At 38.7% G+C, this 115,343-nt stretch carries 100 protein-coding genes and 1 tRNA gene (1 of these 101 running past the window's edge); 49 read left to right on the forward strand and 52 right to left on the reverse strand.

Going from position 1 to position 115,343, the window contains the following annotated elements; translation table 11 throughout:
- On the forward strand, positions 1 to 1,424 hold a 1,424-nt coding region (locus ACSQ6I_RS12750), incomplete at its 5' end, for a 3'-5' exonuclease (protein WP_438890692.1).
- A 44-nt stretch (positions 1,425 to 1,468) separates the two neighbouring features.
- Complete coding sequence (locus ACSQ6I_RS12755) at positions 1,469 to 2,293, forward strand: Rpn family recombination-promoting nuclease/putative transposase (protein WP_438890693.1); 825 nt, start codon at positions 1,469 to 1,471, stop codon at positions 2,291 to 2,293.
- Between the two features lie 88 nt (positions 2,294 to 2,381).
- Here the strand turns inward: ACSQ6I_RS12755 and ACSQ6I_RS12760 are convergent, their stop codons facing one another.
- A complete protein-coding gene (locus tag ACSQ6I_RS12760) occupies positions 2,382 to 3,011 on the reverse strand; it encodes a class I SAM-dependent methyltransferase (protein ID WP_438890694.1) in 630 nt (209 codons plus the stop codon).
- 93 nt (positions 3,012 to 3,104) lie between these two features.
- On the opposite strand from ACSQ6I_RS12760, the gene hemH reads away from it, so the two are divergent.
- Positions 3,105 to 4,268, forward strand: coding sequence for a ferrochelatase (gene hemH / locus ACSQ6I_RS12765; RefSeq protein ID WP_015216662.1), 1,164 nt, complete (start codon positions 3,105 to 3,107; stop codon positions 4,266 to 4,268).
- A gap of 278 nt (positions 4,269 to 4,546) precedes the next feature.
- Here the strand turns inward: hemH and ACSQ6I_RS12770 are convergent, their stop codons facing one another.
- Positions 4,547 to 5,092 (reverse strand): DUF4126 domain-containing protein, encoded by a 546-nt coding sequence (locus ACSQ6I_RS12770; protein ID WP_015216663.1) that lies wholly within the window; start codon positions 5,090 to 5,092, stop codon positions 4,547 to 4,549.
- Positions 5,093 to 5,491: 399 nt separating this feature from the next.
- The gene (gene purB / locus ACSQ6I_RS12775; protein WP_438890695.1) at positions 5,492 to 6,787 is read right to left on the reverse strand and encodes an adenylosuccinate lyase; all 1,296 of its coding nucleotides are present in this window, start codon (positions 6,785 to 6,787) and stop codon (positions 5,492 to 5,494) included.
- Positions 6,788 to 7,514: 727 nt separating this feature from the next.
- Between purB and ACSQ6I_RS12780 the strand changes: the two genes are divergently transcribed.
- Together ACSQ6I_RS12780 and ACSQ6I_RS12785 are read left to right on the forward strand one after the other, a co-directional pair.
- On the forward strand, positions 7,515 to 8,903 hold the full coding sequence (locus ACSQ6I_RS12780; RefSeq protein ID WP_438890696.1) for an ATP-binding protein: 1,389 nt from the start codon (positions 7,515 to 7,517) through the stop codon (positions 8,901 to 8,903).
- Positions 8,904 to 9,323: 420 nt separating this feature from the next.
- Entirely contained in the window at positions 9,324 to 9,665 is a 342-nt protein-coding gene (locus ACSQ6I_RS12785; protein WP_438890697.1) for a DMT family transporter, read from the forward strand.
- Positions 9,666 to 9,720: 55 nt separating this feature from the next.
- Here ACSQ6I_RS12785 and ACSQ6I_RS12790 read toward each other — a convergent pair whose 3' ends face one another.
- Entirely contained in the window at positions 9,721 to 11,658 is a 1,938-nt protein-coding gene (locus ACSQ6I_RS12790) for an FAD-dependent oxidoreductase (protein ID WP_438890698.1), read from the reverse strand.
- A 465-nt stretch (positions 11,659 to 12,123) separates the two neighbouring features.
- On the opposite strand from ACSQ6I_RS12790, the gene ACSQ6I_RS12795 reads away from it, so the two are divergent.
- Positions 12,124 to 12,897 carry an ABC transporter permease gene (locus tag ACSQ6I_RS12795; protein ID WP_438890699.1) on the forward strand — a complete coding sequence of 258 codons (774 nt, stop codon included), beginning with the start codon at positions 12,124 to 12,126 and terminating at the stop codon, positions 12,895 to 12,897.
- Positions 12,898 to 12,954: 57 nt separating this feature from the next.
- Here ACSQ6I_RS12795 and ACSQ6I_RS12800 read toward each other — a convergent pair whose 3' ends face one another.
- Positions 12,955 to 14,007 carry a glycosyltransferase family 1 protein gene (locus tag ACSQ6I_RS12800; protein WP_438890700.1) on the reverse strand — a complete coding sequence of 351 codons (1,053 nt, stop codon included), beginning with the start codon at positions 14,005 to 14,007 and terminating at the stop codon, positions 12,955 to 12,957.
- A 678-nt stretch (positions 14,008 to 14,685) separates the two neighbouring features.
- Between ACSQ6I_RS12800 and ACSQ6I_RS12805 the strand changes: the two genes are divergently transcribed.
- Complete coding sequence (locus ACSQ6I_RS12805; RefSeq protein ID WP_438890701.1) at positions 14,686 to 15,636, forward strand: polysaccharide pyruvyl transferase family protein; 951 nt, start codon at positions 14,686 to 14,688, stop codon at positions 15,634 to 15,636.
- A complete protein-coding gene (locus ACSQ6I_RS12810) occupies positions 15,636 to 15,821 on the forward strand; it encodes a polysaccharide pyruvyl transferase family protein (protein WP_438890702.1) in 186 nt (61 codons plus the stop codon). The genes ACSQ6I_RS12805 and ACSQ6I_RS12810 overlap by 1 nt, the downstream gene beginning before the upstream one ends.
- A 162-nt stretch (positions 15,822 to 15,983) precedes the next feature.
- Here ACSQ6I_RS12810 and hpsE read toward each other — a convergent pair whose 3' ends face one another.
- Both hpsE and ACSQ6I_RS12820 read right to left on the reverse strand, forming a co-directional pair.
- Positions 15,984 to 16,937, reverse strand: coding sequence for a hormogonium polysaccharide biosynthesis glycosyltransferase HpsE (gene hpsE, locus ACSQ6I_RS12815; RefSeq protein WP_438890703.1), 954 nt, complete (start codon positions 16,935 to 16,937; stop codon positions 15,984 to 15,986).
- A gap of 456 nt (positions 16,938 to 17,393) precedes the next feature.
- On the reverse strand, positions 17,394 to 18,344 hold the full coding sequence (locus tag ACSQ6I_RS12820; protein WP_438890704.1) for a glycosyltransferase: 951 nt from the start codon (positions 18,342 to 18,344) through the stop codon (positions 17,394 to 17,396).
- Positions 18,345 to 18,933: 589 nt separating this feature from the next.
- On the opposite strand from ACSQ6I_RS12820, the gene ACSQ6I_RS12825 reads away from it, so the two are divergent.
- The 4 genes from ACSQ6I_RS12825 (at position 18,934) to ACSQ6I_RS12840 (ending at position 24,642) form a co-directional block, all read left to right on the forward strand.
- Positions 18,934 to 19,827, forward strand: coding sequence for an ABC transporter ATP-binding protein (locus ACSQ6I_RS12825; protein ID WP_438890705.1), 894 nt, complete (start codon positions 18,934 to 18,936; stop codon positions 19,825 to 19,827).
- A gap of 72 nt (positions 19,828 to 19,899) precedes the next feature.
- On the forward strand, positions 19,900 to 20,289 hold the full coding sequence (locus tag ACSQ6I_RS12830; RefSeq protein ID WP_438890706.1) for a DUF2358 domain-containing protein: 390 nt from the start codon (positions 19,900 to 19,902) through the stop codon (positions 20,287 to 20,289).
- Between the two features lie 108 nt (positions 20,290 to 20,397).
- Complete coding sequence (locus ACSQ6I_RS12835; protein ID WP_438890707.1) at positions 20,398 to 21,585, forward strand: TRC40/GET3/ArsA family transport-energizing ATPase; 1,188 nt, start codon at positions 20,398 to 20,400, stop codon at positions 21,583 to 21,585.
- A 333-nt stretch (positions 21,586 to 21,918) separates the two neighbouring features.
- Entirely contained in the window at positions 21,919 to 24,642 is a 2,724-nt protein-coding gene (locus ACSQ6I_RS12840) for a GAF domain-containing protein (protein ID WP_438890708.1), read from the forward strand.
- Positions 24,643 to 24,805: 163 nt separating this feature from the next.
- Here ACSQ6I_RS12840 and dnaN read toward each other — a convergent pair whose 3' ends face one another.
- Both dnaN and dnaA read right to left on the reverse strand, forming a co-directional pair.
- Positions 24,806 to 25,954, reverse strand: a complete 1,149-nt coding sequence (gene dnaN / locus ACSQ6I_RS12845; protein WP_438890709.1) for a DNA polymerase III subunit beta — start codon at positions 25,952 to 25,954, stop codon at positions 24,806 to 24,808.
- A gap of 478 nt (positions 25,955 to 26,432) precedes the next feature.
- The gene (dnaA, locus tag ACSQ6I_RS12850) at positions 26,433 to 27,809 is read right to left on the reverse strand and encodes a chromosomal replication initiator protein DnaA (RefSeq protein ID WP_438890852.1); all 1,377 of its coding nucleotides are present in this window, start codon (positions 27,807 to 27,809) and stop codon (positions 26,433 to 26,435) included.
- Between the two features lie 140 nt (positions 27,810 to 27,949).
- On the opposite strand from dnaA, the gene ACSQ6I_RS12855 reads away from it, so the two are divergent.
- The 7 genes from ACSQ6I_RS12855 to dhaL all read left to right on the forward strand — a co-directional run bounded on the left by ACSQ6I_RS12855 (position 27,950) and on the right by dhaL (position 34,106).
- Positions 27,950 to 29,161 (forward strand): HhoA/HhoB/HtrA family serine endopeptidase, encoded by a 1,212-nt coding sequence (locus tag ACSQ6I_RS12855; RefSeq protein WP_438890710.1) that lies wholly within the window; start codon positions 27,950 to 27,952, stop codon positions 29,159 to 29,161.
- Between the two features lie 53 nt (positions 29,162 to 29,214).
- Positions 29,215 to 29,736, forward strand: a complete 522-nt coding sequence (gene def / locus ACSQ6I_RS12860) for a peptide deformylase (protein WP_438890711.1) — start codon at positions 29,215 to 29,217, stop codon at positions 29,734 to 29,736.
- Positions 29,737 to 30,215: 479 nt separating this feature from the next.
- Complete coding sequence (locus ACSQ6I_RS12865; protein ID WP_438890712.1) at positions 30,216 to 30,845, forward strand: HMA2 domain-containing protein; 630 nt, start codon at positions 30,216 to 30,218, stop codon at positions 30,843 to 30,845.
- Positions 30,846 to 31,010: 165 nt separating this feature from the next.
- Positions 31,011 to 31,304, forward strand: coding sequence for a DUF5132 domain-containing protein (locus ACSQ6I_RS12870; RefSeq protein WP_438890713.1), 294 nt, complete (start codon positions 31,011 to 31,013; stop codon positions 31,302 to 31,304).
- 374 nt (positions 31,305 to 31,678) lie between these two features.
- Positions 31,679 to 32,230 carry an HMA2 domain-containing protein gene (locus tag ACSQ6I_RS12875; protein WP_438890714.1) on the forward strand — a complete coding sequence of 184 codons (552 nt, stop codon included), beginning with the start codon at positions 31,679 to 31,681 and terminating at the stop codon, positions 32,228 to 32,230.
- A gap of 150 nt (positions 32,231 to 32,380) precedes the next feature.
- Complete coding sequence (dhaK, locus tag ACSQ6I_RS12880) at positions 32,381 to 33,454, forward strand: dihydroxyacetone kinase subunit DhaK (RefSeq protein ID WP_438890715.1); 1,074 nt, start codon at positions 32,381 to 32,383, stop codon at positions 33,452 to 33,454.
- Between the two features lies 1 nt (position 33,455).
- Positions 33,456 to 34,106 carry a dihydroxyacetone kinase subunit DhaL gene (gene dhaL, locus ACSQ6I_RS12885; protein WP_438890716.1) on the forward strand — a complete coding sequence of 217 codons (651 nt, stop codon included), beginning with the start codon at positions 33,456 to 33,458 and terminating at the stop codon, positions 34,104 to 34,106.
- An 8-nt stretch (positions 34,107 to 34,114) separates the two neighbouring features.
- On the opposite strand, the gene ACSQ6I_RS12890 is transcribed toward dhaL, so the two are convergent.
- The 6 genes from ACSQ6I_RS12890 to ACSQ6I_RS12915 form a co-directional block, all read right to left on the reverse strand.
- Complete coding sequence (locus tag ACSQ6I_RS12890) at positions 34,115 to 35,101, reverse strand: 2-dehydropantoate 2-reductase (RefSeq protein ID WP_438890717.1); 987 nt, start codon at positions 35,099 to 35,101, stop codon at positions 34,115 to 34,117.
- Positions 35,102 to 35,476: 375 nt separating this feature from the next.
- A complete protein-coding gene (locus tag ACSQ6I_RS12895; RefSeq protein WP_438890718.1) occupies positions 35,477 to 36,970 on the reverse strand; it encodes an acyl--CoA ligase in 1,494 nt (497 codons plus the stop codon).
- Between the two features lie 52 nt (positions 36,971 to 37,022).
- The gene (locus ACSQ6I_RS12900; RefSeq protein ID WP_438890719.1) at positions 37,023 to 38,069 is read right to left on the reverse strand and encodes an ABC transporter permease; all 1,047 of its coding nucleotides are present in this window, start codon (positions 38,067 to 38,069) and stop codon (positions 37,023 to 37,025) included.
- Between the two features lie 71 nt (positions 38,070 to 38,140).
- On the reverse strand, positions 38,141 to 39,223 hold the full coding sequence (locus tag ACSQ6I_RS12905) for a hypothetical protein (RefSeq protein WP_438890720.1): 1,083 nt from the start codon (positions 39,221 to 39,223) through the stop codon (positions 38,141 to 38,143).
- A 128-nt stretch (positions 39,224 to 39,351) separates the two neighbouring features.
- Positions 39,352 to 40,839 (reverse strand): ABC transporter ATP-binding protein, encoded by a 1,488-nt coding sequence (locus ACSQ6I_RS12910; RefSeq protein ID WP_438890721.1) that lies wholly within the window; start codon positions 40,837 to 40,839, stop codon positions 39,352 to 39,354.
- A 169-nt stretch (positions 40,840 to 41,008) separates the two neighbouring features.
- Positions 41,009 to 42,058: a BMP family protein gene (locus ACSQ6I_RS12915; protein WP_438890722.1), complete on the reverse strand. Its 1,050-nt coding sequence runs from the start codon at positions 42,056 to 42,058 to the stop codon at positions 41,009 to 41,011.
- 133 nt (positions 42,059 to 42,191) lie between these two features.
- Here ACSQ6I_RS12915 and ACSQ6I_RS12920 point away from each other — a divergent pair, with 133 nt between their 5' ends.
- Complete coding sequence (locus ACSQ6I_RS12920; protein WP_438890723.1) at positions 42,192 to 42,689, forward strand: ureidoglycolate lyase; 498 nt, start codon at positions 42,192 to 42,194, stop codon at positions 42,687 to 42,689.
- 104 nt (positions 42,690 to 42,793) lie between these two features.
- Here the strand turns inward: ACSQ6I_RS12920 and aroA are convergent, their stop codons facing one another.
- The gene (aroA, locus tag ACSQ6I_RS12925) at positions 42,794 to 44,143 is read right to left on the reverse strand and encodes a 3-phosphoshikimate 1-carboxyvinyltransferase (RefSeq protein ID WP_438890724.1); all 1,350 of its coding nucleotides are present in this window, start codon (positions 44,141 to 44,143) and stop codon (positions 42,794 to 42,796) included.
- Between the two features lie 369 nt (positions 44,144 to 44,512).
- Between aroA and ACSQ6I_RS12930 the strand changes: the two genes are divergently transcribed.
- Entirely contained in the window at positions 44,513 to 45,025 is a 513-nt protein-coding gene (locus ACSQ6I_RS12930) for a hypothetical protein (RefSeq protein ID WP_438890853.1), read from the forward strand.
- A 342-nt stretch (positions 45,026 to 45,367) separates the two neighbouring features.
- Here ACSQ6I_RS12930 and ACSQ6I_RS12935 read toward each other — a convergent pair whose 3' ends face one another.
- Positions 45,368 to 46,411, reverse strand: coding sequence for a hypothetical protein (locus ACSQ6I_RS12935; RefSeq protein ID WP_438890725.1), 1,044 nt, complete (start codon positions 46,409 to 46,411; stop codon positions 45,368 to 45,370).
- A 545-nt stretch (positions 46,412 to 46,956) separates the two neighbouring features.
- Here ACSQ6I_RS12935 and ACSQ6I_RS12940 point away from each other — a divergent pair.
- The gene (locus tag ACSQ6I_RS12940) at positions 46,957 to 48,258 is read left to right on the forward strand and encodes an EndoU domain-containing protein (protein WP_438890726.1); all 1,302 of its coding nucleotides are present in this window, start codon (positions 46,957 to 46,959) and stop codon (positions 48,256 to 48,258) included.
- A 94-nt stretch (positions 48,259 to 48,352) separates the two neighbouring features.
- Here ACSQ6I_RS12940 and ACSQ6I_RS12945 read toward each other — a convergent pair whose 3' ends face one another.
- From ACSQ6I_RS12945 to ACSQ6I_RS12965, 5 genes are all read right to left on the reverse strand, one after another.
- Positions 48,353 to 49,606 carry an alkaline phosphatase PhoX gene (locus tag ACSQ6I_RS12945; RefSeq protein WP_438890727.1) on the reverse strand — a complete coding sequence of 418 codons (1,254 nt, stop codon included), beginning with the start codon at positions 49,604 to 49,606 and terminating at the stop codon, positions 48,353 to 48,355.
- A gap of 150 nt (positions 49,607 to 49,756) precedes the next feature.
- Positions 49,757 to 50,275 carry a hypothetical protein gene (locus ACSQ6I_RS12950; protein WP_438890728.1) on the reverse strand — a complete coding sequence of 173 codons (519 nt, stop codon included), beginning with the start codon at positions 50,273 to 50,275 and terminating at the stop codon, positions 49,757 to 49,759.
- Between the two features lie 238 nt (positions 50,276 to 50,513).
- Complete coding sequence (locus ACSQ6I_RS12955) at positions 50,514 to 51,107, reverse strand: thioredoxin family protein (protein ID WP_438890729.1); 594 nt, start codon at positions 51,105 to 51,107, stop codon at positions 50,514 to 50,516.
- A gap of 136 nt (positions 51,108 to 51,243) precedes the next feature.
- On the reverse strand, positions 51,244 to 51,459 hold the full coding sequence (locus ACSQ6I_RS12960; protein WP_438890730.1) for a chlorophyll a/b-binding protein: 216 nt from the start codon (positions 51,457 to 51,459) through the stop codon (positions 51,244 to 51,246).
- 86 nt (positions 51,460 to 51,545) lie between these two features.
- Positions 51,546 to 53,426 carry an MASE1 domain-containing protein gene (locus ACSQ6I_RS12965; RefSeq protein WP_438890731.1) on the reverse strand — a complete coding sequence of 627 codons (1,881 nt, stop codon included), beginning with the start codon at positions 53,424 to 53,426 and terminating at the stop codon, positions 51,546 to 51,548.
- 244 nt (positions 53,427 to 53,670) lie between these two features.
- Between ACSQ6I_RS12965 and ACSQ6I_RS12970 the strand changes: the two genes are divergently transcribed.
- From ACSQ6I_RS12970 to ACSQ6I_RS12985, 4 genes are all read left to right on the forward strand, one after another.
- Positions 53,671 to 55,164 (forward strand): thymidylate synthase, encoded by a 1,494-nt coding sequence (locus ACSQ6I_RS12970; protein WP_438890732.1) that lies wholly within the window; start codon positions 53,671 to 53,673, stop codon positions 55,162 to 55,164.
- Positions 55,165 to 55,236: 72 nt separating this feature from the next.
- Complete coding sequence (locus tag ACSQ6I_RS12975; protein ID WP_438890733.1) at positions 55,237 to 56,082, forward strand: hypothetical protein; 846 nt, start codon at positions 55,237 to 55,239, stop codon at positions 56,080 to 56,082.
- A gap of 100 nt (positions 56,083 to 56,182) precedes the next feature.
- Entirely contained in the window at positions 56,183 to 56,608 is a 426-nt protein-coding gene (locus ACSQ6I_RS12980) for an XRE family transcriptional regulator (protein ID WP_438890734.1), read from the forward strand.
- Between the two features lie 57 nt (positions 56,609 to 56,665).
- Positions 56,666 to 57,235: a deoxycytidylate deaminase gene (locus ACSQ6I_RS12985; protein ID WP_438890735.1), complete on the forward strand. Its 570-nt coding sequence runs from the start codon at positions 56,666 to 56,668 to the stop codon at positions 57,233 to 57,235.
- Positions 57,236 to 57,306: 71 nt separating this feature from the next.
- Here ACSQ6I_RS12985 and ACSQ6I_RS12990 read toward each other — a convergent pair.
- Positions 57,307 to 57,379 (reverse strand) — tRNA-Arg (locus tag ACSQ6I_RS12990).
- Positions 57,380 to 57,733: 354 nt separating this feature from the next.
- Here ACSQ6I_RS12990 and ACSQ6I_RS12995 point away from each other — a divergent pair.
- The 3 genes from ACSQ6I_RS12995 to ACSQ6I_RS13005 all read left to right on the forward strand — a co-directional run bounded on the left by ACSQ6I_RS12995 (position 57,734) and on the right by ACSQ6I_RS13005 (position 60,464).
- Positions 57,734 to 58,393: an Npun_F0813 family protein gene (locus ACSQ6I_RS12995; RefSeq protein ID WP_438890736.1), complete on the forward strand. Its 660-nt coding sequence runs from the start codon at positions 57,734 to 57,736 to the stop codon at positions 58,391 to 58,393.
- A 142-nt stretch (positions 58,394 to 58,535) separates the two neighbouring features.
- Complete coding sequence (locus ACSQ6I_RS13000) at positions 58,536 to 59,414, forward strand: hypothetical protein (RefSeq protein ID WP_438890737.1); 879 nt, start codon at positions 58,536 to 58,538, stop codon at positions 59,412 to 59,414.
- Between the two features lie 18 nt (positions 59,415 to 59,432).
- On the forward strand, positions 59,433 to 60,464 hold the full coding sequence (locus ACSQ6I_RS13005) for a transposase (RefSeq protein ID WP_438890738.1): 1,032 nt from the start codon (positions 59,433 to 59,435) through the stop codon (positions 60,462 to 60,464).
- Between the two features lie 198 nt (positions 60,465 to 60,662).
- On the opposite strand, the gene ACSQ6I_RS13010 is transcribed toward ACSQ6I_RS13005, so the two are convergent.
- Entirely contained in the window at positions 60,663 to 61,619 is a 957-nt protein-coding gene (locus ACSQ6I_RS13010; protein WP_438890739.1) for an ADP-ribosylglycohydrolase family protein, read from the reverse strand.
- Between the two features lie 239 nt (positions 61,620 to 61,858).
- Between ACSQ6I_RS13010 and ACSQ6I_RS13015 the strand changes: the two genes are divergently transcribed.
- The 3 genes from ACSQ6I_RS13015 (at position 61,859) to ACSQ6I_RS13025 (ending at position 65,679) form a co-directional block, all read left to right on the forward strand.
- Positions 61,859 to 62,395, forward strand: a complete 537-nt coding sequence (locus ACSQ6I_RS13015) for an outer membrane beta-barrel protein (protein ID WP_015217526.1) — start codon at positions 61,859 to 61,861, stop codon at positions 62,393 to 62,395.
- A gap of 469 nt (positions 62,396 to 62,864) precedes the next feature.
- On the forward strand, positions 62,865 to 64,778 hold the full coding sequence (gene sir, locus ACSQ6I_RS13020) for a sulfite reductase, ferredoxin dependent (RefSeq protein WP_438890740.1): 1,914 nt from the start codon (positions 62,865 to 62,867) through the stop codon (positions 64,776 to 64,778).
- 439 nt (positions 64,779 to 65,217) lie between these two features.
- Complete coding sequence (locus ACSQ6I_RS13025; RefSeq protein WP_438890741.1) at positions 65,218 to 65,679, forward strand: DUF29 domain-containing protein; 462 nt, start codon at positions 65,218 to 65,220, stop codon at positions 65,677 to 65,679.
- Between the two features lie 91 nt (positions 65,680 to 65,770).
- Here ACSQ6I_RS13025 and ACSQ6I_RS13030 read toward each other — a convergent pair whose 3' ends face one another.
- Positions 65,771 to 66,550: a carbonic anhydrase gene (locus ACSQ6I_RS13030; protein ID WP_438890742.1), complete on the reverse strand. Its 780-nt coding sequence runs from the start codon at positions 66,548 to 66,550 to the stop codon at positions 65,771 to 65,773.
- A gap of 179 nt (positions 66,551 to 66,729) precedes the next feature.
- Between ACSQ6I_RS13030 and ACSQ6I_RS13035 the strand changes: the two genes are divergently transcribed.
- Both ACSQ6I_RS13035 and ACSQ6I_RS13040 read left to right on the forward strand, forming a co-directional pair.
- Positions 66,730 to 67,440 (forward strand): 16S rRNA (uracil(1498)-N(3))-methyltransferase, encoded by a 711-nt coding sequence (locus ACSQ6I_RS13035; RefSeq protein ID WP_438890743.1) that lies wholly within the window; start codon positions 66,730 to 66,732, stop codon positions 67,438 to 67,440.
- Positions 67,441 to 67,518: 78 nt separating this feature from the next.
- Positions 67,519 to 68,598, forward strand: a complete 1,080-nt coding sequence (locus ACSQ6I_RS13040; protein WP_438890744.1) for a tetratricopeptide repeat protein — start codon at positions 67,519 to 67,521, stop codon at positions 68,596 to 68,598.
- Between the two features lie 159 nt (positions 68,599 to 68,757).
- On the opposite strand, the gene ACSQ6I_RS13045 is transcribed toward ACSQ6I_RS13040, so the two are convergent.
- The gene (locus ACSQ6I_RS13045; RefSeq protein ID WP_438890745.1) at positions 68,758 to 69,129 is read right to left on the reverse strand and encodes a hypothetical protein; all 372 of its coding nucleotides are present in this window, start codon (positions 69,127 to 69,129) and stop codon (positions 68,758 to 68,760) included.
- 353 nt (positions 69,130 to 69,482) lie between these two features.
- Here ACSQ6I_RS13045 and ACSQ6I_RS13050 point away from each other — a divergent pair, with 353 nt between their 5' ends.
- A complete protein-coding gene (locus tag ACSQ6I_RS13050) occupies positions 69,483 to 70,100 on the forward strand; it encodes an esterase/lipase family protein (protein ID WP_438890746.1) in 618 nt (205 codons plus the stop codon).
- 14 nt (positions 70,101 to 70,114) lie between these two features.
- Here the strand turns inward: ACSQ6I_RS13050 and ACSQ6I_RS13055 are convergent, their stop codons facing one another.
- A complete protein-coding gene (locus ACSQ6I_RS13055) occupies positions 70,115 to 70,543 on the reverse strand; it encodes a VOC family protein (protein ID WP_438890747.1) in 429 nt (142 codons plus the stop codon).
- 106 nt (positions 70,544 to 70,649) lie between these two features.
- On the opposite strand from ACSQ6I_RS13055, the gene ACSQ6I_RS13060 reads away from it, so the two are divergent.
- Positions 70,650 to 70,799, forward strand: a complete 150-nt coding sequence (locus ACSQ6I_RS13060; protein WP_438890748.1) for a hypothetical protein — start codon at positions 70,650 to 70,652, stop codon at positions 70,797 to 70,799.
- A gap of 718 nt (positions 70,800 to 71,517) precedes the next feature.
- Here the strand turns inward: ACSQ6I_RS13060 and ACSQ6I_RS13065 are convergent.
- From ACSQ6I_RS13065 to ACSQ6I_RS13080, 4 genes are all read right to left on the reverse strand, one after another.
- A complete protein-coding gene (locus ACSQ6I_RS13065; RefSeq protein ID WP_438890749.1) occupies positions 71,518 to 77,412 on the reverse strand; it encodes a choice-of-anchor I family protein in 5,895 nt (1,964 codons plus the stop codon).
- Between the two features lie 604 nt (positions 77,413 to 78,016).
- Positions 78,017 to 78,142: a DNA methyltransferase gene (locus ACSQ6I_RS13070; RefSeq protein ID WP_438890854.1), complete on the reverse strand. Its 126-nt coding sequence runs from the start codon at positions 78,140 to 78,142 to the stop codon at positions 78,017 to 78,019.
- Entirely contained in the window at positions 78,126 to 78,356 is a 231-nt protein-coding gene (locus ACSQ6I_RS13075; RefSeq protein ID WP_438890750.1) for a hypothetical protein, read from the reverse strand. The genes ACSQ6I_RS13070 and ACSQ6I_RS13075 overlap by 17 nt, the downstream gene beginning before the upstream one ends.
- Before the next feature lie 215 nt (positions 78,357 to 78,571).
- Complete coding sequence (locus tag ACSQ6I_RS13080) at positions 78,572 to 78,694, reverse strand: DNA methyltransferase (RefSeq protein ID WP_438890855.1); 123 nt, start codon at positions 78,692 to 78,694, stop codon at positions 78,572 to 78,574.
- A 158-nt stretch (positions 78,695 to 78,852) separates the two neighbouring features.
- Here ACSQ6I_RS13080 and ACSQ6I_RS13085 point away from each other — a divergent pair, with 158 nt between their 5' ends.
- Positions 78,853 to 79,608 (forward strand): TspO/MBR family protein, encoded by a 756-nt coding sequence (locus ACSQ6I_RS13085; RefSeq protein ID WP_438890751.1) that lies wholly within the window; start codon positions 78,853 to 78,855, stop codon positions 79,606 to 79,608.
- 126 nt (positions 79,609 to 79,734) lie between these two features.
- Here the strand turns inward: ACSQ6I_RS13085 and ACSQ6I_RS13090 are convergent, their stop codons facing one another.
- The 13 genes from ACSQ6I_RS13090 to ACSQ6I_RS13150 all read right to left on the reverse strand — a co-directional run bounded on the left by ACSQ6I_RS13090 (position 79,735) and on the right by ACSQ6I_RS13150 (position 90,827).
- Positions 79,735 to 80,100, reverse strand: a complete 366-nt coding sequence (locus ACSQ6I_RS13090; protein ID WP_438890752.1) for a clan AA aspartic protease — start codon at positions 80,098 to 80,100, stop codon at positions 79,735 to 79,737.
- On the reverse strand, positions 80,097 to 80,369 hold the full coding sequence (locus tag ACSQ6I_RS13095) for a hypothetical protein (protein WP_438890753.1): 273 nt from the start codon (positions 80,367 to 80,369) through the stop codon (positions 80,097 to 80,099). The genes ACSQ6I_RS13090 and ACSQ6I_RS13095 overlap by 4 nt, the downstream gene beginning before the upstream one ends.
- 55 nt (positions 80,370 to 80,424) lie before the next feature.
- Entirely contained in the window at positions 80,425 to 80,718 is a 294-nt protein-coding gene (locus ACSQ6I_RS13100; RefSeq protein WP_438890754.1) for a DUF3349 domain-containing protein, read from the reverse strand.
- A gap of 2 nt (positions 80,719 to 80,720) precedes the next feature.
- Positions 80,721 to 80,816: a hypothetical protein gene (locus tag ACSQ6I_RS13105; protein WP_438890856.1), complete on the reverse strand. Its 96-nt coding sequence runs from the start codon at positions 80,814 to 80,816 to the stop codon at positions 80,721 to 80,723.
- A 111-nt stretch (positions 80,817 to 80,927) separates the two neighbouring features.
- Positions 80,928 to 81,218: a hypothetical protein gene (locus ACSQ6I_RS13110; protein WP_438890755.1), complete on the reverse strand. Its 291-nt coding sequence runs from the start codon at positions 81,216 to 81,218 to the stop codon at positions 80,928 to 80,930.
- Between the two features lie 503 nt (positions 81,219 to 81,721).
- On the reverse strand, positions 81,722 to 82,294 hold the full coding sequence (locus tag ACSQ6I_RS13115) for a hypothetical protein (protein WP_438890756.1): 573 nt from the start codon (positions 82,292 to 82,294) through the stop codon (positions 81,722 to 81,724).
- Positions 82,295 to 82,372: 78 nt separating this feature from the next.
- The gene (locus tag ACSQ6I_RS13120) at positions 82,373 to 82,555 is read right to left on the reverse strand and encodes a hypothetical protein (RefSeq protein ID WP_438890857.1); all 183 of its coding nucleotides are present in this window, start codon (positions 82,553 to 82,555) and stop codon (positions 82,373 to 82,375) included.
- A 104-nt stretch (positions 82,556 to 82,659) separates the two neighbouring features.
- A complete protein-coding gene (locus ACSQ6I_RS13125; RefSeq protein ID WP_438890757.1) occupies positions 82,660 to 82,812 on the reverse strand; it encodes a DUF6887 family protein in 153 nt (50 codons plus the stop codon).
- Positions 82,785 to 82,988, reverse strand: coding sequence for a DUF6888 family protein (locus ACSQ6I_RS13130; RefSeq protein WP_438890858.1), 204 nt, complete (start codon positions 82,986 to 82,988; stop codon positions 82,785 to 82,787). Before ACSQ6I_RS13130 ends, ACSQ6I_RS13125 begins: the two co-directional genes overlap by 28 nt.
- Before the next feature lie 148 nt (positions 82,989 to 83,136).
- Entirely contained in the window at positions 83,137 to 85,611 is a 2,475-nt protein-coding gene (locus ACSQ6I_RS13135; RefSeq protein ID WP_438890758.1) for an ATP-dependent Clp protease ATP-binding subunit, read from the reverse strand.
- Positions 85,612 to 86,061: 450 nt separating this feature from the next.
- The gene (gene rimI / locus ACSQ6I_RS13140) at positions 86,062 to 86,598 is read right to left on the reverse strand and encodes a ribosomal protein S18-alanine N-acetyltransferase (RefSeq protein ID WP_438890759.1); all 537 of its coding nucleotides are present in this window, start codon (positions 86,596 to 86,598) and stop codon (positions 86,062 to 86,064) included.
- Between the two features lie 72 nt (positions 86,599 to 86,670).
- Positions 86,671 to 88,038 (reverse strand): serine/threonine protein kinase, encoded by a 1,368-nt coding sequence (locus ACSQ6I_RS13145; protein WP_438890760.1) that lies wholly within the window; start codon positions 88,036 to 88,038, stop codon positions 86,671 to 86,673.
- A 200-nt stretch (positions 88,039 to 88,238) separates the two neighbouring features.
- Positions 88,239 to 90,827, reverse strand: coding sequence for an ankyrin repeat domain-containing protein (locus ACSQ6I_RS13150; protein ID WP_438890761.1), 2,589 nt, complete (start codon positions 90,825 to 90,827; stop codon positions 88,239 to 88,241).
- Positions 90,828 to 91,091: 264 nt separating this feature from the next.
- Between ACSQ6I_RS13150 and lysA the strand changes: the two genes are divergently transcribed.
- From lysA to ACSQ6I_RS13165, 3 genes are all read left to right on the forward strand, one after another.
- The gene (gene lysA / locus ACSQ6I_RS13155; RefSeq protein WP_438890762.1) at positions 91,092 to 92,498 is read left to right on the forward strand and encodes a diaminopimelate decarboxylase; all 1,407 of its coding nucleotides are present in this window, start codon (positions 91,092 to 91,094) and stop codon (positions 92,496 to 92,498) included.
- Between the two features lie 89 nt (positions 92,499 to 92,587).
- Positions 92,588 to 93,586, forward strand: coding sequence for a diadenylate cyclase CdaA (gene cdaA / locus ACSQ6I_RS13160; protein WP_015216287.1), 999 nt, complete (start codon positions 92,588 to 92,590; stop codon positions 93,584 to 93,586).
- Positions 93,583 to 94,332, forward strand: coding sequence for an isoprenyl transferase (locus ACSQ6I_RS13165; protein WP_438890763.1), 750 nt, complete (start codon positions 93,583 to 93,585; stop codon positions 94,330 to 94,332). The genes cdaA and ACSQ6I_RS13165 overlap by 4 nt, the downstream gene beginning before the upstream one ends.
- Before the next feature lie 309 nt (positions 94,333 to 94,641).
- Here the strand turns inward: ACSQ6I_RS13165 and ACSQ6I_RS13170 are convergent, their stop codons facing one another.
- Positions 94,642 to 94,914 carry a DUF3143 domain-containing protein gene (locus ACSQ6I_RS13170; protein ID WP_438890764.1) on the reverse strand — a complete coding sequence of 91 codons (273 nt, stop codon included), beginning with the start codon at positions 94,912 to 94,914 and terminating at the stop codon, positions 94,642 to 94,644.
- A 19-nt stretch (positions 94,915 to 94,933) separates the two neighbouring features.
- Positions 94,934 to 95,485, reverse strand: coding sequence for a J domain-containing protein (locus ACSQ6I_RS13175; RefSeq protein WP_438890765.1), 552 nt, complete (start codon positions 95,483 to 95,485; stop codon positions 94,934 to 94,936).
- 294 nt (positions 95,486 to 95,779) lie between these two features.
- Here ACSQ6I_RS13175 and ACSQ6I_RS13180 point away from each other — a divergent pair, with 294 nt between their 5' ends.
- Positions 95,780 to 96,739 (forward strand): YegS/Rv2252/BmrU family lipid kinase, encoded by a 960-nt coding sequence (locus ACSQ6I_RS13180; RefSeq protein ID WP_438890766.1) that lies wholly within the window; start codon positions 95,780 to 95,782, stop codon positions 96,737 to 96,739.
- Between the two features lie 28 nt (positions 96,740 to 96,767).
- On the opposite strand, the gene ACSQ6I_RS13185 is transcribed toward ACSQ6I_RS13180, so the two are convergent.
- From ACSQ6I_RS13185 to ACSQ6I_RS13200, 4 genes are all read right to left on the reverse strand, one after another.
- Positions 96,768 to 97,175, reverse strand: a complete 408-nt coding sequence (locus tag ACSQ6I_RS13185; RefSeq protein WP_438890767.1) for a hypothetical protein — start codon at positions 97,173 to 97,175, stop codon at positions 96,768 to 96,770.
- 360 nt (positions 97,176 to 97,535) lie between these two features.
- Positions 97,536 to 97,955 (reverse strand): CAAD domain-containing protein, encoded by a 420-nt coding sequence (locus ACSQ6I_RS13190; protein ID WP_438890768.1) that lies wholly within the window; start codon positions 97,953 to 97,955, stop codon positions 97,536 to 97,538.
- Between the two features lie 162 nt (positions 97,956 to 98,117).
- Complete coding sequence (locus ACSQ6I_RS13195; RefSeq protein ID WP_438890769.1) at positions 98,118 to 98,573, reverse strand: BON domain-containing protein; 456 nt, start codon at positions 98,571 to 98,573, stop codon at positions 98,118 to 98,120.
- Between the two features lie 107 nt (positions 98,574 to 98,680).
- Complete coding sequence (locus tag ACSQ6I_RS13200; RefSeq protein ID WP_438890770.1) at positions 98,681 to 100,273, reverse strand: histidine kinase; 1,593 nt, start codon at positions 100,271 to 100,273, stop codon at positions 98,681 to 98,683.
- 927 nt (positions 100,274 to 101,200) lie between these two features.
- Between ACSQ6I_RS13200 and ACSQ6I_RS13205 the strand changes: the two genes are divergently transcribed.
- Together ACSQ6I_RS13205 and ACSQ6I_RS13210 are read left to right on the forward strand one after the other, a co-directional pair.
- Positions 101,201 to 101,371, forward strand: coding sequence for a hypothetical protein (locus ACSQ6I_RS13205; RefSeq protein WP_438890771.1), 171 nt, complete (start codon positions 101,201 to 101,203; stop codon positions 101,369 to 101,371).
- Positions 101,372 to 101,483: 112 nt separating this feature from the next.
- On the forward strand, positions 101,484 to 102,254 hold the full coding sequence (locus ACSQ6I_RS13210) for a pentapeptide repeat-containing protein (protein ID WP_438890772.1): 771 nt from the start codon (positions 101,484 to 101,486) through the stop codon (positions 102,252 to 102,254).
- Between the two features lie 117 nt (positions 102,255 to 102,371).
- On the opposite strand, the gene ACSQ6I_RS13215 is transcribed toward ACSQ6I_RS13210, so the two are convergent.
- Positions 102,372 to 103,253, reverse strand: a complete 882-nt coding sequence (locus ACSQ6I_RS13215; RefSeq protein WP_438890773.1) for a LysR family transcriptional regulator — start codon at positions 103,251 to 103,253, stop codon at positions 102,372 to 102,374.
- A gap of 119 nt (positions 103,254 to 103,372) precedes the next feature.
- On the opposite strand from ACSQ6I_RS13215, the gene ilvD reads away from it, so the two are divergent.
- The 6 genes from ilvD (at position 103,373) to ACSQ6I_RS13245 (ending at position 113,561) form a co-directional block, all read left to right on the forward strand.
- Complete coding sequence (gene ilvD, locus ACSQ6I_RS13220; RefSeq protein ID WP_438890859.1) at positions 103,373 to 105,064, forward strand: dihydroxy-acid dehydratase; 1,692 nt, start codon at positions 103,373 to 103,375, stop codon at positions 105,062 to 105,064.
- 715 nt (positions 105,065 to 105,779) lie between these two features.
- Positions 105,780 to 106,991 (forward strand): RNA-guided endonuclease InsQ/TnpB family protein, encoded by a 1,212-nt coding sequence (locus ACSQ6I_RS13225; RefSeq protein ID WP_438890774.1) that lies wholly within the window; start codon positions 105,780 to 105,782, stop codon positions 106,989 to 106,991.
- Positions 106,992 to 107,042: 51 nt separating this feature from the next.
- Positions 107,043 to 110,294, forward strand: coding sequence for a PAS domain-containing sensor histidine kinase (locus ACSQ6I_RS13230; RefSeq protein ID WP_438890775.1), 3,252 nt, complete (start codon positions 107,043 to 107,045; stop codon positions 110,292 to 110,294).
- A gap of 202 nt (positions 110,295 to 110,496) precedes the next feature.
- Positions 110,497 to 110,931 (forward strand): response regulator, encoded by a 435-nt coding sequence (locus ACSQ6I_RS13235; protein WP_438890776.1) that lies wholly within the window; start codon positions 110,497 to 110,499, stop codon positions 110,929 to 110,931.
- Positions 110,932 to 110,940: 9 nt separating this feature from the next.
- Positions 110,941 to 112,677, forward strand: coding sequence for a putative bifunctional diguanylate cyclase/phosphodiesterase (locus tag ACSQ6I_RS13240; protein WP_438890777.1), 1,737 nt, complete (start codon positions 110,941 to 110,943; stop codon positions 112,675 to 112,677).
- A gap of 176 nt (positions 112,678 to 112,853) precedes the next feature.
- The gene (locus tag ACSQ6I_RS13245) at positions 112,854 to 113,561 is read left to right on the forward strand and encodes a hypothetical protein (protein WP_438890778.1); all 708 of its coding nucleotides are present in this window, start codon (positions 112,854 to 112,856) and stop codon (positions 113,559 to 113,561) included.
- 107 nt (positions 113,562 to 113,668) lie between these two features.
- Here the strand turns inward: ACSQ6I_RS13245 and dnaG are convergent, their stop codons facing one another.
- Positions 113,669 to 115,343, reverse strand: the 3' portion of a protein-coding gene (gene dnaG / locus ACSQ6I_RS13250; protein WP_438890779.1) for a DNA primase. It continues 233 nt past the right edge of the window; the window shows 1,675 of its 1,908 coding nt (coding positions 234-1,908); the start codon falls outside the window, past its right edge; it ends in the stop codon at positions 113,669 to 113,671.

The raw sequence follows: 115,343 nt of genomic DNA on the forward strand, positions 1-115,343 counted from the left end.
GTTATAAACACGAATGTGTGAGTAAGATTGAAGAACAATTTTTGGATTTAGCATATAGATTTTATAAATCCTATTTAAGATGTCTTGAGGATAAAGGTGAAGAAGATTTTGATGGACTAATGCAGAAATCTGTAGAAGTAGTTACATCAGGAAAAACCATATTTCGCCGTAAATCAAAAACTGGTGATTTAAAGAGTCTCAGATACATCATGATTGATGAATATCAAGACTTTTCGGAACTATTCTATAATCTAATAGAAGCCATCAGAAAGCACAATCCTCAAGCACTATTTTTCTGTGTTGGTGATGACTGGCAAGCAATAAATGGGTTTGCTGGTTCTGACCTCCGATTTTATCAGAATTTTCACCAACTTTTTCAACCATCACAGCAATTACATATAGCTACAAATTACCGTTCAGCTTATTCTATTGTTGGTATTGGTGACAAGTTAATGCAAGGGTTGGGTACTCCTGCTCGCGCTGATAAAAAGATTTCAGGAATAGTTAATATTGCTGATATGTCTATCTTTGAACCAACTTCCACAGAGCAAGAAAATTATCCTGGAGACAATATAACACCTGCTATTTTACGTCTAATTAACAAGACTATTAAAGAAGGTAAAAAAGTAGTATTACTCAGTCGAAAAAATAGTTTACCTTGGTATGTGAATTATAAAAATCAAAAGAGTAAATATAAAAATGGTACACTTGATAGTTTTTTAGAACTAGTGCGCTCATACCTTCCTGAAGAATCAAGAGAAGTCGTAACTATATTAACTGCTCACAAATCTAAAGGTCTTCAAAAAGATGTAGTTATAATACTTGATGCTGTTTCTCGTTGTTATCCATTGATACATCCTGATTTAATGTTTACCCGTGTGTTTGGTGATAGCATTGAGCGTGTAGTAGATGAAGAACGCCGTTTATTTTATGTTGCTTTAACTCGTGCAGTTGAAACTTTATTTATTGTCACAGAAAGTAAAAATTCATCACCTTTCCTTGAAGAATTAAACAGCAGAACAGAAATTTCTGTATTAAATTGGTCAGATTACCAACCTTTGGTTGGTGTAGGAAATCCACGGTATATTAATGTTAAAGTTTGTAATCAACTTGGGCAAGGTAGCAACGGTACTTACATAATTAGGGATTTGTTTAGAGCGGAAGGTTATAGATGGAATGATACAATAAAATTTTGGTATCGTAGCTATCCAGCAGAAGGTTTTTCAGTTCAACAATATTTTAATAACGCAAATTGGATTTCTCAAGCTATGGGAATTGAAGTGCAGTTTTGTGACGATGGGGAAAATGAATTAGCAGTTTATCTTGTTGATCAAGGTTTATGTACTCCGGTAATTGATAATATTTCTGCTAGTGGTACAGAAATGGATATTTTCGAGTTAGAAATCCTTGATAAACCCTTCTGAGTTCACTAAATTTTTGTCAATGAGTAAGTCCTAAACTTGTTAAAATGAAAACAGACAGCATATTTTACCGATTATTTCAAGAAGTACCCGGTATATTTTTTGAACTGATTGGTAACTCTCCCCAACTAGCGGAACTTTATCAATTTTCATCAGTTGAAATTAAACAAACAGCTTTTAGAATAGATGGAGTTTTCTTACCTAACCAAAATACAGATAACCCCATCTACTTTTTAGAAGTACAATTTCAATCAGATAAGGATCTCTACAATAGACTTTTTAGCGAAATATTTCTTTACATCCGCCAAAACAACCCCAAAAATCACTGGAGTGTGGTAGTTATCTATCCAAACCGCAGCATAGATACAAGAGATATTCAGCATTATCAAGAATTCTTCACCAGCCAACGAGTCAGAGTTATTTATCTTGATGAATTAGGAGAAACAACATCTTTACCCATTGGTATTGCTACAATAAAACTAATCATCGCTAACGAAGATAACTCCATTACCCAAGCTAGAGAATTAATCACCAGAACTAAACAAGAGATAGATTCTCAATTTCAACAGCAACAAGTATTACAAATCATCGAGACTATTTTAATTTACAAGTTTCCAAGAATGAATAGGGAGGAAATAGAAGCCATGTTTGGATTAAGTGAGTTAAAACAAACCCGATTTTATCAAGAAGCAAAAGAAGAGGGAAAGGAAGAAGGAATAGAAGTAGGTGAACGCAAAGTTAAATTAGACGCAGTTCCTGGGTTGATAGCATTGGGTTTAACTAGAGAACAAATCGCACAAGTTTTAAATTTAAGTTTGGAAGAAATTAGCGAGATTGTCCAACAACAAAATATCAACACAAAGGACAAATAAAATAGATAAAGACGAGGAATAATACCAAATAGGTGATAAATTTATTCCTCAACACTTTTTAGATACCTGTGTTTTATGTTCTCTGTTCCTAACTCAATTTCCGTGCTTGTATAACCTGCAAACTACCACCAGCATATAAACTTGGTACACTTACCTCAAACCCATTTTCTCTTAACAAAGCAGGTAAATCAGTTTTTAATAACTCCCAAGCAGTCTCCGTTTCAAATAACCAGAAAAACACCGATAAACCAGTCCAAAATATGGGATTTGTCGGTGGGTGAAAATCTACTAATGTAAATACACCCCCTGGCTTTAAAACCCGATAAACCTCTTGAATGATTTTTCGCAATTGTTCAGGCTGCATTTCGTGTAAAGCGGCACTGGTATGAATGACATCAAATAAATTATCTACAAAAGGCATATTTTCTGCAAAAGCTTCCACATAAGCAGCATTCGGCACATTTCTCCGCGCCCGTTGCAAAGATAATGGAGAAGCATCTAGCCCTGTAACATTTTGTGATAATTTCACCAAAAATTCTGTTGTTTGACCACTACCACAACATAAATCTAGAATTTGAGTATCTGAGTTTAGTGTTAAACCTTGTAAAGCGAGTTGGCGGAAACGACGTTCACCACCCACACTTAAGGCTGCTAAACGCGATATGCCATCATATAACCATTGATAGCGATAACTCCAGTCTCTTAAAATAGTTGCCATTGCATCTTTCCTACCGATAAAGCTTTATATTTAATTAAAGATATATTGTTAACATTAGTAAAAAATCTGAAAGGTTGGGGGAAAGTAACTGCTATGGGTCGTGTAGGCGTATTATTACTCAATCTCGGAGGCCCCGATAAATTAGAAGATGTCGGGCCGTTTTTATACAATCTGTTTTCTGATCCTGAAATTATTCGTCTACCCTTTCGCTGGATGCAAAAACCTTTGGCTTGGTTTATTGCTACACGACGAACTAAAACATCTCAAGAAAATTATAAGTATATCGGTGGTGGTTCTCCATTGCGGCGGATCACAGAAGAACAAGGGGAAGCACTGAAAGCACAACTAAATGCTTTGGGGAAAGAAGCGAATATTTATGTGGGAATGCGTTATTGGCATCCATATACAGAAGAAGCGATCGCACAACTGTCTCAAGACAACATTGAAAGTCTGGTGATTTTACCACTTTACCCCCAATTTTCTATCAGTACTAGTGGTTCCAGTTTCCGACTCTTAGAACAACTGTGGCGCGAAAACCCAAAACTGCAACCGCTGGAATACACCGTCATTCCTTCCTGGTACAAACAACCAGGCTACCTGCAAGCAATGGCGGAATTGATAATTCAGCAACTCAATCAATACCCTGATCCTGATCAAGTGCATATCTTTTTTAGCGCCCACGGCGTTCCTAAAAGCTATGTTATCGAAGCAGGTGATCCTTATCAACAAGAGATTGAGGAATGTACTCAGTTGATAATGCAAACCCTAAATCGCCCCAATGCCCACACCTTAGCTTATCAAAGTCGTGTCGGTCCCGTGGAATGGCTGCAACCTTATACTGAAGATGCGCTCAAAGAACTAGGTGCAGCAGGTGTCAAAGATTTAGTCGTTGTACCTATCAGTTTTGTCTCAGAACACATCGAGACACTGCAAGAAATTGATATTGAATATCGGGAAATAGCCGAAGAAGCCGGAATTCACAACTTCCGTCGTGCCGCTGCTCCCAATACGCATCCGGTATTTATTAAAGCACTAGCAGATTTGGTAATTGAGTCACTGGAAAAACCTAGCCTCAAATTATCACAAGTCACCCAGATGAAAAAAAGGGTGAAAATGTACCCTCAAGAACGTTGGGAATGGGGTTTAACAACCAGCGCCGAAGTCTGGAATGGTCGAATTGCCATGCTAGGTTTCATTGCTTTGATTATCGAGTTGATTACTGGTCAAGGCTTACTACACGCGATCGGACTTTTGTAAAAATAGCAAGGTAGAAATTTTAATTATTCACACAATAGACTAAAATCCCCCGGAACTCAATACTTGTCGGTTAAGCTCAAAAAAATGAAATCGCGTAGGTTGGGTTGAACGATAGTGAAACCCAACAAATGCTTGCAAATGTTGGGTTTCGTTCCTCAACCCAACCTACAAAAATTCTAAAACCTAAAATTGATCAATAATTCCTTGATGCTACAAGCCCCCAGATTTATCCATGAAATTAATGGAAAATCCAAAATCTAAAATCTAAAATTGTCTGACTACAGACGACGATTTTGCCAGTACCACTGATACCACTGTTTAGCACTATGAATTGCAAACCAGAGAAGGATTAAGGCAATTAATCCTCCTTGCCAGGGAGCATCAACGGCAAACAGTACCAGTAGAACACACAACATATCTTGAAGAAAAACTGCCCACAACGGCAAGCCACGCAAGCGATAAAACCAACCTAATTGAACTAGTTGGAGTACCAAAGCCAAGGAACCACCAATACAAGCAATTATCCAGCTTGGCATTGCTGTTGCTGAGGCAACGGCTAACCCCATAATTGCCCCTACTATGGGAGACAAAAATAACTGAATCTGTTGTACTATTCTTTGCCCACTTAGCCTTTTGGAGGCAAATAGCTCAAATAGTGACCAACTAGTGAGTAAGCAGATTAATACATAAGGTGAAATACGTGATAACAGCGGAACTTGAGACCAGAGGTTGCTGCCTTGTAACAACCCAATGATGAGCAAGGGCGTACCTATTCTCAATCCAGCAGCGGCAGCAGCAGAAAGCGTGGCGAGAATTTCAATCATTGGAATATCCCTATTATGAATAAAGGAGCAGAAGAGAGTTGTGAATATTTAGTCTTATTGAGAATAATTGTTGTACAACACTGATATTAACTAGTCTGTACATAGTAGATGCATTTTTGATATTATATATATACAGTTATAATTCATACTTATCATATTTGTGTAGATTTTAGGAGCAATTTTAAGGTTTAGACGAGTATTCAGGCTAGAAAATACTCCAAATCTCTAACTTTGCATAAATGGGGGATGATTTCTGTCACGCAGAGGCGCAGAGACACAGAGAGAATGAGAGTTTGAGGTTTCAATGTCAAAAATCCAGGAGTCAAAATTATTACCTGGTTAGAGATAATATTAGAAGCGTGGTTTTTCCCTTCTAGTTCGACTCCTGAATCCTGAAATTTAAATACCCAATCGTTGATAAACCTGATCTAAATGTCTGAGATGCTGTTGTGGGTCAAAACAGGCATCTATTTCTGTTGGTGACAGCTTTTCGGTGACACGGGGATCTTTGCTAATCAAATCGCGGAAATTACCTTCTGGTTTGTTCCAAGCTGTGTGGGCGCTTTGTTGGACGATCGCATAAGCTTCTTCGCGGTTGAGTCCTTTGTTGATCAAAGTTAGTAAAACTCTTTGGCTGAAAACTACACCACCGTAGCAGTTAAGATTCCGTTCCATGTTCTGGGGATAAACCAGTAGATTTGTCACCAAGTCGGTGATTTCATGCAGCATAAAGTGAGTCAAAATGCAGGCATCTGGTAAAACTACCCGTTCGACGGAACTGTGAGAAATATCTCGTTCGTGCCATAAAGCGACGTTTTCTAAAGCTGCACCTGCATGACTTCTTACTAATCGCGCCATCCCGGTGAGTCGTTCGGAACGAATGGGATTGCGTTTGTGTGGCATTGCACTGGAACCTTTTTGACCTTTGGCGAAGAATTCTTCAACTTCCAAAACGTCGGTTTTTTGGAGATTGCGGATTTCTACAGCAAAGCGTTCAATAGATGCGGCAACTAAGGCTAACTGCTGCACATAATCGGCATGAATATCGCGGGAAATAACTTGTGTGGAAGCAGTATCGGGTTTGAGTCCAAGTTTTTCACAAGCGATCGCTTCTACACGCGGTTCAATATTGGCATAAGTTCCCACCGCACCGGAAATTTTACCCACAGCGATGGTTCCCCGGAGAATTCGTAAGCGTTCTTGGTGTCGCAACATTTCCGCTAACCAACCGGCTAACTTAAAGCCAAAAGTCATGGGTTCAGCGTGGATACCATGCGATCGCCCAATCATGACTGTATAACGGTGTTCTCTAGCCTTGTGGCGAATTGCCTGAATTAAATCTTCCAAGCATTGCAACAACAGATCCAAACTAGCAACCAATTGTAGTGCCAAAGCCGTATCTAGCACATCTGAACTAGTTAAACCCAAATGAATATAGCGTCCCGCCTCACCTACATATTCATTGACATTAGTCAAAAAAGCGATCATATCATGGCGAACTTCTGCCTCAATTTCTAGCACCCGCTGGGGGTCAAAATTCGCCTTGGCTTTAATCTCTGCAACTGCTTCTGATGGAATATAACCCAATTGAGCCTGTGCCTCGCAAACAGCAATTTCTACTTGCAGCCAGGTTTGTAGCTTATAGGCTTCATTCCAAAGATTGCCCATTTCGGGCAAAGTATAACGCTCAATCACATTCGGGCATATAATACAACCGTCATATTTTACATTTTAATTAGGGTATCTCATTTGTTCCTTCCGCTTTTTGCTCATCAATAGGAGAATGATTTTGAGACTCAGAGTCGATGAGACTAAATATTCCAACTTGAAAACATTGAGGATCAGGTAGAAGGGAAGAGAGTTTAAAGCCTATTAATTTTGATTCGCATAGCTACAATTATGCAGACTTACTTAGCTATATAGATAATTTTTAGGACACCTTAGCTAATTTGACTACTTATCCTTAACTTTTACTTAAAGGCTGGGTGCTAGGATCTGACTCGTTCTTTAACTCAAGACTAAATTATTCCTATATATATTTCACTCAAACCCTATTATTGTCTGCAATCTTGAGAGTGCGATCACCTTTCCTATCGTAAATCCAGCATTCGACTGAGCGATCGCCGAAATCTACGCGTAGCGTCTCATCCTTGCACAGCATAACGTAAGCATAAGGCAGCTTAACTAAAAATTACTTGATTTGATTAAGCAAAAACCATAAATTCCGCTAAAAAAACTCGAAATTATAATTTTGCGTAGTCAGAAGATTTACAAGCCTGTTTTGGGAATGCTAACTGGAGTAATAATGCGGATGTTAGTAACCATCAGACAATTTTAGATTTTCAATTGATTCCATCAATAAATCCGGGGGCTTCTAGCATCAACAAATCATTGGTCAATATTACATCAAAGGATGGTAAAAATGCTGGCTATGCATAGCATAAGAAATGCTGATGAATTGAACCTAAAACTAGAGTCAACCTTGCAAGAACTACCAGTTTGGACGGTTCAAATCGAGCTAAATTATCCAGGAAATGCATTAGCTAAACTTTTTGAGCAAGAGCCTTTACTGCCTGGAATCATCTTGACTAAAAATCAGCAATGTATAGGCATGATTTCACGACGGCTGTTTTTTGAGCAAATGAGTCATCCCTATGGTTTAGGGCTATTTGCTGGTCGTCCTATCGAATATCTATACAATTTTCTGAAGCCAGAGATATCTGTCTTACCAGAAGATGTGCTGATTATGGAAGCGACCCAGATAGCATTAGAACGCTCTTCTAAAAACGTCTATGAGCCAATTTTAGTCACAGATCAATCTTGTCAGTATGGAGTCCTTGATTTCCATCAGTTACTGTTAGCCTCATCCCACATCCAGGCTCTCACACTGACTAGATTACAAAAAGAAAAAGAACGAGCCAGAGCAGCACACGCAGGATTTCGTGACCTCCAGCACAACTATACTCGATTACTACAAAATGAAAAAATGATTGCTTTGGGACAAATGGTAGCAGGTATAGCCCACGAAATTAATAACCCCATGAATTTTATCTATGGCAATCTCAACTATGCTAGTGAATATGTACAAGACCTGATCAAGATACTGCAATGCTATCAACAGGAACAGTCTTACTCTGATGTAGTGTCACAAGTAAAAAAGCAGGGGATTGAAATAGAATTTATTATGGAAGATTTGCCTAAATTATTATCTTCCATGAAAGTTGGTGCTACCAGAATTAATGAAATTGTTTTATCTTTACGTAATTTCTCTCGATTAGATCAAGCAGAAATTAAATTAGTCGATATTCATGAAGGTATTGAAAATACATTAACAATTCTCCAACATAATTTAAAAGCTAAACCTGATCGTCCGGAAATTTCAGTAATTAAAGAGTATGGCAAACTTCCTTTAGTCGAGTGCTATGCAGGGCAAATGAATCAGGTATTTATGAATATAATAGCTAATGCTATTGATGCTTTATCTGAAAGTTATAAAGTTTCCAATGGCAGTGATAAAAATACTCAAAAAGATATCAAAATTTTTATTCGTAGCGAAGTAACTGATGATAATCAAATAATGATTAGCATTGCTGATAACGGTTTGGGAATACCGGAGGGTATACAAAAACGTTTATTTGATCCATTCTTTACCACTAAACCTGTAGGTAAAGGAACTGGATTAGGATTATCTATCAGCCATCAAATTGTAGTGGAAAAACATGGTGGTCAACTTTACTGTGTATCTAATCCAGGCAAAGGTTCAGAATTCATCATTAAAATTCCCATTTTTTTAGACAAAAGATTGTCTTAGAAAAATTCACAAAAAAGATGATCCAATCTTGTGGGATGGGCATACTTCGACAAGCTCAGTACAAGTCCTGCCCGTCCTTGTATTATTAGCAGGATTTTCGTCCTGCACCACAAGAAATTTTGGGATATTTTTTTATTTGGAAGTCTGTTAATGAAAACTTTATACAAACTGGATATATATGAAGTTGCATAGAATAAGATATCAAGAATAATTGACCGCAGATAAACGCAGATATAGCTTGCTTCCCACAGGGTACACAGATGAAGATTGATAATTCAATTGATGTCATCATTCTGTACAGTATAACTGGCATAAATATATTAAAATAATGACATTAGATTTTATACTTATAGCAATTTTTGAATTTTCCAGAGATAATCAAATAACCCTAATTCTGCAAAATAACAATCTATAATAACTATGTTAAGCAGTTGGCTTTATCTCATGATAGCAATTATTTTTGAAGTCTGCGGCACAACTTGTATGAAATTGTCCGAAGAATTCACTAAAATAATTCCTTCCATCTTAATATTTGTATCCTATGGACTTTGTTTAACTTTTTTGACACTTTCTCTCAGAAAAATTGAAGTTAGTATCGTTTATGCCATTTGGTCTGGATTTGGTACTATCTTAATTACTAGTATTGGTATTGTCTGGTTTCGTGAGTCTTTCACAGTCGTAAAAGCTATGTCCATATTTTTAATAATTGTCGGTGTGATTGGTTTAAATTTAGGTGAATACTTGCAGAATACCCATAATTAACGTTCATTTTTCTAAAATTAGAAGCAATGTATTGAGTAAGTGCAGAAGTTATTGATTAAATTTGTAATAATCCCTCTGGATTTACTGTTAAAAGCGGCCGACGCTGCAAACCTTCACGATGTAAAATTTCATTTGCAGCCAGCAAACCACTACTAACAGCCCGTTCCATTAAACCACAAGGAAAAGGCATTTTTACCCAATCACCAGCGAATAATAAGTTAGTCACATTTGTGCTACTTTCTGGACGATCTGCATAACTATTAGGTGGATATCCAGAGAAGTTATGTTGATTAACTAATTCCTGATGTAGCACTTTTGCTTGTTTTAAATCAGGAACAATATCATAAAGTTCTTGTTCAAAAGTATTTAATAAAGCTTCTTGGTTAGGAAACTCTTTTTCTTTGTAACAATAAGCGTGTAATTCTACCACACTACCACCAGTGCGTTGTGACCAATCAATGAATTGTTTTTGAATGCGGTGATAAAGGGTAATGCTGTCAGTTAATCGGTAGCCAGATAAAGAAGTAAAGTTACTATGTTCCCATTCAAAGTCCTGATCAAACCAGAAACGGCACACAGCAAAGGGATCAGCAATACTCAGCTTCTCAACTTGCGATCGCACTTTTTGATCTACATCCCCAGTCATGCGTTTAAATAGTTGTTGTACTCCCGGTACATCAGTCGCTAAAACATAATAATCAGCCGTAATTATCTCTGGTGATGATGACTCTTGATTAACTGCTAATAATTGCAAATTATCATCCTGTCTTTCTACAACTTGAAACTTAGATAAATCTCTTTGAGCAGGGCCTTTAACTACTTTACCTTCAGATGTAAATACAGCACCATGACAAGGACAATGAAATTGACCATCTGCTGCTATTTGCACAGTACATCCTTGATGGGTGCAAGTGAGAGAAATAGCTTCCTGACTACCATTTAAGCAAGCAAATACTTCATCAGCCGCACCAAAATATTCTATTTTACTATCACTGACAATAGAGTTGCGCTTTACCCAAAAAGGCACATTATTATTATTGTTACCCACATAATATTTAATTTCTGCAATCTGATTGTTATTAGCAACTATTTCACTCACAGTTGCACCTGTGATAATTTTACCCTGCTGCTGAATTACTTGAGCGATAGGTTGGACTAAACTTGTCCCCATATCGTCTTTTGTCCCATTAAAAGCCAGTCCTTCAGGATTTCCAAAAAAGTAAAAATGGAAGAACTGCATCAGTTCTCCTACACTCATGGTATCAGGTGCGTTTAAACTAGATTTGGCAAAAGGTAAAAAATATAAATCATATAAACCTTGGGGAAATTCTGTTTTTACCCAATCAGCAACGGAAATATGATCAAAACGCCGATAATTTTTTTCTCGCTGGAAACCTGTAATCGCCTGAAAGACTTGTAAATGCTTGATTTTAGTGAGGTTGATACCCCATTTTAAGCGATTGGGAGAAGCGATCGCTAAATCTATAATATTCCAAGGAAAAGCAGAACTACTAGGGCGAAAAATTTCTGGTTGATATTGGGAACCTCGGTAAACAACCGAATAATAGTTTAATGACTGAAAATTATCCTTAACCCCCAGTTCAGATACAACATCATTTAAGTTATAATACTGAGGGAAAAAGCCATGAAACCCATGTTCCATCATGAAAGTTTCACCAGCAGCTTTTATCTGCCAACTAGCAATTTTACCCCCCAGTTGGGGAGACTTTTCTAAAAGTGTAACTGCAAATCCCCTCTGAACCAATTCATAAGCACAAGCTAAACCTGCTAACCCACCTCCAATTACCACGACGCTTTTATTAGTATTTAAACTCTTGGGTAAATTGAGAGTATCTGGCTGAAAAATAGACGGTTTTGGCTTACTAAAACGTGAGTATCCTGTTGCTCCGACAATAGTACTTACGCCAAATAACTTCAGCAGTGTACGACGAGAAATAGTAGATGATTCTGGTAAGTTAAATATTTGGCTCATTGGTTATGTAATCAACTTTTCACGATGCACAATGGAGTAAAATCAAAAATATAAATGGGCAGATTTTTGTAGTCAGCCTCAAAGAATGTATTCTGACAGAAATTCAGAAATTGTCAAGAGTTAATTGGATAAATTGATCATGTTACGCACTCATCAAAACAAGTTTTATGATCTGACAGCAGATCAACCCGCACGATTTGCAGCCATAAATTACAATATTACTTGACAGTGTAATACATTATTTAATAATTGGCTACTAGGTGTGTAAAATACTTGGCATATTATATAATTCAAGTTGGGGCAATTTAGCATACATCAATCAAATCTAAGAGAATATTTGAAAACTTTTTCGTGTGGGATCTCACACTTGTAGATCCCCCTAAATCCCTCTTAAAAAGGGGGACTTTGAAGAATTTAGCCCCTCTTAAAAAAATTGCTTAACTCACTATAAATTAACTAATCAAGATGAAATATTGGCGTGAAACTATAGCTGTCACTCAGCGCATATTAATTGAACTATTGCGCCGTAGACGCAGCTTAATTTTTTGGAGTATTTTTCCAATTTCTATCTTAATTCTCAACGGATTTATTTTGGCAGAACGGGCAAAACTCACAATGGCTGTAGCTTTTGAAAATGCTGCACCTTCAAGCTTGGTAGGTGCAGCACTGTTTTTTAGCTGTTTAGGTGGGAGTGTGGCTACTGTAGTGGCAGAACGAGAACAGCAAACCCTAAAACGCTTGTTTATTTCTCCCTTAAGTGGCACATCTTACTTTTTAGGAATTTTTCTGGCTCATAGCTGCATTGGTATCGGACAAACACTTTTAGTTTATACCATAGCTGCTTTTTGGGGTGCGACATTTAAAGGTTCCATTTTATTAGGAATTATCATCATTTTATTAAGTATCATTGCTTATGTTGGCTTAGGATTTATTTTAGGTACACAATTAGCTCGACGCATTGAAGATGTTAATGCTTTGGTAGCTGCTTTTGGAGTACCTTTATTAATTTTAGGTGGGGCATTTTTACCAACTTCCTTATTTCCCCAAACTCTGTTAAACATTGCCAAATATAATCCAATATATCACATGAATGAAGCTCTCTTAGGAGTTTCAGCTAATGGAGATAAAATTGGCGATATTACATCACATTTTTGGTTTTTATTTGTGTTTGCAATGATTATGTTAGGTTGTGGATGGTTATCTTATCGACGGATGTTGATGGTAGAAAGAAGACTTTAAATCAGTTACTAAGCAGTTCCCTGATTTCTTTGATAAATTGGGGATCTATCAGAAAAATTATAGGTTGGAGAAGAGTAATTGGGCAATATATTCTGCATTTCTTTTTTCTCGCCAAATCCAATGATTATCCTGACCTTTTTCTCGAATATGAATAATTGCTTCCTCAATCACTTGGTCTAAATTATCTAAACTAGAATAGGATGAACCTATAGAAACTGGCCAAGTAATTTGATGCTTAATCACGGGATAATTTGGGGCAATGATATAACATCCACAAGATCCTGCATCACTTATCACCCCACTAGCTCGATAATAATAACGTTCTTGATCAAAATCAGTAACTAAAATATCTAATTGTTGTAATGCTTGCAAATAATCTTGGTCTTTTGTGGTATCAATAAAAATAATATCTGAGCAATTTTCTAGATATTTGGGTTTTTGATTAATCGGTGTACCAATAACTAATTCTAGTTGCTGGGAATGTTGCAATACATAATATCTGACTTTTTCTAAAACCTTATTGATAGGCTTATCTTCGCGAATAATTCCTATAATGCCAATTTTGATTTTCTCGTCTTGTTTCAATCTTTTTCCTGGTGTGAATTTCGGAGTAGTTTCACTGATTATAGGATGGGGAATAACAATTTTAGAAGATGCGGTAAATTTAAACTTATCGCTGATATAATCGTCATCTAATTCTAAAAGAACCACTTTGAATTTAGGATTAAATTCTAGAAATTTTTTCAAATAAATAAATCCCCAATATTTTATTTTATTTTCTTGGGCAAATAATTGATTACCATGAATACCTAAAAATACTTGTTTCCCTGTTGATACTAACATAGGCAACAGAGTTAAAAGATGTTGATTATAAATTTCCATAACATAAATACTATCAACATCTTTGAGGGATAAAGCTTGTAATCCCATTGAAATATGGCGATATTCACGTCGCAATTGTAATCCTACAGAATAACTAGGAATCTCTTGAGTGAATTTCTTAAACCATTCAGGAATCGGTCTTTCTATAGAGACAAATCCGATTTTATGATTAGACAAATACTGATTAATAAATAATAACTCTCTGAGTCCCTTATGAAAAATTTCCATATTATGTTAATATCCCTTTCAGCTTTATAATTTTTATGGGTTTTACTTAAAGCCACGTTAACACGTCAGCAATTCTCAATTCAAGATTTAAAGAGTATCTTTTGTCTTAATACGCTTCTAGATTATTGACTCTATTCTCGATAATTAGTCGGCTGTACTGATTTTCCCCATTATTTTCAGGACTGAATAAACTGGATAACATTACTTACACCGATCTATTGACATCTAATATCTCTAGTATGTATATATTAAGTATATTAGTAATATTCCTCGGTGTCCATGTATTTCTTCTTGCTGAAATTTATTTCTAAGATGTTACTATTAGAGAAAGCCGCTTGTGAATTTGAGTTTTTATTGAAGTATCTTAATGAGTTCATTATTATGCATTTCAAAAATATTTTATTTTAGGACTTACTCATTGACAAAATCTATTAAATATGGATTATGTATTTTACCTCTTGTAGGGTGTGGTTCGGCAAGCTCACCAACCACGTCAGACACGATAATTTAGCACACAACAGATTTTCTCTATCTGACGCACCGCATTAATAAACTATTCCAAAAGCCTGCAACTAGGCAATTTCGTGCATACATATCATGTGAAGTTTGTACAGTGCGTAAGTCCTAAATTTTTATTTTTTCAAATGCTAAATGAATGTCATCTGGGAATAATTAATCTTGATTTTTGAATATCTAAAGTTTGGAAAAAATATTATATTTGTAAACAGGAAGGTAGTCATGACAAATACCACACCACAGTCAATTAAAGAAGAATTACACAAAGCTTTAGGCCAATTAGATAGTTTTGAATCATGTGCATTGCTGAACTATCCTGATCATCTAAATTTGGGAGATCATTTGATCTGGCTAGGTACTGTAATATACCTAACTGATGTACTAAAAACAAAAATTAAATATGCCTCTAGCATTGCAGATTTTTCTCCAACAGTAATGGCAGAAAAAATTGGTAAAGCACCTATATTACTTCATGGAGGAGGTAATTTAGGAGACCTTTGGCCTCATCATCAAAAGTTTCGAGAGGAAATTATTGCTAAATATCAAGATCGTCCAATTATTATTCTGCCACAAAGTATTTTATTTAGCAATTTAGATCAGATGCAAAAAACAGCCAATATCTTTAATTCTCATCCTGATTTAACTATATTTGTCCGTGATGATCGTAGCTATAAAATTGCTGAGGAATCTTTTAATAAATGCCGAGTTATTAAATCCCCCGATATGGCTTTTCAATTGCTAAATTTACCAGGTATATCTACTAATGATAACTCAAAATCATCAATTCTTTATCACTGTAGAAAAGACAAAGAATTAAATCCAGAATTTTCGATAGATACTGTAAAAATGCCTAATTTAGTCGTACAAGATTGGGTTTCTTTTGAATGGGTATTAGGAGTTCGCTACAGAGGCATAAAACGTTTCGCCACACAAGTAGTAAGAGAAGTTTGGCAAAGGGGATTGATGACTCCAGTTGAGTGGATATATCGGCAAAAATGGCAATATTTTTATGCTAATACAGATAAATTTAATCAGATGTATAATCCTTTTATGCACAAACTTTTATGGAGTTTTATGTTGCTGGAATTTATCAATTCCAGCAACATAAACTAGTGATTACAAATCGTTTGCATGGACATATTCTTTGCATTCTCTTAGGCATTCCTCATATTTTTCTACCTAATGCTTATTACAAGAATGAATCTTTCTATGAAACATGGACAAAAGATATTCCGTTTTGTCGATTTGTTAAAGATACTTCTCAAATTGAATCTGCTATCAAAGAATTATTAGAATAAATAGGAGTTCTAGATTATGTCGGTTAAGAATTTTTGTAGGTTGAATTTCACTATAGAAGGACGGACAGGACTTGTACTGAGTCTGTCGATAGCGTAGCGTGGCGTTAGCCATAGTATGCCAATCCCACAAGATAGGATCATCTCTTTTGTGAAGTTCTCTTACTATCTGCCTTTTATTTTTCTATTAGCTGATTGTTGCCAATGATAAAAAGAACTCAGAGATAGACTGAAAAGAAGTTCCATTTCTCCAATTACAACAACATCATTTTTTAAAATATTCCTATTTTTAATATAAAAAGAAATTGCTTTTCGGAAATCATTAACCATATACATAATACTAATTATAGGTTGTTGCCAAGGTTGATAATTCAGCATTCTATAATAATATCGACATATTCCATTTTGACGGAAAAATTTTCTTAAATATTCCTTCTCAAACCTTGATTTAGGAATCAAATGATCTAATTCCATTTCAGCATTGAACCATAGTTGCCAATTTTTTTGCCAAATATAATTTAACATCTCTAAATCTTCATTTGTTTGTGGCAATACGGGATGTTCAGGAATACTTTCTAACCAAGCTTGTTTGCGAATGACTATTCCTGCTCCTGGAGGAAACATTCTTTTTTTAGTTGACTGATATTTTTCGTTATAGCAATAAGTTTTTTTGCTTTCTATAATTGCAAAAAAGCGGGCTATTCTTTCAAATCCTGGAGGGGGTTCAACTTCAAACTTTCCATGAATTTGTCCCCCATAAGCACCAGCATTTTCATGAGTTTGACCAAATTTATAAGCCTCTGCTACCCAGTTAGAATAGGGTAAATTATCATCATCTAGAAATCCGATTAAATCACTTTTCGCTTCTTTGATAGCACATCTTCGAGCAAAAGCGAGTCCTTGTTCGGCTTCAAAGCAATATTTAATAGGATAAATTTCACTCCAAGTAGATAGGTGCTGTTGTACTACCTCGGCTGTGTTATCAGTGCTATTGTTGTCAATAATCAGAATTTCCCAGGAAATTTCCTCTGTCCCAACTTGCGATCGCAATTTCTCTAAGACATCTACTATGCGGCTTTCTCCGTTATAGGTACAGATAGCCACTGTAAAATCAACCATAAGCCCTTGGTGGTGTCTATTTTATGAATTAATCTTCTTTGAATGCACTAGTATCTTGATTAGAAAATTCAGGCTCCTACGTAATTATTCTTAGTCATATCGCACAAAATACTATTTGGCAATCTGTATATCTATATATATTTCTCTAACGTCATCTTGGGGGAATTCGTGATCAGGCGAATAGTCACAAGCCCAGTATTAATACTGTTTAATCACTAAAATATCTCTGATTCCCTAAAAGGATGTTTGAAAACTTTGTCGTGTGGTATCTAACACTTGTAGATCCCCCTAAATCCCCCTTCAAAAGGGGGACTTTGAGAAATTTAGCTTAAAAAGGGGGGATCTCAATCAATTCTGATACTTTTCAAACATCCTCTAATCAAAAAGTTGCATAATTGATAATTTGAATATCTTACAGAACATATTTAGGCTAATTTTATATTCATGTGATGGCAATTATTTTTGATTAAATTTCTTCAGAAAATTCCAGAAAGATTGAGATTTTTTCCCAGGTAGAACAATTCCTAATATACTTTTTAGAATGGCGATTAAAGTTATTTTTCTTCTATTCCAAGCGATAGAAGGCTGATATTTAAAACTTTTTCCCAGTAAATTAAGAGCTACTAAGCTTTTTTGAGGTTTTGGATAACCTTCTAGAGATTTTAGAGTCAGAAACATATATAAATTTGCTAAACTCTGGTTTTTTAGAGACTGTAAACCTTGAGGTGCTTGACAAAAGGCTTTGTTGATAATTTTTAAGCCTGCTTTCTCCATTTTATTTATATTGGTGGACATTGAGCTATTTGACACTCTATATAAAATTTGTGGTGCAGGAACACAGACAAAAGGATAATCAGCAGCTAATCGCAGATACATATCCCAATCAGCGGAACGTTCTAAAGATTCATCAAAGCCGCCTAAATCTCTTAAAGATTGAGTCAAAAATAGACCATTAGATCCATTTTCTAAAAAATTAGTGAATAATAGCTTTGGTAAAGCATAACCATTAACGGTGATATATAAACCTGAACGCAAAAATTGACTAGATTCATCAATATAATCAGTCCAACTATAAGCAACAGCAGCCGTAGGATTGTTGATTAAGGCATTTAATTGAGCTTCTAGTTTATCAGGAGTCCAGATATCATCGGCATCCATAAAAGAAATGTATTTCCTATTAGCAATTTTTAATCCGCGATTTCGACTACTCGCTAGTCCAGCGTTGGGATAAGAAAATATTTTTATTCTAATATCTTTGATTTGATTAACTATGTCTACAGTTGTATCTTGCGAGCCATCGTTGATAACAATAATTTCAAAATCAGTAAATGTCTGTTTGAGAATAGATTGAATAGTTTCTTGAATTGTTTTTTCGCCATTATAAACTGGAATTACAACAGAAATCATAAATTTAATCACTCTTTTATAGATTAAACCATCTCTAGATTTTTTATAAAACTAAGTTTTTTAAGCCCAGAGTGCAGGTGTAGCCTACACAAATCCAAATTTTCCTCTATCCCAACTAGCGAACTGACAAAAGCCCTCCGGGCATCCAAGAAACAGCGCTGGCGCTATCGCAGATCCGCAACATCTAAATATGCGCTTTTGTCTGTTATAGGTACAAATAGCCACTTTAAAATCAACCATAAGCCCTTGGTGGTGTCAATTCTGTAAATAAATCTACTCTGAATACGCTAGTATCTTGATTAGAAAATTCATGCTAGTACGGAATTAGTCTTAGTCATATCGTACAAAATGCTATTTGGCAATCAGTATAATACTATATGTCTCTATGGTCACTTTAGGATAGTTTCTGATGAGACACATCTTAACAGGGAAATCCCCATAATTAAAATCAGATGACTACAGATTACCTTAAAATCAGGCTAGTTATTTGGTAATTCTAGTTGCTCACTCAAAGCTCATTAGCTTTCAATTACTTCGATCAGACAGTCAAGCTTACATTCACAAAATTTAAAATTTATGAATTGGAAATATGCTGAGAATTGAAAATTTAAACAAGTCTTACGGCAGCAGAAAAGTTCTCCAGGATTTGAAACTACATATTAAATCAGGAGAAATTTACGGCTTATTAGGTGCAAATGGAGCAGGTAAAACTACAACAATCAATATTATTTGTAATCTTCTCAATACAGATAGCGGTGATGTGACAATCAATAATCAATCTGTTTCAGAAGCAACCAAAAAATTAATTGGGATTGCACCTCAAGATAATCTGTTGTATAAAACTCTATCTTGTGAAGAGAACCTCAATTTTTTTGCTGCTATTTATGGTTTAGATCGTCAAACACGTCAGAAGCAAGTAAAAGCAACCCTCACTGCTGTTAACTTATTAGATAGAGCCAAAAGTCCCGTAGAAACTCTTAGCGGTGGAATGCAAAGACGGTTAAATATTGCTGTTGCTTTAGTACATCAGCCGCAGTTAGTAATTCTTGATGAACCGACTACGGGATTAGATATTGAAGCAAGATATGAAATTTGGGAATTAATTCGCCAACTTAAAAATCAGGGGATGACGATTTTATTAACAACACATTTATTAGATGAAGCTGAAAGACTTTGTAATAGAATTGGAATTTTGAAGAATGGTAGAATTTTAGCTGAGGGTAGTTTATCTGAGTTAAAAACCTTAATTGCGGCTCAGGAAATTATCGTGTTACAAACTACACAAGAAGAAGAAGCGATCGCACTAGCTGATAAATATGGCTTTACAACCCGGCGTTATGGTAGTGATTTAGCTTTTTGGTTGCCAGAAACGCTAGAATTAAAAGAAATCATTGCCAAATTTGACGGTATACCCATTGATTCAATTTCACGTCAGCCTGTGCGGTTAGAGCATATTTATGTAGAAGTAACTCAAGGTCAATAAAGCAGGCGATAGGTGACGTAGGAGCAATTTTGAATTGTTATATTGTCAATTCCCCATTCCCAATTCCCCATTATGGACATTATTGAAATTCTCAAAGCTGACTATCAAAGATTTCCAGTCAATCAAACTTATAGTATTTATGCGCCAGATGTTTATTTTCAAGATCCGGTTTTTAAATTTCGTGGTTTAGAACTTTATAAATGGATGATTAAATTTATCCAGACTTTCTTCCTCAATCTGAAAATGGATTTACATAACATTCAACGCCAAGAAGACACGATTAAAAGCGAGTGGACGCTTAGTTGGAATTCCCCCCTACCTTGGAAACCCCGCATTTCCATATCTGGTTGGAGTGAACTACGTCTCAATGCTGATGGTTTGATAGTTTCCCACATTGATTATTGGCATGGTTCCCGATTAGATGTCTTAAAGCAACACCTATTTTCCTTAAACAACAGTTGACATTCACAGACTTGCCATTAGCGGAAAAACTTAAACTCAAGGGTTTTCAGCCTACTCTCTTATAATGTAAATAAATGTAAACAAAATTAAAGCAGGACAGAATTATCCATGCGTGTAATTTTAATGACAGGTAAGGGTGGCGTGGGTAAAACCTCAGTCGCTGCCGCAACTGGACTTCGTTGTGCAGAACTCGGCTACCGGACACTAGTTTTAAGTACAGATCCTGCTCACTCTCTGGCAGACAGCTTTGATATAGAATTGGGACATGATGCTCGACAGGTACGCCCAAATTTGTGGGGCGCAGAACTCGACGCGTTGCAAGAATTAGAAGGTAACTGGGGGGCTGTAAAGCGTTACATTACCCAAGTTTTACAAGCACGGGGTTTAGACGGGATACAGGCGGAAGAATTAGCAATTTTACCAGGCATGGATGAGATTTTCGGCTTGGTAAGGATGAAACGTCACTATGATGAAGGGGAATTTGACGTTTTGATTATTGATTCTGCCCCGACTGGTACTGCACTACGTCTGTTGAGTTTACCAGAAGTTGGCGGCTGGTATATGCGGCGTTTTTACAAACCTTTTCAAAACATCTCTGTAGCACTTCGACCTCTGGTTGAACCTATTTTTAGACCAATTGCTGGTTTTTCTTTACCAGATAGAGAAGTGATGGATGCGCCTTATGAATTTTATGAACAAATAGAGGCGCTGGAAAAGGTATTAACTGATAATACTCAAACCTCAGTCCGTCTTGTCACCAACCCAGAAAAAATGGTGATTAAAGAATCTCTCCGCGCCCATGCTTATCTCAGTTTATATAATGTAGCGACAGATTTAATTGTAGCTAATCGCATTATTCCCCAAGAAGTTAAAGATCCATTTTTCCAACGTTGGAAAGAGAATCAAGAACAATACCGCCAAGAAATTCATAATAACTTTCATCCTTTACCTGTGAAAGAAGTACCTCTTTATTCTGAAGAAATGTGCGGTTTGGCAGCATTAGAGAGACTCAAAGAAACTCTTTACCCCGATGAAGATCCAACTCAGATTTATTACAAAGAAACAACTATTAGAGTTGTACAAGAGAATAATCAATACAGCTTAGAGCTTTACTTACCTGGCATTCCTAAAAATCAAGTTCAACTAAGTAAAAGTGGCGATGAACTAAATATTACTATTGGTAATCATCGCCGTAATTTGGTTTTACCTCAGGCTTTAGCAGCACTGCAACCATCAGGTGCAAAGATGGAAGATGATTATCTAAAAATCCGCTTTGCTGACATTGTGAAGGTTTAGGTGACAGGTGACAGGTGAAGAAAAAGCTATCAATTATCAGTGGCAATAGGTAGGAGTTTTTACTTTTTGTGAAAGTGGACTGCCGGAAGCACTATTTTGAATTGTTTTTCTCACCTGTTACCTTTTAAGAGTTCCCTGTCCATAATTTTGCGTAAATTGATCATCAAATTAATGATTTTTGCCTCTAGTTAGGATGTGACCGTATACTTACTGTAGACAAAGCTCTCAGAGAAACCTTTAAATATTATTAAGCTCAAGAATCGACTATAGTAAGATATTAATTATTGTATAAAAAAGATGGTTTCTATCCCTCCATTAGACCAGAGGACAGGTATGTCTCAAGAAACCTTACTGCGTCGGATTACAAATCGCATCCGGCAGTCCTTAGAGTTGAAAGATATTATCACAGCTACAACAGCGGAAGTTCAGTCTTTACTTGGGACTGACCGAGTCATGATTTACAAATTTCATGCTGATGGCAGTGGCCAGGTAATTGCTGAATCCATTTATGAAAATCGGATACCATCCTTATTGGGGTTGAATTTTCCTGCTGATGACATTCCGCTTGATGCGCGTGAAATGTTTATTAAGTCGCGGTTGCGTTCTGTAGTGAATGTTGATTCCAGGCAGATTGGGCAAAGTCCTCAGCGTGATATAGAAACGGGGGAAACTATCTCTTCAGAGATTCTTTACCGTTCAGTAGATCCATGTCATGTAGAATATTTAACGGCTATGGGGGTTAAGTCTTCTGTAGTTGCGCCGATTATTCATGAAGATCAACTGTGGGGATTGTTAGTATCTCATCATTCTCAAGCCCGTGATGTGGCAGAATATGAACTAGAAGCGATGCAGATGGTGGTAGAGCAGTTGTCTGTAGCGATCGCACAAAGTCATCTCCTCACCCAAGCCCGCGCCAAAGCCGAACGAGAAGCTATAATTAACCGCATCGCTACCCTCCTCCATTCACTACCTACGATAGTCTTACAGCCAGCTTTAGAAGCTACAGTTGCCGCTTTTAATGGTGTTGGTGGCAGGTTATGCATCAGACATAATGCCTTTAACTTCCAACATAGTAGATTTGAATCTCTAACAAAATGTTTAATTCCTGGAAGCAATTGTATTCAGCTTTATGTATGCGGACAGCAACCTGTTATTTCTGAACAAAATATATATCCACTTTTAGAGCAATATAGCGTCTGGCAGGAACATTACAAATCTGGTCAATACGACATTTGGGCAATTCCTGATATCTATCAAGATTCTAATTTACGCATTGTCCAACTTGCTTTTAAACCCACAAAAATCCGCAGTATTTTAATGATTCCCCTCCACTATCGACAAGAATTAGTGGGTTATTTAAGCGTTTTTCGCAACGAAATAGAAACAGAAACCCTTTGGGCTGGTAAATTTGACCCAGACAAAAGACAACTTTACCCCCGTCTATCTTTTGACTTGTGGAGCGAATCTAAACAAGGACAAGCCAAAAAATGGACAGATGAAGAAATTGAACTAGCTAGAGAAATTAGTAAACACTTTGCTTCTGCCATTCAGCAATATGAACTTTACCAACAGGTACAAAGTTTTAATGAAAATTTAGAAAAACAAGTCCACAAGCGGACATTAGAAATGCAAAGGACTGGTGAACAACAACAAGCTGTATTTGGAGTCATCAATAAAATTCGCCAGTCCCTTGATACTGATGCCATATTTAAAACCACTACAGAGGAAGTTTGTCAATTAATTAAAGCAGATCGTGTTTCTGTTTATAAATTCAATGCTGATTGGGGTGGGGAATTTGTTGGTGATTTTGAAGCTGCCAGTCCCAACTGGTTCAATGAATCTAAACTTGGTATCAATACAATTTGGAATGATACTTATTTACAAGACACTGAAGGAGGAAGATATCGCTTTAATGAAACCTTTGCCGTAGATGATATTTATCAAATGGGATTTACTCCCTGTCATGTGGATAATCTAGAACATTTTCAAATTCATGCATTTGTATTAGCTCCTATTTTTATCAGTAAAAAACTTTGGGGTTTACTTTGTACTTACCAACACACCGGACCGCGTCAATGGAAAACCTCTGAAGTTAATTTTATTAGTCAAATTGCAGCGCAACTTGGGGTAGCAATTCAACAAGCTGAATTACTGGTAAAAACTCAACTACAAGCAGAACAACTCACACAAGCTCTGCATGAATTACAAGCTACTCAAACCCAACTTATTCAAACTGAAAAAATGTCTTCTTTGGGGCAACTCGTAGCAGGTGTAGCCCATGAAATTAATAATCCAGTTAACTTTATTTCTGGCAATCTCGTTCATATCAACGAATATGCGGAAGACTTACTGAGTATGCTCAATCTCTATCAGCAAGAATTCCCAAATCCAAGTGAAGAGATTTTAGCCCAGGCAGAAGAATTCGACTTAGAATTTCTGATCAAAGATTTACCTAAAAGTTTATATTCCATGAAAATTGGAGTTGACCGCATTCGGCAAATCGTCTTATCTTTGCGAAATTTCTCGCGTCTTGATGAAGCTGAAATGAAGGAAGTTAATATCCATGATGGTATTGATAGTACCTTGCTAATTTTGCAGCATCGTTTAAAAGCCAGACCTGAATCTCCTGGTATTCAAATAATTAAAGAATATAGCGATTTACCGTTGGTAGAGTGTTATGCTGGACAGCTAAATCAAGTATTTATGAATATTTTGAGTAATGCAATTGATGCTTTAGAAAATTATAGAACATCCACATCAGCAACTCCCCAAGAATGGAAGATCACTGTTTCTACTGCCGTTAAAAAAGTGAATAGCAATTTTAACAGTGTAGTGATTAGAATTACTGACAACGGGTCAGGAATGCCAGAAACTCTCAAAGCAAGAATATTTGACCCATTTTTCACTACTAAGCCAGTGGGTAAAGGTACTGGCTTGGGTTTGTCAATTAGCTATCAAATTGTGGTAGAAAAACACGGTGGTTTATTGAAATGTAATTCCCAACCAGGTGTAGGTACTGAATTCTGGATTGAAATCCCTATTAAACATTTGGTGTAAGAATTCAGGAGTCAGAAGTTTCTCGTTTTCTCGTTCCTATACTCTGTATGGGAATGAATTTCAAAAGGCTCTGCCTTTAGTTATATCAGAGCCAGAGGCTCTGTGATGGCATTCCCAGTTTCCAACTGGGAACGAGATAAAATCCCAATTAAACACATCTCTGCTAATTTCTAAGCTGCACTGGCATAGCTAAATAGGTCATTTTTAAACCTCCTAAAGGTGTAAAAATCACTGGAGTTAGGCTTTGATTTAAGTGCATTTGGATTTCAGTTGATGGTAATTCTTTCAAGCCTTCCATTAAATATTTGACATTAAAGGCAATATCTATATCTTCTCCAGATATTTGTGCTGACATTGATTCTGTCCCACTACCTACATCTTGCGCTTCACAAGATAAGGTAATTTCTTGATTGGCGTTATCAATGCTGACTTTGACAATATTATTTTTTTGGTCAGCTAATACAGCAATTCGCTCTAAGGTGCTGATAAATTGTCGCCGTTCGAGTGTTACTTGTCGCTCAAATTGACGAGGTATTAGTTGGCGATAAGCGGGATATTGCCCTTCTAAAGTGCGGCTGGTTAAACGTTGATTTTGCCAAGCAAATACAACTTGACCTTGATCAAAATATAAGGCTACAGTTTCTTCTGATGAGCTATGAGCTAACATTCTTTGGAGTTCGCGTAATGCTCTAGCTGGTACTGTCACTTCTAGCTGATTGCTACCATCTAGAGGACGCTCATTAGTGGTTTCCAGCACAGCTAGGCGATGTCCGTCCGTAGCTGCAAATTCTAAAGTATCTTCTTTAACTGTTAGATGTACGCCGGTGAGAACTTGTTTGGTTTCATCTGCGCTGGTTGCGAATAATGAACCACGTAAGCCTTCAATGAGTGCAGCGGTGGTGAGTTGAATGGCTTCGGAATTTTCGATTATTGGTAATTCGGGAAATTCTTCTGCTCCCATTGCGCGGACTTGATACTTGCCGTTTTTGGGTTTGAGGGTGACTATTAAGCCTTCTCCGGTAGAGTCTCCTGATTCGTCATCGAGGGTGATTTCGCCTTCTGGTAGACGTGAGGTGATATCTACAAGTAGTCTAGCAGGAAGTGCGATCGCACCTCCTTCGATGACCTCAGCACTGAAACTGCTACGGATACCCAAGCTGAGATCAAAAGCTGTTAAGCTGACTTGGTTAGTTTGAGCATCGGCTTGTAGCAGTATATTAGCAAGTATGGGATGAGTTGGCCTTGATGGTACTGCACGACTGACGAGTGAAAGGTTGGTACTAAGATCGCTTTGAGCGCAAACTAATTTCATATAGCAGGGAACAGGGAATAGAGAATGGGGAATAGGGTTGAAAAAATAATCCTAACTTATTATCTTGCTCTAGGGACTGGGGACTGGAGACTAGTATCTGTGGAAAAGCTGTGGAAAAAATAGGCTAGTTTTCCACAGAGTAATTATACTCAAGAGAATTTTCTAGAAAAATCTTTAAGTTTTCCACATTTTTTTCCACAAAAGGTAATAGTTTATCCACAATTGCAGTTAAATTTAATAATTTTTTATACTTTGCTTAACATTCTCGCTTAAATGCTCAGATTTTAAGGCGATTAATTCGGCTGTTGGTTGTGGAAAAAGGCAGAAGGTTTTAGGTCAAATTTTGTGTAGTTAATTTTGTCTTACTACTTAGCACGTTGATCGCTAATAATATTATTTTGGTTCGATTCTTCCTTAGACATCTTCTCAACTCCTATTTTTGAGAACGACTATTCATGTTGATGCGATTTGTAAACGCCTACTTTTGAGAACGACTATTCATGTTGATGCGATCGCTCAATTGACGTAAAGTTTGAATTAAACTCCTGTCTGTCTCTTGCAATTGGGTAATCTTCTCGCAACTATACATCACCGTTGTATGGTCTTTACCACCAAACTCCTCACCGATTCTCGGTAAACTTAAACCTGTAAGCTGTCGCATTAAATACATCCCAATTTGTCTAGCCCAGCTAATTTCTCGTCTACGGGAATTACTTTTTAAGTCTTCAATCGAAATATCAAAACTCTCCGCTATCACCTTTAAAATTACCTCTGGTGTCACTTCTAGTTTTTGGTTAGAAGTTCCTAATACTGGGGTGATATTTTCCACAGTCATTGCTAAACCCCAAATGGAAATATAAGCTAAAGCCCGAATTAAAGCTCCTTCCAATTCCCGAATATTAGAAGTATAATTACAAGCAATATATTCAACTACATCTCTAGGTAAACGAATATTTTCATACTCAGCTTTTTTCTGTAAAATTGCCATTCTGGTTTCTAAATCAGGGGATTGAATATCTGCAATCAACCCCATAGAAAACCTTGAACAAAGCCGTTCTTGCAGACTAGGAATCTGATTAGGAGGACGATCAGAAGCAATGACAACTTGTTTCCCCGACTCATGTAAAGTATTAAAAGTATGAAAAAATTCTTCTTGAGTGTATTCCTTACCTTCCAAAAACTGAATATCATCAACCAACAAAACATCAGCAGCCCGATAATGCTCCCGAAAACTTTGCATACTATCATTACGAATAGCAGTAATTAAATCATTCGTAAACTGCTCAGTCGAAACATAAAATATTTTAGAATTAGGATAAATTTCCCAACGATAATTACCAATAGCCTGCATTAAGTGAGTTTTACCCAAACCCACACCACCACATAAAAATAAAGGATTAAATTCCCTGCCTGGATATTCTGCTACTGCTAAAGAAGCCGCATGAGCCATACGATTATTAGCACCAACCACAAACCTTGAAAAAACATACTTGGGATTTAACTCTGTAGTTTTTTGTTGATTTTTGGATACATTGGGAAAAATAGGATTAACCGCTGGCAATTCCCAAGCTACTTCTTGTTTCGCTAATTGAGAAACTTCATCACCTTGAGCAACAGTAATGTAAATTTCTACTGGATAACCCAAAATATCTTGCACCACATGAGCGATCGTATTGATGTAATACTTCTGGAGCCAATTCCGGGCAAAAGGGTTAGGAGTACGGATGACTAAACAATTATTTTCTAGTTGCTCTGCACTAGCAGTTTTGATCCATGTTTCAAAGGTGGGACGGGATAGCTCTAGCTGTAAGCGCTCTAGCACCTGACTCCACAGACTGTCAATGGGAATTTCCATCATCTACCACCTTTGCTGTTAATCGCCACAATAGAAGATATGAGCCAGCAATAATTTAACTTTAAACTGTAATTAATCTGGTATAGACCAGGTAGCCAATATCTTACCACCCAGTGACTAACACGGAGAAAAAAGTACACATGAAGACAAAAAATCATAACCTAGCGCAACAAGGAAGAGGGTGGATGCTAATCACTGGTTTAGCAGCCGTGGTGCTGAGTGGCTGCTCTAGCCTCAATAGCAGGACTTTAGAAGCTGAACAAAATATTACTCAAGCCCAAAATACCACTACACCTACTTCGGTATTTGCACCCCCTCCTATCATCGCTGCCACAGGCGATCCTAATTTTGTAGTTGGAGTAGTGCAAAAAGTGGGCGGTGCAGTTGTTCGCATTGATTCTGCCAGAACCATCACATCTCAAGCACCAGATCAATTTTCAGATCCATTTTTTCGTAGGTTTGAAAGAGTACCACAGGAAAGACAAAGGGTAGAAAGGGGTAGTGGTTCTGGATTTATTATTAATTCCTCCGGTCAAATTTTGACTAATTCCCACGTAGTAGATGGTGCTGACCAAGTTACAGTTACACTCAAAGACGGTCGGACTTTTGATGGCAAAGTTTTAGGAGAAGACCCAGTCACAGATGTAGCAGTAATTAAAATTGAAGCCAATAATCTACCAACCCTAGCTTTAGGTAATTCCAATGTATTGCAACCAGGAGAAGCTGTAATTGCCATTGGTAATCCTTTAGGTTTAAATAATACAGTTACATCCGGAATTATCAGTGCTACAGAGCGTTCTAGTAGTGCTATTGGTGCTAGTGATAAGCGTGTGGATTATTTACAAACAGATGCAGCAATTAACCCTGGTAACTCTGGCGGACCACTGCTAAATATTCGTGGTGAAGTGATCGGCATGAACACAGCAATTATCCAAGGCGCTCAAGGTTTAGGATTTGCAATTCCCATTAATACTGTGCAGAAAATTTCCCAAGAATTAATTACCACAGGTAAAGTAGATCATCCATATTTAGGCGTGGAAATGATAACATTGACACCAGAAATCAAGGAAAGAATTCTTAGTAGATCTCGCGGACGTGTTAATTTAGTTGCCGAGCAAGGAGTTTTATTAGTTAGGATAGTTTCTAACTCGCCAGCTGCAATTGGTGGACTCAGACCAGGGGATGTGATTAAAACCATTAATAACCAACCTGTGAATAAAATAGAGGAAGTCCAAAAGCTTGTAGAAAATACCAAAGTTGGTAATCCACTCCAAATCCAAGTAGAACGTGATGGAAAAGTGGCTCAATTAATAGTTAAGCCTGCCCCTTTACCAGTGCGTACTGAGAATTAATTTTTTTATTAATCTTGGTTGCATTTACCATTACTTAAATAATTTTTTCTTCCATGATTGAAACAGTACCAATCATTCAATTAGGCAATCCGATATTACGTCAAAAAGCAGATTGGGTAGAAAATATTCACAGTGAGCATATCCAAAAACTCATTGATGATTTAATAGCTACTGTTTCTCAGGCTAATGGTGTCGGAATTGCTGCACCCCAAGTAGCTGAATCCTATCGGTTATTTATTGTCGCTTCCCGTCCTAATTCCAGATATCCTGATGCACCAGAAATGGAACCAACAGCGATGATTAATCCAAAAATTATTGCTCATTCAACTGAAGTTGTCAAAGGTTGGGAAGGTTGTTTAAGTGTTCCTGGAATTAGAGGTTTAGTTCCTAGATATCAGAAAATTGAAATTGAATATACTGACCGCAATGGTCAGATGCAAAAGCAAAAGTTATCAGATTTTATCGCTCGTATTTTTCAACATGAGTATGATCATCTCGAAGGGAAAGTATTTTTAGATCGGGTAGAATCTACTGATGAATTGATGACTGAGGCTGAATATAAAAAGCAGATATAGCGGTATGCATTTGAATGAAATACATTATAGCCCCCTCATCGCTTGCCTACGGTGTACACACAAGTACTATCTGCAAGGGTTTTAGGCGTTATAGATCCCTTGAATTGTCATTACGAGCGGAGCGAAGTAATCACATAATCCGGTGGCTTTTGCGATTGCTTCGTCGTTCTTCCTCTCTACGAGACGCTAACGCGAACGCAATGACAGGCTTCCAGAGCGATCGCACAACCTCAAACTAGATGACGAAACCAAGTACTAGTAGGAATTTTCAGACTTGTGTGTACACCGTAGCATCGCTTGCGGGGAGGGGGTTGGGGGTGGGGTTCTTGTATCTCAGTCAACCGAGAACCGCTATAGTTAACAAATAAGCATTTAGTCAGCGTAGTGAAATAACTCTCCAGAGTGAGACTCAACACCAAAGCTAGAAGTTATATTTAATCTATTATTTACTTCTAGTTGGGTATAGCTATTTTAAGTAAATGACTACTGACAAAAAAGATCCCTTTGCAGAATGGAAATCTCTAGATTTTTGGAAAAAACAGTCTATTGATTTAGTTCCCATGATAACAGGGTTAGCTGTCACTGGCAGAATGGGAATACATGGTTTCGCTGCAATTCCAGTTTTCATCCTAGCGGCAGATGTTACACGCTGGGTGATTAAGTATTTAGAACCAGAATTGGTTTCAGCAGAAAAGATTCAACCTATTCCAGATGAGGAAAGTAACACCAAAATTGCTTATACTGTGATGCATACAATTCCGGGCAGGATTAGATTTTCTATTCCACAAATAGCTAGAGACTCTGCCTATGCTCAGAGATTAGAAACCTCACTAAAAGCAGATGATCTAGTTACTAATGTACGTGTAAATAGTCATGCTGCATCAATAGTTATTGCTTACCAATGTGCTGAAGTTAGTATATCCCATTGGGTAGAGATAATTGAGTTAGCTTTGCAGAAAAATCCCTCTACAGATATTATTCCCGAAATAGGTAATACAAAGATTAATCATCCAAAAAATTCCAGTTTGTTGACTGATTTAAATTCTGCATCTTTATCCTATTCTTTAGGATTGATGGCGAATTTGCCTGTGTCATGTAGAAAGGAATAAAATATTTTTATGCCTTTTTGTGTACGCCGTTAATGATGATCATTCAGAAAATAATAAGCTGCATCTAGAAAACTCTATCAATAGCAAGATGATATAACTCTTCAAAGTAGAGTAAATTAAAATGCTTATTTGACATTCTCCAATTTACTGGAGGTTGATTTAATTATGGCAAAAATTACTGATTTTGTAGAAGATGCGGGCGCTCCTGGAATTATAGCTGGAATTGGTGCAGTATTACTTGCTCCTGTGGTAATTCCTGTTGTAGCGGGTATTGGTAAACCGATAGCTAAATCAATAATTAAAAGCGGACTTGTTGCTTATGAAAAAAGCAAAGGAGCTTTTGCAGAATTGGGTGAAACTTGGGAAGATATTGTGGCTGAAGCTAGAGCCGAAATAGCAGAAGATCAACAAACGCCAGCATTTAAGGCTGCTGAGGGTGAATCAGGTAATGGTGCATAAAAGAGGAGTTTGAAAATTCAAATGATGTTATATCAAACTTACTCAATTACCAATCAATCTCAAAGAACCCCACCCCGCTTGCAGGGTGGGGAACTGGATTGAATCTCGTTTATATACTCTGATGAATTCTAACAGGCTCTGCCTTTGGTGATACAGCAGTTCTCTGTCGAATGCAATACAATCGAGGGCGGGGAAACCCCGCCCCTACAGGCTTGGCGATGAAAAACTGTACCTCATAACATCAGGAAGTGCTGTATTGGAGGCAGAGCCTCTTGATGGCATTCCCAGTCTCCGACTGGGAACGAGATACGAGATAAATATTATTTTTCAGGTTTGTTTAAGTGAGGTTTTGCTTTTTAATAAGGGTTTTAAATATGCTACAAGTTATGGATAAAACAAGTTTAAATACACAATTTAATCCTATAGCGACAAAAATTGTTAGTGATACTCCAGGAAGGTTGCGGTTGAGAATTGCTGCTGAAAATCGTCAAGCGGAAAAAATGCAACATATCGCTAATTTTTTAACGGCGCAACCTCATATTAATGAAGTGAGGACTAATATCCATCACGGTAGTATTGTCATCAATCATGATGGTAAAAATGGAGCTTTGGCAGAAATTTTAGCTACACTAAAAGATATAGGCGTAATTTTTGCAGATATTACTCACGGTAATACTGAAGCAGCAACAGGTATATCTAATGCAGTTATTGATTTGAACCAACGAGTTGAACGTGCTACGGATGGTACTGTTGATTTACGTTTCCTGTTTCCGTTTGGATTGAGTTTTTTAGCAATAAGACAGTTAATGATTAAAGGTCTGCAATTAGAAGTAATTCCTTGGTATGTTTTAGCTTGGTATGCTTTTGATAGTTTCCTGAAACTGAATACTGTTAACCAAACTCAAACAACATCTCTGAGAAAATAGAGACGTTCCATGAAATGTCTCTACAAGGGTGGTAGAAAACGCATATTTAATTTTCACTTCTAATATCTAATAGCAATTATCAGAAAAAATGCTGAAATTTGGTGCTGCGAGAGTTTATCCTGAGTTTTAGCACCTTTAGCAACATTAATTATGAAGAAGCTGATTAATCAACCGGAAGACTTTGTTAGGGAAAGTCTAGCAGGAATGGCTGTGGCTCATGCTGATTTAATCAAGGTGAATTATGAGCCGGCTTTTGTCTATCGTGCTGATGCACCTGTACAGGGTAAGGTATCAATTATTTCTGGTGGTGGTAGCGGACATGAGCCGATGCACACTGGTTTTGTGGGAAGGGGAATGCTTGATGCTGCTTGTCCGGGGGAAGTTTTTACTTCACCGACTCCTGATCAAATGTTAGCAGCAGCGCAGCAGGTAGATGGTGGTGCTGGTATTATTTATATTGTTAAAAATTACAGCGGTGATTTGATGAATTTTGAAATGGCGACGGAGTTAGCCAGAAGTGAAGGCATCCGCACGCTAAATATTATGATTGATGATGATGTGGCAGTGAAGGATAGTCTGTATACCCAAGGGAGAAGGGGTGTGGGGACAACGGTGTTGGCGGAAAAGATTTGTGGAGCAGCAGCAGAACAGGGTTATGATTTGCGGCAGGTGGCAGATTTGTGTAGAAGGGTAAATCTGCATGGACGTAGTGTGGGTGTGGCGCTGAGTTCTTGTACTGTGCCGGCAAAGGGGACACCGACTTTTGCTTTGGGGGATAACGAGATAGAGTTAGGGATTGGGATTCATGGGGAACCGGGGAGAGCAAGGGTTTCTATGAAGTCAGGGGATGAGATTACAGAAATTTTAGTGGCATCGCTCATTGATGATCTTCCCTATGGTCGCACAGTCCGGGAGTGGAATGAAGTCACAGATGGCTGGGTAGATGTGGAACTGTTAAATAAACCCCTGCAAAAAGGCGATCGCATTCTGGCATTTGTTAACAGTATGGGTGGGACTCCTATTTCTGAACTCTATATTGTCTACCGCAAACTGGCAGAAATTTGTGAAATGGCAGGATTGCAAATTGTGCGAAGTCTAATTGGCCCCTACATCACATCTTTAGAAATGCAAGGTTGCTCTATCACTCTGCTGAAGTTAGACGATGAGATGCTCAGATTATGGGATGCACCAGTAAAAACACCGAGTTTACGCTGGGGAGTGTGAGATGGTTAATCAGGTGCAGATTGTCGAATGGTTATATGTGTTTGCTTCTGTCATTGAGCATCACAAGGAAGATTTGACAGAGTTAGATGCCGCTATCGGTGATGCTGATCATGGTATCAATATGGATCGTGGTTTTAAAAAGGTCAGCAGTATTTTACCGAGTATTGCCGGGAAAGATATCAGCAGCATTTTCAAAAACGTGAGTATGACTTTAATTTCCAGTATTGGAGGTGCGAGTGGGCCTCTGTATGGAACTTGGTTTTTAAGAGCTAGTTCGGCTACTGCTGGAAAGCAAGAATTAACTCAAGAAGATATGTTGAAGTTACTTCAATCTGGTTTGGATGGAGTGATTGAGCGGGGGAAGACGCAGTTGGGAGATAAGACGATGGTGGATGTACTGTCTCCGGCTGTGGTGGCTTTTGAGCAGGCTGTAGGCCAAGGTATGGGAACTGTGGAAGCTCTACAAATGGCGGTTGTTGCGGCTGAACAAGGGTTGAAGGCAACTATACCTATGTTAGCAAAGAAGGGTAGAGCGAGTTATTTGGGCGATCGCAGTATAGGACATCAAGATCCCGGTGGAACTTCTGCTTATTGGATGTTGCGGAGTTTGTTAGAAGTACTCAAAGGCTCTAATACAATTCGTAATTCGTAATTAATTATTTATTGTCTTTTTTGTTTCCCTGTCAACTCCAATAACTTAACACTGGCGTAAAGTGCATCAATATGGGGCGTGGGGGTTTGCGTGAGTTTACCTAGTTCTATCACTGCACCTGCGATCGCTTCTATTTCTGTTGGTTGTCCAGCTTCGATATCTTGTAACATAGATGTTTTATGAGCGCCAACTTTTTCTGCACCGTTAATCCGCTGTTCTAAACTAATGCCAAATTTAATACCTAATTTTTCAGCTATAGTTTGCGCTTCTAGCATCATTTGTCGTGCTAGTTCTCGGCTAGGAGGATATTGGGCAATGGCTTCTAAGGTTGCACCAGTTAAGGCGCTAATGGGATTAAATGCGATATTTCCCCATAATTTTATCCATATTTCTGTTCTAATTTGATTGCGTACAGGGGCTTTAAATCCTGCTTTCTTCAAGGCTTGGGCTAATAATTGGATACGTTCAGTTTTAGAACCGTCGATTTCTCCGAGTGTAAATCTTTCCCCTTCAAGATGCTGAATTACTCCCGGTTCTACTATTTCCGCAGCAGGATAGACAACACAGCCAATCACCCTGTCAATATCAATGTTGTTTTCAATAATACCATCTGCATCAAGAGAATTTAGACGTGTTCCTTCATATTCCCCACCATGTTTGCAGAAATACCACCAAGGAATACCATTTTGAGCAGTGATTACCATTGTTTGCTCATGATATAGATGGGGAATAAAGGGAGCGATCGCACTCACACTATTAGCTTTAATTGCTAAAATCACTACATCCTGTGGTTCAACTTCTGTAAAATCACTAGTAGCTAAAACCGGGTTAACAACCTGGCTAGAACCATCAGCTAATATGATTTTCAGCCCATTTTTTTGAATTGCTTCTAAATGCGAACCGCGAGCGATTAAAGTTACTTCTTCACCACTTAAAACTAACTTAGCTCCGAGATAACCACCAATCGCACCAGCACCAACAATACAGATTTTCATAAAAGCGATAACTAAGAATTATGCAAAAATTGAAAATGTCTGAATCAGGATTTACAGGATTTAAGGATTTACAAGATGTTTATAGCGATTCCCATTCAAGTGAGATACAAGCAGTAATAATTAAACGCAGATGGACGCAGATAAACACAGATATTTTTGTACCTCATTAGACTAGAAAATGCTATATTTACATTTGTTGTGTGAAAACTAATTAGAAAAACAAATAATTACAATCTTGATTCAGACAAATAAAGAAATAATCACCATCCTGTAAATCCTTAAATCCTGAAAATCCTGATTCAGACAAATAAAGAAATAATCACGATCCTGTAAATCCTCAAATCCTGTCAATCCTGATTCAGACAAACATTTATGTTATCCAATATTCAACAATTTCGCCATTGCTAAACGTTGTAATTTACCCGTAGCACCACGAGGTAAAGCTTCTAAAATGTGAATTTGTTTAGGTACTTTAAAATCTGCTAATGTATTTGAGCAATATTGCTGAAGTTCTTTTTCACTAACTTCTAATTTTAGAACCACAGCAGCATGAATTTCTTCACCTAAACTGTTGTGAGGTACAGCAAAAGCTAAAGCTTCAGCAACAGCAGGATGACGTAATAAAACATTATCTACTTCTAAAGGTGAAATTTTTTCCCCACCCCGGTTAATTAATTCCTTAATTCTTCCAGTTAAACGCAGATATCCATCTGCATCTATTATTCCCTGATCTCCGGTGCGAAACCAACCATTTACAAAAGCAGTCGCATTGGCATCTGGGTTATTTTCATAACCATCAATCACATTTGCACCCTTGACTACTACTTCACCCAAACTACCTTGAGTTAACAAATTACCTTCATCATCCATAATACCCACATCTACATTAAAACCATAACCCACAGATCCCGGTTTACGAATTTTTGGTGGTAAAGGGTTGGTTGACATTAAGTGGGCTGCTTCTGTCATGCTGTAAGATTCTAAAACGGGAGAATTGAAAGTTTTCTCCATTTGTTCAATGATAACTGGTGCTAAAGATGCACTACTAGAACGAATAAAGCGGAAGGGGTTATTTTTAACAATTTCTTGATTACGAATTGCCCGTGCGAGAATTGTTTGATGCATGGTAGGGGCAGCGGAATACCAAGTAGGTTTGTAAGTTTCTACAAGTTTCCAAAATTCCAAAGCATTAAAACCATGAGGACAAATTAAAGTCCCTCCTGATGTCAGGGTTGCTAATAAACATCCTACCAATCCATGAATGTGGAAAAGTGGCATTAAACAAAGTGTAATATCAGCAGATGTGAGCCAATAAGCTGCAATTATATTATTAGCGGAAGCAATTAAGTTGCGATGACGAATAGGTACACGTTTGGGACGGCTGGTAGTACCACTAGTATGTAAAATCATCGCTATATCATCAGCATTAGGTGATTCAGAATTTATTGTCGCTGTCGATGTTGGTTTAACTAATTCAAAGTTTAAAGTTCCGTTATTATTGATTTTGGCATTAATTAAAATCATATCGGGTGTAACTGCGGCTATTGCTGCTTCTGGAGTTTCCGATAATGTAATTAGGGCTTTAGCTTGAGTATCTTCGTAATAAAAAGCAAATTCATCTTGTTTATATTTAGGATTTAATGGTGCAGCAGTTCCACATAAAGCGGATGCTAAAAAGGTAATAGCCATTGGGACACCATTCGTCATGGCAATGGCGATACGATCTCCTTTTTTTAACCCAAAGCTATGCAGTTGAGATGTTAACTCAGTTATATTGTCACGTAACTGCTGATAAGTAATTATAGAACCATCAGGAGTGATTAAAGCTGAATGCTTGTTTTCTCCTGCTAAAAGATTAAATAAATTCATGGTTATTAGGTATTAATTATTAAACATTGAAAAAAGTCTTTGTTCTGCCCTATCACCTATCTCTTGTCACCTGTTTTCGATATTCTAAAGCTAAAGCAATGGCGATGAACAATACTGTGAAACCTTGAATTGCATAAACTATAGTTACGGGTACGCCGGCGCTGCGTTGCATGATGTTTGCACCACTGCGAAGGGAGGCGAAAAATAGGGAGATGAAGACGACACCCAAAATACTACCACGACTTAAAAAAGCGATCGCGATCGCATCAAATCCATAACCGGGTGAAACCTGTTCAAATAGGCGATATTTCAACCCCATCACCTCGCACGCACCCCCTAAACCAGCTAAACCACCAGCCAAACCCATGACTAGCATAATAGTGTGTTCTACAGAAATTTTGGCATAACGGGCGGCAATTGGGTTAAATCCGACGGCACTGATTTGGTATCCTAAAGGCGATCGCACTAATAATATCCATAAAACCACTGCTGTAATTAACGCCAATAAAATTCCCGCATGGGCAAGACTTCCGGGTAAAATAATTGGTAATTGGGCAGTTTTGGCAATTAATGGCGAATAGGGACTAGGTGCTGCTGGTGCTTTTAAAGGATTTTGTACTAAATAACTAATTAAATTAATCGCAATGTAATTTAGCAGCAAAGTTGTAATTACTTCATTTACCCCTTTGATTGCTTTGAGATAACCAGGAATCAAACCCCAAACAGCACCAAAAATAAACCCTACAAATAGCGCCAAAGGTATATGAATTAGTGCAGGCAATCCTTGAATATATAACCCAATTAAACTACTTCCTAAAGCACCTAAATAAATTTGTCCTTCTCCACCAATATTAAATTGTCCAGCACGTAAAGCTACTAAAACACCTAAACTTGTAAATAGTAAAGGAGTCATTTTGGTGAGGGTATTACCAAAACCGAAATAGCTAGAAAGGGACTCTTGAAATAAAGCTGTATATGCAACAATAGGATTAGCCCCAGCCAACAATATTAAACCAGCACCAACTAGTAAAGCCAAGACGATAGCTATTAGCGGTGATAAAATTGGGAGTAAAATTTTCAGCTTATTATCTGTAAACATTTCACTTATCTATCTGCATAACTAATGCAAATTTAACCATCCATCAGCCTTCTATCTCAGTTATCATCAAACTAACCTAATACTGTTGAAGAAAACATCTGTGACAACGCTTCAAAATATGGCATTAAGGTTTTAGCCTGTTGAGAAGTCAAGCGATCAAATATTTCATACCTGAGCAAATACAGCATTTGTCGAACTAATTCCCACTGCACTTTTAATTTCGGATAAAGCATGACACAGAGAGGAAATAACTCTTCTTGGATAGCAGCAATACTTCCTTCTAAAGCACATACCCACAAATATACTTGAAACATTTCTACATCGCGAATGCTAGATACTTTCACTATTGGATCACTCAACAAACCAGACATAGAGTGATACATTGGAAAAAGTTCAATTATCCTTTGGCGAACGTTATGAGCAATTTGGGTACTATTTGGTAATAGGGTTTGTATTGCGGATATTACAAAGGAATCATAATCATGTTTAGCAGCTGCTTGATAAGCACGTTGTAGTGGCATATATAAATGATCATCAATAACTTTAAAGTATGCACCAACTAATTTTTTTTCCACAGGCTCAAGCTCTTCTGTGAGCATTTCGCTAGTGTAATGAAACTGCATACTCACAAAGCCAATTAGTCTGGGGTCAGTACTTGTGTATTTCTGTCTGATTGCTCCTATATCTGCACTAATTACCGTCGCTAATTTCTCTGGACTCATCTGTTCTGTATAAACTTCCAAAGCCTGTTGATCAAGTGGATGAGCTTGAGCTTCTTGACCCAGTTTCATTACCAAGGAAAGAGGGCGTGATGATGTTTGTTGCGTGTATACATTTAAAGCTTTTTCATAAATTCTAAAAGAATCTGCCGCAATGTCCCAAGGATTAATGATGTTGGAATCAATACCATGTTGCTTAACTTCATCTGACAACAGAAGCTCGGTTTTGCTCCACGCTTTGGCGCTGATAGTCCGTAAAGATAGCAAGATTTTTTGAGCAGTTTTCTCCCTTCCACTTGGTGAAACTATCTCTGACAAACTCAGATTCTCGCCAGATTCTTGGCTGCTAGTATTAATCTGGAGACTCTTGACATACTTACTAGCCCATTGCTGTGCTAAAGATTCGACAGACTTATTAGATTCTATTTCAGACACTACTTTTGAAATTATTTGCTAATTAGTTTCAGTATTTATTCGGTGATTATACAGCAAATGTAGTACACAAATTTTTTATTTTATTGCCTGGTTTAACTGCTTCTAACCCAGAATTTAATATGTGAGCTTTAGCTGGCATTTATCATTGTACTACCCGCCATTAATAAACCAATCTCCTCAATAGTTGCTGTTTTTGCATCCAAGATATCAACAAACTCGCCTTTATACATTACCGCAATGCGATCGCTCATCGCCATCACTTCCTCTAACTCTGTAGAAATATATAAAATAGCTGCCCCTCTTTCTCTTTCTATTAACAACTTTGTCTGTACTGCTTCCGTCGCACCCACATCTAATCCTCTAGTAGGTTGCATAGCAATAATTAAAGCTGGTTCCCCGGCTAATTCTCGTGCTAAAACTACCTTTTGTTGATTTCCCCCTGATAGGTAATTTACTGGCACATCTTCACCATTTATCCGAATATCAAAAGCGTCTATAGCAACTTGGGCATTATTTTTAATTGCTTGTGCTTGCAATAAAAATTTATGGCAAAATGGTAGTTTATTAAAGGTTTTTAAAATTAAATTATAGGCAATATTAAATTGTAAAATTAACCCTATCTTTTGCCGATCTTCTGGGATATAACCCACTTTTAAATTTTCCTTGATTACACAGTGATAATCAATTTTCCCTTGTTTGATAGTTCGCAACCCTGCAATAGTATCTGCTAATTCTCTTTGTCCATTTCCATCTACTCCAGCAATTCCCAAAATTTCCCCTTGCCGCAGTTGAAAAGATAAATTATGAACAGCAATCAATCCTCTATTATCTGAAACTTTTAGCCCATTTACTGATAATACCAATTTTCCTAAATTGGCTGGCGATTTCTGCAAATTTAAACCTACTTTGCGCCCTACCATTAACTCAGATAAATGCTGAATTGTAGAGGTTTTAGTGTTAGTTGTAGCGACAACTTTACCCCGACGCAATACGGTTATTGTATCACACAAATTCATTACTTCTTCTAATTTGTGACTAATGAAAATAATCGTATTTCCCCTATCAGCAAGTTGACGCAAGAGAGTGATTAATGAAGTTGCTTCTGATGGTGTAAGAACTGCTGTTGGTTCATCAAGAATCAATAGTTTTGCTTGACGATAGAGAACCTTGAGAATTTCTACCCGTTGCTGTGTTCCCACTGGTAAATCTTCGACTTTAGCAGTTGGGTTAATTTCTAATTGATATGCTTGAGATAAAGCCAAAATTTCTTGTTGTTTTTGGCGTAAATTTAAACGCCATTTTTTCTCAGTTCCCAATATAATATTTTCTGTAACTGTTAACTCAGGTACAAGCATAAAATGTTGATAAATCATGCCAATACCTAATTTAATTGCTGCGTGAGATGAAGTAATATTTACAGGTTTTTCTTCTAAATATATTTGTCCTGAATCTGGTTGATACAGTCCACTAATTATGTTCATTAAAGTAGTTTTTCCTGCACCATTTTCTCCTAAAATCGCATGAATTTTACCAGCTTCTACCGTGAGGCTAATATTGTCATTAGCAATAAATGAACCAAAGTGTTTAGTGATATTTTCCAAACGTAAATATATCATTTTGGTAATAGTTCATAAATCCAATAGGATTGCTGTAGAATAAGATATCAAGAATAATTGAACGCAGATGACCGCAGATAAACACAGATAAAGAGGGATAATTCAATTGATGTCATCATTCTGTACAGCCTCACATATAATTGGTATAAAATATTTAAAGTTGCCAAAGTTAGGCTTTCTTGAAACAACGGGTATCTTTACCAGCTTCCTTACATGGTTCAAAAGTAATTTTTTTATCGACAACTTCTTGCTTTATATTCATTACTTTTTGTTTAACTGCTGCTGGCACAATTTCCCCAAATTTACCTAAAGATAATATATCTGGTCTTTCTAATCCAATTGTATATATTTGTCCTTTTAACTGTTTTTGTTGGGCTAGTTCTGCTAAATAAGTAATTGCTAAATCTAGACGCTTAACAGCACTGGTTAAAACTGCTTTTGGGGCAATATCTAACTGGTCTTTTACATTACCAAAAGCATAAACTCCTTTGTCACTAGCTGTTTGCAAAACTGCGGCTGAAGCGGTATCTAACCATTGATAAATTACATCATTCCCAGCCGATATTAGAGCTAGTGTTGCTTCTTTTCCTTTCGATACATCACTCCAATCACCAGTAAATGTAGAAGTTATTTGTATTTTGGGATTAACAGATTTTGCCCCTAATTCAAAACCGCGTAATTCTTGCTGGGTGGCTTCAAATTCCTGGCCAGCTATGTAAGCCAATTTGTTAGATTTAGTGATAGAAGCGCCGATAATTCCACATAAATAACTAGCTTGGAGGTTATCTATTCGCAAAGCGGCGATATTATCACCTTTAATAGAACCGTTAACAGCAACAAAGAATGTATTCGGAAATTGTGCAGCTACTTGTTCCACAGCTGCATCAAATTGTCCCCCGTGAGCAAATACTACATTGTATCCCTTACGGGCAAAATCTGTTAATACTTCTGTCTGATCTGCTTGGGTTACATTTTCCACATAGGTTATATCTGCACCCAATTTTTGTTTTGCGAGGTTTACACCTTCGTAACCAGATTGATTCCAAGCTTGATCTGTGATAATTCCAGGGAGTGCGATTGCTATTTTAAACTTTTCATCACCACTGGCCGCTGTGGGAGTTGGGTTGGGGTTATTAGCACAAGCTTTTAGCAGTAAACTAGTACCTAATGTTGCGGAACTATACCAGAGAAATTTACGCCGATTTAATTTTAGTCCCATAGGGTATTCCTCACATATATAGTCATTTTATAAGAAAAGAGCGTTAAAGGTCTTTCTAGAATTTATATAGTCATAATTTATTCAAATTGTTATTCTGAGAGATAATTAAGTTGATAGATACAAGATATTTTTTATGAGTGCATCCCAAACATTAAAACAGTTAAATGCAGAATGGATAACACCAGAAAATTTTCAACGTTATGGACAGGTGATATTTCCTAATGGAGACGGAAAAGCTTTTGATGCTGAGGATGCACAGTTAAATCTGCAAAATGGCATTCCTCGCTTTTATATGATGCGATTGTCAAAAAATGGGCATAAGTTCCACAAAATTACTCGACATATTCAATGTACTCAATGTTTAGGTTCTTTGGCAGGAAAGGATTGGTTGATGGGAGTTTGTCCACCTGATAATGCAATTAATGAACCTGTGTTAGCAGAACTTGCTGCTTTCCGTATTCCGGGAAATTGTTTTATTAAGTTAGAAGTGGGAACTTGGCACGCGGGTCCATATTTTGAACATGAGTTTGTGGATTTTTATAATTTAGAGTTGAGTGATACAAATGTGGTGGATCATTTCACTCATGATTTTCTAAAAAGTCATCAATTAACGTTTGAAATGATTTATTAGAAGGTAGGAGGAAGATAAATATTCTCCTATCTTCTTATTTTTCTTTGCGTCCTTGACGCGGTTCATTTAAATAGTATTCTTCTGGTGAGAAGGGAGGATCACATTTATCGACAAACTTCTACAAGGGTGTTGGTAAAGTTGGGATAGGAAATAGCCGCAGCTTCGGCACGGTGAATGGTGGTGGTGCCGGTGGCATTGAGAGCTGCGATCGCTAAACTCATAGCTATACGATGATCTGTATGGCTATCTACGTCAGTTCCCACTAGGGGAGTACCACCAATAATTTCCATCCCATCGGGTAATTCGCTAATTTTAGCGCCCATTTGATTGAGTTGTTGTGCCATCACAGTAATGCGATCGCTCTCTTTCACTCTCAACTCAGCCGCATCCCTAATAATGGTTGTCCCTTCAGCAAAAACCGCAGCTACTGCCAAAATGGGGATTTCATCAATTAATCTCGGTATAATATCTCCCTCAATGGTGCAGCTTTTTAACCGACTCGAACGCACCCGCAAATCAGCAACTGGTTCCCCAGCTACTTCGCGCTGATTTTCTAGCTGGATATCTGCTCCCATCATGGCTAAAGCTTCTAAAATCCCCGTGCGCGTTGGGTTCACACCGACATTTTCCACTAGCAAATCCGAACCAGGAACAATTGATCCTGCAACTAACCAAAAGGCTGCTGAACTAATATCACCGGGAACAACAACTTTTTGACCGTATAATTTAGCATTACCCATCACAGTCACACTGTGGGTTTCCGGGTCTATACTCAATTCTGCTCCAAAAGCCCTTAACATTCGCTCGCTGTGATCCCGTGATAAAGCGGGTTCGGTGACGGTAGTTTTCCCCTCGGTGTTTAAACCTGCCAGGAGAATACAAGATTTAACTTGAGCCGAAGCAATGGGAGAATGATAGTGAATAGGTTTGAGGGCTTGTCCTTGAATCGCTAAAGGTGCTAGAGAGTTACCTTTGCGTCCCCAGATTTGTGCAGTCATTTGTTGCAAAGGTTTGACAACACGGGACATGGGACGCGATCGCAAGGAATCATCACCTGTAACCGTAAAAAAACGCCCTGGATGGGAAGCTAACAGCCCTAACATCAATCTGATGGTTGTCCCAGAGTTACCCGCATTCAACACATCCACAGGTTCTTGAAAATTGCCCAGACCAATTCCTTTTACCCGGACAAACTCTGAATTTAATTCCGAAATTTCTGCACCTAGCAATCGAAAACAGCTAGCAGTGCTGCGGGGGTCTTCTCCCAACAGGAGTCCTTCAATCTGAGTTTCACCTTCTGCGATCGCACCCAACATAAGAGCGCGGTGAGAAATGGACTTATCCCCAGGAACCCGAATACTACCCTGGAGGGAGAGCATTGAAGGGGAACGCTGAATAATTAACTTATGAGCAGCGTTTTCTTGATTTTCTACGGTTATAACAGCAGCCGACATTAGGATACACTGGCTTTTGAATAGACTAGAAGCTTTTGGGTGACTTGATCTGCTGCCACTTGTAACTTCCTCCCTAGTATCCTATCGCTTTTTGTAGCCCTCAACTTAATTTAAAGTCGGTATCCCCTCGAATAAGCATCATTTTTCTTTTTTAGCTCCCGATCTCACCTTTCTGCACCCTGATTTGTCTAAATTAACAAATGAGTAGATTCAGTTAATATTGAACAGGCTTGACTCTTGAGTTGCTTAAACTAACCTTCTACTACACCCGGTGAAAAAAAGTTTATCTTCCCTCCTACCTCCTGCATAGCTGTCTCCCAGTAGTGTTCATTTGATTTTATTTAATTGCTTCTAGCACTTATCGCTCCCATGCTTACTCATCACCGCAAACCCGTGTGCTTATCAATTATTTCCACTGACTTGCCAGTCTGGTCTGTGGTTGAAACTGCCGGGACATTGTATCAAAAAGATACTGACCGATTTCATTTACTATTGACTGCACCACCCTTAATTAGCTGTGAAGTAGGAAGTTTTATCAATCCAGAAGAGAACTTTCCTAAAAGCATAAACAATGCTGATCTTCCCAGTAGTCCTAGAATTTTGTGGTTGGAAATATCGCCCTATCGTGTCATCATGACTATGCAAGGTAATAGTCAAGTGAGTTACCGTCATTTTTGGGAACAAGGCGTTTATGGCGTTAGTCGTTATTGGTTGCCCGCTGAGTCATTACAACCGCACAAGCCACTTCGCTTACGTAATTTTACTAAAAATTTGCACCTCAGTGGAAAAAACTTACCAGAGAATTTGCGACTAGAGTACGAATTATGGTCAGAAAAAGTCCAACTGGGAAGCTACATCCTCAATTTGGAAATCCACCACTAATTATTTAGTTATCTTACAATTCAAATCTTTACCATATCTCGTTCCTAGTCAGAGACTAGGAATGCTATCACAGAGGCTCTGCGTCTACTCTGATAGGACTAGCCTTTTCAAGGTGGTGAAATTTGGAACGAAGATTGGTTGTTTCAACCTTCAAAAAAAACCAAAATATGGGCGGAGGATTTAAGATGATCTCACGGAAATGACGTATTTCCGTTAGTCACCTTGAAAGGGCTAGTCTAGATATTTATCTACTAGTGCGCCATTTTCAATGAGAACAATTTTAATCCAGGATTTTCGGCAAAGCTAATCTTGTTGGGATCAATTCTACTGCTAGGCGATCGCTTAATAACTACAAGGAATTGTGCCACGACGAATCGCATAACCGCTGGTTTCGGAATCATCCGCCCAGAAGAACTGCTTTTCATTGTTGACGCATTCGGAATTAGGCTTCATGGCAATACCTTCGTTGTTATTGTTGCCCAACGAACTTGGTTTATTGTAAGCCTTGCGGATGATGAATTTGCCTTTTGTTGCCGAGCCAACAGTAGTGTCAATAGACAGCAGGTTTGAGCGATTGCTGCAATTATTATCACAATATGCCCACAAAGTATTATTATCGCGGTCGAAGGACAAATCCATTATCTGCGTATTACCACTGGCAATGGTAGCGATCTTTTTGGAGGTGGAGTCAGAATTGAGTACAAAAGCGTAAATTTTGCCATCATTTTCCAGTCCAACGAAAAACACTCCAGTACCATGCAAGGGATAATTAGCTGGGTTGTAGGCAAAACCGACACTTTCGTCTATGAATCCATTAGCGGTTAAATAACTGTCAGGAACCCAGGCGATCGCTTCTAAGCCCAAGTTACTACCGCTGACTTTTGGCAATTGACTGGTTAAATTCCATTCTTTGAGAGCATTCAGTGTGGTAGCACTATTACTGGTATCATAACTTAGTACGCTAAAGCGATTTGAGCCGCTGCCGTCGCGCTCAGTAGAGACGTAGATGGTTGATGAACTAAGCTCGGCTTTGGTGACACCTTCTGCATCTGGCGCACCAGTGCCATTAGGGTATTTCAAAGTTTTTCCAGAACTCCAACCATTGGCAGTATTCTTAACGAAATTGCTACCGTTCCACACCATGTTATAGAGTTTTGATGGTGAATTTTGCACCGCCCACAGTACAGCAGGTTGAGATCCAGCCGCAGGATCATAGAATAAACCACTGAGATTACCCCCGAATTGACTGCCAGTATCAGCAGTAACTACGGTTGTTGTGGTAGGCCATGAGATATAGGCAGCGATCGCTTTCGCACTCAATAAACTGATACCGCATACTAAACACAGTCTTGCGGTTTTGGAAGAAAATATTGCTTTGTATTTCATTGTTTGGTACTTAGTGAGAATAATTCATGATTAAAATCCACACGCCATCTAATTTTCGGTGCGTAGGCTGTTTGGCTGACGTGGTATCACAAAAGTGTTTCCCAGTAGCTATGATCTTGCTTTCGTTCAACTGGGAATCAAAAAAATAATTTCCTAATTGTGAAATCCAGATATGTGGAAAATCCTAATGTTTTATTATTAACAGCATATTAGCAATATATTAAAATCTTGATAAGAGTAAGTCAGCAAATAGTTAGCCTTCCAAAATAAGTAACTTTGAAAACATTCTCCATACATGAATTGCAGAGATTCAAGTGAAAACTATACAGCTTAGGCATCAATGCTTCTATCTCATTACCTGCGAAAAATCGGTGATTTAGGATAAGAGAAGTTTAAGTAAGATAAGGGAAGTTTAAGTCTAGAAATTAACTTCAGTCCTTAGTGAAAATATTGACTTAATATAAAAAAATATGATAGGAACAATTGGTGTGAAGAATCATTTTCTTTACATTTTGAGAGAATACTGTCTATAAAATCGGATTATCATGTTGCACCTATCAACTAAATCTAGATTGGCCTCTTCATTAAAAATAGTAGGCGGAGCAGTCTTTTTACTGACCATTTTCACCTTTAAGTCTAGTGCAGCAACCATTACCGAAGGATTTGAAACTGGGACTAAAGGAGCTTATGCTGTAGGTGATGTCACCCTCAGCACAGGAGTTTGGACATTAAATGATGCCTTAATTGCCAATGGTAGCGATGCCAATGACAGAAGAAGCGGCGCTCAGTCTTCTAGAGTTCGCAGCACTGGTGCGATCGCTATGAAATTTGATCGGAGTACAGGTGCTGGCACAGTTACCGTTAAACACGCCTTATATGGAACGGATACTAGCAGCAGTTGGCAGTTACAATGTTCAACTAATAGCGGTAGTACCTGGACACAAATAGGCTCACAAGTCACTACCAGTTCAACAACACTTTCTACAGCTACATTTACACCCAATATTTCTGGAACAGTCCGCTGTCAAGTCAAAAAAACCAGCGGTGGTACTAGCAACAGAATCAATATTGATGATATCGTCATCACCGATTATGGTACTTCTGGTGGTGGTACTACTCCACCTGCGGGTTCAGTTCCATTTTTTGATAGCATTAACAACCCTGTTTCTGGATTAGCTTTTGGTAGCCCAGCCGATGTTACACCTGTAGCCCCAACTCTCAACAATTTTGATAACGCAGTTAATAACCTTTGCGGCGCACCAGGTACAGTAGTTAGTCGTTCTAGCTTTCAAACATTAATGAATAATAATCCCACCGTATTGGCTAGTATTAAGTCTTACGTAGGAGGATTTCTAGTAGCTGGACGTACCACAGATTCCCTGTTTTTAAGCGATTTAACTGATGTTTGGTTTAATGCTGTAGGTTTTGATCATGTATTATGTGGCGAACCTGTACAAGGTGGTTCTATTGGCGGGCTACATTTTGTTGGTCGCTATGTACAACTCCAAAACGATGGTTTAGCTGGTAGAAAAGCTAGTAACTCCTTCAATGAAGAAGTTGTTCCTGGGGCTATTTACACAGTAGGTGCGATCATTAAGGTAGGTACTGGAACTGCTCAATCTAACATTAAGGGTTATGGTTATACCCTCAATGCCGAAGACATTTTGAAAATTGGTGCTTTGGCATACAAAAAGAATCCTAATACCACTAGCACTAACCAAGCTTGCAGTTGGACTACCACAGATGATGGCAAAACCTTCCAATCAGTATTTGTGAGAAGAAGTGGCGGTATTCGCACCTTCTATCCAGATGCGACTCCTAGCGGTAATCCTGCCTGTACACCATAAAAAAAGCCCACTTCGGGTATCAGGCATCTTGAAAAAATAATGTTGTAGAGACGTTCCAGGGAAGGTCTCTACAAAACAAAAACAAGACTTAGATTTACCAGGGACCCCAAATAGCAAAAGTTATTCCTGGAGTTTGCATATTCACAAACATGGTTTGACCATTGGGGGAGAAGCAAACCCCAGCGAATTCAGATGTATTGAGGGCATTTTTCCCAAACTTATACAAACTACCACTGGGAGTAATACCCAGAATATAATCTGTTCCATCGCCATCTTCACAGAGGAAAATGTCTCGGCCTGGGAAAACAACAATATTGTCTGGATTGTCTAATACACCAGAATTATTAGGCTCAATATAAAGCTCAACTGTATTATTAGTAGGTGAATAACGCCATATCTGACCATCTGCTGTACTACCGCCACTCTTGCAGGTGAAGTAGACATAACCACCACCATAAAAGATGCCTTCTCCACCGGAAAATCTCGCAGCACCACTGTTAAATCCTGCTGTTCTGACGGTATCGGTGCTAGGATCAGGATTGGTAATCTGTACCCAATCCACTGCTCTAGGGGTGTTTTTTGGGAACCCCGTAGCTGTATTGATTCCAGAAGACCCTATAACCCTTAAGGCATATAGCGTACCGCCAGCGCTCAGGTTGTTGATGTTGGTGGGAATAAAGCGGTAAAAAAGTCCATCTGTCCGGTCTTCTGTCATGTAGATATACCCGGTGCTGGGGTCTACAGCAGCAGCTTCATGATTAAAACGCCCCATAGCAGTTAATGGAACGGGGGTGACAAAAGTATTTGCACTACTGGGAACTTCAAACACATAACCATGCTTCTTGCCGTTATTGGTTTCAAAGGTTTCTTCACAGGTTAACCAAGAGCCTGAAGGTGTGGGACCACCAGCACAATTGCGAACAGTTCCGGCCAAAACTCCCCGATGTGATACCAAGTTGCGGGAAGAATTAACGACCAATTTAGTACAACCACCTCTTCCATTTGAGTTGTACTTGCTGCCAGTAGGAGCGCCCACACCTGTGCCAGAAGTACCGAGTTCGTGGTTGCGAATGAGAACTGTATCGCTACCAGAAGCAAAGGCAGCCATACCATCATGGCCACCGGGTACTGCGTAACCATCAGTCATGGTTTGCCCTGTTTCCGACAGTCTTTTGTACTGGAATCCAGATGGTAAATCTAATACTCCTAATGGATCAGTTATTAAACTACCATAGGGACCAGCTGCGATCGCTCGTTTAGCATAGAATGCTTGTAAAGGAGATAGAAGGACAGCACCGGCGGTGGATGCCCCTGCCATAGTAAAAAACTTACGTCTTGATAGATTCAAGGTATACTTCCTAATGTTTTGGACGGGGTTTATTTTGTTGCAAATAACTAGCCTCAATTATCTAGTAGGAATAGGCTTTTTTAAGTTAATAAGAAGTTAAAAAAGATTGTTAAAAACATTAAGATAATGCAGAAACCGAAAAGTTTTATATTAGTTCTTTTGGGCAGGTAAAATAGTACCAAAGTTATTTTGTATCTGTGTAATGTTGCAAATAATGTCAGGGTTCATATCTTTTTGTATAGCTTGTACTCGTGCATTAATACAAGTATTAATAATTTGAGAATATGTTCGTATTGCCTCACGTTGCTTTTCATTTTCTTGTCTAATTATTTCACGTTGCTTTTCACTGTCTTGTCTAATCAACTCCCGTTTACTTTCACTTTCTTGTCTGATTTTTTCCAGTTCACTTTGATTAGTACAAGGATTTGTGTTTAATGTAGTTATGATTTGCCAAGCATGACTATTAGTATTAGTATTACTAAGAATATCTTCATTATTTTTGTTTCCATAATAATATCCGCCAGAAAGAGACAACCCGCACTGACTAGCATTATTAAAAATAATATCTGAAAAAGTTTGAGCCGACGCATTCCCAGAAGATGCAATTCTAGCTAGGAGGGATATTGTTAACCATAACTTGCAACCCCAAAGCCACCAGTTAGTTTTCATCTGAGGATTTGCTTCTCTCAATGCCCCCATAATTAAGTTTGAAGATGATAGTATTTGATTAGAGAAAAAATACAAGTGATAGCATACAGCGCTCCGTAGGAATGGCTATATGAATAACACTATTAACATATTAAAATAAGCCGTCGGTAGCTTATTTATTAGGTTATATTTTCCTACCTACTTCAGTATAATAACTAATGCTGTTACCTCCACAGGTTAAATTTTTATTATTCTTAGATTAATGAATTGTTTGATTGCAGAAATTAGGTTCATTTCCAGATTTCCATTTAATATTGCAACCCACACTTGGCTTTTGTTCACTTGGAACTGGTTGATCAGCCAAAACTGCTTCAATAGCTGCTCGTAAATCTGCACCTGTTACCGGTTTATTGTTACTGGGACGACTATCATCTAATTGTCCCCGATAAACTAGTTTATTCTCACTATCAAATAGAAAAAAATCTGGTGTACAAGCTGCTGTATAAGCTTTTGCGGTTGCTTGGGTTTCGTCGTAGCAGAATGGAAACTTAAATCCCAGTTCGGTAGCCATTGCTTTCAATGATTCTGGTGCATCATTGGGATAGTTTTGAGCATCATTGGCACTAATAGCAACAATACCTAAGTTACTGTTGAAGTAATCTTTTCCTAATTGCGCCAACTCTTTTTGTATATGCTTTACAAATGGACAATGCTGACAAATAAACATGACTAGCAATGCTTTTTTGTTGGCAAAATTAGTAAGTGAAATTGTTTCCCCAGATACTACTTCGGGTAGATTAAAATCTGGTGCTTTAGTTCCTAGTTGTAACATTGTTGAAGCAGTTAAAACCATAGATCCCCCCTTGCTGAATGTTTACAACATAGCATTAAATTTTTCCCAAAATTCCCAAAATTCCCAAAATTAAAGACGGAAATTTTCCCGTCTCTCTTAGTTTATAAATTCTTATGTAAGTAATTTACACTTATTTTTACAGGCTGGACAAAAGACCGAAAACACCATGTCCTGTGAATACTTCTAATGCTATCAAAGATATAAAACCAATCATTGCTAATCGACCATTGAGTAGTTCTGAATATTTGGTAAATCCTGTTCTATTGCCCTGCTGGTCTATGTATACCTTTGGTTCAACTGCAAAGTTGTTCATTTTGCCTTGGTCATCTTTAATAGAACCGCTTGTACGCATTAGTTTATTTTCCTGATTTCTTTTATATTAATAAATGTAACATTAAAGTTAATATTTGTAAAGTATTTTCATCTGGGAGAGATGATTTAGATTTTGAGGATGATGCGATCGCGTCCTTGGTTTTTTGCCTCATAAAGTGCCTGATCTGCGGTAATCACGATTTCTTCAGGTCGATTTTCCGCTATGGGAATACAGGTAGCAATACCAATGCTTAAGGTTACATGGTCACATACCCGTGAACGTGGATGGGGAATATTGACTTGGTGGATGTGTTCCCGAATCGAGTTAGCAATATGAAATGCTCCCTCAGCAGTAGTTTCGGGGAGAAGAATTGCAAACTCTTCCCCACCATACCGAGCTACTAAATCATTGGGACGCTGAACGTTAATCTTCAGTATCTGAGCGATTTGAATTAAACAACTGTCTCCCTTTGGATGTCCATAGGCATCGTTATAAGCTTTAAACTCATCAGCATCACAGATAAGTAGAGAAAGTGGCTGTTGAGTGCGAATACAGCGTTGCCATTCTTTAAATAATACTTCATCAAAATGACGACGGTTAGCAATTTGTGTCAATCCATCTAAACGAACTTGTTGCTGGAGTTGGAGTTCTAGCTGTTTGCGATCGCTAATTTCCGTAACAACTACTCCCACAGCAAAGGGAATATTATCTGCATCCAGGATGGGGAAATATGAAGCTAACCAAGTTCTAGACATACCTGCTTGGTTATGAAATTTAAAACTTATTTCTTGATTTCGCAAAGGTTTTCCCGTGGCAATCACCTGCTGACAAACATATTCTATATCTGGAGATAGTTGCGGTAATATTTCTTGAATTTTCTTACCCAGGTGATCAGCAACCGATATCCCGTTAATTTCTGCGATTATTTCATTAACCCGAATATACCTAAGTTCCTGATCCAAAATACACATCCCAATTGAGGCAGATGAAAAAAAGCCATTAAGTTGGGACTCACTCTGTTGCAATGCTGCTGTTCGTTCTTTGATCTTGATTTCTTGTGTAGCTAAGGTCTGGTTCAGAGATAACTCAGCTACTTGTCGTTCATCAATCACGGCTGAAAGCAAAAGTGCAGTAAGTGAAAAGACACCTGTAAAGGATTGTAAAAGCATAAACGATTGATAGGGTTCGTCTTTCACAAACGGGCCATACCCTTGTGAAGTAGCAAAAATAGCGATCGCAGAAACCAAGGTCACAAAAATACTGGAAACAAAATTACCGAGACGAAAAACAGACCATATCAAAATAGGGAGCAAAGTGTATTCCAAATTATATCCGCCCATAAATGTGAGCCAGTTTACACTTAGAATAATACTCAATACTAATAGTGTCTCCCCTCTACGGTAGTAGTATTCTTTTTTATGTAAATAGGTTTTCCATAAGAGTAACGATGGCGTGAATATCAGGTGAGCTAAAGCGCTTGTTAACCACCATATTAACCAGCAAATACCATAACTGTTCCAAGGAATAGTTCCCATCAAACATGATGCTGTAATTCCCATAGTCGCTGATATAATTGGTGAAACAACAGCACCCAGAATAAACACAAAGATCGTATTGACCTGATTAAATATATTTCCATGAGGAGCAAACTTTTTAATTATATAAGTGGCGAATAAAGGTTGTAGACAATTACCACAAGCACAGATAAGATTCAGTAAAATAAAATTTAAAATTGATAAAGGCGGTGTTAAACTCAATAAATTTTTAGAAAGACCAAGTATAGAACCCAGAATAATTCCTGGAAATACCCGCTTGCCTAATAAGAATACTGCTGCCAAAGTCATTGCTGAAGGAAACCAAACAGACGCAACTTTTCCTGGCAAAGAAGTAAATTCTAAGCTAATTATAACACAAATACTGTAGGCTATTGCTATTAATAAGTTGAGAATAATCAGCTTTTTATCTGTAGGTTTAAATAACCAATTTGTTCTTTTGATTTGCCACATAGTTTTAATTCATTAAAATTAATGACATTCCCGAAAAAATTGCCCTATTAATATGAATTGAAATTAGTTTACATTAATGCGGATTATAACATAATCAAATCTTTATGTATCTGTGTAAAAAGCCTTATTTTTATCGAAATTCCAGGTAATTGATTGTTTTTCCCGCAAATTAAGATTTGTGAAAATAAAAATATATTATCCTATGATCTTCGCTACAATGGTAAAATTTGACTTTTAGCCAATCATGAAAGGAACAGGTCAAGCTACTGAATTTCGTTACACAGCACAACACAAGCCGAATCAGTTAATTTACGGAAACGGGCAAACGGCAGTAATTACAGGGTGGACAGTGAAGCAAGCGATCGCAAAACACCTGCAACCGTCAGATTATGCTGTCATTGGGCAGCTATATTCACCCACCAGAGGAATAAACCTACTAATTCGTAACTTATTATTGAATCCTCATGTTCGTTATTTGGTTGTCCTCAACGCTACCAAAGAAGATAAAAATGCAGGTGCATCTCAGTGCTTACTCGATTTTTTCCGTAATGGAGTCGAAGAAAGTTTAAGCGACACTGGACGCAAATCTTGGGTAATTCGTTCTACCATTACTGGATATATTGATATAGATATTGATATAGATGTTTTAGAAAAACTGCGACATTCTATAGAATTTCAAGAAGCTCAATCAATAACAGCAGCAGTTGAGAAAGTTAAACATTACTCCCAACAAGAAGCAATTGATCCTTGGGGAGTTTCCTTAGAATTTCCTATGGCTACCATTGAACCCACAGTTTTACCAGGTTCACGCTATGGACACAGAATAGAAGGTAAAACCATAGCTGAAACTTGGGTAAAAATCATTCACCGCATTAAAACCACAGGTACAATTAGACCAACCGGCTATGATGGCAAATGGCAAGAATTAATAGATTTAATGGCAGTTGTCACCGATGAACCTGCTGATTTTTATTTTCCTGAACCCAATTATTTACCAATAGATAAAAGCTTTTTAGCAGAATACATTTCCCAAATATTAGATGATTCACCTAATCGAGAAGGAGTTAAATACACATATGGTCAACGTTTGCGTTCTTGGTTTGGACGCGATCAAATTGATCAGGTGACTCAGAAATTGATTGGAGAAATTGATGCTGCTAGTGCAGTCATGACTTTATGGGATGTGAAAGATCATGAAAAAGGTGGTAGTCCTTGTTTGAATCATATTTGGTTGAGAGTTGTGGATAATGAATTATCGCTAACTGCAACTCTCAGAAGTAATGATATGTTTGCTGCTTGGCCTGCTAATGCAATGGGTTTAAGGGCTTTGCAAAAACATATTCGAGATGAGATTGCTAAACATTCTGAATATGATTTGAAGATGGGACCACTGATAACTATAAGTCAGTCGGCTCATATATATGATGATACTTGGAGCAATTCTGAACAACTGATTCAAGAACAATATGCTGCAATTTGCAGAAACTTAGATTACTATGATCCCGCAGGAAACTTTTTAATTGAAATTGCAGAAAATAAGATAGTTGTTACACATACAACCCCTGGTAGTGGAGAAATTGTAGGTTGCTATTCTGGTAAAAATCCTTTGAAATTAATCAAAGAAATTTGCGCTGCTTTACCTGCAATACGTCCAGATCATGCAGGATATTTAGGTATAGAATTGCAAAAAGCGGCAAATTGTATTAAAATTGACCAGCCTTATGTTCAAGATCAGTAACTACGAACAAACAACCATGTTGGGAACAGTTGTAGAAGACTCTAATGCTTTCTTAAGCTCAGGGAGTATTTAATGTCTATTTTGAGTGATCGGGATATTATCAGGGAACTGGGAAGAGGGATTTTTTTTCATCCACTTAAACCAGGTAGTATTAAGGCTTGTGATTTATGTCTAACTGCTAGTGAGTATGCTTACGCTATTGGACTAAAACAACGCTTACCAGTAGATACAGAACAAAAGCAAGATAACCCTAACGAAGAACAGAAGTTTTTCTACATACCCCCAAAAGATACTGCTCTAGTATGGACTGATGAATCTGTCTGGTTGAGTAATCAATTTCGAGGTCCACTTTATTCTGTGGTTGATCGAGTTTCAAATGGTTTAGGACATCTTGGAACAAGGGTAAATCCTAACTGGTCAGGCGTTCTTTGTATAGCTATTCATAATTTTTCAGAGGAAGCCGTTAGAATTAATGTCAGAGATGTTCAAAACCCAATTGCCTATTTAGCTATTGAGAAATTAAGTTCTAAAACCCTAACTAAACCCAAGTCCGATAATCCTGCAAGACTAGATGTACTTCGTGGACAGCGTAATCGTAATGAAATTGATGATTATTTTAATCACAGAGAAAATAGTTGGATGAGGGATAATACTGGACTACTAAAGAAACTCATGCTGGACTCAGAAGAGTATAAAAAATTGAACGTAGGTATTCAAGATACATTGTTTGGTCTTTTAGGTTCAGATGAACAGGTAAGATGGACAGCACTAAGTGCAATTGCAGCCTTATTAGCGGTAATTATTTCAGCTATTGCTCTATTTAAACCTTCCTCTTCATCTACTTCAAGCTCAAATATGCTGCTTATACAGCTAAAAACTTTGCTTAATCCAATAGTAAATTTAACCTCAAACAAATAGTAACTCTATTTTTCTGGCAAGAAGATATTTATAATCTTATTCTCTAATTTATGTGAGAGAATAGGTTGTTTATTATTGTGATAAAAAGTAAGCAGAAACAATGTACAAAGTATATGTGTCTGGTGCGCTGACTGATGTTGAAAATCCAACAGAAACTAAAGCACTTTATGAAAAAATAGGCTTGGTTTGTGAAGAAGTCGGTCTTCAAGCTTATGTACCACATTTACACACTGATCCAGTAAATAATCCTGATGTTACTCCTCGTCAAGTTTTCGATAAAGATAAGCATCAAGTCAGCATCTCAGACTTGGTTATTGCTTACCTTGGTTCCCTTTCTTTCGGTGTAGGAATGGAGTTAGCTTATGCAGAGAAAAACAATATTCCTATTATTCTTCTGTACGAAACAGGTAAGCGAATATCAAGATTCCCTCGCGGTATTCCCACTGTGATTGCTGAGATTCAGTTTCATGAATATGAAGATGCTTTAAATCAGTTGAAAAACTTTTTATTGAAGTGGAAGCAATAGCAACTAAAATTTTTATTGCCAGCAAAGTAGTATAGTAAAGTTTAAAATAGAAACACGATGCAAGATATTTGTTTATCTGAGGAATACTATCAAAGACCGACTTGGGATGAATATTTCCTAATGTTGGCTAAATTAGCAGCAACTCGCTCAACTTGTCTTGCTTTTCCAGTGGGTGCTGTAATTGTTAAAAATAAGCAAATCGTAGCTACAGGTTACAATGGTTCACCATCCGGTTCGGCTCATTGTACCACTCAGAGATATTGTTATCCAGGTTTAAGTAGCTGCGATGCCAGCAAAACATTACCATCAAGGGCTGTACACGCGGAAGCAAATGCGATCGCCCAAGCTGCAAAATATGGTATATCTACAGATGGATCTAGTATTTATGTCACATTGGAACCTTGTCTATCTTGTTTAAAGTTAATCATCTCTGCTGGCATCAAAGAAGTGTTTTATGAAACTTCTTTTAATAGTGGAGAAAAAGCCTTGGTGAGAGATTCATTCGTTAACGAAGGCTTAGTTACTATCAATCAGGTTAAACTTTCGGAAGCTATAGCCCAAAAAGCAGCTTTGTTTTTACTAACCTCTACTTCTGTAAGCAATTTGGATATGGTACAAAGTCCTTAGAGAAAACTGTGGCAATCCATGTGATATATAATTACTGCTAGACTAGGGGGGTTGTCTATACAGACTTAAAACGAGCGCGGCAGGGCTCGAACCTGCGACCGATTGCTTAGAAGGCAATTGCTCTATCCACTGAGCTACGCGCCCAAGAGTAATCTCTGGGTTCCCAAAAAGTCATCATACACCATTATATCTCTTATTCCTAGCAACAAGCAAGATCAAATTGAAAATTTTCCAATCTCAAGACTAAGATCCAAGTCATGAATCAGTAGATGTACACTAAAAACTAAACATATGGGATATTCAGGTATATTGTGATGTCAAGGAAGAATTTGACTAATCAGTACTAATGCCCTCTATGGCGTATGCTGGTGAAACATCTGGCAAATGCCTAATTCTCCCATACCATAATATAAATAATTATACTGTCGGCTATGTTGCCCAAGTCCATGACATATTTTTTGTCAAAACAGCCCCTGTGAGGAGTTATTTGCTAGTGCCATGTTTATTCTCAAACGCCAGGATGTTGAAATCTCAACTATTCAGCACCCAACGCGGGATCAGCAGGTGCCGATCCTCCATTATCAGGGGCAAACCTTTCGCCTGATAAGTGTTTTCAAAGCTAGTCAAGAGGTTGAAGCCAAAGCGTTGTGGCGATCTCTTACTGACAATCGAGGTAAAGCCTGTGTCCTGCTTGAAGAACCAGAGCGCTTTAGCGTCTGGGGCAAAATCCGCTTAGAACAGCTAGAAAATGATACAGGTAGTCATAGCAATGTTGAAATTTTGACGTTAGCAAGTATTGTGCTGCTGCAAGCCGTTTATCTGGATATCGAAGATTTATTAGGTAATCGACAAGCAAGTTTATTTGAAAAAGATATAACAGGGATACTACAGCAAAAGCAATTTCCCCAAATATCTTCCTCAGAGTCAGTGAAATCTTTGCTAACTGTTGAGCCTTCACAAATACCTAAACTGCCTCCTTGGCAAGAAACTCATGTGATTATTCTCCTGGAAGAACTGCATCGACTAGGAAAAACTTATTTTGGTGATACCAATTTTGCTCGTCAATTAAAGGATCGGTTACAAGATATGCAAGAAGAAGAGCAATTAGTATTCATCGGTTGGTTAAATCAATCTCCACTAGGTAAACTTTGGCAGTAGCATGGATATCATTTGATTACAAACTGTCCATTAGCTCTTGCTTTAGGTGTTAAATGGTGTAACACCCAGTAGATCAACTGCTGGCCACATCATCAAATTGCACCAAAAATACTGCTAGAGTGCATTTACCTAGTTGAGACTTATGAGTAACTATTACAACAATTCATACCGTTCTAAGTCGATTTTCACTACTCAAAACATAATTCTGATTGGTATGGGTTGGGCTATTCTGGCGCTTTTATACTTTTTGTTGTTTAGCGCTAAAATACCTGGACCGAATGGCACGGAAAACCGTGGTGATTGGTATGTTTTGGGGACAAACATTTTTGAAGCTTTGGCTTACTTGGGTGCAGGTATCTTATGCTTAAGAAACTGGCGGAGTACCCAGATTGTCAGTAGTCGAAAGGTTTGGCTATTAATTGGCTTAGGTATGATTGCTTATTTTATTGGAGGGATAATATTCGGCTATACAGAAGTGGTCTTACAACAAGACCCGGAAGTATCTTTAGGAGATATATTTTTTGTACTGAGTTATATATTCCTAGGCGTAGGAATGGCTTTAGCTTTGTTCTCCCGGCGAATTAATCTAGAAAAATGGCAGTGGCTGATTGTCACCTCAATTGGATTATTAGGCAGTTTTGTCGCCTGGTGGATTTCTCAGACAAATAAAGCATCTTCCGAGGGACTAGATACTCTTATTCAGAAAGTAACTTTTGTTTTGAATTGGTTTTATGTAGTTAGTGATGTGCTGCTGTTAATTATTGCGACAATTATGCTGCTGGCCTTTTGGGGAGGAAAAGTTTCTTTATCCTGGAGAATGATTGCAGCGGCGGCATTTTCGCTCTACATTGCAGATATGTGGTTTAAATATGCCACTAATTATGTTCCCGATTACCAAAGTGGAGACATACTAGAAGTGTTCTGGGTGTTTAGTGGAGTTTTATTTGGTATGGGCGCTGCTTTAGAATACGAAGCATCATTGAGCCTCAAGCGGCGTACCAGTGGACGCAAACGAAGTTAACAAATTTTGGTGTCTACCGTGAGAAAATTAACAGATTCTGACAAACAAGAGATTCTCAAGCTATATAGAGAGACTGCCGAAACAACATCGACTTTGGCAGAACGCTATGGTGTGAGCAACTCTACAATTAGCCGACTGCTCAAAAGTACTTTACCAGAAGAAGAGTATGAGTACCTTGTTTCTCTAAAACGTGCTGCTAGAACCCCTGAAGGCAGAGCGCAGGTAAGCTACGAGCAGTTACCTTTGTTGAGTAGTCAACCACAGATAGAAACAGAAGTAGTCAATAGGGACACTCAAAGAGATCGCAGCGACACTATCAACGATCGCAGTGATGCCTCCGGCGATCGCAATCGTGTCAAGTTGCCAAAGGTTGAACTACAGCAGCCAGCTATAGAAGAGGAACCTAATTCTGAGCAGTTTCCCCAGCCAATTCCGGCTATTAGAAGGGTGAAAACTCGCTCCTCAGCCACTGAAAAACCGAAACCAGTAGTCAAGGAAATCGAAATTGTCCGACACAAGCCGCCAGAAATCCCCAGCATACCCAGAACCATCCTAGAGGATGAACATCCAGCGGTAAACCTGATTGAGGATATCTTCGACGAAGACTTGCTAGATGAGTCAGATGATTTGGACGATTTAGATGATGATTTGTACGAAGATGAGGAGGACTTTGAGGATGAAGACTACGAAGAACCAACACCTTTAGTCACAAGACGTAAGCCAGGAGAAGCCCCTGTCCAAGTCTTACCCTTTTCGGTGGCTAATTTACCCAAAACTTGCTACTTAGTAATTGACCGTTCTGCGGAATTAATTACCAGGCCACTCAAGGATTTTGGTGACTTAGGCACAATCCCCACCATCGAAAACCAACAGAAAACTCTACCAGTGTTTGATAATCACCGAGTAGCCAAGCGTTTCTCTACTAAGCGCGATCGCGTGATTAAAGTTCCTGACAGTAGAATGCTGCACAAGGCTAGTACCCATCTCCAAGCCAAAGGCATCACCCGACTGTTGATTGATGGTCAAGTCTACTCCCTATCTTTGGTTTAGTCCTACTAACCCAGAAATTGCAGGTGCAGACAAGCAGAGGAGCAGGTAGAGAGTAGAATTTATCTTCCTGTGAACAAACCCTCAAAGTTTTCTTGACAGACTATGAGAGTTGATGAAAATACTCACTGGCTATAGTATTTTTGTCAGTAGTCAGCCCTATTTACAGTGAATTGGCAATTGAGGAAAGAGTTTATTTCTTCAATTGCCAATTTCTCGTTCACTATCAACAGCCTTAGCCAAACGATTTGCTAGGTCAATGATGTCCTGTTTACGGGCAATTTGGTCAATCCATTCGTGAGGAATATTTTCCACACCGTGATAAATTCCTGCCAAACCACCAGTTACTGCCGCAGTAGTATCTGTATCTCCGCCTAAATTAACAGCTTTGAGAACTGCTTCGGCATAAGCAGAGGTATTTAACAAACACCACAAAGCTGCCTCTAAAGTATCAACCACATAACCACCAGAATTAATCTCTTCTATAGGTATTTTGGCAATTTCACCACTAAAAACTCTATCAAAATGGGGTTTTTCTAAAATATATTCACTGCCAGAATAAAGAGGCTGAATTTTGCTTAATCCTTGTAAATAAGCTGCTTTAGGTTCCAAACCTGCCAATAGCTCTATCGCAATACTAATATAAATGCCACAGGCCATTTGAGAACGGATATGGGCATGAGTGATGCAAGAAACTTGATGCACACGCTCTATCAATTCCCGGAAATTTAAGGACTGATAAAAATAAGCCATTGGCAAAATTCGCATTAAAGAACCATTACCATTATTTTTTTCACTAGTACCACCTGCTTTTAGAGGTGAAGCTCCCTGATGCCAATTCATAATAGCTTGTCTTGTCGTGCTACCAATATCGAAGACTTGACCATGAGCAGCCCAGTAACCTTCCTTGTACCAACGCCAGAAAGAATTGGCGATCGCTAAAAGTGAAAATCCCTCACAAAGACATTCGGCCAAACACAAAGTTAGTGAACTGTCATCTGACCAAGTTCCCGCTGGCTGATTCCACGTACCATAACCCAACATAGTTGTCACCGGAGATATCTTGCGTTCAGCCCGGCTAGTGAACTCCACAGGTACACCCAAGGCATCTCCGACACATACACCCATCAAACCTGATAATATTTTTGCAGGGATCATGATTTCATCTCCAAGGAAATTTCCCAAACTTTTCAAAACTTAAATTTATAATCTGGAATGCTAAAATATGCCTGTGTAATTATAACTGTCGATGCAAAACTGGCTGAATCACTTAATCCTAAATATATTGCATCAATAGCAATCAGGATTTCAGCAAATTAGAAACTTCTCTGGAACTTTTTTATCTGAATATTCGACTTTCAATTTAACAGTAAAACTTCTAAAATTTGGTCAAAATTATGAAACGTTTACTCAAGTCTTTACTCACCATTTCTGCTTTATCTTCTTTAGTAATTGCCCCAGCATTTCTTACAGTTGGTAAAGCTGCTGCTGAAACACAAAAGGGTACTGATGCTAGTTATATTGGTGCTGGTGTAGCGGCTGGTGTTACCAATGGCGGTCAAAATAACGATGCTGCTACCTTAGGCGGAAATATCACAGGCCGTGTGAAATTAGGAAATACTCCCTTTTCCGCACGCGGTAATGTCCTCTGGAGTGATGAAACAACTGCTATCATTCCTGAAGTTTCTTTAGATGTACCCATTGCTAATAAAACCAATGCCTTTATCACTGGTGGCTATTCTTTTGTAGAGGCAGATGGTAAGCCAACACCTTTGGGTAATAGAGATTCTGTAGTTGTAGGTGCTGGAGTAGAATCTGAAGTTGCCAAAAACTTCCTTGTCTACACTAATGCTAAAGTTGGACTCAAAGCTTACCAAAATAGTGATGCTTCTGCTGTGAGCATTAATGGTGGTCTTGGCTATCGCTTTAGGTAGAAAGGAAATTTACTCCAATTGATTGCTAAATTTGTCTCTGGGGGGAAATTGCAGGATGAGACTGATACAATACATTGAGTAAATTTGTGCAATTTAAAGTCATGATCGCTGTTGGCAAAACTCACAGATATGTTTATATGTCAACAGGTAAAAAGTAAGTTATATCGTGTTAAATTACACCTATTTACTAAGTGCTGGTTTTATCAAGTGTTAAATCACTGATAAAGCCAGCGTTTTGCCATGTTAAAATTAGATTATTCTTCATAATTCCGACCGAATTTTGGGTGTTCTCATAGCTGAAAAGGTACTGTTATAGCAGGAGTCAGGAATCAGGAGTCAGGAGTCAGGAGTAAAACCCTGTTGTGGACGGAGTTTCATTAATACGCTTGATGTCCTAACCTCGTTGTCCGTTGCTATAAATTCCTAATTCAGCTTTAACTGATGCATTATTGACAAACATACTACTGTAATGGTTAACTCTGCTCCTTCCCCCGTTAGCAACCGCAAGCCTTCCAAAGTAGAAGGTATCAAAGAAAATAGTAATTTTTTGCGTGAACCTGTAGCTACTGAGATTCTCCAGGACACAACTCACTTTAGTGAAGATGCAATCCAGATTCTCAAGTTTCACGGATCTTATCAACAAGATAACCGTGATAATCGCGCGAAAGGACAAGAAAAAGATTATCAGTTTATGCTGCGGACAAAAAATCCTGGTGGGTTAGTACCACCGCAGCTGTATTTGGCTTTGGATCAACTGGCTGATGAATATGGTAATCATACGCTCAGAGCTACGACTCGCCAAGGATTTCAGGTACATGGTATCCTGAAAAAGAATCTGAAGGCAGCGATCGCTACTATTGTCCAAAATTTAGGTTCAACTTTAGGCGCTTGTGGTGACATTAACCGTAACGTCATGGCTCCCCCAGCCCCTTTAAAAAATCGTCCAGAATATGAATATGCTTGGGAATATGCCCAAAATATTGCTGATTTACTCTCTCCCCAAACTGGCGCTTATTATGAAATTTGGTTAGATGGGGAAAAAGCAATTAGTGCAGAAGAACATCCAGATGTCAAAGCTGCACGACAAAGTAATGGTAACGGTACTATTGTTCATGATTCCGTAGAACCAATCTATGGAACTCACTATATGCCTCGCAAATTTAAAATTTGCGTCACGGTTCCGGGTGATAATTCCGTTGATTTATATTCCCAAGATTTGACTTTGGTTGTCATCACCAATAAAAAAGGCGAATTGCAAGGGTTTGATGTCTTTGCTGGTGGTGGTTTAGGAAGAACACATAATAAAGAAGAAACCTTTGCCAGAGTTGCTGATCCCATTTGCTATGTAGCCAAGGATGATGTTTATAATCTCGTCAAGGCTATTGTCGCTACTCAGAGAGATTATGGCGATCGCACTGACCGACGACACGCTCGGTTAAAATATTTAATCAATGATTGGGGTGTAGACAAATTCCGCACCCAAGTAGAAGAATATTTTGGCAAAACTGTCGAACCTTTTAAAACCTTACCCAAGTTCAAATATCAGGACTTTTTAGGCTGGAATGAACAAGGCGACGGTAAACTGTTTTTGGGTATTTCTATTGAAAACGGTCGGGTTAAAGATGAAGGTGCATTCCAACTAAAAACCGCCTTACGGGAAATAGTTGAGAAATTTAACCTCCCCATTCGACTGACAGGCAACCAAAATCTGCTATTTTACGAAATTGCCCCAGAAGACAAAGCAGCCATTCAAGAGATTCTTGACCGTTGTGGTATTGTTGCTGACCCCAGCCAAATAGCAGCCTTAACTCGCTTTGCTATGGCTTGTCCCGCTTTACCTACCTGCGGATTGGCAATTACCGAATCTGAAAGAGCAATTCCAGGAATTTTAGACAGAATCCGCGCTTTATTAGATAAATTAGGTTTACAAAAAGACCATTTTGTGGTAAGGATGACCGGTTGCCCTAACGGTTGCGCTCGTCCTTACATGGCTGAATTGGGTTTTGTGGGCAGTGCGCCAGAATCCTATCAAGTTTGGTTAGGTGGTTCACCAGATCAAACGCGTTTAGCTCAACCTATCATTGAGAAATTGCATGACAATGATATAGAGAGCTTCCTAGAACCGATATTTATCTACTTCAAAAAATTCCGCAAAGGGAAAGAGAGTTTTGGTGATTTTTGCGATCGCATGGGTTTTGATGCTATCCGCGAATTTTCAGCCACCTATACACCCGGAGAACCCACCAGTAGCGGTAAATCACGCCATCGGGTAAGTCTGAGAGATGATGTGTATTTACATCTCAAGGAAACAGCGGAAAAGCAAAATCGACCAATGACTGATTTGGTACATGATGCGCTAGATAAGTACTTCCAAAATCTGTAGTAACCCGCAGATAAAAGTGCAAAGTAGGGTGGGCAATGCCCACCTTGTATATAGCAGTCCTAAATGATTCATGAACACTTCTGTTAAGAGTTCCCTTCCCATGACTTAGGGACTTCCAAATAAAAAAATATACAAATATTTCTTGTGGTGCGGGCATCTTGCCCGCTAATTATCAAGGGCAGGCAGGATGCCTACCCTACAACATGAGATCATTTATTTTCTGGAAGTCCCTTACGTCACGCTACATTATCACCGATAAGTTCTCAACTCAAATAGGATTGCTATATAAATAGGGTTTGATAAAAATCTCTTTTGAGATGTTTTGTGAAATTGGGACGCTCCCAAAAATCCTCATCCTGTACATCCTTAAATCCTGTAAATCCTGATTCAGACAATTTATGTTAAAATTGGTCTAATTATGTTATCTGAGGGATAAGGTATGACTACAAAAATAGTCCCTTCTATTCAACCTACCCTTTATGAAGAAGATTATTATTTATGGGTAGAAACAACTCTCCAGCAAATACAAAATAAAGATATTGAAAATCTAGATTGGCAACATTTAGCAGAAGAAATAGAAGCTTTGGGAATTGAACAAAGACGAAAAGTAGAAAGTTATCTCAAACAATTATTAATTCATCTTTTACTTTATCGTTATTGGGAAACTGAAAAAGAATTTTGTCAGCGAGGTTGGAAAAATGAGATTTCTAATTTTCGAGATGAATTAGAATTTTCTTGTCGTTCTCAAACACTTTACAACTATTTTCTTAACTGTTTAGATTCAGTTTATCTCAAAGCCAGAAAACAAGCAATTCAAAAAACAGGTTTGCTTAGTGAAGTTTTCCCGGAACAATGTCCTTTCAGCCCTGAAGATATCCTCAATAGTGATTTTTTTCCTTAGACGGATGATGTCCAGTATTTTTGTTGTCTGATAGCGAAGCGTGGCGTAGCCATATCAGACAAATACAAAATCTGGAGTAAAAAAATTCCACCTATTTTCCGTGAAACTCTATTCTCCTACTATTGATAGGTTGCACTGGACGCGCATTCACTTGATATAAACTTTTAAAAGTTGCAATTTGCTCTTCTGAGACTTGAATTGGTTTTATCAGCACATTCCATTTAACATTTTCACTGCACGGTGGGGTAGTTAGTGAGCCAGTATAGCTGAAATATTCTTTACTATTAGGTAATAAATTGCCCACATTGATAGGGGAAGTTTTGACAATATTGTTTTGTCCCACAGCAGGAATATTCATCCAAATTAGATCAATTAAGGGATTAACTACTCCTTTCTTGATCATCACTCCCACAACTGCTAGTTGTCCGTTTGCATTACGGTGTACCAAGTGCATTTCCATAGCTGATGCTTGATCATCAATAGTATGTTCACTTGGGGTGTGAAAATGAAACTGGAGGAGTTCATATTCTTCACCGTTGATTTTAATAGTACTACCTGGATTGTAATTTACTTGGATAGTGTGACCATTATTAACGACTGATAAAGGTGTCGATTTATAATTGAACTCCATATTTACAGGAGTTCCTTCTACGGCATTATTGATATTGATGGGAGATTGATATTTTCCCAGTTCACAAAGCTCAAAATCAGAACTGAGTTTACCCCATGCGGTTGCATTATCTATGCCGACATAACTCCAGTGTGGCATCATTTTATCAGCTAAGGCTTGGGGCGAGAATATAGCAATTAACACTATAAATGATGCAGCAATTATGAGAAAGTTTCTACACAAAAGATTATTTGTTTTCACACTTAACTTCCTGGCACTAATATCTATTTTCTCAAGTTTATATCTTAATAAATAATGCCATATTATGATCATAAAGTATAAAATTTATGTTTTAGAATGGTGATGCCTATTCTGTCCTTAAAACAAAAATCATTATCCTGTAAATCCTTAAATCTTGTAAATCCTGATTCAGACAGATTATGTCTCAACTCCAACGCATTACTATTCATCCAGCCCAACTTCAACAAGGACAAATTTCATTTACATCCCAACAACAACATTATTTATTGCGGGTTTTACGGTTACGGGAGGGGGATAAATTTATTGCAATGGATGGCATGGGTAAATGGTGGTTAGCGCAGGTAGTAGGGGAACAAGGACAGGTTTTAGAAGCCTTACAAGTGGAAACCGAGTTACCTATATCTATAACTTTGATGGTGGCTTTACCAAAAGGAAATGGCTTTGATGATATTGTCCGGTGTTGTACAGAGTTGGGTGTAGCTTGTATTATACCGATTTTGAGCGATCGCACTTTACTCAATCCTAGTCCTCAAAAACTTGAACGCTGGCGACGCATTGCAGCCGAAGCAGCGGAACAATCAGAGCGTTCATTTGTCCCAACCATCTTAGAACCTATAGCTTTTAGTAAGGCTATCAACGAATGTAACGCTCATCAGCGTTTTATTTGTGAAGCGCGTGGTCACTATCTACATTTAGCAAAGGTAATAAATAATAACTTATCTGGAGAAATTGCGATCGCTACAGGCCCAGAAGGAGGATGGACAGATCAAGAAATTGAACTAGCACAACAGGCAAAATTTCAGCCTATTTCCCTTGGTCGTCGCATCTTACGGGCAGTCACCGCGCCAATTGTTGCCGTATCATTAATTGCGTCTGCTTGTGAACTATAAAGGATATATCTCACGCAAAACGGTAACACTTTTCTTTGCTTCTTAGCGCGAGACATCCATTCAGAGTCATTAAAAATCATGCTGGAAGAAGTCACCGCTGCCTTTGAACGCAAAGACTATCAAACCGCAGCCACATTACTCAAACCCTTACTCAAAGAATCCCCAGAAAATCCTTGGGTACAACTTTATCTAGGTCGCTTACATGAAGTTTCTGGAAAGCGTCAGCAAGCAGAAAAAACTTATCGCCAACTAATGCGGCTGACAAGCCATAACAAAATATTGGCACAAGCACGTCAAGGTTTGCAGCGTCTCGAAGAAATCAAGCAAGAAGAAAAACAAAGAGCTATTTCCCAAGCCACAGCAGAACCAACTAACACCGAACAGGGAATATTAGTATTAGAACCCATTAGTAACGAACTAAAAACCATAGCTGCGCCAAAACTAGCCCTGATTATGCAGATAGACTCCTACACAGCTAGGTTAATACTACCAAGTCGTACTTGGAGAGTATACCGCAACGGAAAAGTAGGTGAACTTCAATTTTATGGCACACAGATACAGCAGGCGGGAATTCCCTGCTTCTGGTTGACAATTCCACAAATTCAGCAAATTCAAGTATTTCAAGTTCAATATTTCTCAGAATTGCAACCAAAACCCACTGTTATTTGTCGCAATGTAGAAAATCAAATTGGTTCGTTCAGTTTTGACTGGTCAGAAGTCACAGATAGAGTTGTCGGGCTGTTACCAATTTTTGAACAGGTTGTAGATGTTAATGCCCGTCGTCAACTAGAACGCAAAACCCAAACTCAAGACTATGCCCAATTCTGTGATTTACATTTACCTAAAAGAAATAGCATTTTGCGAATTTATGACCAAGGCTATGAATTTCAGCAAGGTTTAGAAATTACACCCCAAGCCAATCAAAACACAATTAGAATCAACTGGAATAATTTGATCAACTGGCTGGAACATCAACTACCACAAGTCAAGGTTTGGTCAGAGTTCAAGTCTTTTGGAGAAACAGTATTAGATCAATCAGAAATGCTGAATCAAATTCCCTCTCACATTCACTTATTCCGGCGAGAGCAAAGCAATTGGGATTCAGCATTTCACTTATACAGTGGAATTGTATTTCTTAAAAATACATCAATAAATTGACAGGGCATGGAAATAAAAACAAAATTTGAGATTTGAGATTTGGGATTAAATAATTCAAAATGCCTAATCTAGAAAGGATTTGATTAAGCCATTTTCAAGCAAAGAATCAATCTGAAATCGTCAATCCCAAAATGAATTATTATTGCCCTATCGCCAAATTTATCCAGGAGTTTTCACCTGACGCGCCATATCTAGATAGGTGTTCATATTAGCTCCAGGACGGCGACGACCATTAGAAGAGGAAGGAACTAAATACTTGGGTGCAAAGGTAGTCTCAGTTGGTACTGCTGCTTTAGCTGGTTCTGCTTTGGCTGCTGGTGCTTTAGCTGGTTCTGCTGTAGCTTTAGTTGCTACTGGTTTAGCTTTGGCTGCTGGTGCTTTAGCTGGTTCTGCTTTAGCTTTAGTTGCGACTGGTTTAGCTTCAGTCGCTTCTTCTTTTAGTTGTAAGTAGTAACCATTGTCTTTCTTGGCAAACAGTCCAGTAATAAAACCCACAATTCCCGCGATTAAATTTTTGATAAATCCAAACATGACAATTTCTCCTGTGTTTAAATATCTTGCAATATCAACGTAATTATTAATTATTGCAGTAGAATGTTACATTTTGTTGCCATAATTGCTTCCGGTAAGAATCCCTACACATTTCTACTTATCAAATTGTAGTCACACTATAGGGCAACTGTTATCACCTCATTACAACTACTGGCAACTTGTAAATACTGCGAACTAATTATTAAATTTTAATGTAACGAGGAGCAAGATTCTGAGACTTTACTTAATAAAAATTAACAATCACTAGTTACCTACAAAAACTGTCATAGCTCGTTTGCAAGTGGATATGCTACTCAGTTATATTTTCTACAGAATTGATGCTAGAAAATCTGATGAACACTGATCTACAACAGCGCAATCCCATTTTATTAGTACATGGTATTAATGACACAGGCGCAGTTTTTAATAGAATGGCGTTCTACCTCAGACAAAGAGGCTGGTCTGTTTATACCCTAGATTTGTTGCCTAACAATGGATCTGAGGTTCTGGATAAGTTAGCACAGCAGGTAGCTGATTATGTAGCTGCTACTTTTGCACCAGAACAACCATTAGATTTACTAGGCTTTAGCATGGGTGGAATTGTTAGTCGCTATTACATCCAACGTTTGGGGGGAATAGATAAAGTCCAGCGTTTTATTACCATATCATCTCCCCACCAAGGAACTATGATGGCTTACGGTTCTTGGCTTCCGGGTTGTGTGCAAATGCGTCCCGATAGTTCTTTGCTTGAGAATTTGAATTTTGATGTCGAGATGTTAAAACAGTTAAATTTTACATCTATATGGACACCTTATGATTTGATGATTGTACCTGCGACAAGTTCACAAATGTCATTAGGTAAGGAAGTTATCTTACCAGTTGCATTCCACCCTTGGATGTTAACAGATCATCGGACTCTAGCAATAGTCGCAGAAACTTTCACAGAACCAATTAATTACGTATTAGCGTAGTTAATTACTTTAGTTTAAGTTTCGCCAATCAGAATATGCTCAGAACTCCCAAAAATCGCCTCTGGATAGCGATAATACTTAAATTCCATTAAGTTATAGAAAGGATCTTCTAGAAAGAAAGTTTTATGCTCTAGGGAAGAACCAACAAAGCGGTTTTTGCCTTCTTCTCTAAAAGTTAGCTGTTTGATGTGCGCTCTTTCTAATAATTGTTGCCAATCTTGTTCATCTGTAAAAATTAACCCAAAATGTCGGGGATAAATACCAGGTTGGGGTATTAAAGATTCTTTGGTAATATGGGCTACAAGCTGATGACCGTAGAGATTGAGAATAAGGGCGTGAGGGTTTTCTCTTCCGGGTATGCAACCCAAGCCATCAACATAATAGGCTTTGGTTTGGTGAATATTGCTGACGGGGAAAGCGAGATGAAATAAAGTTTTTTGCATAGTGAAGACGGGCTAATATGCTGAAGAACCACAAATTTCAACATCTCCACAAGTTTTCCACAATCTATATCTATTGTGAGCATATAAACCAACGGACAACAAAGAGATGCAACTCCATCATCCCAACTGTATCCAAGAATCAATGCAAGTTCTCATTGATGCTAATTATTCTAGTCAAGAATCTGAAGAAATTCTCACATTAGAGGATTTAGTGGAAATTTTAGAGAAATTAGATAATTACCTGGCTACTATTTAGTAGTATCTGTCTGCCAGTTTACTGTTATTAGTTAAGTTTGCATAGATTCATAGATGTCATTTTGATGGGAGAAGTTGATATTCAATTATATCTCTTCAATCATTATCAATCCACTTCTGTAAGTTGGACAGGTATTTCACAGCCATCAAGTAAACTAGTTGCCAATAATGGTAGCCTTCCTGTTGCCAGCATATTAATTTATCTTTTTTCACCATTCCAAATAATGGAAGCTTGATGTACTGGTGGTAAAAGTACACTACTATCGGCTAAATTTGCATATTATATTATATAATTCACAAAAGGCAAACCCAACAAACTAACTGCTGTTAGGAGTAGGGAAATAAACTCTGCAAAGCCTATATTCATAACAAATTAAATTTAAAGTCTGGTTGATTCCTTATAGCGGTTCCCGGTCGGATGCAATACAAGCGAGGGCGGGGAAACCCAGCCCCTACAGGTTTTGATTTTTCCTATTTTCTATTCCTTATTCGCAAGAGTGGTATATTTCAGATGAAGTATAAATCTCCATCTGAAACTTCCTGTTCTTTCTTTAAGGGAACACCAAAAAATTAATTAACCAAAAATCGTAGGGTGGGTATGGTTAGGCCACGCAGGCTATAGGACGTTAGTCCGTAACCCATCATAAATTTAGGGATAATGGTGGGTTACGCTGCGCTAACTACAAATTGGGGATTTTTTTATTTGGAAGTCCCTAAGTTTAGACAGAGAAGGTAAAACTATTGGCGGTGAGAGTAGTTGTCACTCCTATCAAAGTTGCCAATTCAGTGTTGTCAAATTTTACTAATACATCATGATCTTGTTGTATTAGTGTTAGTTGATTAAATTGGGTAGCACCAATTCCACCAACACCAATTGTATCTGTGCCAGCGGTGAAGTCGGTAACAAAGTTTTTGCTAGTAGGCAGACTGGCATTAGCAATCCAAAAGTGGTCAGCACCATTACCACCTGTGAGACGATTGCCACCTTTTTCACCTGCAAATAGGACATCATCTCCATCACCACCAGATAGAAAATCATTGATGCTGGAGAAGAGGATGTCATTACCAGAACCACCGTAGAATCGGTTATTACTGCCTTCACTGATGAGGGTATCGTTACCAGAACCACCAAACAGGAATTGACCTGAACCCTGTACTACTTTGAGGCTATCTTCACCTGCGGAACCAAAGAGATTGTTACTACCACTGGCTTCTAATACAGTGATTTGGTCATTACCTGATCCACCATCAACACTGGTATTTTCCGCACCACCGTTTTGACCAACAAAAACAATATCATTTCCCTCTCCTGTAAATACGGAGGAATCGCTACCCGTAAAGACTATATCATCACCATCTCCAGTGAGAATAGTGTTATTTTCCGTAGATTCTACGGTGTCTGCACCATCTCCTGTGAATAGGATTTGACTATTTTGATTTGGCTGAAGGGTAATGTTATCGCTGGTAGTAGAGCCAAATTTAATTTCTACTGTGGAAAGTTCTGTTGTTGGCAGGTTTAACTCATAGACGGTGACAGTTTTGCTGACTTCATTGGACACAACTAACAAGTTTTTACCATTAGGGCTATCTTCAGATCGAATAAATACTAGCCCTTCAGGAGCAAAATCACCGGGTTGAGCGGGGGAATATTCTATAAATTGGGGATTTTCGGGGTTGGTGACATCATAAATCATGACTCCACCAACTCGTTCTAAACCGATGAAGGCATAGGTGCGATCGCTAACTACAGCAATAGTCACACCTTCTGGTTCTGGGCCTTTGTTATCGCTGCGGTTGTCAAAACCTGCTTCTGGTTCTTCACCGTTGGCGTTGAAGATGCTAGGAACTTGTTGGGCGATAATTTTTTCAAAGGCTGAACCACTGTCGTATACCCGATTTCCTTGATCATCCCAAATGGTAAAAGAACGAGTTCCATAGACGAATATCTGATCGTAGTCTCCATCTCCGTCGGTGTCTCCATCAATTTCAGACACTGTTAACCGCCCTAAGTTAGCATCTTGTTTGAGTGTAGCTGCATTAGGAAAGATGGTTGGATCTAGATTTAAGGAACTTACCCTTGCGTCTTCATCGCGGGTATCTCCTTCGTTGGCGGTAACATAGTAGGTGCGACCATTAGCGGTGTAGGATGAGATCGCATCGGGCATGAACATTCCAAATACAGGCCAGTTTTGAATGTTAATCGTACCATCGCGATCGCTGGCATCTAATTCGTTTCCTGGTAAACTGTGGTCAACTAAGCCTAGGGGGATAATTTTGGTAACTGTGGCTGTGGCTACATCGACAACAGCAATGGCATTATTTTCTTGCAGTGTTACCCAAGCTTCAGTTCCATTTTGCGAGAAGGTAATATATTCTGGTTCTGCATCTTCTGAAAATTTCTTGTTGGGGAAAATGCGAACACCTTGATTTCTCAGCGTCTCCTCTTGACCATCAAAGCTGGTGAAAGTGGCTGTGGATACGGTAGCATTGGCAGCACCTAGGGAAATATCTATGATGCTGACAGAACCTACAGGATCGCTAATATTAGTAGGTTGTCCTTCATTAGCTGTCAGAACTTTTGTACCATCGGGACTGAAGGCGATCATGTCTGGTAATACGCCAACGGTGACAGCTTGAATGAATGTCCCCACAGTGTCATAGAAAACGACATTACCGGGGTTATTGGCATTAGCGGCTTCGACAGCGATCGCTACTATCCCATTTTTGACTGCCACACTATTAGCACTACTACCATAGGCAGAAAGATCAATTGCTGAAATTTTTGTCAGGTTGGTAGGATCACTAAAATCAAGTATTTGAATAGATGCTGAACCATCTACCACAAATAATCGTTGAGATACAGGATCATAAGCTGTAATTTCTGCTCCATCTCCACTAAAACCACCAATTTTCTTCAGCACCCCAAAATCATTATCGGCAATATTGGTGTTAACTGTGGCAATGTTAATGCTGTTATAGCTGCTATCTTCACTATTGACAGTATGTTGAATCAAGCTAGAGTGATTTGACTCTACAATTTCATCATCCACGGCTGTGACTGTAACCGTCTGTGTCACATTCCAGTTAGCCGGCGTGAAAGTGAGGGTACTGGCGCTGGTTGTAGCTTGAGAATCTGGGTTAATGTTAATTGTCACATTCGCTGAAGGTTGAGTATTCAGCACGACGGTATAAGTATCTGTGACTCCGCCTTCGGCAATATTGGTGCTACCCTCAGATTGGGTGATGATCACACCAGATGCTGGTGCGTTGCTAGTATTGTAAACACCTGGATTGCCAATATCCCCACCAATAGAAGTCAAGGAATTTTGAGCATCACCGACAGTAGAAAGTTTCCAGTCGGTAGTAATATCAGTGGCAGCGAGATTGGCTACTTCTGTCCAACCGCTGACGTTTTGGGTGCGAATAGTTCCAGTGAAGGTTTCATCACCATAAGTCAAGCGATCGACAAGCTGGTTATGATGATCAAACAGATTAATTTCGTCAGCGCGTCCCAATCCTGGTGTTGATCCACCAATAATTTTGACTGTATCAGCTAATCCCCAAGCTGTACGAAATTCTGCGGCAACGGCTTCTGTTAAAATGACTGATTCTCCAGGCTGTACAGTTCCAAAACCACTGAGCGAAAACTCTCCAGAAGTGCGAGAACTGTCAGTAAAACTCCAGCCTGTCATGTCTACTGGATTGCTGCTAACATTTGTAAATTCAATAAATTCACCGTTGCCACCAGAGTACAGATATTCAGTAATTTGTAGAGTGAAGGTAGTGCTGTTCGGTAAATCGTTGTCTGTAATATTGGCGGTAACGCTGGAAATACCAATGTCATTATAGTTGGGGTCTTCACTGTTGGCAGTATGAGCGATCGCTCCTGTGTGAGAACCTTCAAACACACTATCATCTACCGCTGTCACGGTTACAGCTTGAGCAACATCCCAATTCTCAGGAGTAAAGGTTAAAGCAGTCGCACTGGTTGTGATTTGACCATCAACATGAATATTGATTGTCACCTCTACTGTTGGTTGAGTTTTTAAGGCGACGGTATAACTATCCGTTGTTCCACCTTCGGTAATATTGGTGCTACCCTCAGATTGAACAATGATGACACCAGCCGTTAGTGTGGAGCTAGTATTGTAAACACCTGGATTACCAATATCCCCACCGCTGGAAGTAAAGGAATTTTGAGCATCATTGGCAGCAGAAAACAGCCATTCAGAATTAATTTCCGTGGGATTGAGATTGTCTACTGGTGTCCAACCGCTGATATTTTGAGTGCGAATGGTGTTAGTGAAGGTTTCATCACCATAAGTCAAGCGATCGATTAGTAGGTTGCTGTCGTTGAACAGGTTGATTTCATCAGCACGTCCCAGATTAGTTGTTAATCCACCAATAATTTTAACTGAGTTAGATATTCCCCAGGCTGCACGGAAAGCGGCTTCAGCCGTTTCTGTCAAAATGAATGATTCTCCAGGCTGCACAGTTCCAAAAGCACTCAGAGAAACTGTTCCAGGAGTGCGAGAATCGTCATCAAAACTCCAACCTGTCAAATCGACTGCATTAGTACCCAGGTTGGTAAATTCGATGAATTCCCCGTTATTACCAGAATACATATACTCGGTAATTTGGATATTTGGGAAACTCGCTAATACAGTATCACTGCGCTGGGAAAGATTTTGAATTCTCAAATCTTGGTCAGGAGCGACATCGGCAAAACTAAAAGGCGTAGTATTAAAGTTGGCTGCTAGATATTCTGCAAAGGCATCTTGCTCGGTTCCAGATGCGGCAAATTCTGCTTGGTCTGGGTCAAATAAGACAGGATCAATAGGTGAATCTATCACACCATTGAGGTTGCTATCGGCTGTTGTCTCTCCAGTTAAATCTAGCCGATTGGCAAATGTGGGATTAGCTGCAACAAAACTTGCGAAGGGATAATTATCACCACCGTCAGCCAAGAAAGTCAGAGTGACAATACGAATACCACGGTTTTGATCACCTTGGATCTGACCATCTTGAACTAAGATATCCCGAATAGTCCCATTTTCATGCAGAATTGCCGCATTTTGAATCCGTTCACCTGCGGGTTTGGTAGGATCAAAGCTGAAAGATACACCACCAACCTGCGGAAATTGACCAGGAGTTGCTCCCGGTGCTGTTGCTGCTACACCATGTTCTAGAATCTGCTTTAATTGTTCAGCAGTTACTGTAATTAGACTCAGTGCATTATTGAAACTCAGAGCATTTTGCAAATCTGGTTGGGAAATACCACCATCTGGTTTTCCAGATAAGGGATTTCCTTGAGGGGGTAGTTTAACTGTTGCGGTTGCTCCGGGGGGAGTATCTATGCGGCCAATATTGTTGCGGATACCACCACCATTTTTCAGAGAAACAACCGTTGTTGGATCAAGGGTTTTGATATAGTTGAGGTTAGCATCGGCAGTCAAGTTACCTAAATTGGTTTCTTGAGTCCGCACATCTGCGCGATCGCCATTTAGGAAAACTTCAGTAATCCCAAAAACGTTACTATCTAGCTCTAGAATTACTTCTCTGAGAGCATCGGTAATGGCTTTAATTTCTGGATCTACTAAATCCTGAGCGTTGAGATCGGCAACTCCCTGAGCATCGGTAGCATAGGCTCCGCTAATGTTGGGGTTAATGCTTTCAGGAATTATTTTCCCGTCTTCATCAAATTCTACTACTAAGCGACCAACATATTTATAGTTACCGTCGGTATTGATAATGGCAACGTTTTCATCAGTTGCGGATTTGGTGAGAATGGGATAATTTCCTTGTTTTGTATCCCCATCGCGCAAACGGTCTGTGTCGTCAGTTAAGCGAGTATTGGAACCACCGGCTATAATCACATCTACGTCGGTGAGCAGACCTGCTAATTGTTGCTCAATGCTAATTTGTTGCATATGAGCTAACAAGATGATTTTATTGATACCTGTTTCCTTTAAGGCATCTACGGATATTTGAATTTCCGCAGCTAGAGCAGCAATAGCGGTTGGGTCTACTGGTAAGATTCCCACATCTCCAGGAGCAGAAATACTTCTTAATATAGGTGTGGTAGCACCGACAACACCAATCTTTTCACCATTAACGGTAATTACTGTACTTTTGGCAATTTTGTTAGCAATGGTGCTGGCTTCTTGTCCGTCAGCAGTTACTAAGGAAGCTAAATTACTATCGGTGCTGAAATCTAAATTAGAACTCAAGTATGGGAAGTTTGCACCTGGATAAGCTTCATCTGGTGCTAGTAAAGACTTGATAAAAGCAGTCCCAAAGTCAAATTCGTGGTTTCCGAATGCGATCGCTTGAAAACCCAATTCGTTTTGAATAATAATATCTGCACGACCTGTACCTGCTTTTCCCAACAGTGGAGTTAAAGAAGCGTCCGCTCCAGCAGTCAAAAACAAGCTAGGAATATAAGCATCTCCAGAGGAAAGAATAACTGTGTTGGCATAATCTACAATCCCATCATTGTCCTTATCCTCATTTTTCAGTGCATTGAGAACAGCACTAAATCGAGGTGCATCATCTAATGCTGGAATACCTGCTTCTTGGTCAGCAGCGTGGAGAATCTGGAGTATAAATGTCATGTTTCTTGCCAGTAAAACGACATTAATTGCAAATAATATGACTCCGCATCGAGAGTGCTACATAAAGTCACAAAATTGAGTGTGCAAAACTAAGCTGCATACCTGATGACGATTAACTTCGTAACTATTATTAATTTGCAACTAACGAGTCTAACCCTATGTCATTAAAGTTAAGAAATAGCTAGGAATTGGTTAAAATAAAAGATACAGCGGATTTCATTTAAATGAGATACAAACTTGAATAATGAAACTCTTGTGGTGCGGGCATCCTCGGACTGAGCCTGTCGAAGTCTTGCCCGCTAGGTATGTACCTCCTGACAGCGAAATCCGCTGTATACGGCAAATTGCAAGTAAATAAAGTCTGAAATTTCTTGATCAAGCCATACACAAAAAGGATTTTATTCCTGTATGAGCGCATAATTGACGAACAAAACCCAATCCTCAGATTTGTAGTATTGGCATCAAAAATACTGTTTTAGATAAAATCAAAATCTATTTTTGTACCATTTTTGTTGTTAACATTATGGTTTTTCTCTAGTGGTAAAAGTGTCTCTCCGTTGTATTCTTGCATTTTTAAAACCCGTCTCAACCCAATTTTTAGATATTAGACCTCTTGCAATTCAATACTAATAGATTTTCTACCTAAACGTTTAGCGACAGCAGCAGTTGTAAAAGTTCCAGCAAAGGGATCAAGTATTAAACTTCCTTCATTACTACTGGCTAAAATAATTCTTTACTAGTAACGATTCTGGTTTTTGTGAAGGATGATTTTCATATTCTTCCATGAGATATCTCACACGGGGAAAATACCAAGCATTACCAGGAACTTTTTCTGTATTATATGGAGTAAAACCTGATTTTCTATAATCAATTAATTGACGTTGTGCGCCTGTTTTTGCTTCAACCTTGATATTATCTGAATTAAAAATACAGAACTCACGCACTGAAACGGAAAACTGTCATTCTGAGCGCAGCGAAGAATCTCTCCAGAAGTTGAAATGCCTATTCTACCGTTCTCAACTTGGCTGAGTGCGTAAGTCCTAAAATATAGTTATTTTTATCTTTAACACAATGAAGAATAGGTTCATACATTGAAGCAAAATATTTTTTAGCTTGAACTCCAGAACTATACAATGCCATATTATCCGACTGAGAATAGTTAATTTTTTCTCAAATAAATATCAAAATAAGGCATTGCTTGTGTACTTGTCATTACATAAATTGTGCCATTGGGTTTGAGAATACGAATACACTCATCAAGCCATTGATATGACCAATTTATATATGCTTATTGCGATTCCCATTTATCATAGAAATTGCCAAATTTTTTACCAATGTTATAGAGAGGATCAATGAAAATTAAATCAACTGATTCTGAAGAAAAATGTAATATAATAAAATTATTATTACTAACTACAAGCTACTTGCAACTTCTTAATTATGAATCAATCCAATAACGTGGGAATACTTGAACAGTTTGTCAATACAGTGATGGGGGTAAAAACTGGGAATCAACAACAGTTTCCAAATACATCAGTAGCTACTACACAAGAACTAGATATCAAGGCAGTTTTAGTTTATAAACTAGGAACTATCCTCCAAATAGCGGTGATGATTATTGCATTGCTGGGAATGGAAAAATTAGTAATATTAATTGATAATAATTCTTATTTTCCCAGTTGGATTAGCACTTTATTGACTGGATTATTTTTTGCTTTATTAAGTATCCGTTCCCGAATTTTTTCGCTTTTAGATAATACCCGTTCTCGGACAACTTATGACCAGGTAATTAGACCAAGATGGTCTCCTCCACCTTTAGCATTTCCCATAGTTTGGATGATAATTGCAGTTTTGCGGGTAATTTCTTCTGTGTTAGTTTGGCAGCAAATGAATCACCAATTTTTAGTATTGCCTTTAATTCTGTTTGTCGTACATCTGGCTTTAGGGGATACTTGGAATACAATTTTTACTGTAGAAAGGAGACTAGGTGCGGCTGTTCCTGTAGTTATTTTAGGACCTTGGTTATCTGCTATAGTTGTGACAGCAATTTATTGGCAAACTGTTCCTTTAGCGGGAATGATTTTATCTTTTTCTTGTGTGTGGCTAACTGTAGCTTCTGTATTGGTATTTAGGATTTGGCAATTAAATGGATCTGAGCCTTTGTATCCTTTAAAATTAGCTGTTGTGGAGAAATAGTCAAAATTCACCTTGACAGGAAAGCAAAGACCGCATTCAACATACATGAAAAATGGTAGGGGAAAATTAATTCTCTACCACTTAATTCAGGAATTTAAAAACCTAACATAGTGCTGTTATATTCAACTATAATTCTTCAATTGCTACTAAACCACCTTCTGTAAATTGGATAGATAACTCATAACCATCAAGTAAAGCAGTTCCTAATAATGGCAGTCTTCCTGTAGCTAAAACATTAACTACTCTTTCCTCTCCATTCCAGATAATCACAGCTTCATGTATTGGCATATCTACCCAACTATTATTAGCTAGATTTGCAGGTAATTCATATAGAAAAGGTAAATTGATTAAAGCGACTGCTGCTGATGGTAAACTAAGATCGCCTGTAAACCCTGTATCAATTACAAATTCAATAGTAAAATCTGGTTTATTTGGCAAACGAAATATGACATTGACAGTTGCACGCCCGTTTTTGATAATACCATTTATCACCGATAATCACGCTCCATATCACCACAGAAAGAAACAGCAACTTTGTAGCCAATACGAAGTCCATAAAGTCTAGCTAATGGGTTTTTATTCCTTAAATAATGCGCTGATTCTATGCCTATTTTATCAATTGCATACTCACCTGTTTCTATATCAATAATTACCATTTTACCGATGTTTTCATCGGTTTCTACCTGTTGACGAATGCTATTGTCATATAATTCTTTGGCACGTTTTGCGACTTCTTCGCTGCTTAAGAGAATGGCTTGCATTTTGTTAATCCTTTTTCGTGATTATATATTTATTGTAATTGATTAGCAGTACAGTTTATCCTTCCTCAAGCCAATGTTCATAACCACACATAAGTAATCTTTCTTTTAAATGAGCAATGGCTTCTGGTGTGGGTATATCAATTGACTGTACCCGATATACATCATTGAGGACAACACTATAATCTTTACCACTATAGTAAGCTATAACTTCAGCTAAATTTCTATCTGACATTTCTTCACTTAGTAATGCTAAAAGCGGTAAATAAGATTGTGATTCTATTCCCGTGGGGAAAGCACTTTGAATTAATTTATATGTACTTTGTAGATGTGGTGAAATAGAGATTTGCATGATTAATTACCAGTTAAAGGAAAAGGTGGATGAATATATACCTTAAAATCCACACCTTGAGCAGAAGCGGCTCTCACAGCTTTTGTATCTGCTGTGATGGTGACAAAAAGCGATTCCTACAGAGGGCTTCGCTATCGCACACCCTCCACTATCATCTAAATAAGAGCGATCACAGCACCCCCACTAACAGCAAACCTTAATCTTGTATCTTAGAAATTTCTAAATCTATCAGCAATCGCTAACAAAACTTCAGAAAGGTACTCTCTAGAAGCTGTTCGGATGTTGTCTAAGTTGAGGTCTTTTATCTGTGTCTGTGCCATATTGACTGGCAGGTTATCATATCCTAATAATTTCTTAACAAGAGAAGCTTTGATATCAAAGCTCATCTGAGATATGGCATGATTTGGTAGTTCATCCAGAAGACGAGTAGCGATCACATTTTGTTCTTCTGCTGATAATTTTTCAATTTCTGCAATAGCACGTTGTAGTAATTCTGTCATGGTTGAAGTATTTGAATGGCTTTTTACTATTTATGATATCAAGTCTTTGAGTTAATTATGCGATACCTTCGGTAAGCTACGCTAACGCACTTTTCTCACCATGAACTAAGAGCGATCACACTACCTAACCTAAAATTTTATTAAGTTTTAAAAATTTCAACCTCCTGCCTTCATAGGGAGGTTTGCAATCCAGTCAGACTGACTTAGAACCACAGTAGAGGTACTTTTTTGATACTTAAAAATGAAATTCGTGCTATATTTTACTCTAGGGTCACAACTTGCTGTCAATTTATAAGCAATGAGGGGAACTCCATAGAATCTACGCTTTCTATTGCAGTCCATTCATCTTGATTTTGTCAACATTATTATCAATAATATGAAGATCGGAGTTATGCTTAGTAGGTAGGTTAGTTTTAGAAACAAAAGCAAACAATAAAAATCAGTTTATCTTGGTTTAAATTCTTTGAACCTAACCTACGAATTAAGTTTATTTTTAATAGTTTTTAAGGGTAATGTTTAAATATTTTATAATCTTTTGTTGACTTGACAACTATTGATAAGATTAGTCTTACCTCATTTTTTCCTATATCACTATCAAGTAACCGTTTTGTGGTAACTGATACTTTTGTGATTAGTTTATCATCTTCTAGTAAACAGTAAAACGGTTTTTCATCAGGCTCAGGTTGTATTTCTTTAATTTCATCTGGCTTTGAAGGACAGCGTAGACCATCAAACAATGTTTTGAGCCGATTATCAATATCACCAGAGTTGTTTACTATACCACCTAAAGGTTCTGAAGTTAAAAGTATAATATCAATTTCTGCAATCAGGTCTAAATTCTCACGAATTAAAGGAACAAATTGAAAATTACCAAATTTATGCTCAAAGGAGAACTCTTTTTTATAGCCTGCTGGAGTAGTTTCTAAAAGTTGATAATCTTTTAAATCTTTTAATGGTGGTTCAGACCATAGAACTTTTAACTGTTTGTGAAAATATTGTCTGATCCGATGTTTGTATTTTGCATCTGCTTTATTGCCAGATTTTAAAATTCCTTCGTAAAAAAGAGTAAATTCCATTTAATAAACTTTATAACTCATTGAGAAAACTATATCACTTTCTCGCTCTTCTTTGCTCGAAATAAGAAATCTACTAACTTAGACCAATTCTTCAGCTAAAAGCCTACCTTCAACCTGTTCATATTCATCTTCCAATAATAACTTAGCAGCTTCATAACTATTACTAGAAAATACAACCTTATCACTCTGTTTTGGATCATAAATTTGATAATTTCCTTTACTGTTGCAAAGTAATAACAGAATGTATGGAGGAGATAACATTGGATCAATCCATACTTCTATAAATTCCCAGTTATTCTTCACTTTCAATTAATCTTTTACCATTACTAAGACGCTGCAAAAACTCAGGATAATTCATCAAATCATCAACAGATTCTGATGGTGGCATTTCCACCGAATTTGCCTTCAGCATTCAATTTATCTACATAAACATAGAATGCCTCTTCGTCATCTCGATGAGATAAAACATAAGCACGTAATTCTTTTGTACTCATACCTTGGAAGTTAGGCTGAGGCATACCACATACCTCCATTTAGCATTAGGATATATTTTTATCATATTCTCTTCACCCGCGAGAATAAACACATTACCTGTACGTTTATCAAATCGAACAAGGTTTATGGGTAAATATAATTGAGTTAACCAACAACACAGAAGAAATAACTGTGTTTTTTGCTCAGATGTAGGAATAATATATACTCCTCAACAACACTCATAATAACGAATATATCACTCCTTCTCCTCTCAGCGACTCTGCGCCTCTGCGTGAGAAAAAAATAAAAAAACGGCAGAGAACCGAAATTCTCCACCGTTCAATTAACAAACAATTAAATAATCCTAATTACAACTCAACACCTTGGGGTAATAACTCCCGTGTTTTTTGAGAACTAACTTGAACAACGCCATTTTCATCAACGTCAACAAGAGCAGTATCGCCATCTTTGATGCGTCCAGACAGAATTTCTTCCGCTAGGCTATCTTCTAACAAGCGCATAATTGCCCGACGTAATGGCCTTGCACCGTAGCTGGGGCTGTAACCCTCAGTTATCAAGCGATCTTTGAAGCGGTCTGTGACTTCTAAGACAATGCCCTTATCCGTCAACCGACCAAACACTTCCTTAAGCATGATTTCGGCGATTTGGGTAACTTCAGCCTTATTCAACTGACGGAAGACGATGATTTCATCTAACCGGTTTAAGAACTCAGGACGGAAGTATTGTTTCAGTTCCTCGTTCACCAAAGAGCGAATTCTGTTGTATTGTGTCTCAGTCGCATCTTCAGAGAATTCAAAGCCGATACCGCTACCACCTTTTTCAATTACCTTAGAACCAATGTTGGAAGTCAAAATCAGCAAGGTGTTCTTAAAGTCCACCGTGCGTCCTTTCGCGTCGGTTAACCGACCATCTTCCAAAATTTGCAATAGCATATTGAACACATCGGGGTGTGCTTTTTCGATTTCGTCAAACAGCACCACGGTGTAAGGACGACGACGGACAGCTTCTGTTAGCTGACCACCTTCGTTGTAGCCGACATAACCCGGAGGTGAACCAATCAGTTTGCTGACGGTGTGACGCTCCATGTATTCGGACATATCCAAGCGAATCATTGCTTCTTCAGAACCGAAGAAGTATGAAGCCAAGGATTTCGCTAATTCAGTTTTACCTACCCCAGTTGGACCGGAGAAGACAAAACTAGCGATCGGTCGATTTGGATTTTTCAAACCAACACGAGCGCGACGAATAGCGCGGGAAACAGCCTTCACAGCGTCATCTTGACCGATGAGGCGCTGGTGTAAGGTGTCTTCCATGTGCAGCAGTTTCTCGGATTCGGATTCGGTGAGTTTGTTCACCGGTACTCCTGTCCAGGAAGCGACGATGTGGGCGATGTCTTCTTCTGTAACAACAGGTTCTAGACCATCACCACCGGTAGCGTTGGTTTTGCTTTGAGCGATCGCGCGGATTTCGGCTTTGATCTCCATTTCCCGATCGCGCAATTCCCCGGCTCTGTCAAAGTCCTGAGAACGCACTGCGTCATCTTTTTCTTTTAAGATTTGTCGCAGTTCCTTGTCTAATTCCTTCGCTGCTGGTGGCAGTTGGGAGTTAATCAAGCGCACCCGTGAACCGGCTTCATCAACCAAGTCGATAGCTTTATCTGGCAGGAAGCGATCGCTAATATAACGGTCAGACAACTTCGCTGCTGCTTCCAATGCCTCATCGGATATCTTCAGCTTATGGTGTTGCTCGTAGCGTTCCCGCAGTCCAAATAAGATTTCAATGGTTTCTGCAACTGACGGCTCACCCACCATCACAGGTTGGAAGCGTCTTTCTAACGCCGCATCCCGTTCAATGTGCTTGCGGTATTCATCTAAAGTTGTTGCGCCGATACACTGCAATTCACCTCTAGCCAAAGCTGGTTTGAGGATATTTGCCGCATCAATCGCCCCTTCAGCCGCACCTGCACCAATTAAGGTGTGAACTTCGTCAATTACCAGGATGACATTACCCGCAGAGCGGATTTCATCCATGATTTTTTTTAGGCGTTCTTCAAATTCACCCCGGTACTTGGTTCCTGCTACGAGTAAACCAATATCGAGAGTGACTACACGCTTATCTTCCAGGATGTCGGGGACATCTTTGTTAGCAATGCGACTTGCCAAACCTTCAGCGATCGCTGTCTTACCAACCCCTGGTTCACCAATCAGCACTGGATTATTTTTAGTCCGGCGACCCAAAATTTGAATTACGCGCTCAATTTCTTTAGCACGTCCCACCACAGGATCAAGTTTATTGTCTGTGGCCATTTGGGTCAGGTTGGAGCCAAATTCATCCAAAGTCGGGGTTTTTGTGCGACCAGATGGACCTCCTCCTGGTGAAACTTCGGCAGTTTCTCCCAGCATTCGGATTACCTGAGTTCTCACCTTAGATAAATCTACACCGAGGTTTTCTAGCACCCTGGCTGCTACACCTTCCCCTTCGCGGATGAGGCCCAACAGCAGATGCTCGGTGCCTATGTAGTTATGCCCCAGTTGGCGTGCTTCTTCCAAGGATAGTTCTAGAACTCGCTTTGCCCGTGGCGTAAACGGAATTTCCACGGCTACAAAGCCAGATCCCCGACCTATAATTTTTTCAACTTCAATTCGGGCATCTTTGAGATTAACTCCCATCGATTTCAGCACCTTGGCGGCCACTCCTGTGCCTTCACCTATCAAACCCAGGAGGATTTGTTCGGTTCCAACAAAATTGTGACCTAAACGGCGGGCCTCTTCTTGGGCCAGCATGATTACCTTAATGGCTTTTTCTGTGAAGCGTTCAAACATAGCATTTTTCCCATCACCTGCGTCGTGCCGGTACGCTGATTTTAGCACAGGCTAAAAGTTTGGATGTCTGTATAAAGATTTTAGACATCCAACTGCCATTGGACATGGTGATGAGTTAATTGCTAACTTTGTATTACTTTTTGTGTAGCTAGTGTACTGAGGAGGTTGATTTTTTCGGCGTTTTCGGCACTAATGGCCAACAATAAACCGCTAATATTGGGATTTTGTTGATCCAATCCCAAACAAAAATAAATATCATATATGGTGTCATATTGTCAATAAATTAGCCCGATTCATAAGATTAGATTATCAAAAGAATAAATTTAGTTTAAAATTCTGATTAAAATTAGTTGCATAAAAATTGTATTTTTTCTCATTAGGGGGATTGGAAAGAGGAAAAGGAGCAGGGTGCAGGGTGCAAGGGGGAAAAGTCCTCTCCTCTGCCACCAATTACCAATCGGATTGGCTGAGGCGATCGCTAACTATGGTATGCCAGTCTGCCAAGGTTTTGAGAAATTTTGGCTGTTGTAGGTCAGAAAGCCAAAGAATCAGCGCATCTTCGTCGTTATCTTTGTAATAGCGCGGTCTTCTGCCAGCGGTTTTGAAACCAAATTTTTGATACAGCGAAATTGCGCCTTCGTTGGAAGCTCGGACTTCGAGGGTTGCTCGCTCCAAACCGCGATCGCTCGCTGTCTTGAGTAAAGAATATAATAAAGCCTGTCCCAACCCTTGACGGTGATATTGAGGATGAATCGCTAAAATCGTAATATGTGCTTCCTCTAAAATTGACCAAAAACAACCCATTCCCAGCAGTTCAGAATGAGAAAATGGGGAAAATAAACCCAAAAAATGACTATTAGGACTTTCTAACTCTCTGCGATAGCCATCCATTGTCCATAAACCATCAAAACAAGCATGATCGAGTTCAAGCAATCCACTTAAATGCTCAGAAGTCAAGGATTGAATTTTTAAATCTAATACGTTCACGGTTAAAGGGACTGGGAATTATGAACTGAAAAACTAGCAACGGTCTAATATTAATAACAGACTCTATCTAAATTAACCCACAGAATGTGCGAGAAAATTGCTAATTTCTCCTATTAACCATTCTTTTTCTGACTCCATTAAAAATGTACCAAAGCGATGTTTATGTAACTTGATCCTGAGTAAACAAACCGTAATTGGTTGTTTATTCATTTTTAGACCAATAGGATTGCGCTTGATCTCAGTAATATCTGATCTATTAGCTTGCATTTGCTGGTGATAACCTAACAGGAACCATCGCTTTAATTGAAAATGCTGATGATTAATCTCTATTTGCGTGCGAAATGCTGCACTGAATAAGAAAATACATATTATCCAAATCCCAATAATTGCAAACACACTCAAGAATAAAATTCCAGAAAAACTGAGTGAAGAATTAGACGCAGAAATTATCCACAACAATAACAACAAGAAACCGTTCCAAGTTATAGGTATTAGGGCAAATAGTTTGCTGTGAGGTGTAGCTAACCAAACAGGGGGAATTTCTATAACTAGATTTTGCTCAGTTTCAGTCAAACTGATAATAGTATTTTTTGGTCGGCGGGGTTTTTGCGAAAAGAAATTGTTAATTGCTTGCTCACCACGCAATACTGATAAAGCTGCATTTACGCTAGGAAATCGGTCTTCTATAATTGGTTCTAACATCTTTTCTAACCAGTCAGCAAAATCTTGAGAAATACTGACATGAGGACGAAAATCAGTTTTTAGTTTTCGTTGTGGTAAATCAGCCGGAGATTTTTGAGTTAACAGAAAAAGCAGCGTTGTTCCTAAACCATATAAATCAGTAGATAATACTGCTTGCCCCCGAAATTGTTCTGGAGCCATATAACCATAAGTTCCAACTACTGTACTACCTCCAGTAACGGTATTTTGATAAGTATCTTGAACTGCACCAAAATCCACTAAAAAAATTTGCCCATTCTCTTGTAAGATGACATTTTGCGGTTTGATATCCCGATGAATAACAGGTGGTGTTAGATTGTGGAGATAAACAAGAATTTCTAAGATTTGAATAGCTAAACGTTTGACTTCAATTTCATGAGGTTTCCAGCCATTTTCTACTAAAAAAGCAAGGGATTTTCCAGGAGCAAGTTGTTGGGCAATATAGAAACCGCGATCGCTTTCTGCATCTACCTGAAAGTAATCTATATATTGAGGGATAGCAGGATGATTAAGTTGAGCCAGAATTTTCGCTTCTCGTTCAAATAATTCTAGAACTTTCCACTCTGTCATGCGACGAAGTGCTAAAGCTTTAAGTGCCACCTGCTGATGATTTTGGATATCTTCTGCTTGATAGGTAATGCCAATACCACCCTGACCTAAAGTATTGATAATGCGATAACGTTCAGCGATAATTTGCCCTGGTTGATGTAGTAATTCCATGCAGAAGCCTCTCTTTTCAAGAAATTCAAAATTTAAATTAGATAACTCAGGATTCAATACTGCTCGGTTAAGAATTTTTGTAGGTTGAGTTGAACGATAGTGAAACCCAACAAATGCCTGTAACCGTTGGGTTTCGTTCCTCAACCTAACCTACGTTATTTCATTTTTTGAGCTTAACCGACAAGTATTGACTCAGGATTTTATTCTATTCCTCCGTGGCTTTTGAGTAATTCGACTATATCAGAGTAATTATTTTCCTCAGCCAATCCTAAAGGGGTAAACCCATCATTATCTCTAGAATTAACCTCTAAACCTTTGCCTTTGGCAAGCAGTACCTCTACTATATTTTTGTTACCAGACTGTGCTGCATTATGTAATGGAGTTTCACCATAGACATTCTTAATATTAATCTTAGCTCCTTTAGCAATTAGCATTTCTGCCACGTCTGGCCAGTTTGCTAATGCTGCTAAATGCAATGGTGTTCTTCCATTGCCCAATAAAGCCTCAACATTAACCTCTGATCCTTTAGCGATTAGCAGTTTGATTGTTTGTTTATAGTCATCGTCGTAACTTTCAATTTCCTTGAAAGAGATTGCTATTTTTAATGGAGTTGAACCTTTGTTATCTTTAGCATTGAGATTTGCACCTTTGGTAAGCAATAACTCTACTATTTCCTTTCCTCCTGTCGATGTTGCCCAGAGTAACGGTGTATCACCCTGATAGTTTTTAGTATTGAAATCTGCTCCTTTTGCAAGCAATAATTCTACTATTTCCTTTCTTCCTGTCGATGCTGCCCAGAGTAACGGTGTATCACCCTGATAGTTTTTAGCATTGACATCTGCTCCTTTTGCAATAAGCAGATTCACTGATTTTTGATTACCATTCCGTGCTGCCCAGTGTATTGGTTGATTACCTTGATAATCCTTGGTTTTAATATCCTCATCACTTAAACTTAAATATGCCCCTTTCTCTATCAGATATGTAACAGCATTCCAGTTGTTACGCTTCAAAGCTATTTGTATAGGCGTTCGACCCCGGTTGTTCTTAGCATTAATCTCTTTATCACTCAGATACGCCCCTTTCTCTATCAGAACCAGATTCAAATTGTTATTCTTCAAAGATATTTGTATAGGCGTTTGACCCTGATTATCCTTAGCGTTAACATCAGCGCCTTTGGCAATTAGTAGTTCACACAGTTCCTCTCTATATGGGTGATATGATGATGTGTTTAACAAATGCAGAAGGGTTTGACCTTGATTATTTTTAGCGTTGACATCAGCACCTTTGGCAATTAGGAGTTCAACTAGTTCCTTGCTATTTGGCTGAGATGTGTTTAACAAGTGTAGAAGGGTTTGACCTTGATTATTTTTAGCGTTGACATCAGCACCTTTGGCAATTAGGAGTTCAACCAGTTCCTTGCTATTTGGCTGAGATGTTAAGAAGTGCAGAGGGGTTGCCCCTTGATTATTCCTAGCGTTGACATCAGCACCCTTGGCAATTAGGAGTTCAACCAGTTCCTTGCTATTTGGCTGATATGGTAAGAAGTGCAGAGGGGTTCGACCTTGATTATCCTTAGCATTAACATCAGCACCTTTGGCAATTAGGAGTTCAAACATTTCCTTGCTGCGTATTTTGTGCAAAGGGGTTGCCCCTTGATTATCCTTAGCATTAACATCTGTAATCTTAGTAATTAATAGTTCTGCCATGTCTTTTTTAGAGAACCGTAAGGCACAATCTAGTAAGGAGATTCCCGCATCAGTATCAATATCGTTGACATTACCACCTTGATTTAGATAATTTCTGACAATATCGATTTGGTTATTGTTAATTGCCTGACATATTCCTGACGGGTTGATGCCGATAGATTTCAAGATGGTATATTTGAAGGAATTGAAGACAATAAACCCAACAATTCCAGCAACTCCCACGCCTAATAAAGTTTTCCAAGATAAACCTGCACCTGATTTACCAGCTAAATTTCGCTTACCACGGAGTACATCTAAGGCTTCTTTTGCTGAGACAAATCTATCTTCTACATCCGGTTCAAGTAGCTTTTCTAAGAAGTCAGCAAAATCTCCAGAAATTTGAACTCGTGAGCGAAAATCAATCTTGAGTCGATCTTGAGGTAAGTCAGCAGGAGAACGGTGTGTGAGTAGAAATAGTAAGGTGGCACCCAATCCATAAAGATCGGTTGTGGGAACAGCTTGTCCCCGAAATTGTTCAGGAGCCATATAGCCAAAGGTTCCTACTACTGTACTGCTGCGGGCAAATGTACTGTGATAGGTATCCTGTACTGCACCAAAATCAACTAAGAAGACTTGCCCTTTGTCATCGCGGATTATATTTTGTGGCTTGATATCTCGGTGAATAACAGGTGGTGTTTGTTTGTGTAGATAGACTAAAATTTCTAAAATCTGAATGGCTATCTGTCTAACTTCAGATTCATTTGCGTGCCAACCTGTTTCTACCAACACAGCAAGGGATTTTCCAGGCGCAATTTGTTGGGCTATGTAAAAACCGCGATCGCTTTCTGTGTCTACCTGAAAATAATCTATATATTTAGGAATGCCTGGATGATTGAGAACAGACAATACACGGGCTTCACGTTCAAATAACTCAGTCATTTTCCAGTCAGACATACCCTTGAGAGATAAGGCTTTCAATGCCACTCGCTGGCTATTTTGTAAATCCTCCGCTTGGTATGTTGTCCCAATTCCACCTTGTCCTAAAGTCTCAATGATGCGATAACGTTCAGCGATAATGTAGCCTGACTCATGCAGCAGTTCCATAAAGCTTCCTTTGTTTTAAGATAGCGATCGCTCTAGTTAATAGGTAGGTGGTTGAGGATTGATAATTAGGCGATATTAGGGGCAACGGTTAAACAGCAAGGAAATAGGAATTTTTTCCCTCACTCCTTACTCCTTTTGAATAGAATGGCAACTTGCCACTAACTAGGGTTTCACTTCGGGGCTTTCAGTGAGCATTTCTTGTAAACTGGAAATCGAGAGACTAACTTACGCCTGTAATTTTCACAAGGACAACTTTTATTATTTATGGTATCGACTCAACCCGTCGTGGTTCAACCTGCTGGCAATCAATATTTACCTCAAAATCGCAGCCACACAACACTTTCACCTAATCAAGAACTTTTACCCCTGAGTGCCAGAGTTAATGATCATGACTCCCTGGAAATCGGTGGGTGTGATGTCACAACGCTGGTTGAGCAGTTTGGTTCGCCTTTATATGTTCTAGATGAAACAACCTTGCGGACAGCTTGCCAACAATACCGGGATACTTTCAAACAATACTACAAAGGTGAATCTCAAGTATTATACGCTTCTAAGGCCTGGAATTGTCTAGCAGTTTGTGCGATCGCAGCCTCAGAAGGTTTAGGAATAGATGTAGTTTCCGGTGGTGAACTTTACACTGCTTTAAAAGCTGGAGTTAATCCAGATAAAATCTACCTGCACGGCAATAATAAATCTCGTGATGAATTAGTTTTAGCCATTGAGTCAGGTTGTACCATTGTTGCTGACAATTGGCACGAGTTACATACCTTGGTAAACATTGCAGAGACTTTCTCTGAAACGTCTCTACAAACTATCCGTATTATGTTGCGGTTGACTCCGGGGATCGAATGCCATACCCATGAATATATTCGCACTGGACATTTAGATAGTAAATTTGGCTTTGATCCCAATGACTTAGATCAGGTATTTGCCTTTGTTAGCAAACAACCTGGTTTAAACTGTGTGGGATTACACGCTCATATTGGGTCGCAAATTTTTGAACGTCAACCTCATCGGGATTTGGGCGCTGTAATGGTACAGTGGTTGCGAGATGCGGCCAAATATGATTTGGAATTGACAGAATTAAATGTTGGTGGTGGTTTAGGGATTAGGTACACAGAGTCAGATGATCCCCCTAGCATTGAAGAATGGTCAAAGGCAATTTGTGAAGTAGTTCAACAAGCTTGTGCTGCCGAAAATCTGCCCTTACCTAAATTATTATGTGAACCAGGGCGATCGCTGATTGCGACAGCTTGCGTTACCGCCTACACTATTGGTTCAGCTAAAGTCATTCCCGATATTCGTACTTATGTAACGATTGATGGCGGAATGTCTGACAATCCCCGCCCTATCACATATCAATCAGTTTATCGAGCAGTAGTTGCTAATAAAATGTCTGCTGCTTTAACCCAAACAGTCACATTGGCGGGTAAACATTGCGAATCAGGAGATATTCTGATTAAAAATGCTCAACTGCCAAAAACTGAACCAGGCGATATTCTCGTAGTTATGGGAACTGGTGCATACAATTACAGTATGGCATCTAACTACAACCGTCTGCCCCGACCGGCAGCTGTTTTAGTGGCGAATGGCGAAGCAAATTTAATTTTGCAGCGGGAAACTTATCAAGACATAATTCGACAAGATTGCCTACCAGAAAGACTGAAATAGTCATTCGTCCTTGGTCATTGGTCATTAGCTAAGAACCAATGACTAATGACTAATGATTAGTGACTAATGACTATTAGAATCCAGATGTCATGAGAGATTGGTGGAAGCAATGGCTGATAAACCTGGGATGGTCACAGTCCTTGCTGTTTGGGACTCTGGATATTGTGTTGGTGCTGGCGCTGACATACATGATCCTGGTGATTATTAGTGAACGCCGGACGCTGTGGATGGTGCGCGGATTTATTGTTTTAATGCTCGCCTCAGCATTCAGCGGCACTTTGGGGCTACCTCTACTCAATTTTGTTCTAGAAAAGCTAGTAATTGGTTGTGCTGTAGCAATGGCAGTAGCACTCCAGTCAGAGTTTCGTCGATTTTTAGAACAATTAGGACGGGGGGAGTTCCGCCAGCTATTTCAACCCAACCGCTTGGCAGTCCCTAAATCTGATAGCGTAATTGATGAAATTGTCGATGCTGTCAAAGAACTGTCAAAAAATCGGATTGGTGCTTTGTTGATTTTGGAAACTTCGGGGCCAATTGATGAACGAGATTTTTCTGTACCTGGAGTAAAGTTAAATGCAGAGGTTTCTAAAGAACTGATACAAACAATTTTTCAGCCAAAAACTTTGTTACATGATGGAGCAACTTTGATCCGTGGTTCGCGGATTGTGTCATCGGGTATAATTCTACCACTTTCGGGACGCACAGCCTCTCGTCAGTTGGGTACACGCCATCGGGCAGCAATGGGAATTACTGAGCGGGTCGAAAATTGCATTTGTGTCGTTGTATCAGAAGAAACGGGTTCTATTTCCTTAGCAGAACGGGGAACCCTATATAGACCACTGACGATTAAAAAGCTAAAAGAATCTCTAGAGGCTCGATTTTCGCCAACTGTGGATCGGGAAGCTGTGGCACCTGGTCTTTTAAGTTTGGTTAGTCAAATTGGTGGTCAGATACTAGCGCTGGCTTCACGTTTAGTTGGATTACCATTTCTTCTCTACGAAAGGCTATGCCAAGGACGCGCTACGCGTAGCTTGCTTCCCCCCAAAGACACGTCTGCTTCTCGCCAAAAAAATAAGACCGAAAAATGACAACACAACATACTGAACTGCAATATTTACCCTTAGATTTAAAAAAAGAACTACTTCCCCAGCACGTTGCGGTGATTATGGATGGCAATGGTCGATGGGCCAAACGTCAAGGTCTACCCCGAATTATGGGGCATAAAGCTGGTGTTGATGCTATCAAAGATTTGCTGCGCTGTTGTAAGGATTGGGGAATCAAGGCGCTGACTGCTTACGCTTTTTCGACGGAGAACTGGAAAAGACCACAGGAAGAGGTGGAGTTCTTGATGACTCTGTTCCAGCGTGTTTTGCGGCAAGAACTGCGGGAAATGGTAGAGGAGAATGTGCAGATTCAGTTTGTGGGCAATTTGCAAGCTTTGCCAAAAGCACTGCAAGAGGAAATTTCTCGCTCAATGGCAGAAACTAAGGATAATCGCAGTATCCGGTTTACGGTAGCCACAAATTATGGGGGTAGACAGGAGATTTTACAAGCTTGTCGTGCGATCGCTCAAAAGGTTCAAGAAGGTTTACTCAAGCCTGAAGAAATTTCTGAACAAGTATTTGAAGCACATCTCTACACCGCAGGAATAGCAGATCCAGATTTATTAATTCGTACCAGTGGGGAAATGCGACTTTCTAATTTTCTTCTTTGGCAAATGGCCTATGGAGAAATTTATATCACTGATACTCTCTGGCCAGATTTTGACAGAAATGAGTTTCACCGGGCTTTATCTGCCTATCAGCAAAGAGAACGACGGTTTGGGAAAATTTAGATGAAAATGTCAGAATCAGGATATCCAGGATTAAGAGACTTCCAACTAAAAAAATATCCCGTCGTTGTGACGGCAGGGGCGCAGGGAGCAGGGAGCAGGGGGAAGAAAAGTCGCTTTGATTTGGTGAAATTGGATCAGCTTTTTTGTGTAGTTCTCTAAAGGATTAACAGGATGAAAAGAAATACATTGAAGATAAATGTCTAAATCAGGATACTCTGGATTAACAGGATGAAAAAATCCAGAAAATATATAAATAATTAAATCTCGCCAATCCTTAAATTTTGTAAATCCTGATTCTGACAACGAAATTTAGGGACCGGAAAAAACGGCTTGTTCGATATCTTCCCGACTCAGAGAATATTTAAAGGAACGCTGGATATCTTTGTTGTTTTCTCCGGCTTGGATGTATCGCACTGTAATTTGTTCGATATCTAGCCAGAGTTCCGCTTCCCAACTAGGTCTTTGCAATCGCCAGCAGTGTAGCTCGTTTTCATCTTGTTGACAACCTTGGTCTTTTAGCCATTGTTCAATTTGTGGTAGAGGATGGCTATATAGAGGTGTGTTAGAGGGGGGAATAGGCATAACAATTTTAGATTTTGGCTTAAGAAATGATGAATTTTGAATTTTTACTTGCAGGGGTATTTAGTGGATAGATGTAGGTGATTTGCTGTTGTGTATTGGGGTTGAGAGTTGGGGAAAGTAAACTGGCTTCACCACGAATGAACCCAATAGCGATCGCTAGTAGTAAACAACCAGCAATAGTTAATCCTAAAACAAATAATACAAATATTTCTCCAGAGGATAAGGGGCGATCGCTTGCATCCAGATACATTGATTTTGAGAAATCATAAGGCTTATGTACGGAATGGTTTAAATCCGTTGGTGCTTGAATTACCCCAAAGCGAGAGTAGCCAATCTTCAAATCATAACTTAAACGCCGTTCTGGATGACTGAGGGTGGCGTAAGCTTCGTTAATTTGTTGGAATTTGGCAGTAGCAACTGTAGCAGGCAATTCTGTGGTATCTGGATGATACTGTTTACTCAATTCCCTATAGGCGCGACGGATATTAATCACAGACGCGGAAGGATGCAGTCCTAGGAGGGAGTAATATGTAGTTTTGCCGCTTTGTAAATTTGTCCCGTTTTGACTCACGGCTTCGATTCACTTTGCTCAAATATGTTTTTTTATATTTTAGATGTTTTGTGAATCGGGAAAACGGAAACAAACTGCGAACCACTTCAGAACTTATGCAACACCTCCCAGATTACCGTTTTTACCCAAATCAGGAAAGGCAAGAGCGATCGCATTTCGAGAGAAAATTAGAGAAATGGTGGGTTAGATAAAATCTTTGTTATCTCCTGCACTAAAGTAGTCTTTAGAGGGAAGTTAAAACTTTACAGATGTGCTACAAAAGATTATACTATCTAAATCTATTTTTTAATCTATATGAGTCGTTCCGCTTGCCTTATCTTTAACCCAGTTGCGGGTCAGGGTGATCCAGAATTAGAATTAGATCAGATTAGATCGATATTAGAACCAGAAATTGAATTAGATATTTATTTCACAACTGAAGAAGTGGATGCTGACGAACTCGCACGCGCAGCAGTAGAAAGGGGAGTAGAAACAATTATTGCCTCTGGGGGAGATGGTACTCTGTCAGCAGCAGCAGCAGCGGTAGTTAATACTAATATTCCCTTCGGGATTATTTCACGGGGAACAGCAAACGCTTTTGCAGCAGCTTTAACGATTCCCGATACAATTGCAGACGCTTGTCAGACAATTTTGCAAGGTAAAACCCGTGCAGTAGATGTAGCCTATTGCAACGAGCGACTGATGGTATTATTGGTAGGTATTGGTTTTGAAGCTGGAACTGTAGAAAAAGCAGACAGGAATGCTAAAAATCGCCTCGGAATGATGGCGTATATTCTGGCAGGAATTCAAGAATTAGGAAATTTACAAAAATTCGATGTAGAAATTGAAACCGAAGATAAGATCATTCAAACTATTGCTTCAGCGGTGACAGTAGCAAATGCTGCACCGGCAACTTCAGTTTTAGCTCATGGACCAGCGGGTATTATTTTTGATGACGGATTACTAGATTTAACAATTGTAGCCCCAGAAAATAAAACAGGTGCGATCGCAGCCACATTCCATTTATTTCAAACCGCTACCGCAGGTACACCCGTAGAACGAGATGACATTGGCTATCTGCGAGCCAAAACAATTAAAATCACCACTGAACCACCACAAAAGGTAGTTATAGATGGAGAAATAGTCGGCACAACTCCTGTAGAAATTAATTGTGTACCAGGAGGTTTGAGGGTTTTTGTACCATCAGTAGCAGAAGATATTCCCACAGAAAAGCTAGAAGGATTACCTAACTTAACTGTAGAAATGAAAGATTAAGCTATTAGTAATTCAGGAATTATGTAATCTAAATCATTCCTGGGCCTTTACCCCTTGTATCATGTTTTTCTGTCAATTCGCCTGTTTTATCTTCATTTACTTCGTGTAATTCCTCAAGACGTTCTGCGGTGTCTTCGTCCAGATGTTTCCGTGCATCACCTGGAACTTCATAATACATTTCTGGTTCAACTGGATAATTATTCAACAAACCTTCTTGATCAACAGTATAACCATCTGTGGTGCGTATGCTTTCAATATTGGTTTGGTCATCAGTAGGCGCACTGGCGAGGTTTTCTTCTGTGGGAAGATGTTTATAATGTTCTCCTTCTCTCTCCATACGCGCTGCTGTTTCCGCTGGGATAATTCCTCTATCATATGTATCTGCGTCAACTCGATGAGCAGAATCTGTTGTTTTTTTAACTGGTTTATTAGTCATAAATTTAATCCTCTTTATTTATTTTGAGAATAACTTCGAGAACTAGATTAGTGTTTTTTTGAAGATAAAGATACTACCTTAAGAAGTGAATTTATGAAAAATACTAAATAAAATTATCTATCTTGAGACATACAGCGGTTTCCAATTATATGAGGTACATCGTAGCCCCCTCATCGCTTGCGGGGGTGGGGTTTTTGTACCTCAGAATATCGGGAAGTGCCTTATAATAAGGGTATATTGCCACCTCGACTCTTTCAATTTTTTACTCCTGAATTCTGCTGTAAGTATTTCCAGAAAATGAAAAAATGTAGGGTTGGTGTTATTTACCCTACATTAAATTAGCTAATAGATTGATTTTAATTAACCTATAAGTTGTTGTTTGAATGAATTAACCTTGTGGATCAATTCTTGCCGAGTTTCAGCTTTGATGAGATAACGGAAAGTAAACCAGATGGCATAAACTATGCCAATTATCTCAAAAATGGGTGCTAATAACGGTACACCATGAATAGCATCTAAAACTGCGATCGCTACCTTGACTGTCACAATTGCAGACAAAATTAATCCAAATGTTAATAAAGCCTGCTTGTTTTTGTCAAAAAAACTACCTAGATAATCCGGTAGTTGGTCTAAGAAATCAACAATTTGTCTGCTAACTCTCTGCCATTGGCTGTCAGAAGCTTTAACTGGCGGGAGTTGTGGTAGTTTGGCGGTGTTTACACCCTCAAGAGCTAATGCACCGTCTGGTGGCTGTTGTTGAGTTTCCATAACGTTTGCCATTTGGCAGAACAGCGTTGATAAGTGACTGGACGTAAATAAATATAACAGTCTGGACACAGAATACCAAGTCAAAAATATTTCAGTTTGTATCTTGATTACTGACTCCTGACCCTAAAGATTTATTTACATCCGCCAACTTCAGGATATTAATTGTTAGCAGCTTTAGTTTTGTGGTGGTGCAACAATCGTTTCAACAACTACATTTTTGACACCATTAATTTCTTTTGCCAAAGGTTCAATTTTAGCCAACTGCTCCTGATTACCAACGGTTCCTGATACGGTAACTATGCCATCTTCTGTAGCCTTAACTGTTAATTGACCACCAGGAATATTAGCTTCTAATTTAGATCGGACTTGACTTGCTAAATCTGTAACGGCTCTGTCTGTACGATCGCCAGTTGCCAAATTTCGTTCTTCACGGGCGCGGATATCAGCATTGAGTTGTCTTCTGCGGACTTCACTTTGAGCATCTTCTTTTGCTTCTTGCGTTGTTTGTGCAGCAGGACTGGCTGGAACTTCTCCCGGTTCGGGTGCGGTAACAGTTGTCTTAGCAGTGTCATCGCAAGCAACACTAAAAAGTAAAAGCGAACCAATCAAGAAAGAAGTTAGCTTTTTCATGTGTTTAGTTCTTGATATAAATGTGAATTTTTTGAGTGTAAGGTGTAGAAATTAGAAGCAAAATTTTGATGTTAATGCTCCTAATTTTTGTACTGATTGAAAGATAATTAAACCGTTCTTTCGCGTTGATCAACAATAATTACAGGAGCTTCTCCGACGTAATTACTAGGAACAGTTTCTGTCTGTCTGATGGGTTCAAAACTGGTTTGATGTTCTCTGACATTATGGACATCAGGGGCATCATAAATGGCAAATTCTTCAATTCCCAGACGCTTGAGAATTGTTTCTGCATGATGAATTTCTGCTTCTGTACCATCGACAATTACTAGGTAATGACCTTTTTGGAAGCGATCGCTATAAACTTGCGCCCGTTCTCTAGGAATTCCTAAACCAACCAATCCCCCAGCTATACCTCCAACGGCTGCACCTACAGCACCACCAGCAAGGGTTGTGGCTAAAGCCGTGGCCGCTGCACCCGCTACCATTACAGGCCCCACTGCCGGAATTGCTAAGGTTCCCAAACCAACTAATAAACCGCCTAAACCACCTATTGCACCACCAGTAACTGCACCAGCTTTTACCCCTTCCCCAGCTTGATTACCTGTCTCTAAATTCCTATTGACATTACCATTTGTGTCTTTGGCTATCAGGGAAACATAGCTCATGGGAAAACCAGCATTTCTTAATTCACTCAGTGCGGTTTCTGCGTCACGACGATGGGTAAATACACCAACCGCTCTCTTGGCTGTTTGTGTAGTCTGTGGAGCTACATTTTCATGGCCATTGGCTTCGTAAATTTCCCATTGTTTAACGTGATGCTGGCTGATAATTGTTGCTGCACGTTGGATTTCAGCATCAGTACCACGGACAATGATGATATAGTTACCTTGATGGATGCAATCGTTGTAGAACTGAGTCCGTTGATAGGGAATATTTAGGCGAGTAGGTTCAATGCGATCGCTCACATGAACTCCCTCAAAAGCATTTCTTTGTGGATCTTCCCTATTAATTAGAGAAATTTGACTCAAGGGAAAGCCAGTATTTCTTAAATCGCTAATTGTTGCTTCTGCATCTTGCAGCATGGAAAAGTAACCGATGGCGTATTTATCAGCAGCCCGATCCCGATGAGTAGTATCCGTAGTCGCCTCTTTAGCATTCGGGTGATCATAAATTTCAAACTCTTCAATCCCCCATTTATGGAGAATGTCTCGGACTCTGGCAATTTCTGCATCCGTACTATCTATGATGACTAAATAATCTCCTCGCTCTACTCTTGCGTGATAGGCTCTAGCTCTTTCTTCAGGAATTCCTAAACCAATCAAAGCACCAATTAAACCACCTGCTACTGCACCAATACCAGCGCCAGCAGCAGTTGTAGCTATGGCTGTTGCTGTGGCTCCAGCCAGCATAATTGGCCCAATTCCTGGAATTGCTAAAGTTCCCAGCCCGATTAATAAACCAGTTAAACCACCCAAAACACCACCAGAAACTGCTCCAACTTTTGCACCTTCATCAGATTGATCACCAATTTTTTCATTTACTTGCTTACCTGCAATTTCATCACCCTCTTCTTTATGTCTGGCAATGACAGAAACTCTTTCCATCGGAAAGTTTGAATCTCTCAATTCATGCAGAGCTTGTTCAACATCACGACGCTCAGTAAATATGCCTACAGCCCGTTTATTCACATTTATAGCCATACATTTATTACCCTGAAAAGTTAGAAGAATTATTCCAGTGTTATGAGAGACACTAAAGTCTATTAGTACATTTTTTTATGCAGTCTACATCAATCTTTTGGAGTAACCTATCTTTATATCATTAGGCATAGATCAATTTTTGATTTGTGAATAAGTAAGATTTTCCTCATTTTTGAGGCAACAAAAAGAAGGGCAAAAAACTTTGTAATGTTACCAGCAATAAATCTAGTTCATCTAACTAATTACTAATTGCTAATTACTAAATCAAACATATACAGCAGATTGCAGATCAATGAGGTACAGAATCAAAATTTAAACCTAGACACCAAAACAGTACAGAGTGATGAGTAACGAGTAACGAGTAATGAGTAAAAAGGAGAGTCAAGCACTCGGTACTCGGTACTTGGTACTCACAACTCTTCCTACTCCTGACTCCTGATAGCGTAGCGTGGCGTAGCGTGGCGTAGCGTGGCGTAAGCCATATTCTGCTGGATGGCAAGTGTTTAAATGAACATGATCTTACTAAATTAAATTCTTCTTTAAGGAAGATAAAAAATGGTGCTAAACGTTATATGTAAATTATAAAAATCAAGATTTGATAAAATTATTAATATAGTAGATACAAATAAAAATACTGTGTTATACCATGAGTAAGTGTAGGCATTCACAAGCCATCAATCTTATTGATGCCAGCCTGACTGCGGATGATAGTTCTGATATAACAGTACAATTACTCAAAGAAAACTATGAGAAAAAATTTATAAAATCGAAATTGAGTAGAGTCACTGTTGTGATATTAATCACGTAACGGATAGTATTAAAATCACGGTTACTGAACTAAATCATCTGTTACTTTAGAGTCAAGTAAGCCCGCTAAAATATAGAAAATCTTTAATTAATGCTTGGTGATTATGGGGAGTTATACTTATGCTGGAAAAACTATTATTAGCATCTATCCTAACATTTAGCTTCAGCCTATTCGCAGAGATGGGTTGGTCTAATTCTAAAAAAGAAATAGCAAAAACTCCTGTACCTCATCAGGAAGTTGTAACTTTAACTCAACAGCAAAAAAATATAATAACAGAGATAAATCGGTAACAGACATAAATACTGTGGTAAATTGGCTCAAATTACTCATATCATCTATTCAGTATAAATCCAGATTCGGCTAAGATTGAGTCCTGAATTAAGATATATTGTGATACCGAGTATGAAAAGCCAAATTATTGCCACAACAGCATTTTTGTTGACTATAAGCTTGCCAATAACCGCGCAAGCGTCTAATTATGAACAGATAAAACAGTTATTAGCCACCAAACAATGTCAAAACTGTAATCTCCGCAATGCTGGTTTAGTGATGGCTGACCTATCGGGAGCTAATTTAAGCGGTGCAAATCTCGCTGGTGCAAACCTCAGCAGAGCTAATTTAAGTGGTGCTGATTTGCGGGGTGCAAACTTGACTGGTGCTAGTTTATTTGGTGTTAATTTAAGTGATGCTAAACTCAGTGGAGCGAATCTCACGGGTGCGGATTTGAGAAACACCTATTTAACAAATGTAGAACTGACTGATGCTAACCTGAATGCTGCTAACTTCCAAGGGGCAGTCGGTATACCTTTAGAAATTGCCAAACCAGAAGAATTTTATGCTTGGGGTGTAGCAGCAGCAGAGAAAGGTAATCTTAAACCAGCTATTGATTATTTTAGTCAAGCGATCGCACTTAAACCTGACTACGCAGGAGCATATTTATCCCGTGGTGTAGCTAGTTATCAAAGCTTAGACCGCAAAAATGCCTTAGAAGATGCTCAAATGGCAGCAAAACTGTTTGAAGAACAAAAAAATGCAGAGGGAATATCAACAGCACAAGCTTTTATTCTAGAAGTGAAAACACCTTATACAGAAAACGTTAAACCTAGTAAACCCAGCTTTATGGATTTTGTCGGTAGTCTCGGTTCAGTATTACTGCAATTTTTGCCTTTTTAGAAAATTGGGAACTGGAGACTGGGGACTGGGCAAGAATTATTTATCTTTTTATATTTTGCCTTGTGCTTGTTCCTTTTTCTCTATTCCCAATGACTAATGACTGATGACTAATAACTATTAGATAAACTCTTGAGTACATTTTAAAAAATTCTCTACAATAGGCGTTAAACAGTCTTGCTGCCAGATGATTGCAGTTTCTATTAAAGGTACTTCTTCCAGAATCGGACGATAAACTACGCCAGACCTTTGGAGGTTCTGTAAAGAAGATGGTGTAATCGCCACACCCATTTCCGCCGATACTAACCCAATAATTGTTTGCATTTGAATCGCTTCCTGAGTAATGTTAGGGCTGAAATTTGCCTGGTGAAAAAGGCTCATGATGCGATCATAAAGTCCTGGTGCTAAATAGCGGGGAAACATGATTAAAGATTCATTTAGAAGCGATCGCACAGAGATATAATCTTTTTGAGTCAATGAATGAGTTGACGACAAAGCTACAACTAAGGTCTCCTTGTGAATACACTCATAAGATAGTGTGTCATCTTCTAAAGGAGGATGAGCAAAACCTACTTGAATTAGGGAATCTCTCAGTGCTTCTTCCTGTTGACTCGTCGTTAATTCTAGTAATTCTATTTCTACTTCCAGAAATTGCTCGCGAAATTTACGCAAAATCAAAGGTAATAAGTCGTAAATTACCAAACTAGTAAATCCTATTCGCAGTTTACCTGTTTCACCTCTTCCAGTTCTTTGGGTCAGTGCTACTGCGGTTTCTAGTTGCTCCAGTAGTTGATAAGCCTCTTGTAAAAATACCTTTCCAGCTTCTGTTAGCTGTACTTGTCGCTTAGTTTTGCGATCAAAAAGTTTTACGCCTAGTTCTGCCTCTAACTGCTGGATTTGTTGACTGAGAGGAGGTTGAGCTATGTGCAGTTTTTCTGCGGCTTTACTGAAATGTAATTCCTCAGCTACAGCGATAAAGTAGCGCAGGTGTCGTAGTTCCATATTTATGATACTTTATAAGTCTCAATTTCAAATAAATATATATTGGACATCTCAAAAAAGTATACATATCATACTCGTACAGAGATTTAATTAAGGTAAGAGCAATGAGTGAAAAAACAATGCCAGAAAATTTAAGAAGTAAAGTTGTTACCCAAGGTGTACAGCGATCGCCAAATCGGGCTATGCTGCGAGCAGTTGGTTTTAAAGATGAAGATTTTAACAAAGCCATTGTCGGTATTGCCAACGGTTATAGCACCATCACTCCCTGTAATATGGGAATTAACCAACTGGCACAAAGGGCAGAAAGTGCAGTGAAAAGTGCTGGTGCAATGCCGCAAATGTTCGGTACGATTACCATTAGTGATGGAATTTCGATGGGAACCGAAGGGATGAAATATTCCCTTGTATCGCGGGAAGTCATTGCTGATTCCATTGAAACTGCCTGTACAGGGCAAAGTATGGATGGTGTGCTGGCTATTGGTGGTTGTGATAAAAATATGCCAGGGGCAATGTTAGCGATCGCACGCATGAACATCCCAGCTATCTTTGTTTATGGTGGCACAATCAAACCCGGACACTATAACGGCAAAGATTTAACCGTTGTCAGCTCCTTTGAAGCAGTTGGTCAACACAGCGCCGGCAAAATTGATGAAGCCGAACTTTTAGCAGTTGAACGCCTTGCTTGTCCTGGTGCTGGTTCCTGCGGAGGAATGTTCACAGCTAATACCATGTCTTCAGCATTTGAAGCAATGGGGATGAGTTTACCCTACTCCTCCACCATGGCCGCAGAAGATGCAGAAAAAGCTGACAGTACGGAAAAATCTGCCTTTGTTTTAGTCGAAGCCATTCGTAAGCAGATATTACCCCGGCAAATTATCACCCGCAAATCTATCGAAAATGCCATTGCAGTTATTATGGCTGTTGGTGGTTCTACCAATGCAGTTTTACATTTTTTAGCGATCGCTCGCGCAGCTGGTGTAGAACTAAATTTAGACGACTTTGAAACTATTCGCGGACGTGTACCTGTTTTGTGTGATTTGAAACCCAGTGGTAAATATGTCGCCACAGATTTACACAAAGCTGGTGGTATTCCCCAAGTCATGAAAATGCTTTTAGCACATGACTTATTGCATGGTGACTGTCTGACTATTTCCGGGCAAACTATCGCCGAAGTCTTAGCAGATATACCCGCAGAACCACGGGCTGACCAAGATGTAATTCGTCCTTGGCATAACCCCATGTACGCACAAGGACACCTAGCTATTCTCAAAGGTAACTTAGCTACAGAAGGTGCAGTTGCCAAAATTACAGGCGTGAAAAAGCCAATCATGTCTGGGCCAGCCAGGGTGTTTGAATCTGAGGAATCTTGCTTAGATGCAATTTTGGCAGGTAAAATCAAAGCTGGTGATATCATCATCATCCGTTACGAAGGCCCCAAAGGCGGACCCGGAATGAGAGAAATGTTAGCTCCCACCTCCGCAATTATCGGTGCTGGTTTAGGTGATTCAGTGGGATTAATTACCGACGGACGCTTTTCCGGTGGTACTTATGGCATGGTAGTCGGACACGTCGCTCCAGAAGCCGCAGTAGGTGGAAATATTGGACTGGTAGAAGAAGGTGATAGCATTACCATTGATGCTAATGCTCGACTATTGCAAGTAAATATATCCGACGCAGAATTAGCCACTCGTCGTGCCAATTGGCAACCCCGTCCACCCCGTTATACTAAAGGCGTTTTGGCGAAATATGCCAAACTCGTATCTTCTAGTAGTGTAGGTGCAGTGACAGATTTAGACTTGTTCAATAATTAGTTAGATCATGTCCGTTTTAATACTTATCATATTTGTTTTGGCAAGAAAAAGGTAATTAGAAAAAGCAATTACTACACTAAACCAAACTTATTGTAAGTAATTAGACGGACTTAATTTTATTATCTTTTGTAGAGTACGTCAGACTCAAAAATTCAGTAATTATACTAAAAACGGTTGGAAACTTTACTTTTAAACGCAAAGTGACGCAGAGTTTTTATGGAAGTTTTCGCTTTGAATTTTGTTATCCTAATGAAGTTGAGATATTAACCGTTTTTAGTATAATCGTGTCCCATTACTTATCAATTATTTTTTAAGCACAATAAAAAAGGATTCGACACCAGAATCATCGACCTAAAGGTGCGGTGAGTATGTCAAAATACTGGATTTGGTTAGGGTCTTTTATTTGAAAAATATATCTAAAGATAGATTAAAACTCTTACTAAGGACATAGTGCTAATTTTGTTTAGCGCAGTTATTTTAAGTTTGGCGGTTAAAAGCGAAAATTACTGTGATTAGATATATATATGGCATTACCAAATATAGACAAATGTTTGAAGATAATTGTGAAGGTCGAGAAAGACAAACATGAAACTATCAGATTATGCTAAATCAATAGGAGTTAGTTATAAAACAGCCTGGAGAATGTGGAAATGTGGTGATCTTAACGCTACACAATTAACAACAGGTACAGTCTAAAACGTCTTCAGGAGGATGAATGCAACTAACCCAAAGGCACATCATCAAAAAAACTCATAAAAATTATCAAGAAATTGATAGGCTTTGCTTTCTTTCTAAAAATCTCTATAACGCTGCCAACTACTTAATTAGGCAATCCTTCTTTGAAACTGGTAAAATTCTCAATTATAATCAGACCCAGAAACTATTACAAAGTGAGTTTGATTACAAGAATCTACCAGCTAAAGTAAGTCAGCAAATATTGATGATTTTAGATAAAAATTGGAAAGCATTTTTTCAAGCACAAAAGGCTTATCAAGAAAACCCATCTAAGTTTTTGGGCAAACCAAGATTACCTAAATACAAACATAAGGAAAATGGGAGAAACCTTTTAGTTTATACAATACAGGCTTTGTCTAAACCATTTCTATCAAAAGGATTTATTAAACTTAGCCAGACTGAGATAGTTTTCCCTACTAAGGCTAAAGAAATAGCACAAGTTAGGGTTATTCCCAAGCTTAATCATTATGTTATTGAGGTGATTTATAATCAAAAAGAAAAACCAAAACAGGTAGATAATAAGAGAATTGCCAGTATTGATTTAGGATTAAATAATTTGGCTTCTGTAACTTTCAATCAAGCAGGTTTAATACCTTTCTTGATCAATGGCAGACCTTTAAAATCCATTAATCATTTTTTTAACAAAAAGAAAGCTGAATTACAGGCGATTCTCAAAACCAGGACTTCAAAAAAATTACAGACTCTCTGTGCAAAACGCAATTTTAAGGTTGATGACTACTTGCATAAAGCCAGCAGATATTTAATCAATAAGTTGATTGAATTAGATATAGGTACTTTGGTAATTGGAAAAAATGAAGGTTGGAAACAAGAACTGAATATAGGTTCTAAAAATAACCAAAATTTTACTCAAATACCACATACCAGATTTATTGAACAGTTGACCTATAAAGCAGAATTAGAGGGGATCTCTGTAATTATCACCGAAGAAAGCTATACATCTAAATCTAGTTTTTTAGATCAAGATGTACTCCCCATATATAAAAAAGGGGAAACCCATTCTTTTAGCGGTAACAGAATTAAACGTGGTCTTTATAAATCTGCTCAAGGTATTTTAGTGAACGCAGATGTAAATGGATCACTAAATATTCTCAGAAAAGCAATCCCTAATGCTTTTGCAGATGGGATAAAGGGGATTGTAGTTTCCCCAGTAAAGGTAAAACTTTCAAAGTAAAAGATATTTGTCTATATTTTTTACAACTATCCTAATCAGGATAAAATGGACATGGCTAGAAATTATACAAAACTTGATTTAGTGGCTTTTAATATCTCCAGTAAACTGGCTATCACAACTGCTTTAATTGGTTTTGTGGTTTCAACAGGATGGATATTTAATCTAGAAATTCTCAAAAGTGTGCTGCCAGGACAGCTAACAATGAAGGTAAACACTGCTTTGGGTTTTCTCTTCAGTGGAATATCTTTATGGTTGTGGCATCAAAATCGGCAGCAGAAGCAATCATTTCACTTGCAATTAATCTCTCAGGTATTGGCGGGGTTTGTAGTGCTGATTGGTTTGCTAACCCTAATTCAGTATGGCTTCAATATCAATTTAGGAATTGATCAACTGCTAATTAAAGAAGATATTAATGCTGTTGCTACTTACTATCTAGGACGGATGGCACCAAATACAGCCCTGTGCTTTTTTTGGCTTGGTTCAGCTCTAATTCTGCTGCAATATAGGCTGATGAGCGTCGCTCAAAGTTTAGCTACAGGTAGTTTTTTTATTGCTTTATTCGGGCTGGTTGGCTATGTCTTTGGAATTAGCACTTTTTATCGCCTAGCGCCCTTTACTGGTATGGCAGTGCATACCAGCGTGACATTTTTGTTGTTAGGGTTAGGTATTATATTGAGTAGTCCGAAAAATGGCTGGATGCAGACGGTGATGAGTCCGTACCTTGGTGGAGTCACTGCCCGTCGCCTGTTACCTGTGGTCATCGGTGTCCCTATTTTAAGTTCAGGATTATTTTTGTCAGCTTACCGAAGTAATGTTATCCCTGACGAGACTGGATTTTTATTGCGAGCTATTATTAATATCTTCATTCTTGGTGTGGTAGTTTGGTGGAATGCTAAATATCTGAATACAAGTGATCGCAAATATCAAAATGCTCAACAAGCACTCCAAGATGCTTATGAAAATTTAGAAACAAAAGTCCATGAGCGCACGGCTCAATTAGAGGCGGCAAATCAGGCTTTGAGAGATGGTCGTCGCCAGTTATCGAATCTAATTAATACTTTACCGGGAATTGTTTTTTCTCGCAGTGTTGATGATGAGTGCTTAATTCACAGTTTAAGTGATGGTTATTTGTCTATTATCGGTTGCAGCAGAACAGATATATCTAGTTATAGCGATCGCACATTCCAAGATTTAATTGTCCCAGAAGATGTCCCCAAAATTGTCGCTGCCATCCAAACAGCCATAGAGCAAAACAGTTCTTACGAAATAGAGTATCGCATTCGGACTGAATATGGTCAAGAAAAATGGTTATGGGAAAAAGGCATAGAAACATCAGTTGATGGACAAACGCAAACCATTCAAGGATTTATCACAGAAATCACATCTCTCAAACACACACAAGAAGCCCTTCGCGTCAGTGAAGAACGCTGGAGATTAGCAACAAGTGCCGCCCTAGATGCTATATGGGAGTGGGATTCTAGCAGTGATATGACTACATTATCTGAACGTTGGTTTACCTTATTAGGAGAAAAACCCCAAAGTCTCACCATTAGCAGATTAGAGTGGAGCCGTTATGTTCATCCCGATGATTGCAAACGGGTAATCAAGTGTGTTGAAGATTATTTGACTCAAAAAGCTCCTCGATATTACAGTGAATATCGGTTGCGTCATCAAGATGGCAGTTACAAATGGGTAGAGTCTCAAGCAATTGCCCAATGGGACGAACAAGGTCATCCCCTACGGTTGGTGGGTTCAATTGCAGATATTACTGAACGCAAGCAGACAGAGCAAGCCCTACGGGAAAGTGAAGCTAAGTTTCGGGAACTAGCCGAAAATATTCACGAAGTCTTTCATATCAACTCCGCTGATTTGAGCCAGGTTTTATATATCAGTCCTGGCTATGAACAGATATGGAGACGGAGTTGCCAAAGCCTCTACCAAAACCCGAATTCTTGGAGTGAGTCCATACATCCAGATGATTGCGATCGCATCTTAGCGGCTTGCGAACGTCTGATTCAAGGAGAACCCTTGGAAGAAGAATATCGCATCGTTCGCCCTCAAGGGGAAATACGTTGGATTTTTGCTCGTGTTTTCCCTATTTATAGTCAATCGGGAATAATATTGCGTCATGCGGGGATTGCTGCGGATATCACCGAACGCAAACTGGCGGAAATTACTGTCCAACAAAGTGAAGAACGCTACCGTTCTTTGGTAGAAGCAACCGCCCAAGTTATTTGGATCACTGATTCTCATGGGCAATTTATTACTCCTCAAGAAAGTTGGGAGGCTTTCACTGGTCAATCTTTTCCAGAATATCAAGGATGGAGCTGGCAATATGCCATTCATCCTGAGGACAGAGAACGCACAAAACAAGTTTGGTCTAAGGCTCTGGACAACAGTGAGTTATATGAAAATGAATGTCGCATTCAGTCCAAAAATGGTGAATATCGCTATTTTTGGGTGCGGGCTGTACCTGTTCTGGAGACTGACGGCTCTAACCGCGAGTGGGTAGGAACTTGTACCGACATCACAAATCGCAAACAAACTGAAAGGGAAATCCAGGAACTGAATGAACAACTAGAGACGCGAGTGCAACAACGCACAGCCCAACTCACCGCAGCCAACAAAGAACTAGAAGCATTTTCTTATTCGGTTTCTCATGATCTCCGCGCCCCATTACGCGGTTTAGATGGCTTTAGTAAAACATTGCTAGAGCGTTATCAGGATCAATTAGACGATAAAGGTAAGCACTATCTAACTCGCATTCGGGCTGGAACACAGCGAATGGGGGAACTAATTGATGATTTGCTGCAACTTTCAAGAGTAACTCGCTCCCAGATGCGACATACTCAAATTAACCTGAGTGCGATCGCTCAAGAAATTGCTCAAGAACTCAGCGAAAGCAACCCTAAAAGACAGGTAGAGTGGCTAATTTCCCCTCATCTTACCGTGACTGGCGATCCCCAACTGCTGAGAATAGTCATGGAAAATCTCCTCAACAATGCTTGGAAGTTTACATCCGTTAAAATACAGTCACAAATCGAATTCAGTTGTACAGCTTCATATAACGAAAATGGGTCGAACATAACATATTTTGTGCGCGACAACGGAGTTGGTTTTAATGAAGCTTATGCAAACAAACTTTTTCAACCATTCCAACGTCTTCATACTATCGAAGAGTTTCCAGGTACAGGCATTGGTTTAGCAACTGTGCAAAGAGTCATTTTCCGTCATGGTGGCTATATCTGGGCTAATGGAGTGGTTGGAGAAGGAGCCATTTTTCACTTTACCTTACAAGGTTAAGAAAAGGTTAAGTTTGGATATTAATAAACTTATTTTGATCTTCTACTAAGAAAATATTTGTGAAGTCATCCCCTCATTTTTAGATTTTGATATTGCTATAACTTTAGCGAATCTTCAATATAAGCTCAGTAAAACTTCCTTGGTAAAAAAAAAATAGCCATCTTAATATTATTGTGAAACATAAGATATACTCCAAGATAATATGACCACAAAAAATACACTACTGATTATTGAGGACAACCCTGATGATATAGAACTAACACTGCTTGCATTTGAGCAAACTGGACTACAAGAAAACGTCGTAATTGCTAGAGACGGCGATGAAGCAATTAATTATCTATTTGCAGACAACAATACCTCAGAATCCCTGCCTGACTTGATTCTGTTAGATTTACAGCTACCCCGTATCAACGGATTAGAAGTTCTGCGGCGAATTCGAGCTGATTCTCGGACTAGATTGTTACCTATTGTGATTTTGACGACCTCTAATGAAGAGAGTGATCGTCTTCAAGGCTACGGTTTGGGTTGCAACAGCTATATCCGCAAACCAGTCGATTACGACCAGTTTGTGGGTGTTATACGACAGCTAGGAATGTACTGGTTGGTTCTCAACAGTCCTCCGCCCCTAACCCAATAACGAATTTTTATGACTGATCAAATTAAAATTCTCATTGTTGAAGATAATTTAGACGATGCAGAATTAATGGTCTTGGAATTAGAAGCGGCAAATTACCAAGTAGTCTATCAACAGGTTGACACTATTGAAGCAATGGTAGCCGCTCTTGAATCCCAAGAATGGGATGTAATTTTAACAGATTATTCCATGCCCCAATTTAGCGCTGTGGCTGCACTCAGTGTAGTCAAACTGCGAAAATTAGATACTCCTTTTATCGTTGTCTCCGGTTCAATCGGGGAAGAAATAGCTGTTAAATTAATGAGAGATGGCGCTCATGATTATTTGCTCAAGCATAATTTAACAAGGCTTGCTCCAGCTATTGAAAGAGAATTGCGAGAAGCTAAGGTACGATGTGAACGTAAACAGGCATTAGAGAAAGTCCAATTTTTAGCATTTTATGATGAATTAACAGGCTTACCTAATCGCAATGCAGTCTTAAATATTTTACGAAAGCAAATCCTCAATTGCTATAAATTTGCGGTTCTATTTATAGATATTGACCAATATCGCAAGATTAAATATGGCTTTGGACATATTAAAAGTGAACAACTGCTAATTGAAGTCGCAAAACGTCTGCAAGCCAGCTTACGTCCTGGTGACTACTTAGCAAAAATGGGCAAGGATGAATTTATATTGATACTAGGAAATATCAGTCATGTAAGTGAAGCAGAAACCCACGCAATAGAAATGCATCGAGTTATAGATCCTCCCTTCGCGCTAGAAGGTTTTGTAATTTATGCCTCTATTACAATTGGTGTCGTAGATTCCAGTCTTGGTTTTGATGAACCAGAAGAGTTTTTGCGGGCAGCAGAAACTGCCAACTACACTGCTAAAGAACAGGGATTACAATATCCCACAGTTGTCTACAATCGCAGTATGCAAACTAGAGCTTTAGAGCGATTGCAGATGGAAACTGAATTAAGGCAAGCAATCAGCCAGCAACAGTTACAACTTTTTTATCAACCAATCATTTCCCTCAATCCTTACAAAGTAGTGGGATTTGAAGCTTTGATTCGCTGGCAACACCCAGAACGAGGATGGATTTCACCGATTCAATTCATTCCCTTAGCAGAACAAACTGGGCTAATTATTCCCCTTGGTGACTGGATTTTAGAAACTGCCTGCCAACAGTTAACTATTTGGCAAAATCAGTTTTTAGATGATCTACCTCTGAGTTTGTCGGTAAATTTATCAGGGGTACAATTGAATGAAACAGGTGTAGTTCCCAACATTATTCATCGCTATCAATCTCTGAATTTGCAGGAAATCACACTCAAGCTGGAAATTACAGAGAGTACGCTGATGAACAATACACAAACAGTTATCGCCAGTTTAGAGGAATTTCGCGCTGCCGGTATCCAAATTAGCATTGATGATTTTGGTACTGGTTATTCTTCTTTGTCTTATTTACGCGATTTACCTGTTGATAACCTCAAAATTGATCGCTCTTTTGTATCCCGAATAGATACAGATGAGCAAAACTTGGGAATTGTGCAAGCCATTATCACTTTAGCTCACACTATGGGCTTAGATGTGATTGCCGAAGGTGTGGAGACAGTTGCACAGATGAAGCGTTTGCTATCGCTCGGCTGCAAATATGGACAAGGCTATCTATTTTCTAAGCCAATGCCATCATCTCTCCTCGCTCAATGGCTGCAAAAAGCAAACAAAGAAATAGGCTTTGCTATCGATCTATTGGGTAAATAGTAAATGGTAAATGTTAAGAATAATTATTAAATAGAATAGGTTTACTACAAGTAATTATCCTCACTAAATATAAATCGGCTATAACAATGATTGTCGTCCGGCTTGAATATCGCTATGATTGTGAAACAGGCTCGAAATTAATTTTAGACTAAACTTTAATTCCAGTAATATGTTTTATGGAACTTCCAATAAATACAAACTTGCAAATATTGAAAAATAATGTTCACTCTTTCAGCCAATCAGCACAGCAAGTTGGTAAGTCTTTCAAAGAAACAGCAAATTACAAAACGGATCAGGCAATTAATATAATTACGACAACTTTAGATCAAGCTAAAGGTTCTTTAGAAGATAGTTGGCAAACTGCTACACAAATTAAAAATACCACATCAGGAGCAATTGAAAATGCAATTACTCATTCTGTAAAAGATTTAGCAACGCAACACCCAACATTTTTACGGTTTTTACAAATACTCAGTTGGGCAAGTAATCACCCCATTATCAGTTTAGTAATTCTGCTGTTTATCATTGCTTTTGCTTGGAGCATATTTAAAGGAATCATCCATTTAATTGAAACCGCCAGTTGGTCTATTTTAAAAATTCCCTTTCAATTAATTCAAGCTTTATTTAAAACTTTATTTTTGTCATTAAATAAATTTGGTAATTTCCAGTTAGCAAAAATTCCAAACACTAACGAAAATAATTATACTTCCGCAGTAACGCCTGATGGAATAATTTACAAAAATAAACAACAAAGATTAGCAGAAATTTCTCATCGTTTAGAATCAATTCAAAAAGAACAACAGCAGCTTTTACAAGAAGCAGCCAACCTCATTGGCTCAGAAACAACAGATATAGAAGGAGTCAGAATTCAGGCTTCGCCGTGAGCATCAGCGGATCGAGTGAGCCTTCCCTGCGGGACGCTTCGCGAACGCCGAACTCCGAACGGAATCAGGAGTCAGGAGGGAAAGTTAGATAGGAATTACGAATTATTTTATAGTAATTCAGTAATCGGAAATTGACGTTGTTTATCTAATTCTTGTATCCGCATTTTTTCAGCATATATCGCATCTGCATAAGATTTATATTTATCTGGTTCTGCTTGGATATCAATTTTTTCCCACAGTTCCATAAAGTGACGATAACGTTTTTCTCTCAAGACTATTTCCATACAAGCAAGGGTTGCTTGAACTACCTGGGGAGTACGCAGTATTTCTTTGTTAGTTTTTTCATTTAAATGGAATAAATGCGAAATTAATCCCAATTCTTCAGATAATTCTAAATACCTGTTTTGTAAATTGGAGATTAAATCAGCTTCATCTGTTAATTCTGAAATCTGTAGCCATAAAAAACGGTGATGAGAAAGGCTCAATTCTAAATTTCGCTCTTCTAATTCGTTAATTATTCCCTGACGCTGTTCTGGACAATGGAGATAAATTTGTAATAATAACGCCTCAGCTTGTTCTAATAAACTACGTTCGGTATTTACTAGAGAGAGCTTTGGCGTTTTAGACTCCTGTTTGCGGAAACGTGATGGTGGAGTTTGCACACTAGCAGGTGCAATTTGAGTTAGTAGATTCTCAACTCGTAGGGGGATAATTCTAGAGTCCCCTAAGCTGAGTATTTCTGCACAGTAGGAAATGTAGTAATTAAGAGTATCACTATTAACTATATTTTGTAAGAGTTTGACGATTTGTTGCGTGACTTGTTGAAAGTCAGTAGCTTGTCTTAAATCTCTATTTTGAATAATTTGGTCTATTTGCCAATTGAGCCAGAGTGGGGCGTTTGCTAATAGTTGCTGATAATCTGCTGATGTATGACTTTGTAAATATTCGTCAGCATCTTTACCATTGGGTAAGTTAAGAATTTTTAACTGCACTTCGCCTTTGTAAGCTAATGTGGCAATTTCCCCGATCGCTCTTTCGGCGGCGTTGGTTCCAGCTTTGTCAGCATCAAAGTTGAGTATTAGTTGTTTGGAATCGGTGTAACGCAATAGTAGCCGGACTTGTTCTATGCTTAAAGCTGTACCTAGAGAAGCGACGGCGTTGTTAATTCCCGCAGCATGGAGAGCGATCGCATCAAAATATCCCTCAACCACTACAGCTTGATCTAATTTAGCAATTCCATCTTTGGCTTGATCTAGCGCAAATAAGGTTTTACCTTTACTGAAAAGTTCGGTTTCCGGGGAATTTAAATATTTTGGTTGTTCTTCTGTCAGCGTTCTCCCACCAAAAGCGATTACTCTCCCTTGTACATCGCGGATGGGAATCATCAGCCTATCCCGGAATACATCATAATATCCACCCCCTTCTTTCCTCGGTTTAATCAAACCCGCTTTTTCCACCAGTTGTACTGGGTAATGTTTATCTTCCACCAAATACCGATGCAGGGTTTCCCAACCTGCGGGAGCATAACCTAAACCAAATTGTTGAATTGTTTCTTCTCCGAGTTGGCGACTTTCACGCAAATACTGCATCACCTTTTGTTGCTGGGTATGTCTAAGGGCGTGTTGATAAAACTGGGCTGTGGAAGCTAAAACTTCATACAACTGCTCACGCAAAGACAACTGGCGCTGTAATTCTTGTTTTTGCTCAGGTGCTAAGGTTTGTACAGGTACTTGGTAACGTCTTGCTAAGTCTAGTACTACTTCCGTAAAGTGCCTTTTCCCC

The sequence above is a fragment of the Anabaena sp. WFMT genome, assembly GCF_051781005.1.
Lineage (GTDB): Bacteria > Cyanobacteriota > Cyanobacteriia > Cyanobacteriales > Nostocaceae > Anabaena.

Coding starts and splice junctions, on each gene's coding strand:
- ACSQ6I_RS13230 (WP_438890775.1), top strand. CDS start 107,043: ATGGCTAGAAATTATACAAAACTTGATTTAGTGGCTTTTAATATCTCC.
- ACSQ6I_RS13205 (WP_438890771.1), top strand. CDS start 101,201: ATGCTGGAAAAACTATTATTAGCATCTATCCTAACATTTAGCTTCAGC.
- ACSQ6I_RS12960 (WP_438890730.1), bottom strand. CDS start 51,459: ATGCGTACAAGCGGTTCTATTAAAGATGACCAAGGCAAAATGAACAAC.
- hpsE (WP_438890703.1), bottom strand. CDS start 16,937: ATGGTTGATTTTACAGTGGCTATCTGTACCTATAACGGAGAAAGCCGC.
- ACSQ6I_RS12780 (WP_438890696.1), top strand. CDS start 7,515: ATGCTGGCTATGCATAGCATAAGAAATGCTGATGAATTGAACCTAAAA.
- aroA (WP_438890724.1), bottom strand. CDS start 44,143: ATGTCGGCTGCTGTTATAACCGTAGAAAATCAAGAAAACGCTGCTCAT.
- ACSQ6I_RS12770 (WP_015216663.1), bottom strand. CDS start 5,092: ATGATTGAAATTCTCGCCACGCTTTCTGCTGCTGCCGCTGCTGGATTG.
- ACSQ6I_RS13010 (WP_438890739.1), bottom strand. CDS start 61,619: ATGATCCCTGCAAAAATATTATCAGGTTTGATGGGTGTATGTGTCGGA.
- ACSQ6I_RS13110 (WP_438890755.1), bottom strand. CDS start 81,218: ATGACAGAATTACTACAACGTGCTATTGCAGAAATTGAAAAATTATCA.
- ACSQ6I_RS12870 (WP_438890713.1), top strand. CDS start 31,011: ATGGCAAAAATTACTGATTTTGTAGAAGATGCGGGCGCTCCTGGAATT.
- def (WP_438890711.1), top strand. CDS start 29,215: ATGATTGAAACAGTACCAATCATTCAATTAGGCAATCCGATATTACGT.
- ACSQ6I_RS12940 (WP_438890726.1), top strand. CDS start 46,957: ATGTTGCACCTATCAACTAAATCTAGATTGGCCTCTTCATTAAAAATA.
- ACSQ6I_RS12895 (WP_438890718.1), bottom strand. CDS start 36,970: ATGAATTTATTTAATCTTTTAGCAGGAGAAAACAAGCATTCAGCTTTA.
- ACSQ6I_RS13210 (WP_438890772.1), top strand. CDS start 101,484: ATGAAAAGCCAAATTATTGCCACAACAGCATTTTTGTTGACTATAAGC.
- ACSQ6I_RS12795 (WP_438890699.1), top strand. CDS start 12,124: ATGAAATATTGGCGTGAAACTATAGCTGTCACTCAGCGCATATTAATT.
- ACSQ6I_RS13170 (WP_438890764.1), bottom strand. CDS start 94,914: ATGCCTATTCCCCCCTCTAACACACCTCTATATAGCCATCCTCTACCA.
- ACSQ6I_RS12825 (WP_438890705.1), top strand. CDS start 18,934: ATGCTGAGAATTGAAAATTTAAACAAGTCTTACGGCAGCAGAAAAGTT.
- ACSQ6I_RS13215 (WP_438890773.1), bottom strand. CDS start 103,253: ATGGAACTACGACACCTGCGCTACTTTATCGCTGTAGCTGAGGAATTA.
- ACSQ6I_RS12995 (WP_438890736.1), top strand. CDS start 57,734: ATGTTTATTCTCAAACGCCAGGATGTTGAAATCTCAACTATTCAGCAC.
- ACSQ6I_RS12930 (WP_438890853.1), top strand. CDS start 44,513: ATGCTTACTCATCACCGCAAACCCGTGTGCTTATCAATTATTTCCACT.
- ACSQ6I_RS13115 (WP_438890756.1), bottom strand. CDS start 82,294: ATGGAATTTACTCTTTTTTACGAAGGAATTTTAAAATCTGGCAATAAA.
- ACSQ6I_RS12875 (WP_438890714.1), top strand. CDS start 31,679: ATGCTACAAGTTATGGATAAAACAAGTTTAAATACACAATTTAATCCT.
- ACSQ6I_RS12840 (WP_438890708.1), top strand. CDS start 21,919: ATGTCTCAAGAAACCTTACTGCGTCGGATTACAAATCGCATCCGGCAG.
- ACSQ6I_RS12900 (WP_438890719.1), bottom strand. CDS start 38,069: ATGTTTACAGATAATAAGCTGAAAATTTTACTCCCAATTTTATCACCG.
- ACSQ6I_RS13040 (WP_438890744.1), top strand. CDS start 67,519: ATGCTGGAAGAAGTCACCGCTGCCTTTGAACGCAAAGACTATCAAACC.
- ACSQ6I_RS12970 (WP_438890732.1), top strand. CDS start 53,671: ATGAAAGGAACAGGTCAAGCTACTGAATTTCGTTACACAGCACAACAC.
- ACSQ6I_RS13085 (WP_438890751.1), top strand. CDS start 78,853: ATGAATCAATCCAATAACGTGGGAATACTTGAACAGTTTGTCAATACA.
- ACSQ6I_RS13120 (WP_438890857.1), bottom strand. CDS start 82,555: ATGTTATCTCCTCCATACATTCTGTTATTACTTTGCAACAGTAAAGGA.
- ACSQ6I_RS12920 (WP_438890723.1), top strand. CDS start 42,192: ATGAGTGCATCCCAAACATTAAAACAGTTAAATGCAGAATGGATAACA.
- ACSQ6I_RS13180 (WP_438890766.1), top strand. CDS start 95,780: ATGAGTCGTTCCGCTTGCCTTATCTTTAACCCAGTTGCGGGTCAGGGT.
- ACSQ6I_RS13190 (WP_438890768.1), bottom strand. CDS start 97,955: ATGGCAAACGTTATGGAAACTCAACAACAGCCACCAGACGGTGCATTA.
- dhaK (WP_438890715.1), top strand. CDS start 32,381: ATGAAGAAGCTGATTAATCAACCGGAAGACTTTGTTAGGGAAAGTCTA.
- lysA (WP_438890762.1), top strand. CDS start 91,092: ATGGTATCGACTCAACCCGTCGTGGTTCAACCTGCTGGCAATCAATAT.
- ACSQ6I_RS13150 (WP_438890761.1), bottom strand. CDS start 90,827: ATGGAACTGCTGCATGAGTCAGGCTACATTATCGCTGAACGTTATCGC.
- ACSQ6I_RS13125 (WP_438890757.1), bottom strand. CDS start 82,812: ATGCCTCAGCCTAACTTCCAAGGTATGAGTACAAAAGAATTACGTGCT.
- ACSQ6I_RS12985 (WP_438890735.1), top strand. CDS start 56,666: ATGCAAGATATTTGTTTATCTGAGGAATACTATCAAAGACCGACTTGG.
- ACSQ6I_RS12915 (WP_438890722.1), bottom strand. CDS start 42,058: ATGGGACTAAAATTAAATCGGCGTAAATTTCTCTGGTATAGTTCCGCA.
- ACSQ6I_RS12980 (WP_438890734.1), top strand. CDS start 56,183: ATGTACAAAGTATATGTGTCTGGTGCGCTGACTGATGTTGAAAATCCA.
- hemH (WP_015216662.1), top strand. CDS start 3,105: ATGGGTCGTGTAGGCGTATTATTACTCAATCTCGGAGGCCCCGATAAA.
- ACSQ6I_RS12830 (WP_438890706.1), top strand. CDS start 19,900: ATGGACATTATTGAAATTCTCAAAGCTGACTATCAAAGATTTCCAGTC.
- ACSQ6I_RS13100 (WP_438890754.1), bottom strand. CDS start 80,718: ATGCAAATCTCTATTTCACCACATCTACAAAGTACATATAAATTAATT.
- ACSQ6I_RS13060 (WP_438890748.1), top strand. CDS start 70,650: ATGCAACTCCATCATCCCAACTGTATCCAAGAATCAATGCAAGTTCTC.
- ACSQ6I_RS12865 (WP_438890712.1), top strand. CDS start 30,216: ATGACTACTGACAAAAAAGATCCCTTTGCAGAATGGAAATCTCTAGAT.
- ACSQ6I_RS13245 (WP_438890778.1), top strand. CDS start 112,854: ATGGAACTTCCAATAAATACAAACTTGCAAATATTGAAAAATAATGTT.
- ACSQ6I_RS12820 (WP_438890704.1), bottom strand. CDS start 18,344: ATGATTTCTGTTGTAATTCCAGTTTATAATGGCGAAAAAACAATTCAA.
- ACSQ6I_RS12955 (WP_438890729.1), bottom strand. CDS start 51,107: ATGGTTTTAACTGCTTCAACAATGTTACAACTAGGAACTAAAGCACCA.
- ACSQ6I_RS12935 (WP_438890725.1), bottom strand. CDS start 46,411: ATGAAATACAAAGCAATATTTTCTTCCAAAACCGCAAGACTGTGTTTA.
- ACSQ6I_RS12800 (WP_438890700.1), bottom strand. CDS start 14,007: ATGGAAATTTTTCATAAGGGACTCAGAGAGTTATTATTTATTAATCAG.
- ACSQ6I_RS12975 (WP_438890733.1), top strand. CDS start 55,237: ATGTCTATTTTGAGTGATCGGGATATTATCAGGGAACTGGGAAGAGGG.
- ACSQ6I_RS13200 (WP_438890770.1), bottom strand. CDS start 100,273: ATGGCTATAAATGTGAATAAACGGGCTGTAGGCATATTTACTGAGCGT.
- ilvD (WP_438890859.1), top strand. CDS start 103,373: ATGCCAGAAAATTTAAGAAGTAAAGTTGTTACCCAAGGTGTACAGCGA.
- ACSQ6I_RS13225 (WP_438890774.1), top strand. CDS start 105,780: ATGCAACTAACCCAAAGGCACATCATCAAAAAAACTCATAAAAATTAT.
- ACSQ6I_RS13055 (WP_438890747.1), bottom strand. CDS start 70,543: ATGCAAAAAACTTTATTTCATCTCGCTTTCCCCGTCAGCAATATTCAC.
- dnaN (WP_438890709.1), bottom strand. CDS start 25,954: ATGAAATTAGTTTGCGCTCAAAGCGATCTTAGTACCAACCTTTCACTC.
- cdaA (WP_015216287.1), top strand. CDS start 92,588: ATGAGAGATTGGTGGAAGCAATGGCTGATAAACCTGGGATGGTCACAG.
- ACSQ6I_RS13000 (WP_438890737.1), top strand. CDS start 58,536: ATGAGTAACTATTACAACAATTCATACCGTTCTAAGTCGATTTTCACT.
- ACSQ6I_RS13235 (WP_438890776.1), top strand. CDS start 110,497: ATGACCACAAAAAATACACTACTGATTATTGAGGACAACCCTGATGAT.
- ACSQ6I_RS13095 (WP_438890753.1), bottom strand. CDS start 80,369: ATGCAAGCCATTCTCTTAAGCAGCGAAGAAGTCGCAAAACGTGCCAAA.
- ACSQ6I_RS12835 (WP_438890707.1), top strand. CDS start 20,398: ATGCGTGTAATTTTAATGACAGGTAAGGGTGGCGTGGGTAAAACCTCA.
- ACSQ6I_RS13165 (WP_438890763.1), top strand. CDS start 93,583: ATGACAACACAACATACTGAACTGCAATATTTACCCTTAGATTTAAAA.
- ACSQ6I_RS13035 (WP_438890743.1), top strand. CDS start 66,730: ATGTCTCAACTCCAACGCATTACTATTCATCCAGCCCAACTTCAACAA.
- ACSQ6I_RS13065 (WP_438890749.1), bottom strand. CDS start 77,412: ATGACATTTATACTCCAGATTCTCCACGCTGCTGACCAAGAAGCAGGT.
- ACSQ6I_RS12760 (WP_438890694.1), bottom strand. CDS start 3,011: ATGGCAACTATTTTAAGAGACTGGAGTTATCGCTATCAATGGTTATAT.
- sir (WP_438890740.1), top strand. CDS start 62,865: ATGGTTAACTCTGCTCCTTCCCCCGTTAGCAACCGCAAGCCTTCCAAA.
- ACSQ6I_RS13135 (WP_438890758.1), bottom strand. CDS start 85,611: ATGTTTGAACGCTTCACAGAAAAAGCCATTAAGGTAATCATGCTGGCC.
- ACSQ6I_RS12965 (WP_438890731.1), bottom strand. CDS start 53,426: ATGTGGCAAATCAAAAGAACAAATTGGTTATTTAAACCTACAGATAAA.
- ACSQ6I_RS12755 (WP_438890693.1), top strand. CDS start 1,469: ATGAAAACAGACAGCATATTTTACCGATTATTTCAAGAAGTACCCGGT.
- ACSQ6I_RS13025 (WP_438890741.1), top strand. CDS start 65,218: ATGACTACAAAAATAGTCCCTTCTATTCAACCTACCCTTTATGAAGAA.
- ACSQ6I_RS13015 (WP_015217526.1), top strand. CDS start 61,859: ATGAAACGTTTACTCAAGTCTTTACTCACCATTTCTGCTTTATCTTCT.
- dnaA (WP_438890852.1), bottom strand. CDS start 27,809: ATGGAAATTCCCATTGACAGTCTGTGGAGTCAGGTGCTAGAGCGCTTA.
- dhaL (WP_438890716.1), top strand. CDS start 33,456: ATGGTTAATCAGGTGCAGATTGTCGAATGGTTATATGTGTTTGCTTCT.
- ACSQ6I_RS12855 (WP_438890710.1), top strand. CDS start 27,950: ATGAAGACAAAAAATCATAACCTAGCGCAACAAGGAAGAGGGTGGATG.
- ACSQ6I_RS12790 (WP_438890698.1), bottom strand. CDS start 11,658: ATGAGCCAAATATTTAACTTACCAGAATCATCTACTATTTCTCGTCGT.
- ACSQ6I_RS13195 (WP_438890769.1), bottom strand. CDS start 98,573: ATGAAAAAGCTAACTTCTTTCTTGATTGGTTCGCTTTTACTTTTTAGT.
- ACSQ6I_RS13185 (WP_438890767.1), bottom strand. CDS start 97,175: ATGACTAATAAACCAGTTAAAAAAACAACAGATTCTGCTCATCGAGTT.
- ACSQ6I_RS13240 (WP_438890777.1), top strand. CDS start 110,941: ATGACTGATCAAATTAAAATTCTCATTGTTGAAGATAATTTAGACGAT.
- ACSQ6I_RS13050 (WP_438890746.1), top strand. CDS start 69,483: ATGAACACTGATCTACAACAGCGCAATCCCATTTTATTAGTACATGGT.
- ACSQ6I_RS12950 (WP_438890728.1), bottom strand. CDS start 50,275: ATGAAAACTAACTGGTGGCTTTGGGGTTGCAAGTTATGGTTAACAATA.
- ACSQ6I_RS13045 (WP_438890745.1), bottom strand. CDS start 69,129: ATGTTTGGATTTATCAAAAATTTAATCGCGGGAATTGTGGGTTTTATT.
- ACSQ6I_RS12890 (WP_438890717.1), bottom strand. CDS start 35,101: ATGAAAATCTGTATTGTTGGTGCTGGTGCGATTGGTGGTTATCTCGGA.
- ACSQ6I_RS13145 (WP_438890760.1), bottom strand. CDS start 88,038: ATGGAATTACTACATCAACCAGGGCAAATTATCGCTGAACGTTATCGC.
- ACSQ6I_RS12910 (WP_438890721.1), bottom strand. CDS start 40,839: ATGATATATTTACGTTTGGAAAATATCACTAAACACTTTGGTTCATTT.
- ACSQ6I_RS12785 (WP_438890697.1), top strand. CDS start 9,324: ATGTTAAGCAGTTGGCTTTATCTCATGATAGCAATTATTTTTGAAGTC.